At 66.2% G+C, this 113,747-nt stretch carries 95 protein-coding genes and 5 tRNA genes (1 of these 100 cut by a window edge); 52 read left to right on the top strand and 48 right to left on the bottom strand.

What is annotated here, in order from left to right; genetic code table 11:
* The 3 genes from FOC67_RS10010 to FOC67_RS10000 all read left to right on the top strand — a co-directional run.
* Positions 1 to 1,095: the final stretch of a xanthine dehydrogenase family protein molybdopterin-binding subunit gene (locus tag FOC67_RS10010; RefSeq protein ID WP_009314576.1), read on the top strand. 1,101 nt of this gene lie to the left of the window's left edge; 1,095 of the gene's 2,196 nt are visible here — the last part of the coding sequence; its start codon lies beyond the left edge, outside the window; it ends in the stop codon at positions 1,093 to 1,095.
* Positions 1,096 to 1,252: 157 nt separating this feature from the next.
* The gene (locus FOC67_RS10005; protein ID WP_003088112.1) at positions 1,253 to 1,807 is read left to right on the top strand and encodes a helix-turn-helix transcriptional regulator; all 555 of its coding nucleotides are present in this window, start codon (positions 1,253 to 1,255) and stop codon (positions 1,805 to 1,807) included.
* Positions 1,808 to 1,895: 88 nt separating this feature from the next.
* Positions 1,896 to 2,474, top strand: a complete 579-nt coding sequence (locus FOC67_RS10000; RefSeq protein WP_003110488.1) for an HD domain-containing protein — start codon at positions 1,896 to 1,898, stop codon at positions 2,472 to 2,474.
* Between the two features lie 109 nt (positions 2,475 to 2,583).
* Here FOC67_RS10000 and FOC67_RS09995 read toward each other — a convergent pair whose 3' ends face one another.
* Genes FOC67_RS09995 through FOC67_RS09980 form a run of 4 tightly spaced genes read right to left on the bottom strand, consistent with a single transcriptional unit; the run spans position 2,584 to position 15,343 of the window.
* Positions 2,584 to 3,771, bottom strand: a complete 1,188-nt coding sequence (locus FOC67_RS09995; protein WP_003139884.1) for an HlyD family efflux transporter periplasmic adaptor subunit — start codon at positions 3,769 to 3,771, stop codon at positions 2,584 to 2,586.
* On the bottom strand, positions 3,761 to 5,932 hold the full coding sequence (locus FOC67_RS09990; RefSeq protein ID WP_003088105.1) for a type I secretion system permease/ATPase: 2,172 nt from the start codon (positions 5,930 to 5,932) through the stop codon (positions 3,761 to 3,763). The genes FOC67_RS09995 and FOC67_RS09990 overlap by 11 nt, the downstream gene beginning before the upstream one ends.
* The gene (locus tag FOC67_RS09985) at positions 5,922 to 7,199 is read right to left on the bottom strand and encodes a TolC family protein (RefSeq protein WP_003102743.1); all 1,278 of its coding nucleotides are present in this window, start codon (positions 7,197 to 7,199) and stop codon (positions 5,922 to 5,924) included. The genes FOC67_RS09990 and FOC67_RS09985 overlap by 11 nt, the downstream gene beginning before the upstream one ends.
* Positions 7,199 to 15,343 carry an Ig-like domain-containing protein gene (locus FOC67_RS09980; protein ID WP_174707717.1) on the bottom strand — a complete coding sequence of 2,715 codons (8,145 nt, stop codon included), beginning with the start codon at positions 15,341 to 15,343 and terminating at the stop codon, positions 7,199 to 7,201. Before FOC67_RS09980 ends, FOC67_RS09985 begins: the two co-directional genes overlap by 1 nt.
* 500 nt (positions 15,344 to 15,843) lie before the next feature.
* Here FOC67_RS09980 and FOC67_RS09975 point away from each other — a divergent pair, with 500 nt between their 5' ends.
* On the top strand, positions 15,844 to 16,866 hold the full coding sequence (locus FOC67_RS09975) for a transporter (protein ID WP_003106674.1): 1,023 nt from the start codon (positions 15,844 to 15,846) through the stop codon (positions 16,864 to 16,866).
* A 60-nt stretch (positions 16,867 to 16,926) separates the two neighbouring features.
* The gene (locus FOC67_RS09970) at positions 16,927 to 17,718 is read left to right on the top strand and encodes an EcsC family protein (protein ID WP_003106675.1); all 792 of its coding nucleotides are present in this window, start codon (positions 16,927 to 16,929) and stop codon (positions 17,716 to 17,718) included.
* Between the two features lie 126 nt (positions 17,719 to 17,844).
* Here FOC67_RS09970 and lasA read toward each other — a convergent pair whose 3' ends face one another.
* The 8 genes from lasA to fan1 all read right to left on the bottom strand — a co-directional run bounded on the left by lasA (position 17,845) and on the right by fan1 (position 27,733).
* Complete coding sequence (lasA, locus tag FOC67_RS09965; protein WP_009314581.1) at positions 17,845 to 19,101, bottom strand: elastinolytic metalloprotease LasA; 1,257 nt, start codon at positions 19,099 to 19,101, stop codon at positions 17,845 to 17,847.
* 283 nt (positions 19,102 to 19,384) lie between these two features.
* Entirely contained in the window at positions 19,385 to 19,810 is a 426-nt protein-coding gene (locus tag FOC67_RS09960) for a hypothetical protein (RefSeq protein ID WP_009314582.1), read from the bottom strand.
* A gap of 282 nt (positions 19,811 to 20,092) precedes the next feature.
* Positions 20,093 to 20,332 (bottom strand): acyl carrier protein, encoded by a 240-nt coding sequence (gene acpP / locus FOC67_RS09955; protein WP_003132735.1) that lies wholly within the window; start codon positions 20,330 to 20,332, stop codon positions 20,093 to 20,095.
* 167 nt (positions 20,333 to 20,499) lie between these two features.
* A complete protein-coding gene (gene gspD / locus FOC67_RS09950) occupies positions 20,500 to 22,830 on the bottom strand; it encodes a type II secretion system secretin GspD (protein WP_009314583.1) in 2,331 nt (776 codons plus the stop codon).
* Positions 22,817 to 23,344 (bottom strand): type II secretion system protein N, encoded by a 528-nt coding sequence (locus FOC67_RS09945; RefSeq protein ID WP_003108706.1) that lies wholly within the window; start codon positions 23,342 to 23,344, stop codon positions 22,817 to 22,819. Before FOC67_RS09945 ends, gspD begins: the two co-directional genes overlap by 14 nt.
* A gap of 141 nt (positions 23,345 to 23,485) precedes the next feature.
* A complete protein-coding gene (locus FOC67_RS09940) occupies positions 23,486 to 23,695 on the bottom strand; it encodes a hypothetical protein (RefSeq protein WP_003088087.1) in 210 nt (69 codons plus the stop codon).
* Positions 23,696 to 23,784: 89 nt separating this feature from the next.
* Positions 23,785 to 26,061 carry an ATP-dependent DNA helicase gene (locus FOC67_RS09935; protein WP_003088085.1) on the bottom strand — a complete coding sequence of 759 codons (2,277 nt, stop codon included), beginning with the start codon at positions 26,059 to 26,061 and terminating at the stop codon, positions 23,785 to 23,787.
* Complete coding sequence (gene fan1 / locus FOC67_RS09930) at positions 26,054 to 27,733, bottom strand: nuclease Fan1 (protein WP_126573450.1); 1,680 nt, start codon at positions 27,731 to 27,733, stop codon at positions 26,054 to 26,056. Before fan1 ends, FOC67_RS09935 begins: the two co-directional genes overlap by 8 nt.
* A gap of 133 nt (positions 27,734 to 27,866) precedes the next feature.
* Between fan1 and FOC67_RS09925 the strand changes: the two genes are divergently transcribed.
* The 4 genes from FOC67_RS09925 (at position 27,867) to modC (ending at position 31,174) form a co-directional block, all read left to right on the top strand.
* A complete protein-coding gene (locus FOC67_RS09925; RefSeq protein ID WP_003088072.1) occupies positions 27,867 to 28,517 on the top strand; it encodes a TetR/AcrR family transcriptional regulator in 651 nt (216 codons plus the stop codon).
* Between the two features lie 115 nt (positions 28,518 to 28,632).
* Positions 28,633 to 29,388, top strand: coding sequence for a molybdate ABC transporter substrate-binding protein (gene modA / locus FOC67_RS09920; RefSeq protein WP_003088070.1), 756 nt, complete (start codon positions 28,633 to 28,635; stop codon positions 29,386 to 29,388).
* A gap of 12 nt (positions 29,389 to 29,400) precedes the next feature.
* Entirely contained in the window at positions 29,401 to 30,087 is a 687-nt protein-coding gene (gene modB / locus FOC67_RS09915; RefSeq protein ID WP_009314586.1) for a molybdate ABC transporter permease subunit, read from the top strand.
* 1 nt (position 30,088) lies between these two features.
* A complete protein-coding gene (modC, locus tag FOC67_RS09910; RefSeq protein WP_003098212.1) occupies positions 30,089 to 31,174 on the top strand; it encodes a molybdenum ABC transporter ATP-binding protein in 1,086 nt (361 codons plus the stop codon).
* Positions 31,175 to 31,195: 21 nt separating this feature from the next.
* Here the strand turns inward: modC and FOC67_RS09905 are convergent, their stop codons facing one another.
* Positions 31,196 to 32,023 (bottom strand): class I SAM-dependent methyltransferase, encoded by an 828-nt coding sequence (locus tag FOC67_RS09905; RefSeq protein ID WP_003088063.1) that lies wholly within the window; start codon positions 32,021 to 32,023, stop codon positions 31,196 to 31,198.
* Between the two features lie 85 nt (positions 32,024 to 32,108).
* On the opposite strand from FOC67_RS09905, the gene FOC67_RS09900 reads away from it, so the two are divergent.
* Both FOC67_RS09900 and FOC67_RS09895 read left to right on the top strand, forming a co-directional pair.
* The gene (locus tag FOC67_RS09900) at positions 32,109 to 32,996 is read left to right on the top strand and encodes a LysR family transcriptional regulator (protein ID WP_003088060.1); all 888 of its coding nucleotides are present in this window, start codon (positions 32,109 to 32,111) and stop codon (positions 32,994 to 32,996) included.
* An 8-nt stretch (positions 32,997 to 33,004) separates the two neighbouring features.
* Entirely contained in the window at positions 33,005 to 33,826 is an 822-nt protein-coding gene (locus FOC67_RS09895) for an aminoglycoside phosphotransferase family protein (protein WP_003088058.1), read from the top strand.
* Here FOC67_RS09895 and FOC67_RS09890 read toward each other — a convergent pair whose 3' ends face one another.
* Positions 33,827 to 35,281 (bottom strand): TrkH family potassium uptake protein, encoded by a 1,455-nt coding sequence (locus FOC67_RS09890; protein WP_003088056.1) that lies wholly within the window; start codon positions 35,279 to 35,281, stop codon positions 33,827 to 33,829.
* 177 nt (positions 35,282 to 35,458) lie between these two features.
* Between FOC67_RS09890 and FOC67_RS09885 the strand changes: the two genes are divergently transcribed.
* The 4 genes from FOC67_RS09885 to FOC67_RS09870 all read left to right on the top strand — a co-directional run bounded on the left by FOC67_RS09885 (position 35,459) and on the right by FOC67_RS09870 (position 39,642).
* Positions 35,459 to 36,382, top strand: coding sequence for a DUF808 domain-containing protein (locus tag FOC67_RS09885; RefSeq protein ID WP_003088054.1), 924 nt, complete (start codon positions 35,459 to 35,461; stop codon positions 36,380 to 36,382).
* A gap of 344 nt (positions 36,383 to 36,726) precedes the next feature.
* Positions 36,727 to 38,169, top strand: a complete 1,443-nt coding sequence (ccoN, locus tag FOC67_RS09880) for a cytochrome-c oxidase, cbb3-type subunit I (RefSeq protein ID WP_009314587.1) — start codon at positions 36,727 to 36,729, stop codon at positions 38,167 to 38,169.
* Between the two features lie 2 nt (positions 38,170 to 38,171).
* Positions 38,172 to 38,393, top strand: a complete 222-nt coding sequence (locus FOC67_RS09875) for a hypothetical protein (RefSeq protein ID WP_009314588.1) — start codon at positions 38,172 to 38,174, stop codon at positions 38,391 to 38,393.
* A gap of 91 nt (positions 38,394 to 38,484) precedes the next feature.
* Entirely contained in the window at positions 38,485 to 39,642 is a 1,158-nt protein-coding gene (locus FOC67_RS09870) for an HPP family protein (protein ID WP_003139903.1), read from the top strand.
* Here the strand turns inward: FOC67_RS09870 and FOC67_RS09865 are convergent.
* Entirely contained in the window at positions 39,630 to 40,493 is an 864-nt protein-coding gene (locus tag FOC67_RS09865; RefSeq protein WP_003108721.1) for a LysR family transcriptional regulator, read from the bottom strand. The genes FOC67_RS09870 and FOC67_RS09865 overlap by 13 nt on opposite strands.
* 284 nt (positions 40,494 to 40,777) lie before the next feature.
* On the opposite strand from FOC67_RS09865, the gene FOC67_RS09860 reads away from it, so the two are divergent.
* The gene (locus FOC67_RS09860) at positions 40,778 to 41,053 is read left to right on the top strand and encodes a hypothetical protein (RefSeq protein ID WP_003098204.1); all 276 of its coding nucleotides are present in this window, start codon (positions 40,778 to 40,780) and stop codon (positions 41,051 to 41,053) included.
* Positions 41,054 to 41,101: 48 nt separating this feature from the next.
* On the opposite strand, the gene FOC67_RS09855 is transcribed toward FOC67_RS09860, so the two are convergent.
* Complete coding sequence (locus FOC67_RS09855; protein WP_003088044.1) at positions 41,102 to 42,307, bottom strand: diguanylate cyclase; 1,206 nt, start codon at positions 42,305 to 42,307, stop codon at positions 41,102 to 41,104.
* A gap of 248 nt (positions 42,308 to 42,555) precedes the next feature.
* Here FOC67_RS09855 and FOC67_RS09850 point away from each other — a divergent pair, with 248 nt between their 5' ends.
* The 3 genes from FOC67_RS09850 to FOC67_RS09840 are packed head-to-tail and all read left to right on the top strand — an operon-like array spanning position 42,556 to position 44,999.
* Complete coding sequence (locus FOC67_RS09850; RefSeq protein ID WP_003088040.1) at positions 42,556 to 43,560, top strand: GlxA family transcriptional regulator; 1,005 nt, start codon at positions 42,556 to 42,558, stop codon at positions 43,558 to 43,560.
* 22 nt (positions 43,561 to 43,582) lie between these two features.
* A complete protein-coding gene (locus FOC67_RS09845; protein WP_003088038.1) occupies positions 43,583 to 43,825 on the top strand; it encodes a DUF1272 domain-containing protein in 243 nt (80 codons plus the stop codon).
* Positions 43,826 to 43,829: 4 nt separating this feature from the next.
* The gene (locus FOC67_RS09840) at positions 43,830 to 44,999 is read left to right on the top strand and encodes an MFS transporter (protein WP_009314591.1); all 1,170 of its coding nucleotides are present in this window, start codon (positions 43,830 to 43,832) and stop codon (positions 44,997 to 44,999) included.
* 58 nt (positions 45,000 to 45,057) lie between these two features.
* On the opposite strand, the gene nfuA is transcribed toward FOC67_RS09840, so the two are convergent.
* A complete protein-coding gene (gene nfuA, locus FOC67_RS09835) occupies positions 45,058 to 45,642 on the bottom strand; it encodes a Fe-S biogenesis protein NfuA (RefSeq protein ID WP_003088034.1) in 585 nt (194 codons plus the stop codon).
* A 122-nt stretch (positions 45,643 to 45,764) separates the two neighbouring features.
* Positions 45,765 to 48,053, bottom strand: a complete 2,289-nt coding sequence (locus FOC67_RS09830; protein WP_009314592.1) for a fatty acid cis/trans isomerase — start codon at positions 48,051 to 48,053, stop codon at positions 45,765 to 45,767.
* Between the two features lie 361 nt (positions 48,054 to 48,414).
* Between FOC67_RS09830 and tsi1 the strand changes: the two genes are divergently transcribed.
* The 4 genes from tsi1 to FOC67_RS09810 all read left to right on the top strand — a co-directional run bounded on the left by tsi1 (position 48,415) and on the right by FOC67_RS09810 (position 53,795).
* Positions 48,415 to 48,933: a type IV secretion system immunity protein Tsi1 gene (gene tsi1, locus FOC67_RS09825; RefSeq protein WP_009314593.1), complete on the top strand. Its 519-nt coding sequence runs from the start codon at positions 48,415 to 48,417 to the stop codon at positions 48,931 to 48,933.
* Positions 48,934 to 48,974: 41 nt separating this feature from the next.
* Entirely contained in the window at positions 48,975 to 49,439 is a 465-nt protein-coding gene (gene tse1 / locus FOC67_RS09820; RefSeq protein ID WP_009314594.1) for a type VI secretion system effector peptidoglycanhydrolase Tse1, read from the top strand.
* 274 nt (positions 49,440 to 49,713) lie between these two features.
* Positions 49,714 to 53,418: a methionine synthase gene (gene metH, locus FOC67_RS09815; RefSeq protein ID WP_009314595.1), complete on the top strand. Its 3,705-nt coding sequence runs from the start codon at positions 49,714 to 49,716 to the stop codon at positions 53,416 to 53,418.
* 14 nt (positions 53,419 to 53,432) lie between these two features.
* Positions 53,433 to 53,795, top strand: coding sequence for a YggL family protein (locus tag FOC67_RS09810; RefSeq protein WP_003108731.1), 363 nt, complete (start codon positions 53,433 to 53,435; stop codon positions 53,793 to 53,795).
* Positions 53,796 to 53,825: 30 nt separating this feature from the next.
* On the opposite strand, the gene FOC67_RS09805 is transcribed toward FOC67_RS09810, so the two are convergent.
* A complete protein-coding gene (locus FOC67_RS09805) occupies positions 53,826 to 54,323 on the bottom strand; it encodes a prolyl-tRNA synthetase associated domain-containing protein (protein ID WP_003122823.1) in 498 nt (165 codons plus the stop codon).
* Positions 54,324 to 54,336: 13 nt separating this feature from the next.
* Positions 54,337 to 54,699 carry a DUF1883 domain-containing protein gene (locus tag FOC67_RS09800; RefSeq protein ID WP_003122824.1) on the bottom strand — a complete coding sequence of 121 codons (363 nt, stop codon included), beginning with the start codon at positions 54,697 to 54,699 and terminating at the stop codon, positions 54,337 to 54,339.
* Positions 54,700 to 54,736: 37 nt separating this feature from the next.
* Here FOC67_RS09800 and FOC67_RS09795 point away from each other — a divergent pair, with 37 nt between their 5' ends.
* The 4 genes from FOC67_RS09795 (at position 54,737) to FOC67_RS09780 (ending at position 58,619) form a co-directional block, all read left to right on the top strand.
* The gene (locus FOC67_RS09795) at positions 54,737 to 55,777 is read left to right on the top strand and encodes an RNA methyltransferase (protein WP_003132762.1); all 1,041 of its coding nucleotides are present in this window, start codon (positions 54,737 to 54,739) and stop codon (positions 55,775 to 55,777) included.
* Between the two features lie 64 nt (positions 55,778 to 55,841).
* Positions 55,842 to 56,069, top strand: a complete 228-nt coding sequence (locus FOC67_RS09790; protein WP_003088007.1) for a DUF2970 domain-containing protein — start codon at positions 55,842 to 55,844, stop codon at positions 56,067 to 56,069.
* A 410-nt stretch (positions 56,070 to 56,479) separates the two neighbouring features.
* On the top strand, positions 56,480 to 58,138 hold the full coding sequence (locus FOC67_RS09785) for a nitrite/sulfite reductase (RefSeq protein WP_009314597.1): 1,659 nt from the start codon (positions 56,480 to 56,482) through the stop codon (positions 58,136 to 58,138).
* Positions 58,122 to 58,619 carry a DUF934 domain-containing protein gene (locus FOC67_RS09780; RefSeq protein WP_009314598.1) on the top strand — a complete coding sequence of 166 codons (498 nt, stop codon included), beginning with the start codon at positions 58,122 to 58,124 and terminating at the stop codon, positions 58,617 to 58,619. Before FOC67_RS09785 ends, FOC67_RS09780 begins: the two co-directional genes overlap by 17 nt.
* 64 nt (positions 58,620 to 58,683) lie before the next feature.
* Here FOC67_RS09780 and FOC67_RS09775 read toward each other — a convergent pair whose 3' ends face one another.
* The gene (locus FOC67_RS09775; protein WP_003098179.1) at positions 58,684 to 59,265 is read right to left on the bottom strand and encodes a TetR/AcrR family transcriptional regulator; all 582 of its coding nucleotides are present in this window, start codon (positions 59,263 to 59,265) and stop codon (positions 58,684 to 58,686) included.
* Between the two features lie 122 nt (positions 59,266 to 59,387).
* On the opposite strand from FOC67_RS09775, the gene FOC67_RS09770 reads away from it, so the two are divergent.
* Positions 59,388 to 59,825 carry a hotdog fold domain-containing protein gene (locus FOC67_RS09770; protein WP_003098177.1) on the top strand — a complete coding sequence of 146 codons (438 nt, stop codon included), beginning with the start codon at positions 59,388 to 59,390 and terminating at the stop codon, positions 59,823 to 59,825.
* A gap of 94 nt (positions 59,826 to 59,919) precedes the next feature.
* Complete coding sequence (locus tag FOC67_RS09765; RefSeq protein WP_003087999.1) at positions 59,920 to 60,795, top strand: alpha/beta fold hydrolase; 876 nt, start codon at positions 59,920 to 59,922, stop codon at positions 60,793 to 60,795.
* Here FOC67_RS09765 and FOC67_RS09760 read toward each other — a convergent pair.
* Positions 60,782 to 61,774 carry a YhdH/YhfP family quinone oxidoreductase gene (locus FOC67_RS09760; protein WP_003087998.1) on the bottom strand — a complete coding sequence of 331 codons (993 nt, stop codon included), beginning with the start codon at positions 61,772 to 61,774 and terminating at the stop codon, positions 60,782 to 60,784. The two genes, FOC67_RS09765 and FOC67_RS09760, sit on opposite strands and share 14 nt — an antisense overlap.
* Before the next feature lie 58 nt (positions 61,775 to 61,832).
* Positions 61,833 to 62,858 (bottom strand): protease SohB, encoded by a 1,026-nt coding sequence (sohB, locus tag FOC67_RS09755; RefSeq protein WP_003087997.1) that lies wholly within the window; start codon positions 62,856 to 62,858, stop codon positions 61,833 to 61,835.
* A 233-nt stretch (positions 62,859 to 63,091) separates the two neighbouring features.
* On the opposite strand from sohB, the gene FOC67_RS09750 reads away from it, so the two are divergent.
* The 4 genes from FOC67_RS09750 (at position 63,092) to FOC67_RS09735 (ending at position 66,297) form a co-directional block, all read left to right on the top strand.
* Positions 63,092 to 63,802: a histidine phosphatase family protein gene (locus FOC67_RS09750; RefSeq protein WP_004349259.1), complete on the top strand. Its 711-nt coding sequence runs from the start codon at positions 63,092 to 63,094 to the stop codon at positions 63,800 to 63,802.
* Between the two features lie 60 nt (positions 63,803 to 63,862).
* Positions 63,863 to 64,177 carry an SCP2 sterol-binding domain-containing protein gene (locus tag FOC67_RS09745; RefSeq protein ID WP_003087993.1) on the top strand — a complete coding sequence of 105 codons (315 nt, stop codon included), beginning with the start codon at positions 63,863 to 63,865 and terminating at the stop codon, positions 64,175 to 64,177.
* 257 nt (positions 64,178 to 64,434) lie between these two features.
* Complete coding sequence (locus FOC67_RS09740; protein ID WP_003087989.1) at positions 64,435 to 65,505, top strand: phosphotransferase family protein; 1,071 nt, start codon at positions 64,435 to 64,437, stop codon at positions 65,503 to 65,505.
* Between the two features lie 24 nt (positions 65,506 to 65,529).
* Positions 65,530 to 66,297 (top strand): SDR family oxidoreductase, encoded by a 768-nt coding sequence (locus FOC67_RS09735; protein ID WP_003087987.1) that lies wholly within the window; start codon positions 65,530 to 65,532, stop codon positions 66,295 to 66,297.
* 160 nt (positions 66,298 to 66,457) lie between these two features.
* On the opposite strand, the gene FOC67_RS09730 is transcribed toward FOC67_RS09735, so the two are convergent.
* Positions 66,458 to 67,219, bottom strand: coding sequence for an SDR family NAD(P)-dependent oxidoreductase (locus FOC67_RS09730; protein WP_003113599.1), 762 nt, complete (start codon positions 67,217 to 67,219; stop codon positions 66,458 to 66,460).
* A gap of 131 nt (positions 67,220 to 67,350) precedes the next feature.
* Here FOC67_RS09730 and FOC67_RS09725 point away from each other — a divergent pair, with 131 nt between their 5' ends.
* Positions 67,351 to 68,256, top strand: coding sequence for a LysR family transcriptional regulator (locus tag FOC67_RS09725; RefSeq protein ID WP_009314603.1), 906 nt, complete (start codon positions 67,351 to 67,353; stop codon positions 68,254 to 68,256).
* Here FOC67_RS09725 and FOC67_RS09720 read toward each other — a convergent pair.
* The gene (locus FOC67_RS09720; protein ID WP_003087981.1) at positions 68,253 to 68,897 is read right to left on the bottom strand and encodes a hypothetical protein; all 645 of its coding nucleotides are present in this window, start codon (positions 68,895 to 68,897) and stop codon (positions 68,253 to 68,255) included. The two genes, FOC67_RS09725 and FOC67_RS09720, sit on opposite strands and share 4 nt — an antisense overlap.
* A gap of 100 nt (positions 68,898 to 68,997) precedes the next feature.
* Between FOC67_RS09720 and FOC67_RS09715 the strand changes: the two genes are divergently transcribed.
* Positions 68,998 to 69,777 carry a TSUP family transporter gene (locus FOC67_RS09715; protein WP_003087979.1) on the top strand — a complete coding sequence of 260 codons (780 nt, stop codon included), beginning with the start codon at positions 68,998 to 69,000 and terminating at the stop codon, positions 69,775 to 69,777.
* On the opposite strand, the gene nudC is transcribed toward FOC67_RS09715, so the two are convergent.
* From nudC to FOC67_RS09700, 3 genes are read right to left on the bottom strand one after another with little or no spacing between them, the layout of a single operon-like run.
* On the bottom strand, positions 69,745 to 70,581 hold the full coding sequence (gene nudC, locus FOC67_RS09710) for an NAD(+) diphosphatase (protein WP_003139928.1): 837 nt from the start codon (positions 70,579 to 70,581) through the stop codon (positions 69,745 to 69,747). The genes FOC67_RS09715 and nudC overlap by 33 nt on opposite strands.
* A complete protein-coding gene (gene fimL, locus FOC67_RS09705; RefSeq protein ID WP_003087974.1) occupies positions 70,581 to 72,269 on the bottom strand; it encodes a type IV pilus/biofilm regulator FimL in 1,689 nt (562 codons plus the stop codon). The genes nudC and fimL overlap by 1 nt, the downstream gene beginning before the upstream one ends.
* Positions 72,270 to 72,308: 39 nt before the next feature.
* Complete coding sequence (locus tag FOC67_RS09700; protein WP_003087972.1) at positions 72,309 to 73,121, bottom strand: crotonase/enoyl-CoA hydratase family protein; 813 nt, start codon at positions 73,119 to 73,121, stop codon at positions 72,309 to 72,311.
* A gap of 223 nt (positions 73,122 to 73,344) precedes the next feature.
* Between FOC67_RS09700 and nhaB the strand changes: the two genes are divergently transcribed.
* Positions 73,345 to 74,847: a sodium/proton antiporter NhaB gene (nhaB, locus tag FOC67_RS09695; protein WP_003087967.1), complete on the top strand. Its 1,503-nt coding sequence runs from the start codon at positions 73,345 to 73,347 to the stop codon at positions 74,845 to 74,847.
* On the opposite strand, the gene FOC67_RS09690 is transcribed toward nhaB, so the two are convergent.
* Together FOC67_RS09690 and ldcA are read right to left on the bottom strand one after the other, a co-directional pair.
* Positions 74,831 to 76,186 (bottom strand): amino acid permease, encoded by a 1,356-nt coding sequence (locus tag FOC67_RS09690; protein ID WP_003087965.1) that lies wholly within the window; start codon positions 76,184 to 76,186, stop codon positions 74,831 to 74,833. The genes nhaB and FOC67_RS09690 overlap by 17 nt on opposite strands.
* A 23-nt stretch (positions 76,187 to 76,209) precedes the next feature.
* Positions 76,210 to 78,465 carry a lysine-specific pyridoxal 5'-phosphate-dependent carboxylase LdcA gene (gene ldcA, locus FOC67_RS09685; RefSeq protein WP_003087961.1) on the bottom strand — a complete coding sequence of 752 codons (2,256 nt, stop codon included), beginning with the start codon at positions 78,463 to 78,465 and terminating at the stop codon, positions 76,210 to 76,212.
* A gap of 193 nt (positions 78,466 to 78,658) precedes the next feature.
* On the opposite strand from ldcA, the gene FOC67_RS09680 reads away from it, so the two are divergent.
* Positions 78,659 to 79,048, top strand: a complete 390-nt coding sequence (locus FOC67_RS09680; RefSeq protein ID WP_003132809.1) for a nuclear transport factor 2 family protein — start codon at positions 78,659 to 78,661, stop codon at positions 79,046 to 79,048.
* A 27-nt stretch (positions 79,049 to 79,075) separates the two neighbouring features.
* Here the strand turns inward: FOC67_RS09680 and dnaQ are convergent, their stop codons facing one another.
* From dnaQ to FOC67_RS09665, 3 genes are all read right to left on the bottom strand, one after another.
* Positions 79,076 to 79,816 (bottom strand): DNA polymerase III subunit epsilon, encoded by a 741-nt coding sequence (dnaQ, locus tag FOC67_RS09675; protein ID WP_003087958.1) that lies wholly within the window; start codon positions 79,814 to 79,816, stop codon positions 79,076 to 79,078.
* A 64-nt stretch (positions 79,817 to 79,880) separates the two neighbouring features.
* Positions 79,881 to 80,327 (bottom strand): ribonuclease HI, encoded by a 447-nt coding sequence (gene rnhA / locus FOC67_RS09670; protein ID WP_003087954.1) that lies wholly within the window; start codon positions 80,325 to 80,327, stop codon positions 79,881 to 79,883.
* 2 nt (positions 80,328 to 80,329) lie between these two features.
* Positions 80,330 to 81,091, bottom strand: coding sequence for a methyltransferase domain-containing protein (locus FOC67_RS09665; RefSeq protein ID WP_003087952.1), 762 nt, complete (start codon positions 81,089 to 81,091; stop codon positions 80,330 to 80,332).
* A 101-nt stretch (positions 81,092 to 81,192) separates the two neighbouring features.
* Here FOC67_RS09665 and gloB point away from each other — a divergent pair, with 101 nt between their 5' ends.
* The 8 genes from gloB (at position 81,193) to fabI (ending at position 92,059) form a co-directional block, all read left to right on the top strand.
* Positions 81,193 to 81,969, top strand: a complete 777-nt coding sequence (gloB, locus tag FOC67_RS09660; protein ID WP_003087949.1) for a hydroxyacylglutathione hydrolase — start codon at positions 81,193 to 81,195, stop codon at positions 81,967 to 81,969.
* Between the two features lie 77 nt (positions 81,970 to 82,046).
* Entirely contained in the window at positions 82,047 to 83,651 is a 1,605-nt protein-coding gene (locus tag FOC67_RS09655; protein WP_003132812.1) for a lytic transglycosylase domain-containing protein, read from the top strand.
* A gap of 190 nt (positions 83,652 to 83,841) precedes the next feature.
* Positions 83,842 to 85,671, top strand: a complete 1,830-nt coding sequence (locus tag FOC67_RS09650) for an extracellular solute-binding protein (RefSeq protein ID WP_003113590.1) — start codon at positions 83,842 to 83,844, stop codon at positions 85,669 to 85,671.
* On the top strand, positions 85,668 to 87,515 hold the full coding sequence (locus FOC67_RS09645; RefSeq protein WP_003087944.1) for an extracellular solute-binding protein: 1,848 nt from the start codon (positions 85,668 to 85,670) through the stop codon (positions 87,513 to 87,515). Before FOC67_RS09650 ends, FOC67_RS09645 begins: the two co-directional genes overlap by 4 nt.
* A gap of 6 nt (positions 87,516 to 87,521) precedes the next feature.
* Positions 87,522 to 88,604: a microcin C ABC transporter permease YejB gene (locus FOC67_RS09640; RefSeq protein ID WP_003098134.1), complete on the top strand. Its 1,083-nt coding sequence runs from the start codon at positions 87,522 to 87,524 to the stop codon at positions 88,602 to 88,604.
* 4 nt (positions 88,605 to 88,608) lie between these two features.
* Positions 88,609 to 89,628, top strand: a complete 1,020-nt coding sequence (locus tag FOC67_RS09635; protein WP_003087942.1) for an ABC transporter permease — start codon at positions 88,609 to 88,611, stop codon at positions 89,626 to 89,628.
* Between the two features lies 1 nt (position 89,629).
* The gene (locus FOC67_RS09630) at positions 89,630 to 91,240 is read left to right on the top strand and encodes an ABC transporter ATP-binding protein (RefSeq protein ID WP_003087940.1); all 1,611 of its coding nucleotides are present in this window, start codon (positions 89,630 to 89,632) and stop codon (positions 91,238 to 91,240) included.
* Positions 91,241 to 91,261: 21 nt separating this feature from the next.
* Entirely contained in the window at positions 91,262 to 92,059 is a 798-nt protein-coding gene (fabI, locus tag FOC67_RS09625; RefSeq protein ID WP_003087936.1) for an enoyl-ACP reductase FabI, read from the top strand.
* 97 nt (positions 92,060 to 92,156) lie between these two features.
* On the opposite strand, the gene FOC67_RS09620 is transcribed toward fabI, so the two are convergent.
* The 7 genes from FOC67_RS09620 to tig form a co-directional block, all read right to left on the bottom strand.
* Complete coding sequence (locus tag FOC67_RS09620; RefSeq protein ID WP_009314621.1) at positions 92,157 to 94,022, bottom strand: SurA N-terminal domain-containing protein; 1,866 nt, start codon at positions 94,020 to 94,022, stop codon at positions 92,157 to 92,159.
* A 103-nt stretch (positions 94,023 to 94,125) separates the two neighbouring features.
* Positions 94,126 to 94,202 (bottom strand) — tRNA-Asp (locus tag FOC67_RS09615).
* A gap of 51 nt (positions 94,203 to 94,253) precedes the next feature.
* Entirely contained in the window at positions 94,254 to 94,526 is a 273-nt protein-coding gene (hupB, locus tag FOC67_RS09610; protein ID WP_003087931.1) for a nucleoid-associated protein HU-beta, read from the bottom strand.
* 135 nt (positions 94,527 to 94,661) lie between these two features.
* Complete coding sequence (gene lon, locus FOC67_RS09605; RefSeq protein ID WP_003124759.1) at positions 94,662 to 97,058, bottom strand: endopeptidase La; 2,397 nt, start codon at positions 97,056 to 97,058, stop codon at positions 94,662 to 94,664.
* Between the two features lie 131 nt (positions 97,059 to 97,189).
* Positions 97,190 to 98,470 carry an ATP-dependent Clp protease ATP-binding subunit ClpX gene (gene clpX, locus FOC67_RS09600; RefSeq protein WP_003087924.1) on the bottom strand — a complete coding sequence of 427 codons (1,281 nt, stop codon included), beginning with the start codon at positions 98,468 to 98,470 and terminating at the stop codon, positions 97,190 to 97,192.
* A 104-nt stretch (positions 98,471 to 98,574) separates the two neighbouring features.
* Complete coding sequence (clpP, locus tag FOC67_RS09595; RefSeq protein ID WP_003098129.1) at positions 98,575 to 99,216, bottom strand: ATP-dependent Clp endopeptidase proteolytic subunit ClpP; 642 nt, start codon at positions 99,214 to 99,216, stop codon at positions 98,575 to 98,577.
* A gap of 93 nt (positions 99,217 to 99,309) precedes the next feature.
* Positions 99,310 to 100,620, bottom strand: coding sequence for a trigger factor (gene tig, locus FOC67_RS09590; RefSeq protein ID WP_003087920.1), 1,311 nt, complete (start codon positions 100,618 to 100,620; stop codon positions 99,310 to 99,312).
* Positions 100,621 to 100,851: 231 nt separating this feature from the next.
* Between tig and parR the strand changes: the two genes are divergently transcribed.
* The 3 genes from parR (at position 100,852) to FOC67_RS09575 (ending at position 104,783) form a co-directional block, all read left to right on the top strand.
* Positions 100,852 to 101,559 carry a response regulator transcription factor ParR gene (gene parR / locus FOC67_RS09585; RefSeq protein ID WP_003087915.1) on the top strand — a complete coding sequence of 236 codons (708 nt, stop codon included), beginning with the start codon at positions 100,852 to 100,854 and terminating at the stop codon, positions 101,557 to 101,559.
* Positions 101,560 to 102,846 (top strand): sensor histidine kinase ParS, encoded by a 1,287-nt coding sequence (gene parS / locus FOC67_RS09580; protein ID WP_009314624.1) that lies wholly within the window; start codon positions 101,560 to 101,562, stop codon positions 102,844 to 102,846.
* A 104-nt stretch (positions 102,847 to 102,950) separates the two neighbouring features.
* A complete protein-coding gene (locus FOC67_RS09575) occupies positions 102,951 to 104,783 on the top strand; it encodes a serine hydrolase (RefSeq protein WP_009314625.1) in 1,833 nt (610 codons plus the stop codon).
* A 286-nt stretch (positions 104,784 to 105,069) separates the two neighbouring features.
* On the opposite strand, the gene FOC67_RS09570 is transcribed toward FOC67_RS09575, so the two are convergent.
* The 5 genes from FOC67_RS09570 to FOC67_RS09550 all read right to left on the bottom strand — a co-directional run bounded on the left by FOC67_RS09570 (position 105,070) and on the right by FOC67_RS09550 (position 105,964).
* Positions 105,070 to 105,291 (bottom strand): hypothetical protein, encoded by a 222-nt coding sequence (locus tag FOC67_RS09570; protein WP_003087901.1) that lies wholly within the window; start codon positions 105,289 to 105,291, stop codon positions 105,070 to 105,072.
* Positions 105,292 to 105,479: 188 nt separating this feature from the next.
* A tRNA-His gene (locus FOC67_RS09565) sits at positions 105,480 to 105,555 on the bottom strand.
* A 66-nt stretch (positions 105,556 to 105,621) separates the two neighbouring features.
* Positions 105,622 to 105,706: transfer RNA gene (locus FOC67_RS09560), tRNA-Leu, on the bottom strand.
* A gap of 54 nt (positions 105,707 to 105,760) precedes the next feature.
* A tRNA-His gene (locus FOC67_RS09555) sits at positions 105,761 to 105,836 on the bottom strand.
* 51 nt (positions 105,837 to 105,887) lie between these two features.
* Positions 105,888 to 105,964 (bottom strand) — tRNA-Arg (locus FOC67_RS09550).
* A gap of 278 nt (positions 105,965 to 106,242) precedes the next feature.
* Here FOC67_RS09550 and folD point away from each other — a divergent pair.
* Complete coding sequence (gene folD, locus FOC67_RS09545) at positions 106,243 to 107,097, top strand: bifunctional methylenetetrahydrofolate dehydrogenase/methenyltetrahydrofolate cyclohydrolase FolD (protein WP_003087898.1); 855 nt, start codon at positions 106,243 to 106,245, stop codon at positions 107,095 to 107,097.
* A gap of 57 nt (positions 107,098 to 107,154) precedes the next feature.
* On the opposite strand, the gene cysS is transcribed toward folD, so the two are convergent.
* Together cysS and FOC67_RS09535 are read right to left on the bottom strand one after the other, a co-directional pair.
* Positions 107,155 to 108,537 carry a cysteine--tRNA ligase gene (gene cysS / locus FOC67_RS09540; protein ID WP_009314627.1) on the bottom strand — a complete coding sequence of 461 codons (1,383 nt, stop codon included), beginning with the start codon at positions 108,535 to 108,537 and terminating at the stop codon, positions 107,155 to 107,157.
* A 9-nt stretch (positions 108,538 to 108,546) separates the two neighbouring features.
* Positions 108,547 to 110,217, bottom strand: a complete 1,671-nt coding sequence (locus FOC67_RS09535) for a glutamine--tRNA ligase/YqeY domain fusion protein (protein WP_003117695.1) — start codon at positions 110,215 to 110,217, stop codon at positions 108,547 to 108,549.
* Between the two features lie 122 nt (positions 110,218 to 110,339).
* Here FOC67_RS09535 and FOC67_RS09530 point away from each other — a divergent pair, with 122 nt between their 5' ends.
* The 3 genes from FOC67_RS09530 (at position 110,340) to FOC67_RS09520 (ending at position 113,029) form a co-directional block, all read left to right on the top strand.
* A complete protein-coding gene (locus FOC67_RS09530; RefSeq protein ID WP_003087890.1) occupies positions 110,340 to 110,837 on the top strand; it encodes a peptidylprolyl isomerase in 498 nt (165 codons plus the stop codon).
* 4 nt (positions 110,838 to 110,841) lie between these two features.
* Positions 110,842 to 111,564, top strand: coding sequence for a UDP-2,3-diacylglucosamine diphosphatase (gene lpxH, locus FOC67_RS09525; RefSeq protein ID WP_009314628.1), 723 nt, complete (start codon positions 110,842 to 110,844; stop codon positions 111,562 to 111,564).
* A 133-nt stretch (positions 111,565 to 111,697) separates the two neighbouring features.
* The gene (locus tag FOC67_RS09520) at positions 111,698 to 113,029 is read left to right on the top strand and encodes an SPFH domain-containing protein (protein WP_003087885.1); all 1,332 of its coding nucleotides are present in this window, start codon (positions 111,698 to 111,700) and stop codon (positions 113,027 to 113,029) included.
* A gap of 48 nt (positions 113,030 to 113,077) precedes the next feature.
* On the opposite strand, the gene FOC67_RS09515 is transcribed toward FOC67_RS09520, so the two are convergent.
* Complete coding sequence (locus tag FOC67_RS09515; RefSeq protein ID WP_004342965.1) at positions 113,078 to 113,701, bottom strand: tRNA isopentenyl-2-thiomethyl-A-37 hydroxylase MiaE; 624 nt, start codon at positions 113,699 to 113,701, stop codon at positions 113,078 to 113,080.
* Positions 113,702 to 113,747: the final 46 nt, after the last annotated feature.

Below are 113,747 nucleotides of genomic sequence, written 5' to 3'. Positions count from 1 at the left end.
GGCGACCAGTTCCAGACCGTCGACCAGGGCAACGCGGCGCGCACCGCCGGGCTGAAGCCGGAGCAGGTGAAGATCAATACGCTCTACGCCGGCGGCAGCTTCGGCCGGCGCGCCAACGCCTGGTCGGACTATATCGTCGAGGCGGTATCGATCGCCAAGGCGCTGGGCGCCAACGGCGTGCCGGTGAAGTTGCAATGGACCCGCGAGGACGACATCCACGGCGGCTTCTACCGGCCGATGTACTACCACCGGCTCGAAGCCGGGCTCGACGCCGACGGCAAACTGGTCGGCTGGCAACATCGCATCGTCGGCCAGTCGATCCTGGAAGGCACGCCGTTCGCCGCGGTGATGGTCAAGGACGGCGTCGACGCCACCTCGGTGGAAGGCGCCGCCAACCTGCCCTATGCGGTGCCCAATGTCTCGGTCGAGCTGAGCACCACCCAGGTCGGCGTGCCGGTCCTGTGGTGGCGGGTGGTCGGCAGCTCGCACACGGTCTACGCGGTGGAGGCGTTCATCGACGAGGCGGCGCAGGCCGCCGGCAAGGACCCCTATCTGTTCCGCCGCGACCTGCTGGCAGAGCAGCCGCGCCTGCGCGGCGTGCTCGAACTGGCCGCGGAAAAGGCCGGCTGGGACCCGTCCAGGCCGCTGCCCGCCGGGCGCGGGCGCGGGATCGCGGTGACCGAGGCATTCAAGACCTTCGTCGCCCAGGTGGTCGAGGTCTCGGTGGACAAGGACGGCAAGCTGAAGGTCGAGCGGGTGGTCTGTGCGGTGGACTGTGGCATCCCGATCAACCCGGACGTGATCGCCGCGCAGATGGAGGGCGGCATCGGCTTCGGCCTCGGCGCGATCCTGCACAGCGCGATCACCCTGAAGGACGGCAAGGTCGAGCAGAACAACTTCGACGGCTACCAGGTGCTGCGGATCGCCGAGATGCCCAAGGTCGAAGTGCACATCGTGCCCTCCGGCGAAGCGCCCACCGGGGTCGGCGAACCCGGCGTGGCGCCCATCGGCCCTGCGCTGGCCAATGCGATCTTCGCCGCCACCGGGCAACGCCTGTACAACCTGCCCTTCCCCACCTCCTTCGCCAAGGCCTGAGCGAGACGCACGCCGGCAGCTCCACGGCTGCCGGCGCGGCGCGGGCGGCCCTCCGAGGATCGCCGCCGACCATACGGGTCCCCCCGGTGTCGCGCCGATTTGCCTCCGCCCGGCGTCGGGCGCAGACTTCAGCGTCCATTCGCCCGCGTAGCCAAGCATGACCGAGCCTCTCCCTTCTTCGTCCCTGGGCCCCGCCCTGCGTCGCTGGCGCCTGCTGCATCGGGTCAAGCAAACGCATGCCGCCGAATTGCTCGGCGTGGCGCAATCGACCATCTCGCGCTGGGAGTCCGGTACCCAGGCGCTGCTGGTGGAGGAACGGGCACGCCTGGAGCGTCTGCTCGGCGCCCGCCTGGAAGCCGCCGCCGACCAGGCACTGGCCCGCCTGGTCGAGGCCAACCCGCAACCCGTGCACCTGATCTGCGACCTCACCCATCGCCTGTTGGCCTGTTCGCCGGCACGCGCCGCGCAATTCGGCGTGCCTCTCGGCGAACTGCTCGACCGTTCGCTGTGGCCCTATTGCAGCGAGGAAATCCTCCGCCAGGAAGCCACCCTCGAGGAACTCGGCTGGCGCGAACTGCTGGCACCGCCGGCGCTGGAGTTCGCCAGCGGAGCGAACGCCTCGGCCATCGTGCCGATCCGGCGCAGCCGTTGCCGCTGGACCCGCATGACCCTCTCGGACGGACGCGCGGTGCGCCTGGTGGAAACCCTCTGAACGTCGCCACGGATATTTTATCCATGGACCTTCAGCACCGCCGCGCCTAGGCTTGCAGGCTCGTTTCACCGGTAGCGGAGCCCGCGCCATGTCCCTCGAACTGCTGAGCAACCGCCTCGAATTCCTCCGCGAAGCCGAACGCCTGAAAGACGTCCTGCGCTCCGCGCACACCTCCTCCGGCCGCCCGGAAAGCACCGCCGAACATAGCTGGCGGCTTTGCCTGATGGCACTGGCCTTCGAGGACCAACTGGCCGGCCTGGACCTCGGCAAGGTTCTGCGCATGTGCGTGGTCCACGACCTCGGCGAAGCGATCCACGGCGACATCCCCGCCGTCGAGCAAGCGGCGCACCCGGACAAGGGCGAACAGGAACGCGCCGACCTGTTGCAGCTGACCCGTCATCTGGACACGCCACTGCGCGATCGCCTGCTCGCCCTGTGGGACGAATACGAGCGCGGCGAGACCGCCGAAGCCCTGGCAGTGAAAGCGCTGGACAAGCTGGAAACCCTGCTCCAGCACACCCAGGGCGATAATCCGGCGGACTTCGACTATGCCTTCAACCTCGACTACGGCCGTCGCTATACCGACCGCGCACCGCTGTTCAAGACCCTGCGCGAGCTACTCGACGCCAGGACCCGACAGCGCCTCGCAGCTCGGCGCGACGCCTAGCGTGCGCCCACCCGGGCAGCGTTACCAGCGCCACCGCCTACGTAGCTCGCCATGGCTACAGGGAAGCGGCTGGCACGTTTCCCACCGACCGGGGCCTGTCCTGCACGCCTCAGTAAAGGCGCGCCTTGATCAGCGGCCGCAGCAGGTAGTTGAGCACGCTGCGCTTGCCGCTGAGGATGTCCACCTCGGCGACCATCCCCGGAATGATCGGCAATACCTCCTCGCCGCGCTTCAACTGGCTGCCATCGGTCTTGATCAGCACCTGGTAGTAGGACTCCTTGCCATGCGGGGTGTCCTCCTCGATGGTGTCGGCGCTGATCTGCTCCAGGGTGCCCTTGAGGTCGCCGTAGATGGTGTAGTCGTAGGCGGTGATCTTCACCTTGGCCGGCATGCCGGGAACCAGGAAGGCCACGTCGCGCGGCTTGATCTTCGCCTCCACCAGCAGACGCTCCTCCACCGGGATCACTTCCATGATCGGCTCGCCGGGCTGGATCACCCCGCCGCGGGTGTTGATCAGCACGGTGTTCACCCGCCCGCGCACCGGCGACAGGATCTCGGTGCGGCGCAACTGGTCCTGGCGCTGCTGGACGATCGGTTCCAGGGCGCTGAGATCGGCCTTGCGCTGGGCGCGCTCGGTATAGGCATCCTGGAAATAGGTGCTTTTCAGCTCGGTCAGCTTGCCGCTGAGGGTGGCGATGTCCTGGCTCAGCTTGAGCGCCTCCATCTGGCTCACCGCACGCTTGGCCACCAGCGGGCGAACCAGGTCGAGCTGGCTCTGCGCCAGGTGGATCTGCCGCTGGATCGCCTGGGTGCCCTCCACCAGTTTGTCGCGGCGCGACTTGAACAGCTCGCGTTCGGAACGCGCCAGCGGCCCCTCGGGATCGACGTCCGGCGGGAACTCGATGCTCTTCTTGCCTAGCACCTCGGCGTCGAGCCGGGCAATGGCCGCGCGCAGCACGCTGGCCTGGTTCGCCGACTCCTGGAAGTTGGTGAGGAAGCGCGTCTCGTCGAGGCGCACCAGCGGCTGGCCGACTTCCACCAGGTCGCCCTCCTTCACCAGCAGGCGGTCGAGGATGCCGCCCTCCAGGCTCTGGATCTTCTGGATGCGACTGAACGGCACGACCCGGCCGTCGCCGCGGGTCACCTCGTCCAGTTGCGCCCAGGCCGCCCAGCCGATGAACAGCAGCACGCAACCGAGCAGGGTCCAGAGCAGCGGCCGGTAGACCGGGTGGGTAGCCGCCAGCAACGGGTCGGCCAGTTGCCGGCGCAGGGCGGCGGCGTCGCGTTCAGAGTCCATGGTTGCCTCCTTCGGCGGCCTGCGGTGCCTGTACCTGGTTGCCCTGCACCACCTGCTCCAGCGGGCCGTCCATGATCACCCTGCCCTGGCGCAGGACCACCGCACGCTCGACCAGGGCGAGCATGCTTTTCTTGTGGGTGGTGATGACCAGGGTGCGCTTGCCCAACCATTGCTGCAGGTAGTCGATGACCTGTTTCTCGCTGCCCTGGTCGAAGGCCGCGGTCGGCTCGTCGAGCAGCAGGATCGGAGGGTCCTGTAGCAGCACCCGGGCCAGCCCGACGGCCTGGCGCTGGCCGCCGGACAGGCTGGCATTGCCCTGGATCGGCATGTCCAGCCCCAGCGGGTGGCCGCGGACGAAGGCGCCCAGGCCGACCCCGTCGAGGGTCTCCAGCAGTTCCTCGTCGCCCAGCGCGGCGTTCTCCAGGTTGAGGTTGTCGCGCAGGCTGCCATGGAACAGCGCCACGTCCTGCGGCAGGTAGCCGATACCGCGCTGGCGGTCGGCCGGGTCGATCTGGGTCAGGCTGACGTCGTCCAGCAGCAGGCGTCCCGCCTGCGCGTCGAGCAGGCCGCTGAGCAGGCGCAGCAGGGTCGACTTGCCGGCGCCGTTGCCGCCGAGCAGCGCCACCCGCTCGCCGGCGCGGATGTTCAGGGCCTGCACGTCGACCACCGGCGGGCTGTCGCCGTGGGCCAGGCGCACGCCCTCCAGGCGGTAATGTCCCTGCAGGCGCTCCTTGTGCACGAAGCGCTTGCCCTGGGGGCGCTCCTGCTCGGCGCTCATCAGTTGGTCGAGGCCTTCCATCGCCACCTTGGTGTGCTGCCAGCGACCGAGGATGCCGGCCGCCTGCGACAGCGGTGCGATGGCCCGCGAGGCGAGGATCGAGCAGGCCACCAGGCCGCCGACGGTCATCGCGCCCTCGCTGATCCGATAGACGCCGAAGACCACCACGCCGACGTAGCAGAGCTGCTGGACGATGCTCGCCGAGTAGCTCAGGGTCGAGGCCAGGGTATGGGTCTTCATCGCCGTGCCGGCCAGTTCGCCGGTCAGGGTTTCCCATTGGTGCAGGCAGCGGCCTTCGGCGCGGGTCGCCTTGACCGTCTCCAGGTGCTCGAAGGCTTCCAGCAGCACGCCGTTCTTCATCGCCCCTTCGCGCAGGTTCTGCCGCGACAGGTGGCCGAGCAGGCGCTGGGTCAGCAGCCCCGGCAGGATCATCAGCACGCAGGCCACCAGCGGCACCCAGACCACATGGCCGCCGATCACGGCGATGATCAGCAGGAAGATCGCCACGAACGGCAGGTCGCTGATCAGCGCCGCGCTGGACGAGGTGAAGAACTCGCGCACCGACTCGAACTCCCGCACCTGGGTACTGAAGGCGCCCATCGACGCCGGCTTGGCGGCGACCCGGGTGCTCAGCACGCGGGAGAACAGCAGGGTCGAGAGTTGCAGGTCGAGGCGCTTGCCGAGCACGTTGAGCAGGTGGCCGCGCATGATCCGCAGGACCCCGTCGAGGACGATCGCCAGGGCCACGCCGCTGGCGAGGATCCACAGGGTGTCGAACGCCGCGTTGGGCACCACGCGGTCGTAGACCTGCATGGCGAACAGTGCCGAGGCGACCGCCAGGACGTTGGCCACCAGCGCCGCGGCGGTGACCTCGGCGTAGGAACGCCAGAGCCGCTTGAGCGGGCCGAAGAACCAGTGCTCGGGCAAGGCGCTGGCGTAGTCGCCGACCCGCCCGTCCGGCCGGTAGCGACACTTGGCGAAGATCGCCGTGCCACTGTACAGCGCTTCCAGCTCGGCCAGCGGCATCCTCTGGCTTCCGCCGTCGCTCTGCGGCACCAGCACCTCGGCGTGCTCGCCGTCGTTGCCCACCAGCACCAGGGCGCGGCCGTCGTCGAGCAGCAGCAGGGCCGGCAGCAGGTAGCGGTCGATCCGGCGCAACGGCTGGCGGGTGACCTGGGCGGTGATGTCGGCGCGGCGCAACGCGCGGGCCACCAGGTGCAACGGCAGGCGACCGTGCTCCAGCGGCATGCCGTCCACCAGTTCGGCGTCGCCGAGTGGCCGGCCGAGCTGCCGGCAGAGCAGCAGCAGGCCCTGGCGCAACGGGTCGACGATGGGGTCGTGGTTGAGGATCACGACGTTATCCGGGGTTTTCTCAGCTTCCATGATTCAGCCGGTTCTCCAATAGCGGACCCAACAGGCCGACTTGCGCGGCCGCCCGATACTCGATGCGCTTGCGTTCGATCCGCAGGTTGATCAGTTGCCGCTCTGCCTCGAACCGCTCGCGCTGCACGTTGAGCAGGTCGATCACGTCGCGCCGGCCAACCTCGAACTGTTCGCGATACAACTCGCCGACCTGCTCCGACTCGGTCACCTGCTGGGTCAGCGACTGTTCCCGCCAGCGCAGCGTGTCGCCGTTGTCGAAGAGGTTCTGCAGTTGCCGGCGGATGTCGCGCTGCATCGCGTCGGCGCTCCATTTCGCCGATTCCAGGCGCTGCTGCGCGGCGGTCGGCCGGCGGAAGTTGGAAAGCCCCTGGAAGGTGTCCATGCGGAAGCGCAGGGATACCACCGAGTCGCTTTCCGGATGCCCGCCGATCTCCCGGCGCAGCGCGCTGGCCTCCAGGTTCAGTTGCGGCAGCAGCGACGCCTTGGCCTCGCGGACCTCGGCCTCGGCGACATTGGCGTCCTCCAGGGCCTTGCGCTGCAAAGGCGATTCGCGGATCACCCGCGCCATATCGCTGGCCGCCAGGTAGCGTTGCAGCGACATCGGCTCGGGCTCCACCAGGTCGGCGGGCTCCTGGCCGACCAGGATCGCGTACTGGTTGCGCGCGTCCTGCAGGTTGCCCTTCTCCAGCGACAACTGCTCCTGGGCCCGCGACAGTTCCAGATTGGCGCGATCCAGCTCGCTGCGGTCGGCGTAGCCGTCGCCGCCGCGCGCCTGGGTCATCTCGCGGATACCGTCGAGGCGCTGGATGTGTTCGCGTACCGCCTCCACCCGGCGCTCCGAGGCGAGCACGTCGAGGTAGGTCTCGACGATATCCAGCGCCGCGTCGTCGCGCGCCACCAGCACCGCCTCGGACAGCTTGCGCTGGGTCGCGCTGGCGCTGTCGACCTTGCTCGTCACCCGACCCCAGTCGTACAGCATCTGCGACGCGGTGAGATCGTAGACGATCTCGCCGAAGTCGAACTCCTGCGGCCCCCCGGACATCGTCACGGAGGGGTAGTACCCCCCTTTGGCCATCTCCACCTCGGTGCCTGCGCGGTCCGCTTCGGCCATCGCGGATCGTACTTCCGGGTGGATCGCCAGCCCTGCCCTGACCGCCTGGTCGAGGGGCATGGCCGACGCGAACATCGGCAGGCCCAGGGAAAGGAGCCAGATGGCTCCCTTCCCATGCCGCCGTCCCTTGCGCGCGTACTGCCTGCGCCCGCGCATCAGACCACGACCTGTACCGTGTTGTCCTCGATCAGCAGGGTGGTACTGCCGAAGGTGTAGACGTCGTAGGTAATGCCGTTGATCAGTTGCGTGGTACCGGTATTCACCGCGCCCACCACGTTCAGGGTGTCGTTGTTCTCACCAGTGATCTGCAACGTGTTGTTGGCATCGGTGATGGCATCCACCTCCGCCGCGGTCAGGGTCAGCACGCTACCCGAGTCGCCCTTGCCGAGGTCGATGCGCTCGAGGTTGCTGAGCGTGCCGACGCCGACGGCGTTGTAGTCGAGGTCGATGCCGTTGGCCAGGACCAGGGTGTCGAACCCGGCGCCGCCATCGATGCTGACGAAATCGGTCGCGGTGATCTGGATGGTGTCGTTGCCGTTGCCGGCCACCACGTGATCGCCGGTGCCCACGTTGAAGATCAGGTCGCTGCCGTCGCCGCCGTTGATGTGCTCCGAACTGCCGTTGGCGCCGGACAGCACGTCGTCGCCGGAAGTACCGTTGACATCGATCTGGCCGATGTTGAGCGACAGTCCGTTGGGGGTCAGGGTGATCCCGTAGGCGGCGCTGTCGTTGCCGTTGCTGTCGGTGGACACCAGGTTGAACGAGATCTGCGAGCCGAGGTTGAGGATGTCGGTGATGTTCAGCCCCAACTGGGTGAGGATGGTCGGGCTCAGCAGGTTCAGCGAGAAGTTGCCGGACGAGTCCGCCTGGATCGGCAGCAATTCGACGTTCAACGCCGGGGTGATGACCCGGATCACCACGCTGGAGTTGGGCTCGGTGGTGCCGCTGAAACCAAAACGCGGGTTCAGCGGGTTGAGGCTGACGTCGAGGCCGAAGTTACCGATGGTCACCGGTTGCTCGATGCTGGTGCCGATGCCGATGCTCGCCGTGTTGCTCGGGTTGCCGGCCGGGTCGCGACCGACCACCGACACCTGGGCATTGAGCAACTGGTCCCAACTGAAGTCGATATCCAGGTCGGTGAGCAGGTTCAGCGACGCCAGCCCGCTGTTGTCGGCGGTCACCGTGGCGGTGGCGGTCACCCCGCCGACGTCGACGGTGACCGTCAGCTCGGTGCCCGGCTCCGCCGAGATGGTCAGGATGTTGCCGACCAGGGACAGCACCGGGGTCGCCGGCGGAATGGTGTCGATGGTGAACGGCACCGGGGTCGACGCGGTGCCGCCGTTGATGTCGGCGGTGACGGTCGAGGCGCCCTCCGGGAACGGGCCCATGCCGCCGGGAGGCGTCAGGGTCAGGGTCAGGTTGCCGGCGGCGATGTCGCCGGCGGTGAGGGTATGGCTGACCTCGGCCTCGTAGCCGTTCTGCCCGGCGAACTTGACCGTGACCACCTGGCCGACCTGCATGGTCGGACGGACCGTCACATCGACCTGGATGCCGTCGCCGATCTCCGCGGCGTTGATCCAAGTATCGGCGGCTTCCGGCACGCTGATGGTCGGCGGCGCCAGGTCCGGCGCGTTGATGGTGGCCGGCCCGCTGACGTTGCCGGCGGCGTCCACGGCAACCCCAGCGATCAGTTCGCCGGTGATCAGCGGCGGCGCGAACGGCAGGCTGAAGTTGCCGGCGCCGTCGACGGTGACCGTGATCGGGTTGGCGGTGTCGCCGTTGACCACGATGCGCACCTGGCTGTTCGGCTCGGCGGTGCCGGTCAGCAGCGCGCCGTCGGCGCTGATGCTCAGCAGCGGAGCGGACGGCGCCACCGAGTCCACCGTGGTGCTGGCCGGACCGCTGGCGTTGCCCGCGGCGTCCTCGGCGACGGCGTTGATCACCGTACCGTTGGCCAGCGGCGTGCCGGGGGTGAAGGTCCAGTTGCCGCTGCCGTCGGCGGTGGTCTCGCCGATCGGGTTGCCGTTGCCATCGGTGAGGATCACCTTGGCGCCGACCTCGGCGGTCCCGGTGATCACGCTGCCGTTGCTGGCATTGATCACCGGCGTGGCCGGTGCCACCGTGTCCACCGTGGTGCTGGCCGGGCCGCTGGTATTGCCGGCCGGGTCCTGGGCCACGGCGTTGACCACCGTGCCGTTGGCCAGCGGCGTGCCCGGCGTGAAGCTCCAGTTGCCGCTACCGTCGGCAAGGGTCTGGCCGATCGGGTTGCCATTGCCATCGGTGAGGATCACCCGGACGCCGGGTTCGGCGGTGCCGCTGAGTTCGACACCATTGCTCGGGTCGATCACCGGAGTGGCCGGAGCCACCGCGTCCACCGTGGTGCTGACCGGACCGCTGGTGTTGCCGGCGGCGTCCTGGGCCACCGCGTTGATCACCGTGCCGTTGGTCAGCGGTGTGCCCGGAGTGAAGCTCCAGTTGCCGCTGCCATCGGCGGTGGCCTGCCCTATCGGGTTGCCGCCGCCATCGGTGAGGATCACCGTGGCGCCGGCTTCGGCGGTACCGCTGATCACCGTACCGTTGCTCGGATCGAGCACCGGGGTGGCCGGGGCTACCGAGTCCACCGTGGTGCTGGCCGGGCCGCTGGTGTTGCCGGCGGCGTCCTGGGCCACCGCATTGACCACCGAGCCGTTGGCCAGCGGTGTGCCCGGGGTGAAGCTCCAGTTGCCGCTGCCATCGGCAGTGGCCTGGCCGATCGGGTTGCCGCCGCCGTCGGTGAGGATCACCGTGGCGCCGGCTTCCGCGGTACCGGCGATCACGCTGCCGTTGCTCGGGTTGACCACCGGGGTGGCCGGGGCCACCGCGTCCACCGTGGTGCTGGTCGGGCCGCTGGTATTGCCGGCCGGATCCTGGGCCACCGCATTGATCACCGTGCCGTTGGCCAGCGGCGTGCCCGGGGTGAAGCTCCAGTTGCCGCTGCCGTCGGCGGTGGCCTGGCCGATCGGGTTGCCGCCGCCGTCGGTGAGGATCACCGTCGCACCGGCTTCCGCGGTACCGGCGATCACGCTGCCGTTGCTCGGGTCGATCACCGGCGCGGCCGGCGCCACCGAGTCCACCGTGGTGCTGGCCGGGCCGCTGGTGTTGCCGGCAGCGTCCTGGGCCACCGCATTGACAACCGTGCCATTGGACAGCGGCGTGCCGGGCGTGAAGCTCCAGTTGCCGCTGCCATCGGCGGTGACCTGGCCGATCGGGTTGCCGTTGCCGTCGGTGAGGATCACCGTGGCACCAGCCTCGGCGGTACCGGCGATCACGCTACCGTTGCTCGGATCGATCACCGGGGCTGCTGGCGCCAGCGAGTCGACGGTGACGCTGGTGGGACTGCTGTTGTTGCCGGCGGCGTCCTGGGCTAGCGCATTGATCACCGTGCCATTGGCCAACGGCGTAGCGGGCGTGAAGGCCCAGTTGCCGCTGCCGTCGGCGGTGACCTGGCCGATCGGGTTGCCGTTGCCGTCGGTGAGGATCACCGTGGCCCCGGCTTCCGCCGTACCGCTGATGACGACTCCGTTGCTCGGATCGATCACCGGCGCCGCCGGGGCGATGGCATCGACGGTGACGCTGGCCGGACCGCTGGTGTTTCCGGCTGGGTCCTGGGCCACCGCATTGATCACGGTGCCGTTGGCCAGCGGGGTGCCCGGGGTGAACGTCCAGTTGCCGCTGCCGTCGGCGGTGGCCTGGCCGATCGGGTTGCCGCCGCCATCGGTGAGGATCACCGTCGCGCCGGCTTCCGCGGTACCGCTTATCTCGGTGCCGTTGCTCGGATCGATCACCGGCGCCGCCGGGGCCACGCCATCCACCGTGATCACCGCCGGCGCACTGTCGACATTGCTTGGGCTGCGCGCCACCACGTTGACCACCGTGCCATCCGGCAGCGGGATGCCTGGAGTGAAGGACCAGTTGCCGCTGCCGTCGGCGGTGACCTGGCCAATCGGGTTGCCGTTGCCATCGGTGATGATGATGGTGTTGCCGGCGTCCGCGGTGCCGCTGATCACCGAGCCGTTGCTCGGATCCACCTGCGGGATCGACGGCAGTGAGGAATCCACCGTCGTGGTAGCGGGAGGGCTGGTATTGCCGGCGGCGTCGCTCGCGGTCACGTTGACCACGGTGCCGTTGGGCAGTTGCGAGCCGGGCGTGAAGCTCCAGTTGCCGCTGCCATCGGCGGTGGTCTGGCCGATCGGGTTGCCGTTGCCGTCGGTCAAGGTCACGGTGCTGCCCGGCTCGGCGGTACCGTTGAGCAGGTTGCCGTTGCTCGGATTGACCACAGGCGTGTTCGGCGCCACCGCGTCCACGGTAGTGCTGCCCTGCGGGCCGGTATTGCCCGCAGGGTCCTGGGCCACGGCGTTGACCACCGTGCCGTTGGCCAGCGGCGTGGCGGGCGTGAAGGTCCAGTTGCCGCTGCCGTCGGCGGTGGTTTCGCCGATCGGGTTGCCGTTGCCGTCGGTGAGGATCACCTTGGCCCCGGCCTCCGCGGTGCCGCTGATGGTCGTGCCGTTGCTCGGATCGATCACCGGCGCCGGCGGCGCCACCGCGTCCACCGTGGTGGCGGCCTGCGGGCCGGTATTGCCGGTCGGGTCGGTGGCCGTGGCGACGATCACAGTGCCGTTGGCCAGCGGCGTGCCCGGCGTGAAGCTCCAGTTGCCGCTGCCGTCGGCGGTGACCTGCCCTATCGGGTTGCCGCCGGCATCGGTGAGGGTCACGGTGGCACCGGCCTCGGCGGTGCCGCTGATGACGACGCCGTTGCTCGGGTTGATCACCGGCGCCGGCGGCGCGCTGGAATCGACGGTCACCGTCGCCGGCGGGCTGCTGTTACCGGCGGCGTCCTGGGCCACCACGTTGACCACAGTACCGTTGGCGATCGGCGTGGACGGGGTGTAGGTCCAGTTGCCGCTGCCGTCGGCGGTGACCTCGGCGATCGGATTGCCGTTGCCGTCGGTGAGAATCACCGTGCTGCCCGGTTCCGCAGTGCCGCTGAGGTTGCTGCCATTGCTCAGGTTGACGGTCGGCGTGGCCGGCGCGATGGCGTCCACGGTAGTGCTGCCCTGGCCGCCAGTATTGCCGGCCGGGTCGGTAGCGGTGGCGTTGACCACGGCTCCATCCGCCAGCGGCGTGGACGGCGTGAAGCTCCAGTTGCCGCTGCCGTCGGCGGTGACCTGCCCGATCGGATTGCCGCTGCCATCGGTCAGGGTCACCGTGGCGCCCGGTTCGGCGGTGCCGCTGATCTCCGCGCCGTTGCTCGGATTGACCACCGGCGCGGCCGGCGCCACCGAGTCCACGGTGGTGCTGGCCGGAGCGCTGGTATTGCCGGTCGGGTCGCTGGCCGTGGCGTTGACCACGGTGCCGTTGGCCAGCGGCGTGCCCGGTGTGAAGCTCCAGTTGCCGCTGCCGTCGGCGGTGACCTGCCCTATCGGGTTGCCGTTGCCGTCGGTCAGGGTCACGGTAGCGCCTGGCTCGGCGGTGCCGCTGAGCGTGGTGCCGTTGCTCGGGTTGAGCACCGGCGCCGCCGGGGCCTGCGAGTCCACGGTGACGCTGGCGCCCGGGCTGCTATTGCCGGCGGCGTCCTGGGCCACCACGTTGACCACAGTGCCGTTGGCGATCGGCGTGGACGGGGTGTAGGTCCAGTTGCCGCTGCCGTCGGCGGTGACCTCGGCGATCGGATTGCCGTTGCCGTCGGTGAGGATCACCGTGCTGCCCGGTTCCGCAGTGCCGCTGAGGCTGCTGCCGTTGCTCAGGTTGACGGTCGGCGTGGCCGGCGCCACGCCATCGACGGTGGTGCTGCCCTGGCCGCTGGTGTTGCCCGCCGGGTCGGTGGCCGTGGCGTTGACCACGGTTCCATCCGCCAGCGGCGTGGACGGGGTGAAGCTCCAGTTGCCGCTGCCGTCGGCGGTGACCTGCCCGATCGGGTTGCCGCTGCCATCGGTCAGGGTCACGCTGCTGCCCGGCTCGGCGGTACCGCTGAGCGTGGTGCCGTTGCTGGGGTTGACCACTGGCGTGGCCGGGGCTACCGAGTCCACGGTGACACTGCTGCCCGCACTGGTGTTGCCGGAGGCGTCGGTGGCCGTGGCGTTGACCACGGTGCCGTTGGGCAACGGCGTGCCCGGTGTGAAGCTCCAGTTGCCGCTGCCGTCGGCGGTGACCTGGCCGATCGGGTTGCCGCTGCCATCGGTCAGGGTCACGGTGGCGCCCGGCTCAGCGGTGCCGCTGAGCGTGCTGCCGTTGCTCGGGTTGACCACTGGCGTGGCCGGTGCCACGGCGTCCACGGTGACGCTGGCCGGCGAGCTGGCGTTGCCGGACGGGTCGGTAGCCGTGGCGTTGACCACCGTACCGTTGGGCAACGGCGTGCTCGGGGTGAAGGTCCAGTTGCCGCTGCCGTCGGCGGTGACCTGCCCTATCGGGTTACCGTTGCCGTCGGTCAGGGTCACGCTACTGCCCGGCTCGGCGGTGCCGCTGAGGGTCGTACCGTTGCTCGGATCGACGGTGGGCGTGGCCGGCGCGACGGCATCCACGGTAACGCTGGCCGGCGGACTGCTGTTGCCGGCGGCATCCCTGGCCACCACGTTGACCACGGTACCGTCCGGCAACGGGGTGGACGGCGTGAAAGACCAGTTGCCGTTGGCATCGGCGGTGGTCTGGCCGATCGGATTGCCATTGCCGTCGGTCAGGGTCACGCTGCTGCCCGGTTCGGCAGTCCCGCTGAGTTCGCTGCCGTTGCTCGGCTCGACCACCGGCGCGCTCGGCGCCACGCCGTCGACGGTGATGGAGGTCGCCGGGCTGCTGTTGCCGGCGGCGTCCCTGGCCACCACATTGACCACGGTGCCATCCGGCAGTTGGCTACCGGGGGTGAAGCTCCAGTTGCCGTTGGCATCGGCGCTGGTCTGGCCGATCGGATTGCCGTTGCCGTCGGTGATCACGATGGTCACGCCCGCTTCCGCCGTACCGCTGAGGACGCTGCCGTTGCTGGCATTGACCTGGGGCGCGTCGGGGAAGTCGGGGGCTTCGGCGGTGACCGGGGTGCTGTTGTTGCCGGCCGGGTCGGTAACGATCACCGTCACCGTCTCGCCATTGGTCAGCGGCGGGTTCAGCGGAACCTCGAAGCTGCCGCCGGGACCGACCACCACGGTGGTGTCCGGCTGGCCGTCGCCATCGGTGTCGACACCGACGGTGGCGCCCGGCTCTGCGTTGCCGGTGACGCTGCTGCCGTCCGGCGCCACCTGCACGTCGGTGGCCGGCGCCGGGGCGGTGGTGTCCGGCGCCTCGACGGTCACCGGGGTGCTGTTGTTGCCGGCCGGGTCGGTAACGATCACCGTCACCGTCTCGCCATTGGTCAGCGGCGGGTTCAGCGGGACCTCGAAGTTGCCGTCGGGACCGACCACCACGGTGGTGTCCGGCTGGCCGTCGCCGTCGGTATCGACGCCCACCGTCGAGCCGGGTTCGGCCTTGCCGATGACGCTGCTGCCGCCTGGCGTCACCTGCACGTCGGTGGCCGGCGCCGGGGCGGTGGTGTCCGGAGCGGTGACCTGGGCCGGCGGGCTGGCGTTGCCAGCCGGGTCGGTGACCACCACGGTGACCGTCTGGCCATTGGTCAGCGGCGGGTTCAGCGGAGCGGTGAAATTGCCGTTGGCATCGGCGATCACGGTGAGGTCCGGCTTGCCGTCGCCATTGGTATCGATGCCGACGCTCGCGCCGGCCTCGGCCTGGCCGCTGATGCTGCTGCCGTCAGGCGCTATCTTCAGGCCGCTGGCCGCCTTCGGCGGAGTGGTGTCCGGGGGCACCGAAGAACCGCCGCCGCCACCGCCGCCGCTGCTGTTGGAAATCGCCACCCCGGCGCCGATGGCCGCCGCACCGACCAGCAGCGCAGTCCCTGCGCTCATGCCACCGAGCACACCGGCGCCGGTCAGCGACTCGAAACCGGCCAGGCTTTCCTGCGGGATGTAGCCGGCCATCAGCGGCCCGTCGGCGGCGACCGGCGGCAGATCTACCGCCACCAGCTTGTCCTTGTCGGCCAGGAACAGTTGGCTGGAAGGCTGGCCTTCCGCATAGAAGTTGGCGATCCGGACGCTTTCCCCGGTCTTCAGCTGGACGATCAGGTCCGAACCGCTCTTCGAGTATCCCGCCACCGACTCCGGTGCGACATCGAGCGCGATATTACTGCTCTGGGAGAGTTTGAGTATCCCGTTTTCCGGAACCTCGACGGCAGCCGCAGAAGAAATACTCTGATCGATAGGGGTAACTTTCGCCTGGATCGACATTTCCGACATTCCTCTTGTCAAGCAGCGACCGAACGGCCGCACCATGTAATCCAGAAATAGCAGCTTTTAAATAAAAGGCGAGTCTGACTTTATATATAACGACTAAGAAAACCCCCATGAAAAATTCAATTTAGATAACCCCTGGAAAACATGCAGCCATTTAGCCATCACACGCCTATCTAATTGATAAACAATATATAATCAAAAAGTTATAATACTTTATAAACAACCCCCATCACCTGGCACGGCAAATCGACTAAATAACCCAGCGGGCAAATATCAGAACTCTACGATGCGTATTTCATAAAAAACCGGGAGAAATGAAATAGCACTTCCCGGCACCTCGTAGTTCGTCGGCGCGAGGCGACGGCAAGACGACCCCGACAGTTCCAACGGGAAGCATCGCCGGGCATCCCGCGAAGCGGCCTTCATCGTCCTGCAATCAAAGCGTCATCGTCACGATGCCAAGTTATCCAACCGATCCTCTCCCGCGAGCGACCATGCATCACGGTATCTCCCCGCCCCAGGACGCCGACCTGTTCGGCCTGATCTACGGTTTCCGTTTCCGCCCCGGCGAAGCGGGGCGGGAAATCGACTCGGCTACCGCCCTCGCCTGCCTGCGGCAGGCTCGCGAGGAGGCGCCGGACGAGTTCCTCTGGCTGCACCTGAACCTCGCCCATGCCGCCTGCGAGCGCTGGATGAAGAAGCATCTGGAACTGCCGGATTATTTCTTCGAAAGCCTGCGCGAGGGGTCGCGCTCGACGCGCATCGAACACGTCGACTCGGCGCTGCTGGCAGTGGTCAACGACGTGGTCTTCAACTTCGGCCTGGTCTCTTCGGACGTCGCCACCCTGTGGGTCTGCGCCCGTGGCCGGCTGCTGGTCAGTGCACGAGCGCAACCGCTGCGCTCGGTGGACAAGCTGCGCTCTTCGGTGAAGCACGGCGAACCTTTCCGTTCGCCCCTGCAGTTGCTGATCCACCTGTTGCGCGACCAGGGCGACGTGCTGACCCAGATCGTCCGCGAAACCAGCGTCGCAGTGGACCGCATCGAGGACCAGCTACTGGCCCTGCGCCTCTCCGCCAACCGCGCCGACCTCGGCGCCATGCGGCGCGTGCTGGTACGCCTGCAACGCCTGCTGGCGCTGGAGCCCGGTTCGCTGCTGCGCCTGCTCAACCGACCGCCGGAATGGCTACAGGATGCCGACCTGCGTGAGCTGCGCGAAGCCACCGAGGAGTTCTCCCTGGTGATCAGCGACCTGACCGCCCTGGGCGAACGGATCAAGCTGCTGCAGGAAGAGATCGCGGCCAAGCTCAACGAACAGAACAACCGCATCCTCTTCACCCTGACCATGGTCACGGTGCTGGCCCTGCCGATCAACATCGTCGCCGGCTTCTTCGGCATGAACGTCGGCGGGATTCCCTTCGCCGACGATCCTGAAGGCTTCTGGATCATGCTCGTGCTGGTCGCCAGCTTCACCTTCCTCGCCGGCCGCTGGGCCTTCCGCAAGCGCGGCGACTATTGAGCGTGGACAACGCCGGCGGACAGTGGTTAGGTTGACCGACCACCGTCAGCCGGACCTTCCATGAGCCTTTCCCCCGCCGATCTCAAGCAACTCCAGGCCGCCAAGAACCTGCTGGAGAACCCTGGACTCACCGCGCAACTCACCAGCCTGCTGGGCACGCCGATCGAATACGGCCTGAAGAAGCTGCCGCGGAAGGTCAACGAGAAGCTCGGTTCGGTGATCGAGGGAGCGCTGCTGAAAGTCGCCCGCTCGGCCACCGCCACTCTCCAGGAAAACGCTAGCGGTCAACCGGCGAACCGCCTGCATACCCTCGGCGCCGCCGTTTCCGGTGGCGTCGGCGGCTTCTTCGGGCCGCTGGCGATGCTGGTCGAGGTGCCGGTCACCACCGGCATCATCTTCCGTTCCATCGCCGACATCGCGCGCAGCGAGGGCGAGTCGATCAGGGACATGGACACCCTGATGGCCTGTATCGAAGTCTTCGCCCTCGGCGGCAAATCCGCCTCGGACGACGCGTCGGAGTCCGGCTACTACGCGGTGCGTACGGCGCTGGCCCAGCAGGTCAAGGCGGCCGCCGACTTCCTCGGCAAGGACGCCGGCAGCAAGAAGGCCGCGCCCATGCTCCTGGCCCTGGTGCGCAAGGTCGCCGAGCGCCTGGGCGTGCAGTATTCGGAAAAGCTCGCGGCGCAGATCGTGCCCATCGTCGGCGCCCTCGGCGGCGCGGCGATCAACACGGTGTTCATGAACCATTTCCAGGCCATGGCGCGCGGTCACTTCGTCGTCCGCCGCCTGGAGCGCCACTACGGCAAGGATGTGGTTCGCGACGCCTACGCCCTGCTGCCACGGCGCGGCTGAGCATGCCGGCCCACGCGGTCAGCTTGGCGCCGGGCGCGGCGGCAGCGACGCGCCAGGTGTTCAGCGCCGTTTCGCTCGCGGCGGAGCCTCGCGCGGAGCCCGGCTGGAGCCGGGCCCCGCGCCGACTCAGAGCGCCAGGCCGGGGTTGTACAACGGGCGGAAAGCGCAATGGGTGGTGCCGGCGCTCTGGTTGTAGAAATAGTAGCGGCGACAGTCGTTGTCGTAGTTGCTGGTGCCGACGTTGATCCGGTACGGACCGAAGCTGGCTCCCTGCAGGGAAACGAAGGCGCCGTTGTAGAGCAGCGAGAAATGCAGGTGCGGTCCGGTGGAGCTGCCACCCTCGCAGAGCGCGGTGTTGATGTTGCTGGCATAGACGCCGAGCTTGGTGTCGGCGCTGACCTGCTGGCCGTTGCTCACCTGGATCTGGTCCATGTGGTAGTAGTTGGTCGCCCAGCCGCTGGGGTGGGTCACCCGTACCTGGCAGCGCGACAACACCCGTACCGTGCCGGCGTGGGCGGCGACCACGCTGTAGGTCGCACTGCCCCAGCGCGGCCAGTCGTAGGACGCATCGAAGGACGAGTACGGATAGCCCGAGCCGGTGTTCGAATGCGCTCCGTTGGGCTGCCAGGAATAGCCCTGGCGCCAGGGCAATTGCATCAGGTTGGATGGCGGCGCCAGCGCGGCCTTCGCCTGGAGTTGCCGAGCCACGCGGTTGCGCGGCTGCAGGAGTTCCGCGGCCGGGGTGCCGAACAGGCGCTGGAAGGTCTGCGCGTAGGCGCCGAGCGGATTGCCGCCTTGCACGGCGGAGGCCTTCGCCCCCTCTCGCAACAGACCGAGCAGCGCGGCCGATGCCGCGTTCAGGCCGTCCTCGCCGACGGCCTTGCGCGCAGCCGCCTGGCGCAACTGGTATTCCTCGAAACCGTAGTAGCGCCGCGACAACTGCTGCAACACGTCGCGTACCTGGGCATCGAAGCCGCGTTTCGCCGACAGCCGCCCCAGCGGCGCCGCCAAGGCGCGCTCGTCCGGCGCACCCAACGGCCCGGACTGCATGGCCATCAGGGTCAACAACACTTTCGGGTTGATGCTGTAGTAGCCGCTCCAGTGCTCCAGGTATTCGCTCTTGTCGCGCAGCGCCGGCGCGTTCAAGGCCAGGTAGGCCTCGAGGTCGAACGCCTCGGCGTCGCGACCGTAGAGGAACAGTTCGTCATTCAGCGGCAGGGCCACGCTGGGCAATTGCAACTGGCCGAGTAGCTCCGCCGAATAGCGGAAGGCCGGCAGGCCATCGTCATGGGCGTTGGCCGTGCCGCCCACGGCGAGCGCCAGCAGGGCGAAGAGGAACGGCGAGCGCGGGCTCGCCAGGGCGCGGGATCTTTTGTGCTGCATGGGTAGCTCCTGGTCATCGAAGGGAAACCTTGAAAGCCAGCAGCCCGGCGACATCGCCTCCGACGGGATAGCCTGGTCCGCTCCGCCGGTATTTCGCCCAGGCCGGGTTGCACGCCGCAGGACCGTGCAACGCCGTCACCCGGGAAGACAACTATCAGCTTTTGCAGTAAATCCGGTGCCCCGCTCCATCCGGCGGTAAAGCGTGCGGCAGCGCACCACAACCGAGCCGAATCGATCACAGAACGCCAGGCGCCGGAAATACTTCGATACAGTCTGCGGGCGCTCAGCGTTCCTCGGTGGAGGAGCCGTCGAGCGGATCGCGACGTGCCAGCTCGGCTTCGTCGAGGCCGTGGCCAGCGCCGATCTCGTTGCCATGCACGACCCTCAGGCGCTTGTCCGCGGGCGATTCGCCACCGCGCTCGGCCGGCGAGCGGGCACCGCTTTCATCGATCAGGGTCTCCGGCGCCAGATCGTCCATGCCGACGTTATCCTGGTAACCGTCGTCCTCGTCCGGCTGCCCGCCGGCGTGGCCCGCCTCGCGTACCCGCTGCGGGGAAAACTCGGCTTCCACCTCGGCCTCGGGCCGCTCGTCGCCGATCCGTGCCTTGCGCGCCTGGCGGCGCTCGTCGAAATCGAGTTCGCGTATCGAACCCATGCGGTCCTGAATGTCGTCGATTTCCTGGGGTGTGGTTTTCCGTCGTGTAGCCATGGCGACCTCCGTTACGAATGGCGAGCGCGCACCGCGAATGGCGCAACGCCCCTGTCCGGTCGACCGGCGAGGCGCCGGAAGATTCAGGAAATCCAACCGACGGCGGCTGCCTCGCTACCACGGTGGCGGGCAAAAAAAAGCCGGATCGGCCCGGGGCGGGCTGGACGATCCGGCGTAATCGAAGCGCGGGACGTCGCGCACCTTGCCGCCGGCACGGGCGGGAGGTGGCGCACAGCGTTTCGCAGGGAATGACCACGGCATCGGCCGGTGGTCCAGGGGGAGTCAGGTCGGCACGGCTTCCTCGAGATAGTCGATGGCCTGGCGCACGGTCTCGATCCGTTCCGCATCGTCATCGGCGATCTCGACGCCGAACTCCGCTTCCAGGGCCATGACCAGTTCGACCACCTCGAGCGACTCGGCACCGAAGTCGTTACGGAAATCGCTGTCCAGCCGGATGTCGCATTCCTCCACGCCGAGCCGGGCGGCTACCAGCTTCCTCACTCTGGTCTCGATGTCGTCCATGCATTGCGGTCCCACTGCCCGGCCCTGGAAAAAAGTGCGGCTACTAAAGCCTCCGTCCCCGCCAGCGACAACTGCCAGATCTGGCAGTGGCGCTGCGCCGGAGCGCGGCCGCCGCAGCGCGCCGGTCAATCCGGTGGACGGACCGCGACGCGAGGATTCGAAGTCCGTCACAGGGCGCTTCCCGGCGTATGCGCAATCACCCGCGCCTTCCCTCGCGGCAGGCTTTCGGGCAGTTCCGCCAGGGCCCGGCGTGCCTGCTCCGGGTCGAGGTAGTCGCCCCGCTCCACCGCGAACAGCTCCTGGCCATCGCGCAGTTCGCGGCGCAAACGCAACGACAGGCCCGGATGCCGCTCGATCAGCGCGCGCATGAAGGCTTCGCTGCTGCCCTCGACCAATCGCACGGCGTAGCGCTGGGGTGACGGCGGCTGCGGCGCGTGCGTGCCCTGGCGAACCTCCAGCACCTCGCCGCCGCGACCGTCGCCCAGGGACGCCGGGTCCGCCAGGCGCGGCTTCTCCATCAGCACCGGGGCTGGAGCCGGATAGCTGCGCGGCGAGCCAATAGGTGCCGGTGCGACCTGGGCGGCGGGACGCAGGTCGATGGCGCCGGCATCCTCGAACAGCGGGCGTACCGGTTCGCCGGCAGCACCGCGCAGCAACTGGATGGAACGGTAACGGCCATGGCTGATGCGCTCCAGGCCGGCGGCATCGCGGACGATGCTCGGTCGCAGGAAGACCATCAGGTTGCGCTTCACCCGGGTCTCGCGGGACGAGCGGAACAGCCGGCCGACGCCGGGGATGTCGCCCAGCAGCGGTACCCGCGAATCGCTGCGCAGCAGGTCGTCCTGGATCAGTCCGCCGAGGACGATGACCTGGCCGTCGTCGGCCAGTACGGTGCTCTTGATCGAGCGCTTGTTGGTCACCAAGTCCACCGCCTTCGCCGCCAGGGTGGCGGTTGGCGCGATGGAGGATATTTCCTGCTCGATCTCCAGGCGCAGCATGCGGTCCTCGCCGATGTGCGGCGTGACCTTGAGGGTCACCCCGATATCCTTGCGCTCGACAGTGGTGAACGGATTGCTCGAACCGCTGGCGCTGGTGGTGTAGCTGCCGGTCTGGAACGGCACGTTCTGGCCGACCAGGATTTCCGCCTTCTGGTTGTCCAGGGTCAGCAGGCTCGGCGTCGACAGCAGGTTGCTGCGGCTATTGCGGCTCAGCGCGGTGACCAGTGCGCCGAAATCGCGACTGCCGAGGCCGACTATCGCACCGTCGGGCAGCTCTGCCGGCGGCTTGCCGGCCTGCAACGCGCCTAGCAGGGTGCCGATGGACAACCCGCTGTCGGCGAAGCCAGCGCCGCCGGCGACATGCTCGCTACGCAGCGCCCATTGCACCCCGAGGGCGTCGCCGATCTCGCCGGACAGCTCGACGATCGCCGCCTCCACCAACAGTTGCGCACGCGGCACGTCGAGCTGGCGGACGATGTCCTCGAGCAGACCGACATCCTCCGGGTCGGCGAGGATCACCAGGGCATTCAGCGATTCGTCGGCGCGCACCAGCAGGCCGCGCTTGCCGCTTCCCCGTCCATCCTGGCCCCGCTCGCCGCGCAGCGATTCGCCGATCTCCCCGAGGGTGGCGGCGAGGGTCTTGGCGTCGCCATGGCGCAGGCGGATCACCCGGCTGTTCGCCGACCGCGACGAGGGGACGTCGAGCGACTGCGCCAGCCGCAGCAAGCGCGCTCGCGCCTGCGGCGGCCCGAGCAGGACCAGGCGGTTGCTGCGGCTGTCGGCGAGGACCTGGACGGTGGCGGCGCTCTTCCCGGCGGCCGGGGTGACGCTGCGATCGAGCACCTCGGCGATTTCCGCGACCCAGGCATGGCGCATGTCGTAGATGCTGTAGTCATGTTCGCCGGCCCGGTCGAGGCTGCGCACGATCGCCTCGATGCGCTCGATGTTGGCGCGGCGGTCGCTGACGATCAGCGCGTTGGCCGACGGCACGGCGGCCAGATGGCCATGGGCCGGGACCAGCGGCCGGATCATCGGGATCAGTTCCGCCACCGAGGTCTGCTGCGCCTGGACCACCCGCGTCTCCAGGCTGCCCGGCCCATCGCGGACGGTCTTCTGCGCGGCGTCCTGGCGTGCCTCCATGTTCGGCACGATACGCGCCTGGTCGCCCTGCGGCAGCACCGCGTAGCCATGGGTGGCGAGCACCGAAAGGAACAGTTGGTAGACCTCCGCCAGGCTGAGCCGCGCCTGGGATACCACCGTGACCCGTCCCTTCACCCGCGGATCGACGACGAAGGTCTGGCCGCTGATGCTCGATACCTGCTCGATGAAGTCGCCGATCTCGGCATCCTTCATGTTGATCGTCCACTGCTCTTCCTCTTGCGCGGCGGCAGTCGCGGCAGGTGCCGGATGGACCGGCGGCGCCAGGCCGAGGACGGCCAGCGACAGGACCAGGAACAGCGGAGACAGGCGCTGGGCGGAACGGGTACTACAACGTGGCATGGGTGGTTTCTGCCCCTTCGGCTTTGGGGAAATACAGACGTTCTTCATAACCCTGGTCGCGCAGCACCACATGGTCGCGATGAACCGCCAGCAGCACGGTGCCGGGGCGCACTTCGGCGCCCGGCAGGAAGCGCTGCGAGCGCCCGGCCACCGCGATCAGCGCCGCCGAGCGGTCCTCGCGACGCGCCAGGAAGCAGGCCAGCAGGCGTAATTGCAGACGCTCGCCCGCCGTCGCGCCGCGCGGCGACGGAGCGCCACCGAACAAGCCGGCTAACGCCGCGTGCGGGGCCGCTGAAGGGTTGGCTGGCGGCGCCGGGGCCGCTGCGGCGGGCAATTCCGCCAGCTCGCGGCGCAGCGAGCGCGTCTGGCTGGCCAGGCTGGCGCTGAGCAACGCCAGCAGCAGCACGCAAAGCACAGCGGGCGCATGCCCGGCCAGGCTGCGCAGGGAAACGAAAGACGATGGAAGGTGACGCGACATGCAGCAGGCGGATTCCGGCAAACGGGCGCGCTGCATCGACGCGGCTCGCCCAGGGGCGGCGAGCATAAGGGATGGGGCTGCGGCCTACGGCCGCGAAAGGGCAAAACTGTTAAGGCTGCCCGCTTTGATCCTTCGTGGCGGGAACTGGCCCACAAAACGCCAGGCGCGGGAAAGGCCTCAGCGCTTGCCCATCGAACGACGGGTACCGCGCGGCGCCATGCCGGGACGCTGGCCCTTGTCGTGGATCTTCCGCTGCGGATAGAGCTGGGCCTGGTTCTTCTTCGCCAGGGCTGCCTTCAGCAACGCGCTGGCGTCGCTCGGCGCGGCCTGGGCCGGAGCGTCGTCGGAGGAAAGGGCCTGGGGAAGAGCGTCGGGAGCGGAAGCCATGGCGTATCCGGATCGGGGGAAATCGTGGGGACGCGATTATACATGGCTGCCCGGCTGTCCGGCAGCACCTGCCGGCGTATCGCCACCGGTCAACGCAGTTGCCACCAGCCCGGTAGCAACCGGCGCACCCTGGCCTGAGCGAAACGGTCGTCGATCAGGTGCACCACGCCGCGATCGCTGCGGCTGCGGATCACCCTCCCGGCGGCCTGGACCACCTTCTGCAGTCCCGGATACAGGTAGGTGTAGTCGTAGCCGTCACCGAACAGGCGCTGCATGCGCAGGCGGATCTGCTCGTTCACCGGATTCACCTGGGGCAACCCGAGGGTGGCGATGAAGGCGCCGATCAGGCGCTCTCCAGGCAGGTCGATGCCTTCGCCGAAGGCACCGCCGAGCACGGCGAAGCCGATGCCCTCGCCGCCCGCGACGAAGCGTTCGAGGAAGGCCCGGCGCTCCGCCTCGTCCATCCGTCGCGTCTGGCTCCAGCACGGCACCCACGGGTATGCCTGGCGGAAGACGTCCAGCGTCTGCTGCAAGTAATCGAAGCTGCTGAAGAAGGCCAGGTAGTTGCCCGGCCGCTGGCGAAACTGCTCGCCGAGAATCGCCGCGATGGGCGCCAGGGAGGCCTGACGCTGCGCATAGCGCGTGGAAACCCGACGCTGTATGTGCACCTCCAGTTGCTCGGCGCTGAATGGCGAGTCCACTTCCAGCCAGGGCGTGCCCGCCGGCAGGCCAAGCAGGTCGGCGTAATAGTCGCGCGGCCCGAGGGTAGCGGAGAACAGCACGGTGGAGCGGCTGGCGGCGAAGCGCTCGGCGAGAAACGCCGCCGGCACCACGTTGCGCAGGCACAGCCGGGCCAGGCTGCGGCCGTTGCGGCCTGGGCGCTTCTCGATGTCGAACAGCGAATGCTCGCCGAACAGCTCGGCGAGACGGCCGAACTGCAGGATCGCGAAGTAGAACTCCTGCAACGCCGGCTCCAGCGCCTGCGGTTGCTCGGCGAGCAGGTCGTTGATCGCCGCCACCGCGTTCTGCAAGGCCAGGAGCAGCTTCTGCGGAGGCTCGTCGTAGGCCTGGTAGTCGTCCGCCTGGGTCTTGCCCAGTTCGTTCCAGGCACGCTGGATGCGCTCCAGCGGTTTCCTCAGGGCCTCCGGGGCGGTCTTGCGCACACCGAGGAAATCGCCCTGGTCGAGTTCGGCGGAATACATCCGCCGGCCGCGCTCCACCAGGTTGTGCGCCTCGTCCACCAGTACCGCCACCCGCCACTGGTTGACCTGGGCCAGGCCATGGAGCATGGCGCCGAGGTCGAAGTAGTAGTTGTAGTCGCCCACCGCCAGGTCGCACCAGCGCGCCAGTTCCTGGCCCAGGTAGTAGGGACAGACCCGGTGCGCCAGCGCCACCTCGCGCAACCGCGCCTGGTCCAGCCAGCGCGCCTCCACGGCGGCGGCGCGGGCCGCCGGCAGGCGTTCGTAGAAGCCCTGGGCCAGGGGACAGGACTCGCCGTGGCAGGCCTTGTCCGGATGCTCGCAGGCCTTGTCCCGCGCCACCAGTTCCAGCACCCGCACCGGCAGTCCGCCGGTTTCCCCTTCCAGGCTACGCAGGGCATGCAGCGCGAGGGCCCGGCCCGGGGTCTTGGCGGCCAGGAAGAACAGCCGGTCCAGGCGCTGCCCAGGCATCGCCTTGAGTTGCGGGAACAGCGTGCCGATAGTCTTGCCGATCCCGGTTGGCGCCTGGGCCATCAGGCAACAACCGGCGGAGGCGGCCTTGTACACCGCCTCCGCCAGTTGCCGCTGGCCGTGGCGGAATTCGGCGTGGGGAAAGCGTAACGCGGCCAGTTCGCGGTCGCGCCGCTGGCGGTGCGCCAGTTCCTGCTCGGCCCAGGCGAGAAACGCCTGGCACTGGCTCTCGAAGAACAGCCGCAGCTCGTCGGCCCGCACTCGCTCGACGAAGCGGGTCTCCTTCTGGCTGCCGACCTCCAGGTAGACCAGCGCCAGTTCGACTTCCTCCAGCTTCCGTTCGGCGCAGAGCAGCCAGCCGTAGACCCTGGCCTGGGCCCAGTGTAGGTGCCGGTGGTTGGCCGGTTGCAGGGCGAGGTCGCCGCGGTGGGTCTTGATTTCCTCCAGGCAGTTCGCCTGCGGGTCGTAGCCATCCGCCCGGCCGCGCACCTGCAAGTGACGGTAGCGTCCGTCCAGCGCCACCTCGCGCTGGTAGTGAGCGGGGCGCCGGGAGGTCACCAGGGTATGTCCGGCGATGCCTTCCAGGGCGCTGGGCGACGGGGTGAAGCGCAGGTCGAGGTCGCCGCGCTTGGCGCTGAACTCGCAAAGCGCGCGCACCGCCACCTGGTACAGCGCCTCGCCGCCCTGCTCAGTCATCGACATGCCAGCGCACGTAGCAGACCGCCACCGGCATCTCTCGCTCGCGGCAGAATTGCAGCCAGCGCAACTGGTTGTCCTGCAGGCGGTCGCCCGGTCCCTTGACCTCGACCATCCGGTAGCGACGCTGCGCCGGCCAGAACTGGATCAGGTCCGGCAGGCCGGCGCGGTTGCCCGGGATATCCTCCAGCAGGCGTTCGAACCAGGCGCGCAGGTGGGCCGCCGGCAGGCAATCGAGCGCCTGTTCGAGCAGTTCCTCGCCAAGCAGCTCCCAGTAGACGAAGGGCGACTGCAGGCCGAACTTGTCGCGGTAGCGACAGCGGATCGCGTCGCGGTAGCTGCCGTCCTCCAGCCGTCCCAGGCAGGCCTCGAACAGGGCGGCGCGGCGCTGGCGGAAGTCGGCGCTGTGCAGGTCCGCCGGCGCGCTGTGGAAGGGATGGAAGAACGCCCCGGGAATGGCGGCGAAGATCGCCTCCCAGCAGAGCAGCCCGAACAGCGAATTGATCAGGCCGTTCTCGACGTAGTGCACCGCGCAACCGGGCTCTTCCAGGTGCTCGCGGACCGCCCCCTCGACGCTACAGGGTTCGCTCGGGAGCGCCAGGCACAGGTCCAGGCGGTCGATTTCCGGAGCCGCCGCCCGCGCCTGTCGCGGCAGGCCGAGCTTGCCTTGCAGGCGCGGCAGCAATCGGGCCAGGCCCTGGCGTTCGGCGTCGCTTTCCGGCGCACAGCTGGCCTCCCGCGCCAATGCATGGGCTTCGGCGAAGCGCTCGCCGCGTTCCAGGCTGCGAATCGCCCGCAGGCGCGCGCCGGGGTGGCTGGATTGGCGATAGAGCCGCTGGGCCAGGTCGAAATCCCGCTGCTTTTCGCAGTGCTGGGCGAACTGGAACAGCAGCTTGACCCGCCGCCCTTCCAGCCAGGGATTGGCGTAGGGTTCGCCCGGCAGGCCGGCGAGCAGTTCTTCCAGCGGCTCGCCGAGGTCGAAGCGCTGGCGGCAGTCGAACAGGTGGAGATAGGCGTCGACGTCGGCGCGCAGGCGAAAGCCGCGGGAATCGGCGGAAAACTCGACGCTTTCGTAACGATAGATACCCAGGTCGGCAAGGACGAACTCCGACCAGTCCTGCCACAGGTTGCCGAAATACATCAACCGCAAGCGGTCGCAGAGCGCCATGCAGCGCAACTCGTAGACCGGTTCGGCGAAGTCGGCCTGCCACTCGGCGAGCCGCCGCGCCTCGGGGAACAACGGCTGGAGCCGTTCCAGCAGCGCATCCTTGCGCAGGTTCGCGCGCCCGAGATGGTCCCTGAACAGCTGCGACAACTCATCCTTCTTCAGCAAGCCGAACAGTTGCGCCAGTTCCAGGGCCGGCTGCGCGTCCACCCAGCCCAGTGCCAACAGCGGTTGCACGGCGGCGCGCGTGTCGCCGATCTCGGCATAGGCCAGCTTGCCTTCGCGGAACAGCGTGCCCTTGCGCATCACCATGCGCACCAGCAGGGCCTGGCTGGCCTCGGGCAATTCGGCGAACGCGGCGATGAAGGCACGTTCCTGATCGTCGAGCAGATCGGCATAGCGTTCGCCGATCCAGGCGAGTACCGCGCGGAAGTTGTGCAGGTAGTAGAAGGGTTCGGGAAGCGCTGGGAAATTCACGGGAAGCGGAGCCTGGTACTGTTCATGCATACAGATACCAGCGCCCCCACGGCTTGGCAATGCGCATCCGATCAAGCGTCGCCGGCCTGGCGACGACTATCCAGGCACAAGGCATTCGTTATATAAAAATATTAACAACGAAACCTGCCCCGTATCAGTCCCGATGAAGAAGATCCGCCAACGCAACCTGCAACTGATCCTCGACGCCGCCTGCGAAGTCTTCGCCGACTGCGGCTTCAGCGCCGCCCGGCTCAGCGACGTCGCCGAGCGCGCCGGCGTGGCGAAGGCCAACGTGCTCTATTACTACCGCTCCAAGGCGCAACTCTACGAGGCGGTGCTGGACAGCATCGTCGAGCCTCTGCTGGAAGCCTCCCGGCCATTCGCCGGTGACCAGCCGCCCGCCGAGGCGCTACGCGCCTACGTCGACAACAAGATGCGCATCGGCGCCGAGCGGCCGCACGCGGCCAGGGTCTTCTCCTGCGAGATCATGCGCGGCGCGCCGCGCATGCCGGCGGCGCTGCTGGAACGCCTCGACGCCCAGGCGGAACGCAACGCCGAGCGCATCCGCCAGTGGATCGACGAAGGCCTGCTGGCGCCGCTGGATCCGTACCACCTGCTGCTCAACCTGTGGGCGATGACCGAGTCCTATGCCCTTGGCGGCTGGCAACTGGCGCGCCTCACCGGCCAGGCCGGGCTGGACGCGAGCGACTACCGGCAGGCGGCGGAAAACATCGTCCGCCTGGTCTGCGCCGGCTGCCTGGCACTCCCCGGCGAGGCCGCGCCGCGTCGGCGTTTCCGCGCGCTGGCCGGCTGAGCAACTTGCGCCAGATCAATTTCCGCGTAGCGCTATATTCCAAAAGCCATAGCGAACCCCTAAGCTTGCGCCAGCCCCGTCCGCCAACTTCGTTCGCCCCCCACAGGAGCACTCCATGACCACCCGCCTGCCCCAGCTGTTGCTCGCCCTCCTCGCCAGCGCCGTATCCCTGGCCGCCAGCGCCGACGAGGTGCAGGTCGCCGTCGCGGCCAACTTCACCGCGCCGATCCAGGCCATCGCCAAGGAATTCGAGAAAGACACCGGGCACAGGCTGGTCGCCGCCTACGGCGCCACCGGCCAGTTCTATACGCAGATCAAGAACGGCGCGCCGTTCCAGGTGTTCCTCTCCGCCGACGACAGCACTCCGGCGAAACTGGAGCAGGAAGGCGAGGTCGTGCCCGGCTCGCGCTTCACCTATGCCATCGGCACCCTGGCACTCTGGTCGCCCAAGGCCGGCTACGTCGACGCCAAGGGCGAGGTGCTGAAGAGCGGTAGCTTCAGGCACCTGTCCATCGCCAACCCGAAGACCGCGCCCTACGGCCTCGCCGCCACCCAGGCGATGGACAAGCTCGGCCTCGCCGCCACGCTCGGGCCGAAGCTGGTGGAAGGCCAGAACATCAGCCAGGCCTACCAGTTCGTTTCCAGCGGCAACGCCGAACTGGGCTTCGTCGCCCTGTCGCAGATCTACAAGGATGGTAAAGTCGCAACCGGCTCGGCCTGGATCGTTCCCGCCGAGCTGCACGACCCGATCCGCCAGGACGCGGTCATCCTCAACAAAGGCAAGGACAACGCCGCCGCCAAGGCCCTGGTCGACTACCTGAAGGGCGCCAAGGCCGCCGCGCTGATCAAGTCCTACGGCTACGAACTCTAAGGCGGGACCTGCATGGCGTTGCCACTCGACAGTACGGACCTGGCGGCCATCTGGCTGACCATCGAGCTGGCTTCGCTCACCACCCTCCTCCTGCTGCTGATCGGCACGCCCTTCGCCTGGTGGCTGGCGCGCACCCGCTCCTGGCTGAAGGGGCCGATCGGCGCGGTGGTGGCCCTGCCGCTGGTGCTGCCGCCGACGGTGATCGGCTTCTACCTGCTGGTCAGCATGGGTCCCAACGGTTTCATCGGCCAGCTCACCCAGAGCCTCGGTCTCGGCACCCTGCCCTTCACCTTCGCCGGCCTGGTGGTCGGCTCGGTGTTCTACTCGCTGCCCTTCGTCGTGCAACCGTTGCAGAACGCCTTCGAGGCGATCGGCGAAAAACCGCTGGAGGCTGCCGCGACCCTGCGCGCGAGCCCCGTCGACCGTTTCTTCAGCGTGGTCCTGCCGCTGGCCCGGCCGGGTTTCGTCACCGCCGCGATCCTCGGCTTCGCCCATACCGTCGGCGAGTTCGGCGTGGTGCTGATGATCGGCGGCAACATCCCGGAGAAAACCCGCGTGGTCTCGGTGCAGATATTCGATCACGTCGAAGCCATGGAATACGCCCAGGCCCACTGGCTGGCCGGCGGCATGGTGGCGTTCTCCTTCGTCGTCCTCCTCGCCCTCTATTCGGGCCGGCGCCGCCGGCCGGGCTGGGCCTGAGATGGACGGCCTGCGCCTGCGCTTCCGCCGCGCCTACCCCGGCTTCGAACTGGACATCGACCTGGCTCTTCCCGGTCGTGGCGTGACCGCTCTGTTCGGCCATTCAGGCTCCGGCAAGAGCACTTGCCTGCGCTGTATCGCCGGCCTGGAAAAGGCCGCCGAGGGCGAGGTGACGATCAACGGCGAGACCTGGCAGGACAGCCGCCGCAACCTCTTCGTCGCGCCCCACCGACGTGCCCTCGGCTACGTGTTCCAGGATGCCAACCTGTTCCGCCACCTGACGGTGCGGCGCAACCTGGCCTTCGGTCTCAAGCGCATCGCCGCCGCCGAACGCCGCGTCGAGCTGGAACAGGCCTGCGCCCTGCTGGGCATCGAGCACTTGCTGGAACGCATGCCGGAACGCCTCTCCGGCGGCGAGCAGCAACGCGTCGGCATCGCCCGGGCCCTGCTCACCAGCCCGCGCCTGCTGCTGATGGACGAGCCGCTGGCATCCCTCGACCTGAAGCGCAAGGGCGAGATCCTGCCCTATCTCGAACGCCTGCATGAGGAACTGGACATCCCGGTGCTCTATGTCAGCCACTCGCCGGACGAAGTGGCGCGCCTGGCCGATCACCTGGTGCTGCTGGAGAACGGCAAGGTCCGCGCCAGCGGGCCGATCGGCGAAACCCTGGCGCGAGTCGACCTGCCGCTGGCGCTGGACGACGACGCCGGTGTGGTGATCGAGGGCACGGTCAGCGACCACGACCCGGCCTACGGCCTGCTGACCCTGGTCCTGCCCGGCAGCGCGCTGCAAATGCGCGTCGCCCACGCCCCGCTGGCCCCCGGCAAGCGCCTGCGCTTCAAGGTACAGGCGCGCGACGTCAGCCTGAACCTGCGCGACGACGCCCAGAGCAGCATCCTCAACCGCCTGCCGGTACGGGTCCTGGAATTGGTCGATACCGACACCGCGGCCCACGTACTGGTGCGCCTGGATGCCGGCGGCAATCCGCTGCTGGCGCGGATCACCCGTTACTCGCGGGACCAGTTGCAACTACGACCCGGCCAGCTGTTGTGGGCGCAGATCAAGTCGGTGGCGGTGCTCGCCTGACCCCGGCCTCGCCTGCGGCGCCTAGACCCTGGGCCAACGGTAGCGGATCAGCCGCCCCATCCGCCGCAGGAAGGCGAAGCCGTTGTAGATCGGCAGCATCAGCCGCGACGACTGCGGCAGCTTGGCAACGTCCTGCGGGTCATAGTCGGTGACCTCCTCGATGAAGCGCAGGGCCGGATGCCACCGCTCGAGTTCGCGCGGGTCGTCGATGCTCCAGTGCACCTGCGCCCCGGTCTCGCGCAGCGGCGGATACAGGCGCAGCAGCATGATGCCGAGGCGGCCGTAGCCGTCGAACAGCAGCTCGCCGCTACCCAGGTGGTCGACCAGGCGTTCCACCAGGCGTCGCACCTGGGACTCCCGCAGATAAGGCATCAGCCCCTCGGCCAGGACCAGGGCGGGCCGCTCGCGCGGCACCCCTTGCAGCCAGCCGTCGTCGTCCACCGAGTGGCGCAGCGCCCGATAGGCGCCGGCGCGCGGCGGGTAGAGTCGCTCGCGCAGGTCCATGACTTCCGGATAGTCAAGGTCGAACCAGGGCAGCTCGGCCGGCGGATCGACCCGGTAGATACGGCTGTCCAGGCCGCAACCGAGGTTGAGCACCTGCCCCTCGGGATGGCGGCCGAGGAAGTCGCGGCAGGCCTGGTCGAAGTAATGCGAGCGCATGGCCAGGGCCCGTTCGTTGCCCTTGCCGAGGGCGACCCTGGAGAAGTCGAAGTCGATCTGCCGCACCGCCTCCTCGGCGAAACGGTCATGGAGGATGGAATCGTCCAGGCGGCTATCCAGCGCCTTGGCGTAGAGGGTGATCAGGAGCGTCTGCTTTTCTCCGGTGAGGGTGATGCGGTGGCCGGGCATGAAAACCTCCTGCGGGCACGCGTGCCTCTTCAGTCCTTGCCGAAAACATCGCTATGCTTCGGCAATGATTGCCCTGGAGTCACGAATGAAAGCCAACTCCGATGAACTGCAAAGCTTCGTCAGTGTAGTCGACAGCGGTTCCATCAGCGCCGCCGCGGAACAGATGGGACTGACCGCCTCGGCCGTCAGCCGGACCCTCTCGCGCCTCGAGCACAAGCTCGGCACCACCCTGCTCAACCGCACCACCCGGCGCATGGAGCTGACCGAGGAAGGCCGCTACTTCCTCGACCAGGCACGGCAGATCCTGCAGCAGATGGAGGCGCTCGAGGAACGCCTGGCCCTGCGCCGGCAGAGCCCCGCCGGGCGCCTGCGGATCAACGCCGCCTCGCCCTTCATGCTGCACGCGGTGGTGCCGCACATCGGCGAGTTCCGCCGGCTGTACCCGAACATCCAGCTCGAACTCAACACCAACGACCTGATCATCGACCTGTTGGAGCAACGCACCGACGTGGCGATCCGCATCGGCGCACTCAGCGACTCCACCCTGCACGCGCGGCCGCTGGGCGCCAGCCGCCTGCACATCCTCGCCAGCCCGGAGTACCTGGCCCGCCACGGCATGCCGACGAGCATCGAGGGGCTGCGAGGGCACACCCTGCTCGGCTTCACCCAGCCCGAGCACCTCAACCGCTGGCCGGTGGTGCACGCCGACGGCGATCGCCTGGAGATCCAGCCGGATATCTCTGCCTCCAGCGGCGAGACCCTCCGCCAACTGGCCCTGAGCCACCAGGGGATCGCCTGCCTGGCCAGCTTCATGACCGACCGCGATATCCAGGACGGGCGCCTGGTGCCGCTGTTCGCCGAACAGATGAGCGAATACCGGCAACCGATCCACGCCGTCTACTACCGCAACTCGCAACTGGCGCTGCGCATCCAGTGCTTCCTCGACTTCATCCAGCAGCGCCTGGGCGCCTGAGACCGACCGTGAACGAATCCCTCGATTTCTCGCCCTACCTCGAGCGCTGGGCATTGCAACCCGACGGCGAGCCCTTCGCCACCCACAGCAGCCGCCTGCTGCCGGTGCGCCATCGCGGCGCAGCGGCGATGCTGAAGATATCCAGTGCCGAGGAAGAGCGTTTCGGCCACGTACTGCTCAACTGGTGGGACGGCCAGGGCGCGGCCAGGGTGCTGGCCTACGACCACCAGGCGCTGCTGATGGAGCGTGCCACCGGCGGGCGCTCGCTGCTGGAGATGGTCAAGCGCGGCGACGACGACGAGGCTACGCGTATCCTCTGCCAGGCCATCGAACGCATCCATGCCCCGCGCCCGGGTCCGTTGCCGGAACTGACCCCGCTGGAGCGCTGGTTCGACTCGCTGTATGCCGCCGAGCGCCGCTACGGCGGGCTCTACGTCGACTGCGCGAACGCCGCCCGCTACCTGCTGGAGACCGCTCGCGAACAGCGCCCGCTGCATGGCGACATCCACCACGGCAATGTGCTCGACTTCGGCGAGCGCGGCTGGCAAGTCATCGACCCCAAGCGGCTCTACGGCGAGCGCGGCTACGACTACGCCAACCTGTTCACCAATCCCGACGCGAAGACCGCCCAGGCGCCCGGCCGTTTCGAGCGCCAGCTGGAGATCGTCGTCGCCGCCAGCGGCCTGCAACGCCGCCGCCTGCTGCTGTGGATCCTGGCCTGGACCGGACTCTCGGCGGCCTGGTTCGACGAGGACGGCAGCCGCGAGGAGACCGACGCCGAGCTGGCCATCGCCCGCCTGGCCCTCGCCAGCCTGTCTCGCGAAGGCTGATCAGAAGCGCCAGAACGCGCGGGTGCACAGCACCAGTACGGTGAGAATCTCCAGCCGACCAAGCAGCATGCCGAGGGTCAGCAGCCACTTGGCCATGTCCGGCAGGCTGGAAAAGTTTCCCGCCGGTCCGATAATCGGCCCGAGCCCGGGCCCGACGTTGCACACGGCGGTCGCGGCACCGGTGAACGCGGAGACCCAGTCGAGGCCGAGCATGGTCAACCCCAGTGCGATCACGCCGATGGTGATGGTGAAGAAGAAGGAAAAGGTGATCAGCGAGCGGACGATTTCCTCGTCCAGCGGATGGCCGTTGTAGCTTTGCCGGATGGTCGCCCGCGGATGCACGAGGTTCTGCAGGTTGGCCCTGAGCAACACGAAGGCCACCTGGAAGCGGAAGATCTTCAACCCGCCGGCGGTGGAGCCCGAGCAACCGCCGACGAAGGTGAGGTAGAAGAACAGCATGACCGCGAAGGTTCCCCAGGTGGTGTAGTCGGTCAGGGCGAAACCGGTGGTGGTCACCACCGACGTCACGTTGACCGCCACCAGGCGCAGCGCATCCCACCAGCCGTAATCGGAATTCAGCCAGAGCCAGAAGGCGAAAACCAGCCAGGTCACCGCCAGGAAGCCGATGAAGCCATGCACCTGGTGGTCCTTGAGCAAGGCCAGGCGATGGCCGCGCAGGGTCGCGACATAGAGGGTGAACGGCAGGCTGCCGAGGATCATGAACAACACGGCGACCCAGTGCACCGCCGGTTGCGGCCAGTGCGCGAGGGAAGCGTCGGAGGTGGAGAAGCCGCCCGTGGAGATGGCGGCCATCGAATGGTTGAACGCCTCGAAGGGGGTCATGCCCGCCCACCAGAAGCACAGCACGCCCAGCAGCGTAAGCGCGACGTAGACGCCGAGGATGTACTTGGCCGCCATGTGCGAGCGTGGCATCACCTTCTCGCCCCAGTCGGAGGATTCGGTCTGGAACAGGCGCATGCCGCCGACACGCAGCAGCGGCAGGATCGCCACCGCCATGCCGATGAAACCGATGCCGCCGAGCCAGTGCAACAACGAGCGCCAGATGAGGATGCCCGGCGACATCTGGTCCAGCCCGCTGAACACGGTGGAGCCGGTGGTGGTGATGCCCGACATGGTCTCGAAGAACGCATCGGTGTAACTGATGTGCCGAGCCATCACCATCGGCAGCGCGGCGAAGGCGCAGACCACCACCCAACTGGCGGTGGTCAGGAAATACATGTGCCGGGCACGAAAATGCACGTGAGCCGGCCGTCCCGGCAAGACCAGCGCGAGGCCGGCAGCCGCGGTGAGCAGGCTCGACCAGAGGAAGGCGTCGAAATCGTCGTAGCGCTGGAAGAGCGCCAGCGTCAGCATCGGGATCAGCATGCTGGCCGCCAGGGTGACCAGGAAAAGCCCGAGGATGAATCCCACCAGGCGGAGCAGGGAAAAGCTCATTCCGTAACGACCTGTTTCAGCAGAGGCGGACAGCCGCGTATTCTAGCCGCCCACGGGGCGGCTTCGGAACCATCTCAGGGGATCGCCTATCCCAGGAATCGAAGGTTCTCTGTTCGCTGACACCGTTCCATTGTCAAATAGGCGTCTCGCGCCCCCTACCAGTAAGGAAACCCAAACATGGCCGGAGCCAGCCTCCTCACCCTCCTCGACGATATCGCCGCGGTGCTCGACGACGTCTCGCTGATGACCAAGGTCGCCGCGAAGAAGACCGCCGGCGTTCTCGGCGACGACCTGGCGCTGAACGCCCAGCAGGTCACCGGGGTCAACGCCGACCGCGAACTGCCGGTGGTCTGGGCGGTAGCCAAGGGCTCGCTGCGGAACAAGGCGATCCTCGTCCCCGCCGCCCTGCTGATCAGCGCCTTCGCGCCCTGGGCGGTGATCCCGCTGCTGATGCTCGGCGGCGCCTACCTGTGCTTCGAGGGCTTCGAGAAGATCGCCCACAAGTACCTGCCCCATGACGACGAGCACGCCGACGAGGCAGCGCTGGCGGCCAATGTCGACGTGGCCGCCCTGGAAAAGCAGAAGATCGGCGGCGCGATCCGTACCGACTTCATCCTCTCCGCGGAAATCATCGCCATCACCCTCGGTACCGTCGCCGAGTCCAGCTTCACCACCCAGGTGCTGGTGCTGGTCGGCATCGCCCTGGTGATGACCATCGGCGTCTACGGCCTGGTCGCCGGCATCGTCAAGCTGGACGACGCCGGCCTCTATCTGTCCAAGCGCGACAGCGGCTTCGCCCAAGGGCTCGGCGGCGCCATCCTGCGCACCGCGCCGTACCTGATGAAAGGCCTGTCGGTGGTCGGCATGGCGGCGATGTTCATGGTCGGCGGCGGCATCCTCACCCACGGTATCCCGGTGGTCCACCACGCCATCGAACAGGCCGCGCAGAGCGTCGCCGGCATCGCCACGCTGGGCCCGTTGCTGGCGGCGATCACCCCGACCCTGCTGAACTTCCTGTTCGGCATCGTCGCCGGCGCCGTGGTGCTGGCGGGGGTGCTGCTGGTCAAGCGCCTGCTGCCGAAGAAGAAAAAGACTGGCTGAGCCTGCCATCGCCGGCAGCACCATCGCGGAGGGCGGATAGCCGCCCTGGCGCACATCCCACGAAGCGGTTGTGCGCCCTGCCCCGGAAGTCCCCTCCGTTTCAATTCAATAATTTTGCACTGTAATAGCAACATTATTCGTTGGAGACGAATAAAGCTCCCCTCCTAGAATGTCCACCAGTGCCATGAGCCGTCTGTTCCGAGCCTTCCAGACGAAGATCCGACCTCCGCACTCCATCGACCCGGCAACGGGATACCCAGAAAAATACCGATAACCCAACGAGGACCCGAGGGTCGCGCCTGCTCGCCAGCCGGCCGGACCCGGGGCCCGGCGTGCCAGCGACCATGAACGATACGGATAGCAGAAAAGATCCGGACGGCTACAACTACGACGTCGTCCGCCAGTTCACCCTGATGACCCTGGTCTGGGGCATCCTCGGCATGGGCCTGGGGGTGTTCATCGCCGCCCAGCTGGTCTGGCCGGCGCTCAACCTCGACCTGCCCTGGACCAGCTTCGGCCGCATCCGCCCGATCCACACCAGCCTGGTGATCTTCGCCTTCGGCGGCAGCGCGTTGTTCGCCACCTCCTTCTACGTGGTGCAGCGCACCAGCGGCGTGCGGCTGATTTCCGACGCCCTGGCGCGCTTCGTGTTCTGGGGCTGGCAGGCGGCGATCGTGGGGATGATCGTCAGCTACCCGCTGGGCTACACCACCTCCAAGGAATACGCCGAGATGGAATGGCCACTGGCGCTGTGGATGGCCATCGTCTGGGTGGTCTATGCTTACCTGTTCTTCGGCACCATCGCTCGCCGCAAGGTGAAGCACATCTACGTCGGCAACTGGTTCTACGGCGCCTTCATCATCGTCACCGCGATGGTCCATATCGTGAACCACGCATTGCTGCCGGTGAGCCTGGGCAAGTCCTATTCTGCCTATTCCGGCGCCACCGACGCGATGATCCAGTGGTGGTACGGGCACAGCGTGGTCGGCTTCATCCTCTCGGTCGGCTTCCTCGGCATGATGTACTACTTCGTGCCCAAGCAGGCCGGGCGACCGATCTACTCCTATCGCCTGTCCATCGTGCATTTCTGGGCGATCATCTCGATCTACATCTGGGCCGGTCCGCACCACCTGCACTACACCGCGCTGCCGGACTGGGCGCAGTCGCTGGGCATGGTGATGTCGCTGATCCTCCTGGCACCGAGCTGGGGCGGCATGATCAACGGCATGATGACCCTCTCCGGGGCCTGGCATAAGTTGCGCGACGACCCGATCCTGCGCTTCCTGGTGGTGTCCCTGGCGTTCTACGGCATGTCCACCTTCGAAGGCCCGATGATGGCGATCAAGACGGTCAACTCGCTGTCCCACTACACCGACTGGACCATCGGCCATGTCCACGCCGGCGCCCTCGGCTGGGTGGCGATGATCTCCATCGGCACGCTCTACCACATGATCCCGAAACTCTGGGGCCGCGAGCGGATGCACAGCATAGGCCTGATCAACGCGCACTTCTGGCTGGCCACCATCGGCACCGTGCTGTACATCGCCTCGATGTGGGTCAACGGCATCACCCAGGGCCTGATGTGGCGGGCGATCAACGAGGACGGCACGCTCACCTACTCGTTCGTCGAGGCGCTGGTGGCCAGCCATCCGGGCTACGTGGTGCGCCTGCTCGGCGGCGCCACCTTCGCCAGCGGCATGCTGCTGATGGCCTACAACACCTGGCGGACCCTGCGCAGCGCGCAGGAGCAGCGGCAGCCGGTCCTGGCGGCCGGCCAGGGGGCCTGAACATGCTGTGGTCCCTGCTGTGCCTCCCCACCCTGGTGCTCGGCCTCGCGCTCAGCCTCGCCGGCAGTACCCGCGAGGAACGCGAGCAGGCCGCCCTGCTGCCGTTCGCCGACGATCCCGAGGCCGCCCGCCGGGTCGCCCGGGATACCGGCAAGATCTGCCGGCAGGTGGTCCGCCCCCTCGAGGAATCCCGCGAGGCCGCCGGCCCGCCGTTCCTCGCCTGAACCGACTCCATCATCCAGGGATGGATGCCTCCAGCACGAAAGTGCCTTGCGGGGCCGGCAACGGCCCCTTTCTTTCGCTTCGAAGAGTTCCATGAACGACTCCCCCAGCACCGCCGTACGCACCTGGCTGAAAGGCTTCCGCCCCCTGACCCTGAACGCTCGACCGCGCGACTGCCTGCGCGCCGGACTCGGTGCCTGCATCGGCGCGCTCGCCGCGGTATTCGCCTGCCAGGCGTTGTTCGGCAGCGAACTGGCGCTGCGCCTGGCAGCGCCGCTCGGCGCATCCGCCGTACTACTGTTCGCCCTCGCCTCCAGCCCCCTGGCGCAACCCTGGTCGATGCTCGGCGGCAACCTGGTCGCCGCCCTGGCCGGCGGCCTCAGCGCCTACTGGTTCGGGCACGAACTGGCCCCGGCCCTGGTCGGCATGGCCCTCGGCATGCTGCTGATGTTCGCCCTGCGCTGCCTGCATCCGCCGAGCTGCGCGCTGGCCCTGAGCGTGGCCCTCAACCCGTCCCTGAGCGAACTCGGCATCGACGTGGTCTGGCCGATCCTGCTCTCCACCCTGGTGCTGATCGGCTGCGCGCTGCTCTACAACAACCTGATGCGCTCTCCCTACCCGCGGCCCTACCAGCCGCCGCGGGCCAATCTCCATGGCACCCGCGACCTGGCGCCGAGCGCGCGGACGGACTTCTCCGCCCGGGACCTGGACCAGGCGCTGCAGGACTTCGGCGAATACGTCGACATCACCCGCGACGACCTCGAGCGACTGATCCACCACACCGAGCGCTACGCCTTACGCCGGCGCATGGGCGAGCTGACCGCGGCACGGATCATGTCCCGCGACGTGCAGACCGCCAGCACCGAGACCTTCATCGACGACGCCTGGAAGCAGTTGCAGGACCACCGTCTGAAGGCCCTGCCGGTGCTCGACGAGCATCGGCGGCTGGCCGGCATCGTCACCCAGAGCGACCTGCTCAAGCACTTCCGCCCCGACGGCAGCCCGTTCAAGCGCCTGCGCTTCCTGCGCGGGACCAAGCTGAAGACGATCATGACCACCCCAGTGGTCTGCGTACAGGCCGACACCCACGCCGTCGAGCTGGTCTCGCTGCTATCCGACGAAGGCCTGCACTGCCTGCCGGTGCTCAACGAAGCCGGCTACCTGGTCGGCATCGTCAGCCAGACCGACCTGATCGCCGCGCTCTACCGCAACTGGCTGCAGCACCTGGGCCAGGCCGATCAGATCACGTAGTCCCAGCGCTGCGACCAGTCGCTGTCCTCGCGGACCACTTCGCGCAACAACTGGAACGCATGGCGCAGGGTCGGCGACAGGCGCTCGCGGGAGTACACCAGGTAGGTCGGGTAGGCGAACTCCGGCGCCTGCTCGACCCGTTGCAGGGTGCCGCCATCCAGGTAGCTGCTCACCACCCGGGTACGGAAATAGCCGCTACCGCCGTTCTGCATGATGTACTGCAGGGCCAGCGGCCCGAGGTTGCAGGCCAGCGCGGCCTTGGCCCGGTCCGGCAGCGCGGCATCGTGCTGGCTGCGGAAATCCGGGCCCCAGTCGACATAGAGATAAGGCTCCGCGGATACCACGGAACGCACCATCACCAGCTTCTCCTCCAGCAACTGCTCGACCTGCAGCCCTGGCCAGTATTCCGGCTGGTAGACCAGCGCGGCGTCCAGCGCGCCCTGCTCCAGTTGCTTGAGCAGGTCGGCGCCCTGGCCGATCTCGACCCGCACGGCGTGGCCGGGAATCGCCTCGCGCAGGCGCCGCATCCAGTTCAGCAGCAACGGATTGCACAGGCTGACCTCGCCACCGAGGTTGAGCAGGTTGCGGAAGCCGTCCGGCAGCGGCAGGTCGCGTCGCGCCGCATCCCAGGTCTGCACCAGTTGGCTGGCGTAGCCGAGGAAGTGTTCGCCGTCGGCGGTCAGGCGCGCGCCCGCGCGGTTGCGCACGAACAGCCGGCAGCCGAGTTGCCCTTCGAGGTTCTGGATGCGCGCGGTGACGGCCGTCTGGGTCAGGTGCAGGCGTTCCGCGGCAGCGACGAAACTACCGCTGCGGGCGATCTCCAGGAAGGTACGGGCGAGGTCGATATCCATGCGAAGCGGTCCGCTGCCACAGGTGGGCCGCCATTCTAGGCTGTGCAGGCGCGGGCGGCGAGCGCAAGGCGGCCTGGCCGCGCTCCTGGAAATCTGCGACAAAACACCGCGCCTAACCGCTTCGGCACGCCTAAACCCTTCGAAAAAGCGACAACCTGTTGCACAAACGCGCCACGCCGTGACTTTTTCGCTTTCGAAAGCATCAGTTAGCGTGACCGAACACGGTGGAGCCGGGAAGCGCCACCCATGTTCCACACAGACATGAACGAGAGAGACCGACTCCCATGAACGCTACGCTCCGTTTCAACGAGGCTTTGCTGATCACCGGGCGCGCCTTCCAGCCATACCAGTGCGTTGCCTGGTCCGAGCTAGGCAGTGACGGCGGCCTGAGCCTGTCCGTAGTCGATCGCACCGGCACCCGCCTGCTGGGCCGTGCACGCATTCCGAGCTCCGCCTACTCCGATCCGGAGCAGCTTGCCGGCCTGCTGCAACAGGCACGCGAAGAACTCAGCCACAACGGCTACAACCTGCAGGACTGGAGTATGCCCAGCCAAGGCTGAGCCGCTCCATACGACGAAAGGCGCCCACGGGCGCCTTTTTCGTTTCCTCTATTCGAGGCGGTCGTGCTGACGGAACGCCACGCGCACCGCGTTGCGCCCTGCATCCTTGGCCTCGTAGAGCGCACGATCGGCCTCACGATAGAGCGCGTCCAGGCCCATGCCGGAGGTCGAATAGGCCACCCCCAGGCTGATGGTCAGGCAGGGGCCGGCGCTGGAGCCCAGGTGCTCGATGCCCAGCGCCTCCACCGCCTGCCGCAGGCGCTCGGCGATGGCCAGGGTGTTGCCCTCCTCGCTGTCGTAGAGCAACACGGCGAACTCCTCCCCGCCCAGGCGCGCGGCGATATCCAGCGGCCGCCGCGCGCCCTGCCGGAGCACGACGCCAAGCTGGCGCAGGGCGGCATCGCCGGCCGGATGCCCGTAGTGGTCGTTGTAGGCCTTGAAGTCGTCGACATCCACCAGGATCAGCGCCACCCCCTTTTCCTCGCGGGCGCCCTGCTCCAGGGCCCGCTGGGCGAGCAGCTCGTAGTAGCGTCGGTTGACCAGGCCGGTGAGGCTGTCCTGTTCGGCCATCATGCCCAGCAGCCGCCGGCCGAGGAACTGCTCGCGCTGGGCGTAGTCCTGCAGGTACAGGGCGAACGAACAGATCAGCACCACCAGGCCGTTGTAGAGCGTATTCAGCAGGTTGGTGCGCAGGTTCTCTTCGCCGCCGAAGAGCAGGAATACCGCCAGGTTCAGGGCCAGGCACAGCAACGCCAGGCGCACGCAGGCCCAGAACGCCAGGCCGAGTGGGAAGAACACCGCGAGGATGCCCAGGGTCGCGCCCAGTTGGGTGAAGCGCGGCACCCCATGCCACTCGAACAGCACGTCGCAGGCCAGCACCGCCAGGTTGATCAGCAGCAGGCAGTAGGGGGCGATGGCATCGCCGACCTTGCGCAGGCTGGGCAGGAAGGCCGCCGGCCAGACCACCAGCAGCAGGCCGATCATTCCCAGGCGCACGCCCAGCAGTTGCTCGAACAGGCTGGGGTGCAGGCGGATGTCCACCATCATCCAGTCGGCCACGATGAACAGCGCCCAGATCAGGAACGCCACCCCGATGGCAGCACGCCGCTGCATCAGCGAGTTCCAACTGAGAAACTCGCGAAACTCGTTTTCCAGCTCCTTTTCGAACCGCAACCAACGAAAACCGTTGCGCAACTGGCGCGCATACGGATTATCCGGCAGACCAGCCTGTACCAGGCCGTCGCGTGCAAGCATGCTGACTCCCCTACCTCGGACCGAACGCTGGAACAGGCCTGGACGACAATACCCTGGCGCCTCTACAGCGATGAGTCAAAAAGCCATCACCCGTTACCAGACAATAGGGCATGCGGCGTGCCGAGGCGATACCAGCCATCGGCGCAGCGGGACGCCCCGGCGAGCGAATGGCAAGATCCGTGGGCCAACTGGCATTGCGGCCAGGTCCGAAGGAGGCCAGACTGCCGCCATCGCCATGAGGTCATGCCATGCCCGAACCACGCCTGATTGCCTGCCTGATCTATCCCGACGTGATGAGCCTGGACGTGACCGGACCGCTGCAGGTATTCGCCTCGGCCAACGTCGAACGCCAGCGCCAGGGTCTGCCGCCTTTCTACCGGATACAGGTGCTCGGCGAGCGTAGCGAAGCGGTGCCCAGTTCCGCGGGCATCCGCATCTGCGCCGACCTCGCCTGGCGCGACTGTCCGCCGGAAAGCCTGGACACCCTGTTGGTGCCCGGCGGCCTCGGTGTCGAGGCGCAGACCCGCAACGCCGACCTGCTCGCCTGGCTGAAAGCCGCCGAACCGCGCATACGGCGGCTCGGCTCGGTGTGTTCGGGAGCGCTGATCCTGGCCGCCGCCGGGGTTCTCGACGGGCACCCGGCGACCACCCACTGGGCCGACGTGGCGACGCTGCGCCAGGGGTTTCCCGGCGTCCATGTGCAAGGCGACCGCCTGCACACCTACGACCCGCAGTGCCGCGACGGCGACGCCCACATCTTCACCTCGGCCGGCGTCACGGCGGGCATCGACCTGGCCCTGGCGCTGGTCGAGGCCGACCTCGGCCGCAGCCTGGCGCTCAGCGTCGCGCGACGCCTGGTGATGTTCCTCAAGCGTCCAGGCGGCCAGGCCCAGTTCAGCGCCTGGCTGACCCCGGAACCGAGCCGCACCCCGCGCCTGGCCGCGCTGCTGGAGTGGATTCCCGCCAACCTCGCCGGCGACCTGTCCCTGGAAGCCCTCGCCGACCGGGCCTGCATGAGCCCGCGTACGCTGTCCCGGGTATTTCTCCAGGAATTGGGCGTGGCGCCCGGTCGCTACGTCGAGCGGGTTCGCCTGGAGGCCGCGCGCGCCCTGCTGCAGGACGCCCAGGCATCGATCGCCACGGTGTCCCGGCTGTGCGGCTTCGGCCATCCGGAAAACCTCCGGCGGACGTTCCACAAGCATCTTTCGGTCAGCCCCCAGGAATACGCCGAACGCTTCGGCATGCTGGCCTGACGCTCCCACCGAGGACCTTCCCATGCTGGAACTGCGCCCCAACTGCGAGTGCTGCGACCGCGACCTGCCCGGCGACAGCGGCGACGCGCTGATCTGCACCTTCGAGTGCACCTTCTGCCGCGATTGCGCGACGACCCGCCTGGGCGGCCAATGCCCGAACTGCGGCGGCGAACTGCTGGCCCGGCCAAGGCGTCCGCGGGATGCGCTGGTCCGTCAGCCCGCCTCCAGCCGGCGCGTCGTCAGGCCCGGCGGTTGTCCGGAGTGACGCCATGCTGCTACGCAACCCGACCCTGCTCCTGCTGTTCTGCGGCCAGGCCCTGTACTGGTCCTGTTCGCTGATCGGCATAACCCTGACCTCGCTGGTCGGCGTCCAGCTGGCGCCGTTGAACAGCCTGGCCACCCTGCCCCTGGCCCTGCTGGTGCTGGGCAACCTGCTGGCGGTGCAGCCGTTGTCGCACTTCATGCAGCGCCACGGCCGACGTCCCGGGCTGATGCTCGGCGCCGGCGGCGGCGTGCTCGGCGGTCTGGTCTGCGCCGCCGGTGTCTGGACTGGCGATTTCCTCTGGTTCTGTCTCGGCGCGCTGGGCATCGGGGTCTACCAGGCCTCGGCCATGTACTACCGGTTCGCCGCGCTGGAGGCGGTGGATGCCGGGCGGAAAGGCCGCGCCAGCGCTTACGTGCTCGCCGGCGGGGTACTCGCCGCGCTGCTGGCGCCGAGCCTGGCGCTGTGGTCGCGCAACGCGCTGGCCCAGCCCTTCGTCGGCGCCTATCTGCTGATCGCCGCGCTGGCCCTCGCCGGCCTGCTGCTGATGGCCCTGCTCCGCGAAGGCCAGGCGCCGCGCCCGGCACGACTCGCCTGGCGCGACATAGGCGGCCTGTTGCGGCGGCCGGTGGTCCGCGCGGCCATCGCCTGCACCGCGGCCGGACACGGGTTGATGATCCTGATCATGAACGCCACGCCGCTGGCCATGAGCTTCTGCGGCCTGCCGCTGGAACAGTCGAGTCGGGTCATCCAGTGGCACGTGCTGGGAATGTTCCTTCCGGCGTTCTTCGCCGGAGCGCTGGTCGACCGCATCGGCAACCGTCGCGTCGCCCTGCTCGGCGCGTTCCTGCTCGCCGCAAGTGCCGGCATCGCCCTGGGTGGACAGTCGGTCATGCATTTTCTGCTCAGTTCGCTGGCCCTGGGCAGCGGCTGGAACCTGATGCTCATCGCCGGCACCACCCTGCTCGGCGAGGGCCACGCCGAAAGCGAGCGCGGCGCCGCGCAAGGATTGATGGAGCAAGGCAACAGCCTGGTGGCGGCGCTGATGTCGTTCGGCTCCGGCGCCCTGATCACCAGCCTTGGCTGGAACGCGGTGAACCTGCTGGTCTGGCCGGCGCTGCTGGTGGCGCTGGCACTGCTCTGGCCGGTACGGCGAACGCGGACGCTGTCGCGCTGAAACGCCGGCAACGAAAAAGGCGACCTTGCGGTCGCCTCTTCTGCTTTACGGAAACGCCTCAGTAGTAGGCGTTCTCCTTGTTGCTGTGGTCGGTCACGTCGCGCACGCCCTTCAGTTCGGGAATACGCTCGATCAGGGTCTTCTCGACGCCATCCTTGAGGGTCATGTCGACCATCCCGCAGCCCTGGCAACCACCGCCGAAACGCAACACGGCGATGTTGTCCTCGACCACGTCGACCAGGCTCACCTGTCCGCCGTGGCTGGCCAGGCCGGGATTGATCTCGGTCTGCAGGTAGTAGTTGATGCGTTCGGTGATCGGGCTGTCCTCGTTGACCATCGGCACCTTGGCGTTCGGCGCCTTGATGGTCAACTGGCCGCCCATGCGGTCGGTGGCGTAGTCCACCACCGCGTCTTCGAGGAAGGGCTCGCTGACCGCATCGATCCAGGCAGTGAAGTCCTTCAGGGCGATGGCGGTGTCCTCGACCTTTTCCTCGCCCGGCTTGCAGTAGGCGATGCAGGTTTCCGCGTACTGGGTACCCGGCTGGGTGATGAAGATACGAATGCCGATACCCGGGGTGCTCTGCTTCTCCAGCAACTCGGCCAGATACGCTTGGGCAGCTTCGGTAATGGTGATGGCGCTCATGGCAACTCCTCGCAAATATGCCGACAGTTTACGCCAATCGGTACTTGCGGATAAAGCCCTAGTAAATTAGTAGGAATAATTCGCGATAACCGACCCGCCCCTTGCGGAGCGGGTCGCGAGACTCAGAGGTTCTCGTAGCGATTCATGTCCAGCGCGCCCGCCTCGACCGGCTCGGTTTCGCGGATGTACGCCTCGAGATCGTGGAAGTAGCTCCAGAACCGCGGATTGCTGCGGCGCACGCCCCAGCGTTCGACCACCTTGTCGAAGTCCTCGCTACTCTTCGCCGCCTCCAGGGCGCCGACGAAGGCCTCGGCATCCGTCGCCGGCAGATCGAACATGAAGTTCGGGTAGCTGGACAGCACGCCCGGGTAGATCGTCAGGGTGTCCAGGCCCGGCTGGTAGCGCAGCGACTCGCCGAGCATGAAGGCGACATTGCTGTGCGCGCGGTTGCGCAGCACGGTATAGATCTCGCGCTTGCCGCTGGACGTACGTATCCGCAGCATGGTCGCCTCGGGGAAGCGCTCTATGACCTTGAGGCCGGCCGCCGGCCGGCTGACCAGGCGACTGAAGGCCTGCTCGGCGTCCTGCAGTTCGCGGTCGATGCCCGGTCGATAGCAGTTGCCGTCCAGGCAGCGGTTGATCGGGTCGGGGCGCGCATTGAGGTCGCCGTAGCGACGCAGCAGTTCTTCGGCGAAGGCCTTCTTCGGCTGCTTCTCCGGCAATCCCAGCGCGCTCGGCGTGTCATCGTCGAAGGCCTGGTAGTCCATCCACATCTTCAGCTTGCCGCTGTTCTGGTACCAGTCGTCAAGCAACGGCTGGCGCGCGTCGACCGGCATCAGGCGGAGGAAGTTCTGCTCGGCGCCGTTGCGGATCAGGTCGAAGTACAGACGCGTCTGCGCCTGGTGCGAGACGTTGCCGAAGACATCGAAGTTCACCACCAACCCGTAGTAGGTTCGCTCGAACAGCGGGTAGTCCATCAGCCACAGGGTCTGCGGTACCTCGCCAAGCAGGCCCTTGCGCACCGAGGCGCTGTCGAACTGGCGGAAGATGCTCAGCAGGGCGTTGTCGTTGCCGTGCCAGATCGTGTTCCAGGTCGGCGGCGGCGCGTCGGCGTAGACGTCCTGGCGCAGGTCTTCGTACTCGTTGCGCTTGTCCCGGTAGGCGCTCCACAGGCCGAGCAGGTTCTTCAGCTCGTCGATCTGCCCCGGCAAGGCCAGCAGCGGCTCGCTCTGCGCGCGGAAGTTGGCGTCGGTGACGAACAGGTCCTGCTCGGGGTCCTGGAATACCACCCAGAAGTTGTCGCGGATCACGTCGGTGGCGATCTGTCCACGGCACACCGGCCCGCGGATGAAGGTACGGGTGAAGTACTCGGCGTTGTCCAGCATGAACTGGTAGCGCGCCCGTGGCGGGATCGCGGCGAAGGTGACGAACGGGTTGGCGCGGCTCTGCACGCCGTAGCCGGGAACCTTGTCGGTGTTCCACTGGGTGCCGAAGAACAGCTCCTGGACGCGTTCCAGCTTCTTCGCCGTCAGCGGATAGGTGATGTGCGTCTTGTGGACGATCACGCCCTGGATCGGCCAGAGGCGGTAATAGAAGCTGTTGCCCGGATCGTCGTTGGGACGCCGGGTCGGGATCGGGTCGATCGGCTGGCCGCTGGGCGTGCGTGAACGCACCAGCTGGAAGAAGTGGCCGGGCGCGCCCTGTTCCGGGAAATACAGGTGCGCCAGGAACAGGTGCTCGTAGAGCCAGCGCGAGACCAGGCTCTGCTTGGCCCCAGGCTGGTTGAGGAAACGCTCCCAGCTGGCCACCTGGCGCGCCTCGGCGGCGGTCGGCCGCAACGGCTGCTGGTCGACCGGGGCGCCCGCGGCCAGCCACTTCTGCAAAGTGGCGTATTCGTCGTCGCTCAGCCCGGCCACCGCGAAAGGCATGCCGGAACCTGGGTTCTTGCGGATGAACGCATCGATGCTGGCCGGCGTCGGGCACTGGTTGGCGCGGTTGATCGAAATGTCCAGGCCTTCGGGGATCTTCGCATTCGGCTGCAACGGCTGGCTGTGGCCAAGCTCGAGCATCCGCGCCATCAGTGCGGCCTGGCCGTCCTGCGGTTCGAGCACCGACCAGAAGTCCTTGCGCCGCCAGGCGTCGGCACCGTGCGCATCGAGGTACAGGCGGGTGGTTTCCTGCGCCTTGGTCCGCGTGCCGTCGTAGACCGGCAGTTGGTTGGCGCCGCGCTGCGCGCCCTCGGCGCTGCTCAGGTTGAGCTGGCAGGGCGAGTCGTAGCAGGCGTGGCAGGCGACGCACTTGGCGGTAAAGATCGGCTGGACGTCACGGCTATAGGAAATTTCAGCAGCGGAAACAGACTGGATAAAAGACGACAAAACGAAGGCCAACCCAACCAACGGTCTTGGCAACATGAACCACTCCTCACTCGGCGACGGGCGATTCTAGCAAACCCGCCTCTCTGCGCCGCACTTTCACAACGGCGGGCGAACTCGCCCCGGGCCTGAGCCGCCATTTCGCCAGCATTCCACCGGCTTCGGCCGCCACGTATGCTAGCCGGGCTCCCAGGCCCGCCCTGGCGATCAAGGACGATGACTTCGAGGAAACAGGGATATGTTTCGACTCGCCGCGCCCCATCCGCGCCCGTTCGCGTGCGCCCCACGTCCCCTCTTCGCCGCTTTCCGCCTGCTGTCGCCAGGCGGCGCTTCCGTTCGCGCCCGGCGCGGCCTGGTCCATCCTTTCGCCGCCCTGGCGGCCCAACGGAGAACCCGCCCCATGAAACTGCTCGCCGGCAGCTTCGCCGCTCTCTTCCTGAGCCTTTCGGCCCAGGCGGCGGACTGTACTTTCACCCAGCTGGAAATCGTGCCCCGGTTCGGCTCGCCGAACATGTTCGGCGGCGAGGACGAGCACGTCCGCGTGATGTTCAGCAACGAGGATCCCAACGACGACAACCCCGATGCCTTTCCCGAACCGCCGGTCTACCTGGCCGACCGCGACAGCGGCAACGATTGCCGCATAGAGGACGGCGGCATCTGGTCGCGCGGCGGCGTGTTCCTGAGCCAGGACGGTCGGCGCGTGCTGATGCATGAATTCAGCGGCTCCAGCGCCGAGCTGGTGTCCTACGACAGCGCCACCTGCAAGGTGGTGCACCGCGAGGACATCTCCGGCCAGCGCTGGGCGGTGGACAAGGACGGGCTGCGCCTGGGAGAGAAATGCTCGGGCGAATCCGTCGACAGCTGCGCGAAGATCGTGAAGCGTTCGCTCGCGCCGTTCTGCCAGACCGCAAAGAAATGATCCGGGCCGGAGCGCCCCTTATCGACACGCATAGGTGATACATGGACAGTCTCGATCAATGCATCGTCAACGCCTGCAAGAACAGCTGGGACAAGAGCTACCTGGCCGGCACCCCGAACAAGGACAACTGTTCCGGCTTCGTCCAGTCGGTGGCCACCGAGCTGGGCGTACCGATGCCCCGCGGCAACGCCAACGCCATGGTCGACGGCCTGGAGCAGAGCTGGACCAAGCTCGCCTCCGGCGCCGAGGCCGCGCAGAAGGCGGCCCAGGGCTTCCTGGTGATCGCCGGCCTGAAGGGCCGCACCTACGGGCACGTCGCGGTGGTCATCAGCGGTCCGCTGTATCGGCAGAAGTACCCGATGTGCTGGTGCGGCAGCATCGCCGGCGCGGTCGGCCAGAGCCAGGGCCTGAAGTCGGTCGGCCAGGTATGGAATCGCACCGACCGCGACCGCCTCAACTACTACGTCTACTCCCTGGCCAGTTGCAGCCTGCCCAGGGCCAGTTGATTCAGGCCGTGCTGCGAATGAGCCAGACTCATTCGCAGCACGATTCCCCACGAGCATCCCGACTCCACTCGCCCGCCCCTTCGCCGCCCGCCTGCGCACTCCGACCTCCGCATTCCGCCCGTATGCTGCGACAAAACGGCGCCAGGGGCTTTTCCGGCCCGCGGATGAACATCTTTCAACTTGAATGAAATTCATGGTCCAGCCACCCCCGGTCGGAAAGCCCCTGCCTTTGTTATGCTTTTCACCTTTCCGCCCACTGACGCCAGGTCCATCCATGTCCAGCCCGCTCACCGATCGCAGCGCCCGCCTGCAAGCCCTCCAGCACGCCCTCAGGGAACGTATCCTGATCCTCGATGGCGGCATGGGCACCATGATCCAGAGCTACAAGCTGGAAGAGGCCGACTACCGCGGCGAGCGCTTCGCCGACTGGCCGAGCGACGTGAAAGGCAACAACGACCTCTTGCTGCTGAGCCGCCCGGACGTGATCCAGGCCATCGAGAAGGCCTACCTCGACGCCGGCGCCGACATCCTCGAGACCAATACCTTCAACGCCACCCAGGTGTCCCAGGCCGACTACGGCATGCAGTCGCTGGCCTACGAACTCAACGTCGAAGGGGCGCGCCTGGCTCGCCAGGTGGCGGACGCGAAGACCGCCGAGACCCCGGACAAGCCGCGCTTCGTCGCCGGCGTGCTCGGCCCGACCAGCCGCACCTGCTCGATTTCCCCGGACGTGAACAACCCCGGCTACCGCAACGTCACCTTCGACGAGCTGGTGGAGAACTACGTCGAGGCGACCCGCGGCCTGATCGAGGGCGGCGCCGACCTGATCCTGATCGAGACCATCTTCGACACCCTCAATGCCAAGGCGGCGATATTCGCCGTCCAGGGCGTGTTCGAGGAACTCGGCGTGGAGCTGCCGATCATGATCTCCGGGACCATCACCGACGCCTCCGGCCGCACCCTGTCGGGCCAGACCACCGAGGCCTTCTGGAACTCGGTGCGGCATGCCCGGCCGATCTCGGTAGGCCTGAACTGCGCCCTCGGCGCCAAGGAATTGCGGCCGTACATCGAGGAACTGTCGACCAAGGCCGACACCCATGTCTCGGCCCACCCCAACGCCGGCCTGCCGAACGCCTTCGGCGAATACGACGAATCGCCGGCGGAAATGGCCGTGGTGGTCGAGGAATTCGCCGCCGCCGGCTTCCTCAATATCGTCGGCGGCTGCTGCGGCACCACCCCGGCGCACATCGAGGCGATCGCCAAGGCGGTGGCCAAGTACCCGCCGCGGGCCATCCCGGAGATTCCCCGGGCCTGCCGCCTGTCCGGCCTGGAGCCGTTCACCATCGACCGCAGCTCGCTGTTCGTCAACGTCGGCGAGCGCACCAACATCACCGGCTCGGCCAAGTTCGCCCGGCTGATCCGCGAGGAAAACTACGCGGAAGCTCTCGAGGTCGCCCAGCAGCAGGTGGAAGCCGGCGCCCAGGTGATCGACATCAACATGGACGAAGGCATGCTGGACTCGAAGGCGGCCATGGTCACCTTCCTCAACCTGATCGCCTCCGAGCCCGACATCTCGCGCGTGCCGATCATGATCGACTCCTCCAAGTGGGAAGTGATCGAGGCCGGCCTGAAGTGCATCCAGGGCAAGGGCATCGTCAACTCGATCTCGATGAAGGAAGGCGTCGAGGCCTTCAAGCACCATGCCCGCCTGTGCAAGCGCTACGGCGCCGCGGTGGTGGTGATGGCCTTCGACGAGGACGGCCAGGCCGACACCCAGGCGCGCAAGGAAGAAATCTGCAAGCGCTCCTACGACATCCTGGTCGACGAAGTCGGCTTCCCACCGGAAGACATCATCTTCGATGCGAACATCTTCGCCATCGCCACCGGCATCGAGGAACACAACAACTACGCGGTCGATTTCATCAACGCCTGCGCCTACATCCGCGACAACCTCCCCTACGCCCTCAGCTCGGGCGGGGTGTCCAACGTGTCCTTCTCGTTCCGCGGCAACAACCCGGTACGCGAGGCGATCCACTCGGTGTTCCTCTACTACGCGATCCGCAACGGCCTGACCATGGGCATCGTCAACGCCGGCCAGCTGGAAATCTACGACGAGATTCCGAAAGCGCTGCGCGACCGGGTCGAGGACGTGGTGCTCAACCGCACGCCCGAGGCCACCGAGGCCCTGCTGGCGATCGCCGACGACTACAAGGGCGGCGGCGCGGTCAAGGAGGCCGAGGACGAGGAATGGCGCAGCTACAGCGTCGAGAAGCGCCTCGAGCATGCGCTGGTCAAGGGCATCACCACCTGGATCGTCGAGGACACCGAGGAATGCCGCCAGCAGTGCGCGCGCCCCATCGAGGTCATCGAAGGTCCGCTGATGTCCGGGATGAACGTGGTCGGCGACCTGTTCGGCGCCGGCAAGATGTTCCTCCCGCAGGTGGTCAAGTCCGCGCGAGTGATGAAGCAGGCGGTGGCCCACCTGATTCCCTTCATCGAGGCGGAGAAAGGCGACAAGCCGGAAGCCAAGGGCAAGATCCTGATGGCCACGGTGAAGGGCGACGTGCACGACATCGGCAAGAACATCGTCGGCGTGGTGCTCGGCTGCAACGGCTATGACGTGGTCGACCTCGGCGTGATGGTGCCGGCGGAGAAGATCCTGCAGACCGCCATCGCCGAGAAATGCGACATCATCGGCCTGTCCGGCCTGATCACGCCGTCGCTGGACGAGATGGTCCACGTCGCCAAGGAAATGCAGCGGCAGAATTTCCAGTTGCCGCTGATGATCGGCGGCGCCACCACCTCGAAGGCGCATACCGCGGTGAAGATCGATCCGCAGTACAGCAACGACGCGGTGGTCTACGTCACCGACGCCTCGCGCGCGGTAGGCGTGGCCACCAGCCTGCTGTCCAAGGAGCTGAAGGCCGACTACGTGGCCCGCACCCGCGCCGACTACGCGGTGGTCCGCGAACGCACGGCCAACCGCAGCGCCCGCACCGAGCGGCTGAGCTACGAACAGGCGATCGCCAACAAGCCAGCGTTCGACTGGGCCGGCTACCAGGCGCCGACGCCTTCCTTCACGGGCGTCAGGGTGCTCGACGAGATCGACCTCGCGGTGCTCGCCGAGTACATCGACTGGACGCCGTTCTTCATTTCCTGGGACCTGGCCGGCAAGTACCCGCGCATCCTCACCGACGAGGTGGTCGGCGAGGCCGCCACCTCGTTGTTCAACGACGCCCAGGCGATGCTGAAGAAGCTGATCGACGAGAAGCTGATCAAGGCCCGCGCGGTGTTCGGCTTCTGGCCGGCCAACCAGGTCGAGCACGACGACCTGGAGGTCTACGACGCCGACGGCGACACCCTCGCCACCCTGCACCACCTGCGGCAGCAGACGATCAAGCCGGACGGCAAGCCGAACCTGTCGCTGGCCGATTTCGTCGCGCCGAAGGAAAGCGGCGTGCGCGACTACATCGGCGGCTTCATCACCACCGCCGGGATCGGCGCCGAGGAAGTGGCCAAGGCGTACGAAGCCAAGGGCGACGACTACAACAGCATCATGGTCAAGGCGCTCGCCGACCGCCTCGCCGAAGCCTGCGCCGAGTGGCTGCACGAGCGGGTGCGCAAGGAGTACTGGGGCTACGCCCGCGACGAGCACCTCGACAACGAGGCCTTGATCAAGGAGCAATACGTCGGCATCCGCCCGGCACCGGGCTACCCGGCCTGCCCCGACCATACCGAGAAAGGCACCCTGTTCGAACTGCTCGATCCGCAGGGCCTGTCCGGCGTCAGCCTGACCGAGCACTACGCGATGTTCCCGGCCGCGGCGGTCAGCGGTTGGTATTTCGCCCACCCGCAGGCGCAGTACTTCGCGGTCGGCAAGATCGACAAGGACCAGGTGGAACGCTACAGCCAGCGCAAGGGCCAGGAAGCCAGCGTCAGCGAGCGCTGGCTGGCGCCGAACCTTGGCTACGATGACTGACCAGGAAGGCGACGATGAAATTCCTCACTCCCGAGCAGATGGAAAAGCCGCGCAAGCGCCGCCTGCGCAAGAAACTGCGCCTGGGCGAGTTCCAGGAGTTCGGCTTCAGCTTCGAACTGACCTACGACCGTAGCGCCCTCTCCCACGACGATGCGCTGGACCATCTGATCGACTTCGTCGAGGCCCAGGGCTGGGTGTTCGGTGGCGGAGGCTCGCCGGAACAGGCGGAGATCAGCGGCTACCTGTGCCTGGCGCGGGTCGGCAGCCTGGACGAGGCGGACCGGGAAAGCGCCCGCCTGTGGCTGGAAGCCCAACCCTGGTGCAAGACCTTCGAGGTCGGCCCGTTGAGCGACTGCTGGCACAACTTCTTCGAGTGAAACCGGCGCCAGCAGGCGCGAAGCTGCGACCTACACCCGGATCAGGCGCGGTTCATGCCCCGTGTGGGCGAGAAAGGCCAGCAGGTCTGCGTAGCGAATGCACTCGGTGGCGGTATTCACCAACGGGTGGAAACCGAGCAACTGGTCCTGGCGAATGGCATCGTCGAGCAACACCTCGACCCTGTGCTGCGGATCGTTGACCAGCGCGAAAGGCGTCACGCAGCCCAGTTCGACGCCGAGGTATTCGCGCAGGCGCTCGACCGAGGCGAACGACAGGCGGCTTTCGCCGATCTGTTCGGCGATGCCCGGCAGGTCGGCCTCCTTGCGCTCGTCGAGCAGCACCAGGTAGTGGCGAGTACCCTTGCGGTTGCGCAGGAACAGGTTCTTGATGCCCTGGTCGGGCAATTCGATGCCCTGCGCGTAATATTCCTCGATGGAGGCGATGGCCGGATGCTCGACCCGCTGGCTGTCGATGGCCAGCTCGCGGAGCAACGCCAGAAGCGCCTGCTCGTCCATTTTCGCACTCATGGGACGCGCGCCCTCAGGTGAACTGCGAACCGGAACGGCGCACGAACTTGATCGACCACTTGAAGTTCGGCTTGCGCGTCACGCTGATCGGGCGCCGGGTCACGGTATCGATGGTGATGTTCCAGAACCCGGTGCTGGGCACCTTGATCTTCGCCGGGAAGCGGTCGAAGGCGCCGCCATGGTAGCTATGCCGCCCGCCATTCTTGAAACTGCGGAAATTGGCGTCGTTCATCAGGCGGATATTGCATTGCTGCGAACACTCGATGACCACGATGTCGTCTTCGTTGAGGTGTTCGCGCTGGTGGACGAATTTCATGGAACGGTTCCGTTGCTGCGGTGGAGCGGAGCGCAACGATAGCACGTCGGCGCCGGCCATACCGCCTCAAGACGGGCAATGGTAGGATGCGCGCCCCATGCGTAGCCAAGACCTCCACCAGCGCCTCGCCGATCTCGGCGCCAAGCCCCTGCATCGCGGGAGGATCGTCCGCGCCTGGCTGCAGGGCCGCGCCCTCGATGCCTGCACCGCCCGCCAGCGGGCCGAGGACTTCCTGCCGCTGGGCGTACGCCATGGTCTGCCCCAGGTAGCCGCGGAACTGGAAGGCATCGCCCGCCTGCACAGCGAGCATCCGGCGAGCGACGGCTCGTCGCGCCTGCTGGTGGAACTGGCCGACCGGCAGATGGTGGAAAGCGTGCTGCTGCCGCGCGGTGGGCTGTGCGTCTCGACCCAGGTCGGCTGCGCGGTCGGCTGCGTGTTCTGCATGACCGGCCGCAGCGGCCTGCTGCGCCAGGTCGGCAGCCTGGAGATGGTCGCCCAGGTGGTCCTGGCGCGGCGTCGGCGAGCGGTGAAGAAAGTGGTGTTCATGGGCATGGGCGAGCCGGCGCACAACCTCGACAACGTCCTCGAAGCCATCGACCTGCTCGGCACCGATGGCGGCATCGGCCACAAGAACCTAGTGTTCTCCACCGTCGGCGATCCCCGCGTGTTCGAGCGCCTGCCCCGGCAACGGGTGAAGCCCGCCCTCGCCTTGTCCCTGCACAGCACCCGCGCCGAACTGCGCCGGCAACTGTTGCCCAAGGCGCCGCCGCTGAGCCCGGAAGAACTGGTGGAAGCCGGCGAGGCCTACGCCCGCCGGGTCGACTATCCGATCCAGTACCAATGGACCCTGCTCGAAGGGATCAACGACAGCCTGGAGGAAATGGACGGCATCCTGCGCCTGCTCAAAGGCCGCTTCGCGGTAATGAACCTGATCCCCTACAACAGCATGGACGGCGACGCCTACCGGCGCCCGAGCGGGGAGCGGATCGTCGAGCTGGTGCGCTACCTGCACAGCCGCGGCGTGCTGACCAAGGTGCGCAACTCGGCCGGCCAGGACATCGACGGCGGCTGCGGGCAACTGCGCGCCAGGGCCACGCAGGGCACGGCGGAACGGCGCATCCCCGCCCGCCAGGCCTGAAGCCACCCTCCTCCCGCCAAGGGTCTAGACTCTCAGGGCAGGTATGGAAAAGGGAGGACCACCGATGGGTATCGAGACGGAAGAACCGAACCAGAAGCCGCCGACCTTCTGGCAGATGCTGCACAGCGTGATGGCTGCCGCCTTCGGCGTACAGAGCGGGCGAAACCGCGCCCGCGACTTCAGCCACGGCAAGCCCGTGCACTTCATCATGCTGGGCCTGCTCTTCACCCTGGTGTTCGTGCTGTTGCTGGCCGGGATCGTGAAACTGGTGCTGAGCCTCAGCGGCCTGTGACCTCTGCGCCGCCGAGGCGGGCTTTCACTGGTGGCTGACCCAGAACACCGCGGTAGCCACCACCAGCAGGATCAGGACGAAGGCCGCGCGGGCGTCGACCACGCTGTCGCGGTTTTCCTGGGTTTTGCTCGGCTCGCTCATGACTCCCCCTGTTTCTTGTGGGTATCGGGACGAAGACATCGAAAGGCACCCTCCAGTTAAGACCAGCGCCGCCCATCGCTCAAGAAAGGCGCCGTTGCGAAGCGGTTATGCTTGCCTGGCGACTTAGTCTTTTCGGTTCTTACCATATACTCAAACATCACTTTTACGCATAAATATGAACTGGTATCGTGCGCCCACTCCGCGTGGAGCGCGTAGCCGTGCGCGCTGGTTAACGCAGTAAGCCGCATAGCCTGACAGCAGGAATATTCATGTACGTATACGACGAGTACGACCAACGGATCGTCGAGGACCGCGTCAAGCAGTTCCGCGACCAGACCCGCCGTTACCTGGCGGGTGAATTGACCGGTGAGGAGTTCCGCCCGCTGCGCCTGCAGAACGGTCTCTATATCCAGCGCTATGCCCCGATGCTGCGCATCGCCGTTCCCTATGGCCTGCTCTCCTCGCGCCAACTGCGCAAGCTGGCGCAGATCGCCCGCGACTACGACAAGGGCTACGCCCACATCAGCACCCGGCAGAACGTGCAGTTCAACTGGCCGGAGCTGGAAGACGTGCCGGAAATCCTCGCCGAACTGGCCACCGTGCAGATGCACGCGATCCAGACCAGCGGCAACTGCATCCGCAACACCACCACCGACCAGTTCGCCGGCGTCGCCCGCGACGAACTGGTGGACCCGCGCCCCTGGTGCGAGATCATCCGCCAATGGTCGACCTTCCACCCCGAGTTCGCCCACCTGCCGCGCAAGTTCAAGATCGCGGTGAACGGCGCGGTGAGCGACCGTGCCGCCATCGAGGTGCACGACATCGGCCTGGAGGCGGTGAAGAACGAGGCCGGCCAGCTCGGCTTCCGCGTCTCGGTCGGCGGCGGCCTGGGCCGGACCCCGATCGTCGGCAGCTTCATCAACGAATTCCTGCCCTGGCAGCACCTGCTCGGCTACCTGGATGCCATCCTGCGCGTCTACAACCGCTATGGCCGGCGCGACAACAAGTACAAGGCGCGGATCAAGATCCTGGTCAAGGCGCTGACCCCGGAAGTCTTCGCCGAGCGCGTCGAGGCCGAATGGGCCAACCTCAAGGACGGACCGAGCACCCTCACCGAGGCGGAAGTCCAGCGCGTCGCCGCGCATTTCGTCGATCCGGCCTACAAGGCCCTCGACGACCTCGATGAATCCCTCGCCCGGCTCGACGCGGAGTACCCCGGCTTCGCCCGCTGGCGCGCACGCAACACCTTCGCCCACAAGAAGCCCGGCTACGTCGCCGTGACGCTCTCGCTGAAGCCCACCGGCACCGCGCCGGGAGACGTCACCGACAAGCAACTGGACGCCATCGCCGATCTCGCCGACCGCTACAGCTTCGGCGAGGTACGCAACAGCCATAACCAGAACATCATCCTCGCCGACGTCGAGCAGGGCGAACTCTTCGCCCTCTGGGGCGAACTCCGTGAACTGGGCTTCGCCACCCCCAACGTCGGCCTGCTGACCGACATCATCTGCTGCCCGGGCGGTGACTTCTGCTCCCTGGCCAACGCCAAGTCGATCCCGATCGCCGAGGCCATCCAGCGCCGCTTCGACAACCTCGACTACCTGTTCGACATCGGCGACATCGACCTGAACATCTCCGGTTGCATGAACGCCTGCGGCCATCACCATGTCGGCCACATCGGCATCCTCGGGGTCGACAAGAAAGGCGCGGAGTTCTACCAGGTCTCCCTCGGCGGCAGCTCGGCGCGCGACGCCAGCCTCGGGCAGATCCTCGGCCCGTCCTTCGCCCAGGAGCAGATGGCCGACGTGATCGACAAGATCATCCAGGTCTACGTGGAACGCCGGACCGAGGAAGAACCCTTCATCGACACCTTCCGCCGTATCGGTATCGACCCGTTCAAGGAGCGCGTATATGCAGCGAATCATTAAGGACCGCCAGGTGGTCGACGACCGCTGGCACTTGCTGCCCAAGGACGCGACCCTGGAAAGCGTGCCCAACAGCGACGACGTGATCATCCCGCTGGCCCTGTGGCTCGAGCACGGCCCGGCCCTGCGCGGCCGCGACGGCGGCCTGGGGGTCTGGCTGGACGCGGACGAGGAGCCGGAAAGCATCGCCGGTGACCTCGACAGGTTCCAGGTGATCGCGCTGAACTTCCCCGCCTTTACCGATGGCCGCGGCTTCAGCAGCGCGCGCCTGCTGCGCGAGCGCTACGGCTACAAGGGCGAGATCCGCGCGATCGGCGACGTGCTGCGCGACCAGCTGTTCTTCATGCGCCGCTGCGGCTTCGACGCCTACGCCATCCGTGCCGACCGCAGCCCGGAAGACGCCCTGGCCAGCCTGGACGACTTCAGCGAGGTCTACCAGACCTCGGTGGAGCAGCCGCTGCCGCTGTTCCGCCGCCGCGGCTGAACCCGGCCCTGACGAAAAAGCCCCGCAGCCGCGGGGCTTTTTCGTTCCCGAGGCCACGGACGCCTCAGGCCGCGCGCACGCTGTCCCAGGCCACCTGCGCCAGCAGTTCGCGACAGTCGGCCAACGCCACCCGGGTTCGCCCGGCCAGCCACTGGCGGGCAAGGTCGTGGGCCGGGCCGATCACCACCGAAGCAAAGCAGTCGTCCGGCATCTCGCGGAACAGGCCCTCGGCCCGATATCCCGCCAGCGCCGCATGGATCCGCGCGAAGTGGGCCTGGTTGTCGGCCCGCAGGCGCTCGCCCAACTCCCCCGCCTCTACCCGCCCGCGGCTGTGCAGGATGAAGCGTGCCCAGTCAGGATTCGCCACGACCCAGTCGATATAGCTGGTGACCAGCAACCTGACCGTTTCCTCGGCGCTGCGCGCCCTGGCGAAGCCGGCTTCGAGCAACGCCGCGTACTGGCCGATCCCGGCCAGGTACAGTTCGCCATGGATGCGTTCCTTGTTGCCGAAATGGTGGTAGAGGCTACCGATGCTCGCTCCGGAACGGTCGCGGATCATCTCGATGGTGGTGGCGTCTACGCCATGCTCGCTGAAGCAGGCCAGGGCGGCCTGGAGAATCTCGTCTTTGCGGGAAGAACGGCCCATGTCGGTCCTTGTCGATAATCGTCGAAACGCTGACTAGAATATTTTTCTAGAATAAATTTCTAACCTTCGTATACTGCCCCGGTGCGCACACATCTTCAATCCTGAAACGCCCGGAGTTTTCCATGAGTCAGATGATGCAGATGTACCAGCAGGTCGGCCCGGCTCAGTTCAGCGCCATGATCGGCCAGTTCGCACCCTATTTCGCCAGCATCGCCCCGCAGTTCGTCGAACTGCGTCCCGGCTATGCCGAAGTCACCTTCCCCAAGCGCCGCGAGGTGCTGAACCATATCGGCACGGTGCATGCCATCGCCCTGTGCAATGCCGCCGAACTGGCCGCCGGGACCATGACCGACGCCTCGATTCCCGCCGGCCATCGCTGGATTCCGCGCGGCATGACCGTCGAGTACCTGGCCAAGGCCACTGGCGACGTGCGCGCGGTGGCCGACGGCAGCCAGATCGACTGGCAAGCCACCGGCAACCTGGTGGTGCCGGTGGTCGCCTATGTCGACGACAAGCCGGTATTCCGCGCCGAGATCACCATGTACGTCAGCCAGGCCTGACCGCCAGGGCGCCCCGGCCGTGCTTTCGGCCGGCTGGAGGCGCCCTGGCGGCCAGCCCTATTCTCGAAGCCGCGAACAGACCACGGAGACCGGCATGAACCCTCCGCAACCACGCCTCATCGATAACGGCAACGGCCATCCGCTGGCCAGCCATTGGTACCGGCCTGCCGGGGAGCCGCGCGGCTATCTCCTGATCGTCCCGGCGATGGGCGTGGAACAGCGCTTCTACGCGCCCTTCGCCGCCTGGCTGGCAGAGCGCGGCTACCTGGCCATCACCTTCGACTACCTGGGCATGGGGCAATCGCGCAACGGCTCGCTGCGCGGTCTCGAGGTCGATGTGCTGGGTTGGGCCCGTCATGACTGCAGCGCCATGCTCGCCGCCGCGCTCGCCGAGAGCGGGAGCAAGCCCCTGTACTGGATCGGCCATAGCCTGGGCGGCCAGATCCTGCCCTTCGTCGAAGGGCGCGAGCGTATCGAGAGGGTCTTCAGCATCGCCAGCGGCAGTGGCTACTGGAAGGAAAACAGCCCGCGGTTGCGCAACAAGGTCTGGTTGTTCTGGTACCTCGTCGCGCCCCTGCTGACGCCGCTACTCGGCTATTTTCCCGGGCGCCGCCTGGGCATGGTCGGCGACCTGCCGCGCGGGGTGATCGAACAATGGCGACGCTGGTGCCTGCATCCGCAGTACGCCCTCGCGGATGGCGAGGCTATCCGCCGCGCCTTCTCCGCCGTACGCACGCCCATCGTGTCGCTGTCGTTCACCGACGATGAAATGATGTCCCGACGCAGCATCGAGTCGCTGCTGGGCTTCTACCGCGAAGCGCCGAAAACCGCCTGGCGCATCGCTCCCGAGGAAATCGGCGCCCGCCACATCGGCCATTTCGGCTTCTTCCGGCCGCAGTTCGCCGAATCGCTATGGGCGGGCTACCTGTTGCCGGAGCTGGGCTCCGGCAACGCCCTCAGCCGAGGTTGACCAGCACCCGGCCGACCAGCTTGCCGGCGAGGATCTGGTTGATCGCCCCCGGCAGCTCTTCGAGGGCGATCTCGCGCGCCACCTCTTCGAGGTTGTCGAGCTTCCATTGCAGCGACAGCTTGTCCCACATGGATGCCTTGACCACCAGCGGCAGCTCCACCGAGTCCACCCCGAGCAGGTTGACCCCGCGCAGGATGAACGGCAGCACCGAGGCCTTGAAGCCGGCGCCGGCGGTCAGGCCGCAGCAGGCGACGCTGCCGCCGTACTGCAACGACTTGACCACGTTGAAGAGGATGTCGCCGCCGACGGTGTCCACCGCGCCGGCCCACTGTTCCTTGAGCAACGGCTTGTCGACGCCATCGGCCACGGTGGCGCGATCGAGGATCTGCTTGGCCCCCAGGCGGTTGAGGAACTCGGCCTGCTCCAGCTTGCCGGTGGCGGCCGCCACGGTGTAGCCGAGCTTGGCCAGCAGTTCCACGGCGATACTGCCGACCCCGCCGCTGGCGCCGGTGACCAGCACCGAGCCATGGTCGGGGCGCAGGCCGCTGCGCTCCAGCTTTTCGACGCAGAGCGCCGCGGTCAGGCCGGCGGTGCCGAGGATCATCGCCTCGCGCAGGCTCAGGCCTTGCGGGCGCTTGATCACCCAGGCCGCGGGCACGCGGATGTACTGGCCGAAACCGCCGGCGGTGTTCATGCCCAGGTCGTAGCCGGTGACGATCACCTCGTCACCGGCCGCGAACTCGGCCACCGAGGACTCGGCGACCACACCGGCGGCATCGATGCCGGGGGTATGCGGGTACTTGCGGGTCACCCCGCGGTTGCCGCTGGCGGACAGCGCATCCTTGTAGTTCAGCGAGGAATACTGCACGCGGATCAGTACGTCGCCCGCCGGCAGGTCGCCGGTATCGCGCTCGACCACCTGCGTTTCGTAAACGCCGTGGGGCGCTTCCGTCACCCACAACGCCTTGAATACAGCCATTTCGACCTCCTCTCGTGAAAACCCTGAAGACAGCGTGTTCGTCCCTGTCGGCGCCGGCCTATTGCCAGAACTTCTGCTGGTTGAGCCGCCCCCACCAGGTCACCAGCACGCGGTCGATAACCACGCTGGCGGCCAGGCCGACGCGTTCCTGCAGGCTCTTGCGCTCGACGAATTGCACCTGGTAGACATCGCGCTCCCTGGCCTGCTCGGCCAGGTACTCGTCGCTGGTCTTGAGTTCGTCCACCAGCAGCTTGCCCAGTGCGGCCTGGCCCAGCCAGACCTCGCCGGTGGCGATCTCGTCCATGTTCAGTTGCGGCCGGTAGTGGGCCACGAAGTTCTTGAACAGTTCGTGGGTCACCTCCAGGTCCTCCTGGAACTTTTCCCGGCCCTTCTCGGTGTTCTCGCCGAATACCGTCAGCGTACGCTTGTATTCGCCGGCGGTAAGCACCTCGAAGTCAATATCGTGCTTCTTCAACAGCCGGTGGACGTTGGGCAACTGCGCCACCACGCCGATCGAGCCGAGGATGGCGAAGGGCGCGGAAAGGATCCGATCGCCGATGCAGGCCATCATGTAGCCGCCGCTGGCCGCCACCTTGTCGACGCACACGGTCAGCGGCACGCCGGCCTGGCGGATGCGCGCCAGTTGCGAGGCCGCCAGGCCGTAGCCATGGACCATGCCACCGCCGCTTTCCAGGCGCAGCACCACCTCGTCGTCCTTGCCCGCCATGCTCAGCACCGCAGTCACTTCGTGGCGCAGTTGCTCGGTAGCCGAGGCCTTGATGTCGCCGTCGAAATCGAGCACGTAGACCCGCGACTTCTGTTCAGGATGTTTCTTCGCCTGCTTCGCCGCCTTGCTCTCCTCCTTGCGCAAGGCCTTGAGGCTGGCCTTGTCGAGGACGCTGTGACGGACCCGCTCGCGCAGGTCCTTGTAGAAATCGTTGAGTTTCTGCACGTCGAGGTGCCCGCCTGCGCCGCGCCGGCCGCGGCCGCGCAGGGCGACGATCACCACCAGCACCACGATGATCGCCGCCAGCACGGTCACGGTCCTGGCCAGAAAGCCCGCATATTCGGCAATGAACTCCACACAACCCCCTCTCTACTGTTGACGCACCCGTCTACGGGCGACACGATTGCGCAAGCATACCCAGGCCACCGACGGGCGGCCAGCGATGCCACTGCCTGGAGAGCCTTTGCAGGGCACGCCCGGAGCAGCCGATAAAGGCAGCGAATGACATTCAAACAAGCGTATGTTTTTTCGTTGACAGCCCTGGGTGATCCTCATACCCTCGCGGAACTTTCACCCGCCGAGGTCCGCCCGTGGGCAGCATCTACCTGATTCGACATGGCCAGGCGTCGTTCGGTGCCGACGACTACGACGTGCTGTCGCCGACCGGCATCCGCCAGGCGGAAATCCTCGGCGACCACCTGCTGAACCTCGGCGTCCGTTTCGACCGCGTCCTCAGCGGCGGCTTGCGCCGCCAGCAGCACACCGCCCGCGCCGCCCTCGAACGCCTGGAGTCCTCCGGGCTGGCCACGCCGGAGCTGGAAGTCGATCCGGCGTTCAACGAATTCGAAGCCGACGCGGTGATCCGCGCGCACCTGCCGGACCTGCTCGAGGAGCAGCCGGAAGCCTTGCACATCCTTCGCCATGCGGCCGAGCATCGGGCCGAGTTCCAGCGCCTGTTCTCCACCATCATCGCGCGCTGGGTTTCCGGCAACCATGAGAAAGATGGGCTGGAAAGCTGGCAGGAATTCCTCGATAAGGTCCATGACGGTCTTCGTCGTCTGCTGGCGCAGGCCAGCGGCAAGGACAGGGTCGCCGTGTTCACCTCCGGCGGTACCATTACCGCCCTGCTCCAACTGATCGTCGGCGTTCCGCCGCTCAAGGCCTTCGAGCTGAACTGGCAGATCGTCAATACCTCGCTGACTCGCCTGAGATTCCGCGGCGAGGAAGTGTCCCTGGCTTCCTTCAACAGTCACGTGCACCTGGAACTGTTGAAGGCGCCGGAACTCATCACCTATCGATGAGCCGGCCTACCGCGACCGTTCCGGTCGCCGAAAAAACCCTAGAAGAAAGGAATAGAACCCATGACCACCGTTGCTGACATCGTCTCCACCATGAAAAGCAAGTTCAACGCCAGCGCGGCCGCCGGCCTGGATCTGGTGTTCCAGTTCAACATCGAAGACGGCGACAACCACTACCTGGTCGTCAAGGACGGTACCTGCGAAGTGGTACAGGGCGACGCCGAGAACCCCAACGTCACCCTGATCATGGACAGCGAAACCCTGAAGGGCATCACCAGCGGCGAGACCGACGGCATGCAGGCCTTCATGGCCGGCAAGCTGCGCGCCGAAGGCGACATGATGCTGGCGATGAAGCTGGGCGAACTGTTCCCGGTCTGACCGTTTCCGGCGCCATGCCAGAAGGAAAACCGGAGTCCCTCGCGGCTCCGGTTTTTTTTCGTCCGGCATTCCTCCAGGCCGACGATCAGGGACCGTGATGGAGCGGCAACACGCTTGCCCATAACGCCCGGCGGCGGCTTGTGAGGGCCGGGACAGGGCATTAGATTAGCCAATTATCGCCGGCCACCATCATTGCGCAGCCTGATGCGCGCACCGGCTCCCGCGGCTCCGCCGTGGCACCACGAGAAGGGAACCCCATGTCGCTGACCGACCAATCCACTCGCATCCGCGCCGGCGAAGAACTTGACGCCGCCGTCATCGACCCGTACCTGAAAGCCCATATCCCCGGCCTCGAAGGCACCCCGAAGATCAGCCAGTTCCCCGGTGGCGCGTCCAACCTGACCTACCTGATCGAGTATCCGCGCCAGGAGTTCGTCCTGCGTCGCCCGCCATTCGGCCACAAGGCCAAGTCGGCCCACGACATGGGCCGCGAATACCGCATCCTGAACCAGTTGAACGCAGGCTTCCCCTACTGCCCGAAAGCCTACCTCTACTGCACCGACGAGTCGGTGATCGGCGCCGAGTTCTACGTCATGGAACGGGTCAAGGGCATCATCCTGCGCGCCGAACTGCCGCCTGAGCTGAATCTCGACGAACAACAGACCCGCAGCCTGTGCAAGAGCTTCATCGACAAGTTCGTCGAACTGCACAACGTCGACTACGCCGCCTGCGGACTGGCCGACCTGGGCCGCCCGGACGGCTACGTGCAGCGCCAGATCGCCGGCTGGACCGACCGCTACGAGAAGGCCCTGACCCCCGACGCGCCGCTCTGGGAACCGGTCAAGGCCTGGCTCAAGGACAAGCAGCCGGCCGATCACCACAAGCCGGGCATCGTGCACAACGACTACCGCTTCGACAACGTGATCCTCGACCCGGACAACCCGATGCAGATCATCGGCGTGCTGGACTGGGAACTGGCCACCCTCGGCGATCCGCTGATGGACCTCGGCAATACCCTCGCCTACTGGGTGGAAGCCGGCGACCCGGCTCCGGTGCAGCTGACCCGCCGCCAGCCCAGCCACCTGCCGGGCATGCTGACCCGCCGGGAGTTCGCCGACTACTACGCCGAGCGAGCCGGGATCCCACCGATCGACAACCTGGACTTCTACTACACCTATGGCCTGTTCCGTCTTGCCGGCATCGTCCAGCAGATCTACTACCGCTACTACCACGGGCAGACCCAGGATAAGCGTTTCGCCCAGTTCGTGCAGATGAACAAGCTGCTGGAGCAGATGAGCCTGCAGGCCATCGAGCGCTCCCGCCTGTAACCGACCACTACAAGGGGATAGCCCATGTCCAAGACCCACCTGTTCGACCTCGACGGCAAGATCGCCTTCGTTTCCGGCGCCAGCCGCGGCATCGGCGAGGCGATAGCCAAGCTGCTGGCCCAGCAAGGCGCCCACGTGATCGTCTCGAGCCGCAAGATCGATGGCTGCCAGGCGGTCGCCGACGCGATCACCGCGGAGGGCGGCAAGGCCACCGCGATCGCCTGCCACATCGGCGAGATGGAGCAGATCCAGAACGTCTTCGCACAGATCCGCGAGCAGTTCGGCCGCCTCGACATCCTGGTCAACAACGCCGCCACCAACCCGCAGTTCTGCAACGTACTGGAAACCGACCTCGGCGCCTTCCAGAAGACCGTCGACGTCAACATCCGCGGCTACTACTTCATGTCCATCGAGGGCGGCAAGCTGATGAAGGAACACGGCGGCGGCAGCATCATCAACGTGGCCTCGATCAACGGCGTATCGCCCGGCGAGTTCCAGGGCATCTACTCGGTGACCAAGGCCGCCGTGATCAGCATGACCAAGGTCTTCGCCAAGGAATGCGCGCAGTTCGGCATCCGCTGCAACGCCCTCCTGCCAGGGTTGACCGACACCAAGTTCGCTTCGGCGCTGGTGAAGAACGACGCGATCCGCAACCTCGCCCTGCAGCGCATCCCGCTCAAGCGCGTGGCCGAGCCGAGCGAAATGGCAGGCGCCGTGCTCTACCTGGCTAGCGAAGCGTCCAGCTACACCACCGGCGTGGCGCTGAACGTCGACGGCGGCTTCCTTTCCTGACGGAACGGCGAACGCGCGAAGAGGGAGCCAGGGCTCCCTCTTTTCATTTCAGGATTGCCAATGCCTCGCACCAGCGCGGGACAGGCGCCCCACGGCTATTCACCTGCGTTCTCGGGTAGCCGGACGAGTACCCCCATAGGTGTTACCCGCCGCCTCCACTTCAGTTGCCGACCCGCCAGCCACCGTTCACCGACACCACCGTTCCGGTGACGAACCCCGCCTCGGGCGAGGCCAGCCAGGCCACCGCCGCGGCGATGTCCTCGACCCGGCCGGTCCTGCCCAGCGGGGTCTCGCCGACGATGGCGGCGACCCGTTGCGGATCGAGGCCGCCGGGAAAGAACCGGGTGTCAGCGATGTAACCCGGCGCCACGCTGTTCACCGTGATCCCGCGCGAACCGAGTTCCCGCGCCAGGGCCACGCCGAAGCCATGCAGGCCGGCCTTGGCCGCCGCATAGCCCAGCGCACCGGGACTGCCGCTACCGGTCTGCGCGGCGATCGATCCGATATGGATGATCCGCCCGCCCTCTTCCGCGAAATGCGGCAACACCGCCAGCGACATGAGGAACGCGCTTTTCAGGTTGCCGTCCAGCAGCGCATCCCATTCCCGCTCGGCCTCAGCCAGCGGAGTGGTGGCGGCGATCTTTCGGGTGAACCCGGCGTTGTTCACCAGCACGTCGAGCCCCTGGAAGGTGTCGCCAACCCAGGCGGCCACCGCCTCGACAGCTTCGCGGCGGGAAAGATCGGCGGCCATCCAGGGCACACCGCCCAACTCGGCGGCAGCGCGTTGCAGGCGCTGGGAATCACGGGCCACCAGGGCGATCCGATAACCCTGTTGCCGAAGGCGCCGGGCGATGGCCAGGCCGATGCCCGACGAGCCGCCGGTGACCAGGGCGGTACGGGGGATTGGAGAATGAGTGTGCATGACGGGCTTCCTCTGTAATGGATGGAACGCCTCGTCTGGCCAGAGCGAGCGTACGGATGGATTCTCGACGGATTCGCCGCGATATATCCAATACTGTCTTTCTTAACTCACCATATCCGGGAGATATCGCAATGGCCGACTTGCGCCAGTTCCGCCAGTTCGTCGCGGTTGCCGAGGAGCTGAGCTTCCGCCGCGCCGCTGAGCGCCTGCACATGGCCCAGCCACCGCTGACCACCGCGATCCGGCGGCTGGAAGAAGAAGTCGGCGCCAGCCTGCTGGAGCGTGACAACCGTATCCACCGCCTGACGCCGGCGGGCCGCGCGTTCCTCGACGAAGCCCGGCGCACCCTGGCCCAGGCCGAACGCACCCTGGCGGCCGCGCGCAGCGCCGTCAGCGGACGCAGAACGTTGCGCCTGGCGTTCGTCGACAGCACCATCAATATTCTGCTACCGCGCATACTCCAGGCGTTCCGCCACCAGCATGGCGCGCTGGACTTCCAGCTCCAGGAAGACACCACCGCGGGGCAACTGGAGGCGTTGCGCGAAGACCGCATCGATGCCGGCCTGATCGTTCTGCCGGTCGACCGCCAGCCCGGCCTGTACACGCATCTACTGGTGGACGGCGACATGCGCGTGGCATTGCCCGAAGGGCATCGGCTGGCACGCCATGCGCGCCTGCGCCTGGAACAACTGGCCGGAGAACCCTGGCTGCTGTTCCCAAGGCACTATGGGCCGGGCATGCACGACCTGATCGTCGCCGCCTGCGCGGCAGCCGGCTTCGTCCCGGAGGTGGTGCAGGAGGCGCGGCAGATGCAGACCATCGCCGGGCTGGTGGCCGGCGGCATCGGCGTCGCGCTAGTGCCTTCGCTGCTACAACCGTTGCGCCCGCCGGGGGTTACCTTTCGTCCCCTGCAAGGGCGGCGGGCGCGAATTCCCTATCGGCTGGCGCTGGCCTACCGCACGCCGTCGGAACTCATCGAACGCTTTCGCGAAACCGCCCAGGCGATCGCCGCCGCCCCGGCTTTTCGCATGGCCTAGCGCCAGTCCCTGAGCGCCTCCTCGGCCGCCAGGTTCATCGGCTCGGCAAGCAGCCCGGCGACGCCGTAGTTCACCGCGAACACCGCCTTGTCCGCCATCGGCAGGAAAGTCACCCGCCCCGCCAGCGGCTCGAACAGGAACAGGTCGTGCTCGCCGGCCCGCAGCCAGCGCCAGAGATCGACCCCCAGCGGACTCTGCGACAAGCCCAGGCGGCGGCCCCGGGACTGCTGCTCGAGGGCCAGGAAGCGGCCGCTGAGCGCGTCGAGGCGATAGCCCGGCGCCAGACCGATCAACGCGGCCAGCCCCTTCCAGCGGAAAATCCGCGCGTCCAGTTGCCAGAGTTCGCCGTCCAGCACCACGCTGCGCTCGTTGGCGCCCTCCTGGATCAGCACCCGGTAGCGCTGCGGCCCTTCGGCCTGGAAGCTCAGGGTGGCCATCGGCTGCTCGGGCTTGAGCAGCGAATAGCTGCGCAGGTCCCAGGCGAGCACCAGCAACAGCGCCGCCACGGCGACGAAGGCCAAGCCGCAGGTGCCGCGCAGCCAGCCGAGGAACCAGGTGCGTTCGAAGAGGATGCGCACCGCGACCAGGGCGGCCAGCAAGGCCAGTAACGCGAATGCCCAGGCCAGACCGTCGTACTGCATGCAAGCGATTCCTTCTGCGTGAAATTGCGGGCATTATGCGCACCCCTCCTCCCGACGGCCAGCGAGGCCGTTTCCCGATTGGAAGCAGGTCCGGTTTTTCATGCCCTTCGAACTCGCGATAGACCCCAGCACCCTGATCATCCTGGCCGTGGTGGCCTTTCTCGCCGGCTTCATCGACGCCATCGCCGGCGGCGGCGGCCTGTTGACCATCCCTGCGCTGCTCACCGCCGGGGTCCCGCCGCACCTGGCGCTGGGTACCAACAAGCTGAGCTCGACCTTCGGTGCGGCGACCGCCAGCTACACCTTCTACCGGCGCAAGCTGTTCCATCCCGGGAAGTGGCGCAACGCTCTGCTCGCCACCGCGATCGGCGCCGCCATAGGCGCCTGGGCGGCTCACCTGCTGCCCGCCGAGTGGCTGAACCGGATGCTCCCGGTGGTGGTATTCACCTGCGGCCTCTACATGCTCTTCGGCGGCACGCCGAAGGCGCCGCTGGACGCCGATGCGCCGGTCGGACGCAAGCGCCAGTGGCCGCAGGGCCTCGCCCTGGGCTTCTACGACGGCGTGGCGGGACCGGGCACCGGAGCGTTCTGGACCGTCAGCTCGCTGCTCATGTACCCGCTGGACCTGGTCCGCGCCAGCGGTGTGGCGCGGAGCATGAACTTCGTCAGCAACATAGTGGCGCTGGCGGTGTTCGTCGCCTCCGGCCAGGTGATCTGGTTGCTCGGCCTGTGCATGGGTGCGTCGCTGATGGTCGGCGCCTATTTCGGCGCGCGCACCGCCATCGGCGGCGGGGCGAAGTTCATTCGCCCGGTGTTCATCCTGGTGGTCCTGGCGCTGACCGCGCGGCTAGCCTGGCAGCACTGGTTCAGCGGCGCCTGAGCGGCGCGCCAGGTACAGGTCGATCAGGTGCCGGGCGATCGAGCGCTGCGCCGGTAGCGGCGGCAAGGCATCGAGGGAGAACCACTGGGCGTCCTCGATCTCGTCCTCCTGCGGGACGATCTCGCCGGACACGTACTCGGCGTGGAAACCGAGCATCAGCGAATGCGGGAACGGCCAGTTCTGGCTGCCGATGTATTCGAGATTGGCGACCTCCACCCCGACCTCTTCGCGCACCTCGCGGACCACGCACTGCTCCACCGACTCGCCGGCCTCGACGAAGCCGGCCAGGGTACTGTAGACCCCCGGCACGAAGCGCGGCGAACGCGCCAGCAACACCTCGTCGCCCCGGGTCACCAGGACGATCATGCTCGGCGACAGGCGCGGGTACTGGTGCAGCCCGCACTGCGGACACTGCATCACCCGCTCGTGGTCCTGCGCCTGCATGCGTGTGCCGCAGTTGCCGCAGAACCGGTTGTGACGTGCCCAGATGCCGATCTGGCTGGCATAGCCGAGCATGCAGAACTGATCGAAATCGCCGTGCAGCATGAACTGCCGCAACGGCGCCCAGGCCATGCCCGGCAGCTCGATCGGCTCGTCCAGTTCCAGCACGTAGACCGGCTCGCCCTGCCAATGGCCGACCCCATGTTCGGCGAGCAGCGGGAGTTCCTGGCGCTTCAGCCATTCGCGGGGGAACAGCAGGCCGTTGTCGTCCTGGAGGAAGCGCTGCTGACAGTGCGCGAGCACCCAGCCGCCGACCTGGGCGGTAGTCGGCCGACCTGCCTGCCAGCGGGACTCGCCGGCCATCAGGCGGCCACCGGCAGCCCGAGCGCCTTGACGCTGGCGCTGGCCAGGTCGAGGACATCCGGCTGGCCCTGCGGACGCAGCACGGCACCGCCCTCGAGATAGTATTCGAGACTGGTCAGGGCGTCGGCGAGGGTTTCCAGCATCTGTTCCGAAGGCATCTGCGCGGTCTCGATCATGCGCTGCTGGATGTAGTCGGCGCAGCCGCCGACCAGCAGCGCGGCGCGCTCCTGACCGAGGAACCAGAGGCCGCCCCGGACCGCCTGCAGGCTGGCCGGGACGTTGGCCAGGTTGAGCTTGTCGCCATTGGATTCCAGGTACGCGGTGATCGCACGCTTGGCTAGGGCCAGGCCGGCCTTGGCCTCCTCGATCACCACGATGCGCGCCTCGGCCAACTGGTGCACGGCGAACGCATCGGCTTCCTGCCCGGGCTCCGCCGGAGTCGGCCGGGTGATGCGGCGCTCGCCGCGCTCGAGGTTGCCGACCATGCTTTCCACGTAGAGCACCGCATCGGCCAGGCGCAGCAACGCCGGCGGCGAATCGGCGACGCCGCTGGCAGCCCAGGCGGCCACGGTGGGTAGCTGGGTCTGCAGGGCGGTGCCGGCCGAGTTCAGGCCGACCATGCCGAGGGTCTTGCTCAGCTTGCCCAGTTGCGCATGCAGGTTGGTCAGGCTGTCCGGCTGGGCCACGCCGCGCTCGATCAGGTCGAGCATGTCCTTGACCCCGGCGAGTTCCTCGCGGATCGCCGTGGACAGCGAACGCATCACCGACTGGCCGGGGCCGGACAGGCGCTGCGATTCCTCTTCCAGCAGGTGGTCGGTGAACGGCAGCGGCGCCAGCCCATGCAGTTCGCGGACCTCGCGCGAACGCGGGCCCTGGCCGTCGGACAGCGCCACCAGGTAGAGCAGTTCCTTGAGCAGATGGCGCGGCGCCTCGTAGGCCGGGCCGATCAGCAATTGCTTGAGCTCGCGGTCGATGCGCGAGAACAGTTGCTTGCGCGACTTGCGCGGCAACAGTTGGCCATCGACGATCGACTCGATCGCCGCGGCGCCGATCCAGCACAGCCGCGAACGGGCCACCCCGCCGTGCAGGCTGTCGAGGCGCGCCAGCGCGCGGCCCATCAGCTTGAGGCTGGGATAGAGGTTCTGTTCGCGGATCAGGCCGAGCAGGCCGATCTGGTACATGTGGCGCATCCGCCGGCTTTCCTCGCCCAGTTCGGCTTCGGAAGGCAGGTGGTCGATGGCGGTGCTCGGCGGCCGCGGGATATCCAGGCGGGCGCTGAAGAAGAAGCTTTCCGGCAGCGCCGGCTGCCCTGCGGCACAGCGCACTTCGTTGATCGCCGGCAAGAGCAGCTCGGGGATCTCCTGGCGATTGGCCTCGACGTTCTCCAGGTAGCGGCGCAGCACGTACAGGGCGTTGCCCAGGGCTGCCAGCTGGCCGTCGCGCTCCTCGCTGACGCCGGTGGGAATGTCGGTCGCCAGCTGCAGGGCTTCCTGGGCCAGCAGCTCGGCGCCGGCCAGCTCGATCAGGTTGAGGGTGCCGCGGATCTGTTGCAGGCATTCGACGGCGTGCTGCAGCAGGCTGCCGTTCTGCCGCTCGGCAATGAACTGCTCAAGACCCTGTTCGGCCTGTTCCATGGTGGCGAACAACTCGTCGCGCACCAGACTGAGGGACGTGGCTCCTGTGACCATCGGTCTAGTGCGCCTCCCGCGCAAGAATATACAACGGCATCAATCAGCGAATTCCGGCTTCTGCTTGGCCATATGCGCGGCCATCGCCACCCGCAGGTCGGCGGACTGGAGCATGGCGGCGTTCCAGGTAGCGACGTACTCGAGGCCGTCGTCGACCCGGTGGTCGCGCATATAGCGGATCATTTCCTTGGTACCACGGATGGCGATCGGCGACTTCGCGGCGATCTGCCGCGCCAGTTCGAAGACCCCATCCATCAATGCGGCCTGGTCCGCGTAGGTACGATTGACCAGGCCGATGCTCCGTGCCTCTTCGCCGTCGACCATGCGCCCGGTGTAGGCCAGCTCGCGCATCATGCCATCGCCGATGATCCGCGGCAGGCGCTGCAGGGTGCCGACGTCGGCGGCCATGCCGATGTCGATCTCCTTGATCGAGAACTGCGCGTCGGCGGTCGAGTAGCGCATGTCGCAGGCCGAGACCAGGTCGATGGCGCCGCCCAGGCAGTAGCCCTGGATCGCCGCGAGCACCGGCTTGCGGCAGTTGTCGACCGCGTTGAACGAGGCCTGCAGCTCGAGGATCTTGCGACGCAGGGCGTCGGCGTTGCGGCCGACGTCCTTGCCCAGTTGGCTGCCGACCTGGGCCAGCAGCATCAGGTCGATCCCCGAGGAAAAATGCTTGCCCGCCCCGGACAGCACGACCACCCGCACTTCGTCGGTATCGTCGACCCAGCGGAAGATCTCGATGATCTCGCGCCAGAAGTCCTGGTTCATGGCATTGATCTTGTCCGGACGGTTGATCTGGACGTGGGCGATCTTGTCTGCCAGCTCCACACGGAATGCGTTGTACTCGGTCACGACGATAGTCCTCGGCAGAGCAACTGCGCTGTCAGAACGCAGAGATTTTTGTTGTGCGGAAAATCCCGCAACTATAACAAGGGCGAGCCAAATGTCGATGCTGCACTATGTGATGCACGGCACGCCCATTGATACCGCAATCTCTTCGATGATTGCGCTAAACGCTTGATCCAACGAAAGTCCTGCTGGCATTTTCAGTCTTTTCCTTGCCGTGGAGTCCATCGTGAGCAGTCCCTTGAGCCAGGCTTTCGCACAGAACTTCCTCGGGCATTCGCCGCGCTGGTACAAGCTGACGGTGCTCGCCTTCCTCTTGCTCAACCCCCTGCTGCTATGGCTGGCCGGGCCGGTGACAAGCGCCTGGGTGCTGGTCGGCGAGTTCATCTTCACCCTGGCCATGGCGCTGAAATGCTATCCGCTGCAGCCGGGCGGCCTGCTGGTGCTGGAGGCGCTGTTGCTCGGCCTGGCTACCCCCGAGGCGCTCTATGCGGAGTTGCAGCACAACTTCCCGGTGCTCCTGCTGCTGATGTTCATGGTCGCCGGCATCTACTTCATGAAGGACCTGCTGCTCCTGCTGTTTTCCCGCCTGCTGCTCGGCGTGCGCTCGAAGGCCCTGCTATCGCTCCTGTTCTGCCTGCTGGCCGCCCTCCTCTCGGCCTTCCTCGACGCCCTCACCGTGACCGCCGTGGTGATCAGCGTGGCGGTGGCATTCTTCGCCGTGTACCACCGGGTCGCTTCGGGGCAGCGCGCCAGCGAGGACTACGATCCCGCCACCGACCGCCAGGTCCCGGAGCTGCACCGGGCCCATCTCGAAGAATTCCGCGCCTTCCTCCGCAGCCTGCTCATGCACGCGGCGGTCGGCACCGCGCTGGGCGGCGTCTGCACCCTGGTGGGAGAACCGCAGAACCTGCTGATCGGCCACGAGGCCGGCTGGCATTTCGTCGAGTTCTTCCGCCAGGTCGCGCCGGTATCCATGCCGGTACTGGCGGCCGGCCTGCTGACCTGCGTGCTGCTGGAGAAGAGCCGCCGCTTCGGCTATGGCGCCCAGTTGCCGGCGGCGGTGCGCCAGGTGCTCGCCGAGTACGCCGCCAGCGAAAGCCGCAAACGCGGAGCGCAGCAGAAGGCCGCGCTGCTGGTGCAGGCCCTGGCGGCGCTGGTACTGATCGTCGGGCTGGCCCTGCATGTCGCCGAGGTCGGCCTGATCGGCCTGTTGGTGATCGTGCTGATCACTGCCTTCACCGGCGTCACCGACGAACACCAGATCGGCCGCGCCTTCCAGGAAGCCCTGCCGTTCACTGCGCTGCTGGTGGTGTTCTTCGCGGTGGTCGCGGTGATCCACCAGCAGCACCTGTTCACCCCGATCATCCAGGCGGTGCTGGCGCTGCCGGCGGAACGCCAGCCGGGCATGCTCTTCATCGCCAACGGCCTGCTCTCGGCGATCAGCGACAACGTATTCGTCGCCACCATCTACATCACCGAGGTGAAACAGGCGCTGGATGCCGGCCACATGAGCCGCGAGCATTTCGATACCCTGGCGGTGGCGATCAATACCGGCACCAACCTGCCCAGCGTAGCGACGCCCAACGGCCAGGCGGCGTTCCTCTTCCTGCTGACCTCCTCCATCGCCCCGCTGGTGCGCCTGTCGTACGGCCGCATGGTCTGGATGGCGCTACCCTACACCCTGGTGATGGGCGGCCTGGGCTGGTGGGCGGTCAGTCATTGGCTTTGAGCGTCGGCACTCCGTTGACCTGGTTGCGCCATTGCCGCCAGGTGTACATCGGGATACCGGCCATCAGCACCAGGAAGCCCCAGAAGATCGCCTGCTGGCCGGTGCCATACAGCGCCCATAGCGAGTAGGCGAAGCCCAGCGAGCCGATCACCAGCAATTGCCGGCGTGAACGCGGCGAGAACTCGTCCGGTCGCACCGCCAGCAGTTGCAACAGCGCGGCGGTGCAGAACGCGTAGGGGACCACCCCGGTCATGGTGCCGAGCAGGATGATCACGTTGAACACATCGACCAGGTCGCCATGCCCGTCGACCATCACCAGCGCCGTCACCAGCAGCCCCGAGGCCAGCAGGCCGTGGGCCGGCGCGCCGTTCTTGTTGAGCTGGCCGAGCGACTCCGGGAACAGCCCGTCGCGCGCCGGAGCCACCGGGATCTGGCCCTGCAACAGGACCCAGCCATTGAGCGCGCCCAGGCAGGCGATCACCGCCCCGGCAGCCACCAGGTAGTAGCCCCAGTCGCCCATCAGGATCCGTGCCGCGTCGGCGAACGGCGAGGTGGAGCGGGCCAGCACCTCCGGCGGCATCAGGCCCTGCACCGCAGTGATCGAGAGGATGTAGAGGGCCGCCGCGGCCAGCGTGCCGAACAGGGTCGCGCGGGGAATGGTGCGGCGCGGGTCCTCGACGTCGTCGGCCGGCACGGTGGCCGACTCCAGGCCGATGAACGACCAAAGGGTCAGCGCCGCGGTGGTGGCGATCGCCTGGGCATAGCCCATGTTCGGCAGCTCGCTGCGCGCCGGGATCGCCAGGTGCTCGGGATTGAAGTGGAACCAGCCGAGGATACCGACCAGCAACAACGGCAGCAGCTTGAGGATGGTCAGCAGGTTCTGCACCACGCTGAAGGTGCCGATGCCTCGCAGGTTGATCAGGGTGCACAGCCAGATCGCGGCGATGGCCACGCAGACCATCAGCAGCGGATCCGCCAGCGCCGGGATGAACACCCGCAGGTAGCCGACCAGGGTCACGGCGATCGCCGCGTTGCCGATCCAGGCGGCTTTCCAGTAGGTCCAGGCGCACAGGTAGCCGGCGAAGCTGCCGAAACCGTCGCGGGTATAGGCGTAGGGGCCGCCGGCGCCGGGGTTGACCCGCGCCAGGCGGGCGAAGGTCAGCGCCAGCAGCACCGCGCCGGTGCTCGACACCAGCCAGCCGAACAGGCTGAGCCCGCCGAACGCCGCCAGGCTGGAGGGAAGCAGGAAGACTCCCGAACCGACCATGTTGCCGATCACCAGCGCGCTGCAGGTCCAGAACCCCATGCCGCGCTTGCCGGCCTTCTCTCCCCCCGCCATCGACACCCCTTAGCCTGTCGGCCTCATTCTTTTATGCATTCAACGGTATAGCAGCGCCCGGACGGTCCGTCCTGATGCTGCAGGCCGTGCACATCGGAGTCGAAACCAGGGAAGGCGCGCTCGAAGGTCCGCGCGAACTCGAGATAGTCGAGGATCGAGCGGGTCGCCTCGGTGAAGCGCTCACCCGGCATGATCAGCGGGATACCCGGCGGATAGGGTACCAGCATGACGGCAGCGATGCGCCCTTCCAACCGAGCGATCGGTACCGCCTCGACCTCGCCGCGCACCAGCTTGTCGTAGGCCTCGGACGGCCGCATCGCGACCTCCGGCAGCACCGTGTACATGCGCTTCATGGCCTTCGCCGTGGCGTTGTCGCGGTAGCTGGCGTGCATGGCGTCGCTGAGGTCGCGCAGGCCCACGCCGTTGTAGCGCTTGCCGCCGGCCTGGGCCACGGAGGGCAAGACGTCGAGCAGCGGCAGGTTGGCGTCGTAACAGCGCTTGAATTCGAGCAGTTCGGTGACCAGGGTGCTCCACTTGCCCTTGGTGATGCCCATCGAGAACAGCACCAGGAAGGAGTAGAGACCGGTTTTCTCCACCACCAGCCCGCGCTCCCAGAGGAAGCGGCTGACGATGGCGGCCGGAATCCCCTGCTCGCTGAGCTTGCCGCCGGCGCTCAGGCCCGGGGTGGTCAGGGTGACCTTGATCGGATCGAGCAGCACGTAGTCTTCGGCGATATCGCCGAAGCCGTGCCAGTCGGCGCTCGGCTCCAGCACCCAGTCATGGGTGCCGACCTGATCGGTGCCCTCCACCTGCTCCGGCTGCCAGACGCCGAACCACCAGTCGTTCCGGTCCAGGTTCTGCCGTACGTTGGCCAGGGCCCGGCGGAAGCTGAGGGCCTCGTCGAAGGTTTCCTGGATCAGCGAACGCCCGGCGGGCCCTTCCATCATCGCCGAAGCCACGTCCAGCGAAGCGATGATGCCGTACTGCGGCGAGGTCGAGATGTGCATCATGAAGGCTTCGTTGAAGCGCGCCACGTCCAGCTTCCGGGTCCCGCCATCCTGCACGTGGATCATCGAGGCCTGGCTGAAGGCGGCGAGCATCTTGTGCGTGGAGTGGGTGGCGAACACCAGGGGTCCCTCCTCGCTGCGCGAGGTGCCCATGCCATAGCGTCCGTCGTAGAACTCGTGGAACGCGGCATAGGCGTACCAGGCCTCGTCGAAGTGCAACACTTCGACGCTGTCGCCGAGGGTCTGCTTGATCAGCTCGGCGTTGTAGCACAGGCCGTCGTAGGTGGAGTTGGTCACCACCGCCAGCTTCACCTTCGGCTCGCGACCGCGCGCCAGCGGACTGGCGGCGATCTTCGCGGCAATCGACTCCTTGCTGAATTCGCTCAGCGGGATCGGCCCGATGATTCCCAGTTCGTTGCGTTCCGGAGTGAGGTAGAGCGGTATCGCCCCGGTCATGATGATCGAGTGGAGGATCGACTTGTGGCAGTTGCGGTCCACCAGCACCAGGTCTTCGCGACCGACCATGGAATGCCAGACGATCTTGTTCGCGGTGGAAGTGCCATTGATCACGAAGAAGGTATGGTCGGCGCCGAAATTGCGCGCGGCACGGTCCTCGGCCTCGGCCAGGGGGCCGGTATGGTCGAGCAGCGAGCCCAGCTCGGGGACCGAGACCGACAGGTCGGAACGCAGCGTGTTCTCCCCGAAGAACTGGTGGAACGCCTGTCCCACCGGACTCTTGCGATAGGCGACACCGCCGCCGTGGCCCGGCGTATGCCAGGAATAGTTGGACTGCGCGGTGTGCTCGACCAGCGCACGGAAGAATGGCGGCAGCAGCCCGGCCAGGTAGTTGCGCGCCGCCCGGGCGACCTGGCGGGCGAGGAACGGCACGGTGTCTTCGAACAGGTAGAGGATGCCGCGCAACTGGTGCAGGTCGGCCATGGACTCGGCCGGCGCGTTCTCGATGGTCACCTGCTCGCCGAGGGCGAAGATCGGCAATTGCGGCGCCCGCACGCGGGCCACGCGGATCAGTTCGACCACATCCTGCAGCAGGCGCTGGTTTTCCCCGGCACCTTCGGCGGCGACCAGGATGCAGGCCAGGCCGTGGTGGGTGGAAGCGACGATGCGCCCCTCGGCGGAGCTGGCGGTGGAGAGAATGCTGAAGCCGTCCTGCTCCAGTTCGTGGGCGATGCCCCGCACGCGTTCGCCGGCAACGGTGTCGGCCTTGATGTCGCGATGGACGATGAGGACGGGAAATTTGAGGTCTTTATACATTGTTGATCCCGAGCAGCAGGCGGGCGAACCCCGCCGGTCGGCTCAGGGTAGAGACTTGCCGGCACGCGCGTAACCCCCGGCGGCTTGCCCTTGTAAGAAAAGGTCGCGGCAACACAAGTCGGCGCGCCGCGCTTGCCTCCGCTCCCGCCAGCGAGGAGCATGGACCTCTCTGCCCTGCTACGGAGCGACAACGATGCGCAGCGCTTATCGGATCGTCAGCGATCACTATGCGGCCTCTAGCCGTGGGGACCTCGCCGGAATGCTGGCGGACATGGACGAACGCACCGAATGGACGGAAATGGCCGGTTTCCCGCTGGCCGGCACCTATGTCGGCGCGGCCGCCATCGGCGCCGGTGTGTTCCAGGCCTTGCAGCGGGACTGGGAGGGCTTCAGGGTCGAGATCGAGCGCCTGATCGACGGCGGCGACAGCGTGGTCGCCGTCGGTCGATATGCAGCGACCCACCGTCGCAGCGGCAAGTCGTTCGAAGCGCGCGTGGCACACGTATGGACGGTGGAGGACGGCAGGATCCGCCGTTTCGAGCAGTTCTGCGACACCTTGCTGGTGGAGCGGGCGACGCGCTGAACGCGGCGCCCGTGGTGCATGGGCAGGCTATTCGCCGACCGGCGCTTCCAGTTGCGCCCAGAGCGACGGACCACCTGCCGACTTCTCGATCACCGCCAGCCGCGCCGCATGCGCAGCCAGCTCTTCGGCGTTGGCGCGCAGCACCGGGGTGGCGACCCGCGCCGGATCGAGCCGACGGATCGGGCTGACCATCGGCCGGCCGCTGCCGTCGCCTTCCGCGCCGCTGCCGGCCAGCGACAGGCTGGTCTGGCCGCCGGTCATCGCCAGGTAGACGTCGGCGAGGATCTCGGCGTCGAGCAACGCGCCGTGCAGGTCGCGGCCGGAGTTGTCCACGCCGTAGCGCTTGCACAACGCATCGAGGTTGTTGCGCTGGCCCGGATGGCGCTCGCGGGCCATCAGCAGGGTATCCAGCACCGAGCAGTACTCGGTCACGTCCGAGCGGTCCTGCTGGCCCAGCAGGGCGAACTCGTTGTTGATGAAGCCGATATCGAACGCCGCGTTGTGGATGATCAGCTGGGCGCCGCGGATGAATTCGAAGAAATCGTTGGCGACCTCGCGGAAGCGCGGCTTGTCCTTCAGGTATTCGTTGGTGATGCCGTGGACGGCGATCGCCCCTTCGTCGACCTCGCGATCGGGTTGCAGGTAGACGTGGAAGTGGCGACCGGTCAGGCGGCGCCCCTCCAGCTCGACACAGCCGATCTCGATGATCCGGTGACCATCGGTCACCGGCATGCCGGTGGTTTCGGTATCCAGTACGACGCTACGCATCTATAGAGCCTTTCTCTGTTTCGCTGCAGCCGTGGCTGCTGAACGCTTGTTTCGGTGTGGCCGCTCAGCGCGGCAATTCGGCGACACCACGGTTGGCCAACTGGTCGGCCCGCTCGTTGCCGGGGTCGCCGGTATGCCCGCGGACCCACTGCCACTCCACCTGGTGCCGGGCGACCTGTTCATCCAGGGCCTGCCAGAGGTCGGCATTCTTGACAGGCTGCTTGCTGGCGGTCTTCCAGCCGCGCTTCTTCCAGTTCGGCAACCATTCGGTGATGCCGCGCATCACGTATTCCGAGTCGGTGATCAGACGGATCGGACAGGAACGCTTGAGTGCCGCCAGCGCCTGGATCGCCGCCATCAGCTCCATGCGGTTGTTGGTGGTGTCCGGCTCGCCGCCCCAAAGCTCTCGCTCGGCGCCCTTGTAGAGGAGCAACGCCCCCCAGCCGCCGCGCCCAGGGTTGCCCTTGCAGGCGCCGTCGGTATAGATCACTACCTGTTCTTTATCTGTCATGCCTAAATTTCGGAATCTCGCCGGCTGACTTTCGCCACCGGCATGGGCACCAGCTGACCGCGCGGTTCGCGCTTGCTCTGGCGCAACGGGCGCAACCCCACGACCAGCTTGCGTGCCACCAATAGATAGAAGCCGGCGCCCGAAGACTGCCAGGCGTCGCCCCAGCGCTCCAGGCGAGCCAGGCGCGATTGCCAGGCTGCCGACGCAAGCGGCGGACGATAGCACCCGAAGCGCCGTTTCTCCAGCGCGAAGCCCAGCAGGTTGAGCCAATCGCAGGCCCGCGACGGAGGAATGCAGCGGGCCTGGCGCAAGGCATCCCCGGCGAAATAATGACGGATGCCCCACAGGCTCCATGGGTTGATGCCGATCAGCAGCAGGTGGCCGCCCGGACGAACGGTACGCGCGGCTTCGCGCAGGAGACGGTGAGGCGACAGGCAGAAATCCAGGCCGTGTTGCAGCAGGACCACGTCCGCGGCATGTTCGCTGAGCGGCCAGGCGCCCTCTTCGCAGGCGATGTCCACGCCCGGCAGCGGCGGCCCCAGGCGCACGCCGCGCTGAATCTGCCCGGTGCTCGGCGGCAGTTCGGCATGCGGCCCGTAGTGCACCAGGTAGCCACCGAAGTAACGGGTCAGCTCGTCGCACAACAGGCGTCGCTCCTCGGCCAGCATCAGGCTGCCCAGCGGGCCCTGGAACCAGTCGCGCGCCCGGTTGATCGATGCCAGCCACTCGGCATCGGTCTGGGCGAAGGCTTGCGGTTCGTTCATGCGTACCTCCAGCGTCTTCCCCTTCGCGGCGACGGACGCCGGCACCACGGGAAAATAAGCAATACTATGCGCCAATGACTTCTGCTTAGCGACATCGACCCATGATACAGATCGACGCCCTGCCCGCCTTCAACGACAACTACATCTGGCTGTTGCAAGATGCGACAAGCCGTCGCTGCGCGGTGGTCGACCCCGGCGATGCCAAGCCGGTGGAAGCCTGGCTGGCCGCCCATCCCGACTGGCGGTTGAGCGATATCCTGGTGACCCACCACCATCACGACCACGTCGGCGGCGTCGCGGCCCTGAAGGAACTGACCGGCGCGCGGGTTCTCGGCCCGGCCAACGAGAAGATCCCGGCCCGCGACCTGGCGCTGGAAGACGGCGAACGGGTCGAGGTGCTCGGCCTGGTCTTCGAGATCTTCCACGTGCCCGGCCATACCCTCGGCCATATCGCCTACTACCACCCGGCGGAGACGCCGCTGCTGTTCTGCGGCGACACCCTGTTCGCCGCCGGCTGCGGCCGTCTCTTCGAAGGCACCCCGGCGCAGATGCACCATTCCCTGGCGCGACTGGCCGCGCTGCCGGCCAACACCCGGGTCTACTGCACCCACGAGTACACGCTGAGCAACCTGCGCTTCGCGCTGGCGGTGGAGCCCGACAACGCGGCGCTGCGGGAACGCTTCGAGGAAGCGACCCGGTTGCGCGAACGGGATCGCATCACCCTGCCGTCGGAAATCTCGCTGGAATTGTCGACCAATCCATTTCTTCGCGTTTCGGAAAATTCTGTTAAGAAAAAAGCCGACCAGCGGAGCGGCCAGCAAAACCGCACCCCGGAGGAGGTTTTCGCCGTCCTGAGGGCCTGGAAGGACCAGTTCTGAAGGTTGGCGAAATCTTGACCACTCTTGAGGTCATTTCTAGAATCGGCTGAATTTTTGCCCGGAACAGCACTCAGCCGATGCCGCCACAGACACGTAAAACCCCCGATCTAGACGCCCTGGCTCGCGCCGTTCGGGTGTCCATCCTGCTCATCGCCGGTGCGCTCGCCGGCTGCCAGGGCAGCGGCCAGATCAAGGGGGAGGCCCAGGCCAAAGCAGCACGTCCCGGCGCCCGAGCCGTCGACGTCCAGTTCAACCCCTCCTGGCTGCATGCCCAGCCCGGCCAGAACGCCGCCTACAACGACATCTGGGACCGCATGCGCGACGGTTTCCAGCTCCAGGATGCGATCAGCACCAACCCGCGCATCGAACGCCAGCGCCTCTGGTTCCTCAGCAACCAGTCGTTCCTCGAACAATCGAGCGCGCGCGGCAGCCTCTACATGCACTACGTGGTCGAGCGCCTGGAAGAACGCAACATGCCGCTCGAACTGGCGCTGCTGCCGGTCATCGAAAGCGCCTATAACCCCTTCGCCCTGTCGCGCAGCAACGCCGCCGGCCTCTGGCAGTTCATTCCCGCCACCGGCCAGCATTTCAACCTGCGCCAGACCAATTTCTACGACGGTCGCCGCGACATCACCGCCTCGACCAATGCCGCCCTGACCTATCTCGAGCGCCTGCACGACATGTTCAACGGCGACTGGATGCTCGCCCTGGCGGCCTACAACGCCGGCGAAGGCACTGTCAGCCGCGCCATCGAACGCAACGAGAAACTGGGCCTGCCGACCGACTACTGGAACCTGCCGCTGCCGCAGGAAACCCAGGACTACGTACCCAAGCTGCTCGCCCTCTCACAGATCGTCATGGCGCCGGATTCCTACGGCATCAGCCTGAACCCGATCAACAACGAGCCCTACTTCCAGGCCGTCCGGGTCAAGCGCGGGATCGACCTGTCCAGCGTCGCCGCGCTGGCGAACCTGGACGAGGACGAGCTGTACCAGCTGAACCCGGCCTACAAGCGCCGCGTGACCATGGACGGCCCCCAGCAACTGTTGGTGCCGATGGAGAAAGCGGCGTTCCTGACCGCCTCGCTGGACACCCTCAAGCCGAAGGAAGTCACCGCCTGGCAGCAATACCGGGTGCGTAGCGGCGACAGCCTGCACAGCATCGCCAACCGCTATCGGATCACCGTAGCGGAGCTCAAGAGCGCCAACCGCCTGTCCAGCAACCACCTGCGCAAGGGCCAGCAACTGAGCATCCCCGGGCAGATCGCCGGCGGCGCCGTCAAGCCGGTCTACCAGCAACTCGCCCGACAGGCTTCCACCCCGGCCAGGACCCGCTCCTACAAGGTCAAGAACGGCGACAGCCTGTGGCAGATCGCCCGCAACAACGGCGTCGACGTCAACGACCTGAAGCGCTGGAACGGCCTGGACAAGCACGCCCTGAAGGTCGGCCAGACCCTCAAGCTGCAAGGCGGCACCCAGGCCCTGGCGGCCCGCAAGGGAAACGCCGCCGGCAAGCGCGACAGCGCCACCTACTACAAGGTCAAGCAAGGCGACTCGATGTACCTGATCGCCAAGCGCTTCAATGTCGAGATGAAGCACCTGCAGCGCTGGAACCCGCGCAGCAAGCAGGCGCTCAAGCCCGGCCAGACCCTGACCCTGTACCTGGACACCGCGAGCCGCTGACAGCCCATTGCAGGGCGTCCCGAAACGCCACGCCCGCTCCTGCCGGCGTGGCGTTTTCGCAAGCGCGGCCAGAACCCCGGACCCTAGGCCGGCCAGGCCCGCGCTCCCTCTTTTTTCCTGTGCGGGCAAGGTGTTACTGTTGCCTGACGATTCGTTGTCAAAAATAGCCAAGGACCCGGACACACGCCTGATGCGTCGCCTCTCCTTCCTGATCCTCGGCCTGGCCGTGAGCCTGCCCAGCTTCGCCGCGATTACCCAGAGCCATGGTTATGCCCAATTCGGCACGCTCAAGTATCCGGCCAATTTCCAGCACTTCGACTGGACCAATCCCGACGCCCCCAAAGGCGGCACCTTGCGCCTGATGGCCTCGGGCAGCTTCGACACGCTCAACCCCTACACCCTGAAAGGCACCAGCCCGATCGGCACCGGCGATTTCCTCCAGTACGGCGTCAACGAGCTGAACGAACCATTGATGGTGGGCACCGGCCTGTACGACCCGTCCGGCGACGAACCAGCCTCCAGCTATGGCCTGATCGCGAAGAGCGTGGAATACGCGGAAAACCGCAGCTGGGTGGTATTCAACCTGCGGCCGGAAGCGCGCTTCCACGACGGCAGGCCGATCACCGCCAGCGACGTGGCCTTTTCCTATCGCACCCTGGTCAAGCAGGGGCACCCGATGTACCGCACCTACCTGCAGGAGGTGAAGCGGGTCGATATCCTCACCCCCCACCGGGTGCGTTTCGTCCTGCGGCGCTCCGGCAACCCGCTGCTGATCCTGCGCCTGGGCGAGCTTCCGGTGCTGCCGCAGCATTACTGGAAGGATCGCGACTTCCGCGCCACCACCTTCACCGCGCCGCTGGGCAGCGGTCCCTATCGCATCGTCGAGGTCGATCCCGGGCGCCGCCTGGTGTTCGAACGCGTGAAGGGCTGGTGGGGCGAAAAACTGCCGGTGAACCGCGGCAAATACAATTTCGACCGGGTCGTGGTGGACTTCTACCGGGACAACGGCGTCGCCTTCGAAGCCTTCAAGGCCGGCGAGTTCGACTTCTACATCGAGCACCAGGCGAAGAACTGGCTGAACAACTATCGCTTCCCCGCGGTTCTGCGCGGCGATGTGATCCGCACGGAAATCCCGCACCAGATCCCCAGCCAGACCCAGGCGTTGTTCATGAACACCCGTCGCGCCGTGTTCAAGGAGCGCGCGCTACGCCAGGCGCTGGGCGAGATGTTCGACTTCGAATGGACCAATCGCGCCCTCTTCAGCAATTCCTACCTGCGCTCGCGCAGCTACTACCCGAACAGCGAATTCGCCGCCAGCGGCGTCCCGGAGGGCCAGGAATGGCTGTACCTGTCGCCGTACCGCAAGCAATTGCCGGCGCAGTTGTTCAAACAGCCGTTCAGCCTGCCGACCACCGAGGGGCGCGGCATTCCCCGTGAAACCCTCAGGCATGCACTCGGTCTACTGGCCGATGCCGGCTGGAAGCTGTCCGGCGACCGACTGCTGAATAAAAAGGGCGAACCGCTGCGCTTCGAAATCCTGCTGGTCAATCCGAGCCTGGAGCGTATTCTCCAGCCCTATCGCGAAAACCTCGCCAGCATCGGCATCGACGCGCGCCTGCGCACCGTCGACCGCGCCCAATACAAGCAGCGCCTGGACCAGTTCGACTACGACATGATCCTCATGACCCTGCCGCAGACCCTCAGTCCCGGCCTGGAACAGTGGCAGTACTTCCACTCCAGCCAGGTGAAGGTCAAGGGCAGCAAGAATTACGCGGGCATCGCCAACCCGGTGGTCGACGCCATGCTCAACCGCCTGCTCGGCGCCCACAGCCGCGACGAACAGGTCGCCGCCGCGCGCGCCCTGGACCGGACCTTGCTCTGGCAGTACTACAGCATTCCCAACTGGTACCTCAATTCGCACCGTCTGGCGTACCGCAACCGCTTCGCCTTCGTCGCCACCCCGCCCTACACCCTGGGCCTGCGCGCGTGGTGGCAGAAAAACCTGGAGACGTCCCGATGATCCGTCCCCGCTTCACCCCTCTGCTGGCAGCCCTGCTGCTCGGCTGCTGCGGCCCGCTCCTCGCCGCCCCGAAACATGCACTGACGCTCTACGATGAGCCTCCGAAGTATCCCGCCGATTTCAAGCATTTCGACTACGTGAATCCGGATGCGCCGAAAGGCGGCATCCTCCGCCAAGCCGACTTCGGCGGCTTCGACAGCCTCAACCCGTTCATCGGCAAGGGCGTCTCGGCCCCTTCGCTGGGCCTGATCTACGACACCCTGGCCTTCCAGTCGCAGGACGAGCCGTTCACCGAATACGGCCTGCTCGCGGAGAAGATCGAGAAGGCACCGGACAACAGCTACGTGCGCTTCTACCTGCGTCCCCAGGCCCGTTTCAGCGATGGCACGCCGGTCACCGCCGAAGACGTGGTGTTCACCTTCGAGACGCTGGTGAGCAAGGGCGACCCGATGTACCGCAACTACTATGCGGACGTCGACAAGGTGGTCGCCGAGGACAAGCTTCGCGTGCGCTTCGACTTCAAGCACGCCGGCAACCGCGAACTGCCGCTGATCCTCGGCCAGATCGCGATCCTGCCGAAACACTGGTGGGCCGACCGCGACTTTTCCAAGACCGGCATGGAAATCCCGGTAGGCAGTGGCCCCTACCGCATCGCCAAGGTCGATCCGGGACGCTCCATCAGCTACGAGCGAGTCAAGGACTGGTGGGCCAAGGACCTTCCGGTCTCCCGCGGACTCTATAACTTCGACACCATCACCATCGACTCCTATCGCGACATGTCGGTCGCCCTGGAAGCCTTCAAGGCCGGCCAGTACGACGTCAACCTCGAATATTCGGCGAAGGACTGGGCCACCGGCTACGAGTCGCCGGCATTGCGCGACGGGCGCTTCATCAAGGCCAGCATCCACAACCACAACCCGGTGGGGATGCAGGGCTTCGCCTTCAATATCCGCCGCCCGGTGTTCCAGGACCGCCGGGTACGCCAGGCGATCAGCCTGCTGTTCGACTTCGAATGGTCGAACAAGCAGCTGTTCTTCAGCTCCTACAAGCGCACCAACAGCTATTTCGAGAACTCGGAGATGGCCGCCCACCAGTTGCCCAGCGAAGCCGAGCTGAAGATCCTCGAACCGCTGCGCGGCAAGATTCCCGACGAGGCCTTCGACCAGGTCTTCCAGAATCCGGTCAATGACGGCAGCGGGGTGATCCGCGAGCAGCGGCGCAAGGCCTACCAGTTGCTCACCGAGGCCGGCTACAGGATCGAGAACAACCGCATGGTAGGTCCCGACGGCCAGCCACTGAGCTTCGAGTTCATGCTGTTCCAGGCCAACATGGAACGGGTCATCCTGCCGTTCAAGCGCAACCTGGCCGAACTTGGCATCGACATGCAGATCCGTCGCGTCGACGTCTCGCAGTTCGTCAACCGCCTGCGCTCGCGGGATTTCGACATGACCTCGGCGACCTGGCCGCAATCCAACTCGCCAGGCAACGAACAGCGAGAGTTCTGGCATTCCAGCAGCGCCGACAAGGCCGGCAGCCGCAACTTCATCGGCCTCAAGGACCCGGCCATCGACAGCCTGGTGGAAAGCCTGATCCAGTCCGACTCGCGGCAAAGCCTGATCGACCATACCCGCGCCCTCGACCGAGTACTGTCGTGGGGCTACTACGTGGTTCCCAACTACTACGTCGATACCTGGCGGGTCGCCTACTGGAACCGTTTCGGCCGGCCGAAGGTGACGCCGCTCTACGACTGGGGCCTGATGACCTGGTGGCAGACCAGCGACAAGGCGCTGCCGAGCAAGGCGCAAGCCGAAGCCGCGCAAGACGCCGAGCCGGAACGGGAGTAACGCCGCATGCTCTCCTATATCCTGCGGCGCCTGCTGCTGATCGTCCCTACCCTGTTCGGCATCCTGCTGATCAACTTCATCATCATCCAGGCCGCTCCCGGCGGTCCGGTGGAGCAGATGATCGCCAAGCTGGAAGGCTTCGACGCCGCTTCCGGCGGCGCCACCGGTCGCATCTCCGGCGGCGGCGGCGAAGTCGCCGTGGCCGGCTCGCAATACCGCGGCGCGCAAGGCCTGGACCCGGAGCTGGTGAAAGAGATCGAGCGCATGTACGGCTTCGACAAGTCGGCCCCCGAGCGCTTCATGATCATGCTGAAGAACTACCTGCACCTGGACTTCGGGCAGAGTTTCTTCCGCGACGCCAAGGTCACCGACCTGATCATCGAGAAATTGCCGGTGTCGATCTCGCTCGGACTCTGGAGCACGCTGATCATGTACCTGGTGTCGATCCCGCTGGGGATCGCCAAGGCGGTCCGCCACGGCAGCGTCTTCGACATCTGGACCAGCTCGGCGATCATCGTCGGCTACGCCATTCCCGCCTTCCTCTTCGCCATCCTGCTGGTGGTGCTGTTCGCCGGCGGCAGCTACTGGGACTGGTTCCCCCTGCGCGGCCTGACCTCGAACAACTTCGACCAGCTCAGCCTCGGCGGCAAGGTACTCGACTATTTCTGGCACCTGGCCTTGCCGGTAACCGCCCTGGTGATCGGCAACTTCGCCACCATCACGCTGCTGACCAAGAACAGCTTCCTCGACGAGATCGGCAAGCAATACGTGGTCACCGCCCGCGCCAAGGGCCTGACCGAACGCCGCGTGCTCTACGGGCACGTATTCCGCAACGCCATGCTGCTGGTGATTGCCGGCCTGCCGGCTGCGCTGCTGGGGATCTTCTTCACCGGTTCGCTGTTGATCGAGGTGATCTTCTCCCTCGACGGCCTCGGCCTGCTCAGCTTCGAAGCGGCGATGAACCGCGACTACCCGGTGGTCTTCGGCACGCTGTTCATCTTCACCCTGTTCGGGCTGGTCATGAAGCTGATCAGCGATATCGTCTACACCCTGGTCGATCCGCGCATCGACTTCGAGAACCGGGAGTAATCCGATGCGCCTGTCTCCCATCAACCAGCGCCGCTGGGCCCGCTTCAAGAGCAACAAGCGTGGCTGGTGGTCGCTCTGGCTGTTCCTCATCCTGTTCGTCGGCAGCCTCGGCGCCGAACTGATCGCCAACGACAAACCGCTGGTCGTGCATTACGACGGCGGCTGGTATTTCCCGGTCTTCAAACGCTACCCGGAAACCACCTTCGGCGGCGAATTCCCCCTGGAAGCCAACTACAAGAGCCCCTACATCAGCCAACTGATCGCCGAGAAGGACGGCTGGGTGCTTTGGCCGCCGATCCCCTACAGCTACGACACCATCAACTACGAGCTGAAGGTTCCCGCCCCCGCCCCGCCGTCGGCGGAAAACTGGCTGGGCACCGACGACCAGGCCCGCGACGTGCTCGCCCGGGTGATCTACGGCTTCCGCGTGTCGATCCTCTTCGCCCTGACCCTGACCGTGCTCAGTTCTCTGATCGGCGTCACCGTCGGCGCCCTGCAAGGCTACTACGGCGGCTGGGTCGACCTGCTCGGCCAGCGTTTCCTGGAAGTCTGGTCGGGGCTGCCGGTGCTCTACCTGCTGATCATCCTGGCCAGCTTCGTCCAGCCGAACTTCTGGTGGCTGCTGGGCATCATGCTGCTGTTTTCCTGGATGAGCCTGGTGGACGTGGTCCGCGCCGAGTTCCTCCGCGGGCGCAACCTGGAATACGTCCGCGCCGCCCGGGCCCTCGGCATGCGCAACAGCGCCATCATGTTCCGTCACATCCTGCCGAACGCGATGATCTCGACCCTGACCTTCATGCCGTTCATCCTCACCGGCGCCATCGGCACCCTCACCTCCCTGGACTTCCTCGGCTTCGGCCTGCCGCCCGGCGCGCCGTCGCTGGGCGAGTTGGTCGCCCAGGGCAAGTCCAACCTCCAGGCACCCTGGCTGGGCATTTCCGCCTTCGTGGTGCTGGCGGTCATGCTGAGCCTGCTGGTGTTCATCGGCGAAGCCGCCCGCGACGCTTTCGACCCGAGGAAATGAGATGAGCGAGAACATTCTGGAAATCCGCGACCTCGCCGTCGAATTCCTCTCCGGCGAGCAACGCCAGCGGGTGGTCGAAGGCGTCAGCTTCGACATCCGCCAGGGCGAGACCCTGGCCCTGGTCGGCGAAAGCGGCTCGGGCAAGTCGGTGACCGCCCACTCGATCCTGCGCCTGCTGCCCTACTCCGTCGCCAGCCACCCAGCAGGCAGCATCCACTACCAGGGCGAGGATCTGCTCAAGCTCCCGGAACGGCGCCTGCGCGGGATCCGCGGCAACCGCATCGCCATGGTCTTCCAGGAACCCATGACCTCGCTCAATCCGCTGCATACCATCGAGAAGCAGCTCGCCGAGGTCCTCGCCCTGCACAAGGGCCTGGGTGGCGCCAAGGCCAGCGCGAGAATTCTCGAACTGCTCGAGCTGGTCGGCATCCCCGAGCCAGCCAAGCGCCTGAAAGCCTATCCACACGAACTCTCCGGCGGCCAGCGGCAGCGGGTGATGATCGCCATGGCCCTGGCCTGCGAGCCGCAACTGCTGATCGCCGACGAACCGACCACCGCGCTCGACGTCACCGTCCAGTTGAAGATCCTCGATCTGCTCAAGGACCTGCAGGCACGCCTGGGCATGTCCCTGCTGCTGATCACCCACGACCTCAACCTGGTCCGGCGCATCGCCCACCGCGTCTGCGTCATGCAACAAGGGCGGATCGTCGAGCAGGCTTCCTGCCAGGAACTCTTCGCAGCCCCGCGACACCCCTATACCCGCGAGCTGCTCAACGCCGAGCCCAGCGGTGCGCCGGCAAGCAACCCGCCCGGTGAAACCCTGTTGGCGGTGGACGACCTGCGGGTCTGGTTCCCGATCCGCAAAGGCGTGTTCCGCCGCACCGTGGACCACGTCAAGGCGGTCGACGGGGTCAATTTCGAACTACCCCGCGGGCAGACGCTGGGCATCGTTGGCGAAAGCGGCTCGGGCAAGTCGACCCTTGGCCTGGCAATCCTGCGGCTGCTGGAAAGCCAGGGCGGCATCCGCTTCGAAGGCACCCGGCTGGACGGTCTCGCGCAACATGACGTGCGCCCGCTGCGCCGCGAGATGCAGGTGGTGTTCCAGGACCCGTATGGCAGCCTCAGCCCACGTATGTGTGTCGGCGAGATCGTCGGCGAAGGCCTGCGCATCCATAGGATCGGCAGCGAGGCCGAACAGGAGCAGGCGATCATCGACGCGCTGGTGGAGGTCGGGCTCGATCCGCAGACCCGCTACCGTTACCCCCACGAATTCTCCGGCGGCCAGCGCCAGCGCATCGCCATCGCCCGGGCACTGGTGCTGAAACCGGCACTGATCCTGCTCGACGAACCGACCTCGGCGCTCGACCGCACCGTGCAGCGCCAGGTCGTGGAATTGCTGCGGCAACTGCAGGGCAAGTACAACCTCACCTACCTGTTCATCAGCCACGACCTGGCGGTAGTCAAGGCGCTCAGCCACCAGCTGATGGTGGTTCGACATGGCAAGGTAGTGGAACAGGGCAGCGCCGAAGCGGTTTTCGCCTCGCCGCAACATCCCTATACGCAGCAATTGCTGGAGGCCGCCTTCATGGCCCCGGCAAGCGCGGAAAACTGAGTAGCAGACAAGGAACGGACCATGGGATTTCTCACAGGAAAACGCGCCCTGATCGTCGGAGTCGCCAGCAAGCTCTCCATCGCTTCCGGCATCGCCGCCGCCATGCACCGGGAAGGCGCCGAACTGGCCTTCACCTACCAGAACGACAAGCTCAGGGGCCGGGTGGAGGAGTTCGCCAGTGGCTGGGGCTCGCGGCCGGAGCTGTGCTTCCCCTGTGACGTGGCCGACGACAGCCAGATCGAAGCGGTGTTCGCCGCCCTGGGCAAGCACTGGGACGGCCTGGACATCATCGTCCACTCCGTCGGATTCGCTCCAGGCGATCAGCTCGACGGCGACTTCACCGCGGTGACCACCCGCGAGGGCTTCCGCATCGCCCACGACATCAGCGCCTACAGCTTCATCGCCCTGGCCAAGGCCGGACGGGAAATGATGAAGGGCCGCAACGGCAGCCTGCTGACCCTCTCCTACCTGGGCGCCGAACGGACCATGCCGAACTACAACGTAATGGGCATGGCCAAGGCCAGCCTGGAGGCCGGGGTCCGCTACCTGGCCGGCAGCCTGGGCGCGGAAGGCACCCGGGTCAATGCGGTTTCCGCCGGGCCGATCCGAACGCTCGCCGCCTCCGGAATCAAGAGCTTCCGCAAGATGCTGGCCGCCAACGAGCGGCAGACGCCGCTGCGGCGCAACGTCACCATCGAGGAAGTCGGCAATGCCGGCGCCTTCCTCTGTTCGGACCTGGCCAGCGGTATCAGCGGCGAGATCCTCTACGTCGATGGCGGCTTCAACACTACCGCCATGGGCCCGCTGGACGACGACTGATCACCCCGCCCATGAAAAATGGCCGCTTCGAGCGGCCTTTTTCATGGGCGGAATAAAGAAAAGGCCGCGTAAGCGGCCTTTTCTCTGCATCTCGGTCTCAGTATTTCTCGACTTCCGCCTTGTCCTGCAACTGACGGCGGAAGGCGGCGAAGTCTGCCTGTCCGCTGCGCGAAGCCAGGAAGCGGCGGTACATGGCCTTCTCGTCGTCGGAGATAGCCTCCTCCGGCTCGCTGACGCCATTCAGGCGGATCACCACGTAATCGCCATTGGCCAGGGTCACGCCAGAGAGCGAAGGCTTGTCCTTGGCCTCCGGACGCTGCATGCGGAACACCGCCTGGAGCAGTTTCGGATCGACGCCTTCCTGGCCGCGGGAGGCCGCCTCGACCACTTTCCACGACTCACCCGCTGCGGAAGAGGTACGGCCTTCACGCAGCTCTGCAATCAGGGCCTCGCCACGCTTCTGCGCCTCCTCGGCGGCCTTTTCGGCGGCCAGGCGCTCGCGGATGTTCGCCGCGACCTGCTCCAGCGGTTGCTCCTTCGGCTTGTTGTGTTCCTTGACCCGCAGCACCACCACGGTGTCCGGATCCAGCTCGATGGCGCCACTGTTGGCCGCTTCTTCCAGCACCTCGGGGCTGAACGCGGTCTGCACGATCTGGCGGTTGGCAGCGATGCCGTCGCCCCCCGAACGTCCGAACGGCTGGCTGGTCTGGACCTTCAGGCCCATTTCCTGCGCCGGCTGGCTCAGGTCGGCGGCTTCGTAGGCGGAGCTTTCCAAGTCCTTGGTAGCCTCGACGAAGCGCTGCTCGACCATCTGTTTCTTCAGTTCGTCCTCGAGCTTCGGCTTGAGGCTTTCCAGGCTCGGTACTTCCGGTGCCTGCACGCCCAGCAGCTTGATCAGGTGGTAGCCGTACGGAGTCTTCACCGGGGCGGATACCTCACCTTGCTTCAGCGCATACAGCGCCTCCTCGAACGCGGGGTCGTACACGCCGCGGCCGGCGTAGCCCAGGTCGCCGCCGGTGGCGGCCGAGCCGATATCCTGGGAGAACTCCTTGGCCAGCGCGGCGAAATCCTCGCCCTTGGCCAGGCGAGCCTTGATCTCGTCGATCTTCGCCTTGGCCTGCTCGTCGCCGACCTTGTCGTTCACCTCGATCAGGATGTGGGCGGCATCGCGCTGCTCGGAGAGGTTGGCGATTTCCTTCTGGTACAACGCCTCGAGGTCTTCCTGCTTCACCTTGACCTGGTCGAAGAAGGAGGACTTCTTCAGTTCCACGTATTCGACGACCACCTGCTCGGGAGTCATGAACTCGCTCTTGTGGCCTTCGTAGAAGGCCTTCACCTCGTCCTCGCTCACGCTGCTCTTGGACGCGTCGGCCTTGATCGCCAGGGTGGCGAAGTCGCGGGTCTGCTTCTCGAGGCGAGCGAAGGACTGCAATTCGTTGTCGGTGACGAAACCGGTGCCCGCCAGGCCGGCGCGAAGCTGGCCGATGAGCATTTCCTGGCCGAGCATCTGGCGGAACTGCATGCGGTTGTAGTTCATCTGGCGGATGACCTGGTCGAAGCGATCCGCGTTGAACTTGCCGTCGACCTGGAACTCGGGAGTTTGCAGGATCAACTGGTCCAGCGCCTGGTCGGAGAAGGCGAACTTGTCGTCCTTGGCGGCCTGGAGCAGCAGGGTACGCTCGATCAGCCCCTTCAGGGCCGCTTCCTTGAGCAGCTTGTCATCCAGCATGGATGGATCGAAATCCTTGCCCAGGCGTTGCAGCAGCTGGCGACGCTGCATGTCCACGGCCTGTTGGACTTCATTGAGACTGATATCGTCGCCGTTGACCTTGGCGGCCACGTTGGAGTGGTCGGTGGCCCGGATGATCGCGTCGAAGCCGGTCAGCGACAGGAGAACGATGATCACGCCAATGATGGTCTTGGCGATCCAGCCCTGGGAATTATCCCTGATGTTCTGCAGCATGCAGCCCCCAAAAACTGCCACGACCAGCCGTCTTGGGCGGCGCGGCGTGGGTAAGAGATGCGGATATAAGAAAGGCGCATCCGAGGATGCGCCTTCTCGTAACTGGCGGAGCGGACGGGACTCGAACCCGCGACCCCCGGCGTGACAGGCCGGTATTCTAACCGACTGAACTACCGCTCCGCAGCCAGGCCAGCCTTGGCCGACCTGGGTAGAACGAGTCCCAAAAGACGCTTAGTTGACAGCATCCTTCAGGGCTTTACCGGCTTTGAAACCCGGGATCTTGGCAGCGGCGATCTTGATCGGCTTGCCAGTTTGCGGGTTGCGACCGGTGCGAGCAGCGCGCTCTTTGACAGCGAAGGTGCCGAAACCAACCAGCACGACGGAGTCACCAGCCTTCAGGGCGCCAGTGACGGACTCGATCACTGCGTCCAGTGCGCGACCGGCAACAGCTTTCGGGATATCAGCAGATGCGGCAATTGCATCGATCAGTTCCGACTTGTTCACTCTAAGTCCCCTTATTTCTGTTGAGTATGTTTCTATGTGTTAGGTGTAAGGAAATTCTGCGCTGGTAGGCCAACTGACTCAGCAAGTGCCGCTTTATAACAAGGGCCCAAAAACAGTGTCAAGAATACCTACCGACTAATGCGTGCTAATTCGCTCCTTGGAATCAGGCTCGCGTTTTTCATCCTTTGCAACCATCTCCGGAGCCGCATCGGGCAAGGGCTCCGGGGCGTATTGCAGCGCAATTTGCAGGACTTCGTCAATCCATTTAACCGGTTTAATAACCAGATCACTCTTAATATTGTCCGGAATTTCCTTCAGGTCGCGAACATTTTCCTCGGGAATGATCACCGTCTTGATCCCGCCGCGGTGCGCCGCCAAAAGTTTTTCTTTCAGCCCGCCGATCGCCAGCACCTGCCCACGCAGGGTGATCTCCCCGGTCATTGCCACGTCGGCGCGCACCGGGATCTGCGTGATCGCCGAAACCAGCGCCGTGCACATGCCGATGCCTGCGCTCGGGCCATCCTTCGGCGTAGCGCCTTCCGGAACGTGGATATGGATGTCGCGCTTCTCGTGGAAGTCCGCCGCGATTCCTAGGCTCTGGGCGCGGCTGCGCACCACGGTCAACGCCGCGGTGATCGATTCCGCCATCACGTCGCCCAGCGATCCGGTCTTGGTCAACTGGCCCTTGCCGGGTACCACGGCCGCCTCGATGGTGAGCAGCTCGCCGCCGACCTGGGTCCAGGCCAGCCCGGTCACCTGGCCGATCTGGTCCTGCTGTTCGGCGAGGCCATAACGGAACTTGCGCACGCCGAGGTAGTTCTCCAGCGTCTCGCTGGACACCACCGCCTGGATACGCTTGAGCTTGGCATGCTCCTTCACCGCCTTGCGGCAGACCTTGGCGATCTGCCGCTCGAGGCTGCGCACCCCGGCTTCGCGGGTGTAGTAGCGAATGATGTCGCGCAGGGCGCCTTCCTCGAAGGTCAGCTCGCCCTTCTTCAGGCCGTTGGCCTGGACCTGCTTCGGAATCAGGTACTTGGAGGCGATGTTGACCTTCTCGTCCTCGGTGTAGCCCGGCAGGCGGATGACTTCCATCCGATCCAGCAGGGGCGCCGGGATGTTCATCGAGTTCGCGGTGCAGAGGAACATCACGTCGGACAGGTCGTAGTCGACCTCCAGGTAGTGATCGTTGAAGTTGTGGTTCTGCTCCGGGTCGAGCACCTCGAGCAGCGCCGAGGCGGGATCCCCGCGCATGTCGCTGCCCATCTTGTCGATTTCGTCGAGGAGGAACAGCGGGTTGCGCACGCCGACCTTGGTCATCTTCTGGATCAGGCGGCCCGGCATAGAGCCGATATAGGTACGACGGTGACCGCGGATCTCGGCCTCGTCACGCACGCCGCCGAGCGCCATGCGCACGAACTTGCGATTGGTGGCGCGAGCGATGGATTCGGCCAGGGAGGTCTTGCCCACGCCGGGCGGCCCCACCAGGCAAAGGACCGGGCCCTTGAGCTTCTTCACCCGCTTTTGCACGGCGAGATACTCGAGAATGCGCTCCTTGACCTCTTCCAGGCCGTAATGGTCGGCATCGAGGATGTCTTCCGCCTTGGCGAGATCATGGCGCACCTTGCTCTCGGCCTTCCACGGCACGTTCAGCAGCCAGTCTATGTAGGAACGCACCACGGTGGCTTCCGCCGACATCGGCGACATCTGCTTGAGCTTGTTCAGCTCGGCAGTGGCCTTGGTGTGCGCCTCCTTGGTCAGGCCGGCGGCGTCGATGCGCTTCTTCAGCTCCTCGACTTCGTTGTGCCCTTCGTCGATATCACCGAGTTCCTTCTGAATGGCCTTCATCTGCTCATTCAGGTAGTACTCGCGCTGGCTGCGCTCCATCTGCTTCTTGACCCGGCCGCGGATACGCTTTTCCACCTGCAGCAGGTCGATCTCGGCATCCAGCAGCGCCAGGACATGCTCGACCCGCGACGACAGGTCGGTGATCTCCAGGATGTCCTGCTTCTGCTCGATCTTCAGCGCCATGTGCGCGGCCATGGTATCGACCAGCCTGCTCGGCTCGTCGATGCTGTTCAGCGAAGAAAGCACCTCGGCGGGGACTTTCTTGCCCAACTGGACGTATTGCTCGAACTGGCTCAGCAGGCTGCGAGTGAAGACCTCGGCCTCGCGCTCGCCGACATTGGCGTCATCGATGGCCTGGACCGCGGCACGAATGTGCCCTTCTTCCTCGATGAAGCGCTCGACCTGGCCGCGCTGCTCGCCTTCGACCAGCACCTTGACGGTGCCATCCGGCAGCTTGAGCAACTGCAGCACGGTGGCGACCGTACCCATGCGGTACAGGCCATCTTCGCCCGGATCGTCGTCCGCGGGGTTTTTCTGCGCCAGCAGGAGGATTTGCTTGTCGCCGGTCATCGCTGCCTCCAGGGCCTCGATGGACTTTTCCCGACCGACGAACAACGGGATGACCATGTGCGGGTACACCACCACGTCACGTAGCGGCAGCAAGGGCAATTCGACGAGTGTTTTCATAATGTCGGCTCTACAGCGGCACTTGGCCACGAAACAGATAGGAAGACCTTTCAGCCTAAGATGGGGTTAGGCCCGGGAAAAAACAAGCGTGCCAGTCGGAAAAGAAAAGGGGCCCGAAGGCCCCTGCTCTTTCATGCCTCAGGCGCAGCCTTGGCTGGCTTTTCGCTGTTCTCGTAGATCATCAGGGGTTGCGACGAGCCATCGATGACACTCTCATCGATGACCACCTTGCTGACATCCTGCTGGGAGGGAATCTCGTACATGGTATCGAGAAGGATACCTTCGAGAATTGAACGCAAGCCACGTGCACCGGTCTTGCGTTCGAGCGCCTTGCGGGCAACCGCCTTGAGTGCGTCCGGACGGAATTCGAGGTCGACGCCTTCCATCTCGAACAGCTTGGCGTACTGCTTGGTGAGAGCGTTCTTCGGCTCGGTCAGGATCTGCATGAGCGCAGCCTCATCGAGTTCATCAAGAGTCGCGATCACCGGCAAACGCCCTACAAACTCGGGAATAAGACCGAACTTGACGAGATCTTCCGGCTCGACTTCCTTGAACGCCTCGCCGACCTTCTTGCCCATCTCCTGACTGCGCACTTCGGCATTGAAACCGATGCCGCCGCGCGCGGAACGGTTCTGGATGACCCGCTCCAGACCGGCGAAAGCGCCGCCGCAGATGAACAGGATGTTGCGCGTATCGACCTGCAGGAACTCCTGCTGCGGATGCTTGCGACCGCCCTGCGGCGGTACCGAGGCAACGGTACCCTCGATGAGCTTCAGCAGGGCCTGCTGCACACCCTCGCCGGAGACGTCGCGAGTGATGGAGGGGTTGTCAGATTTCCGGGAAATCTTGTCGATCTCGTCGATGTAGACGATGCCCATCTGGGCCTTCTCCACATCGTAATCGCACTTCTGCAAGAGTTTCTGGATGATGTTCTCGACATCCTCGCCCACGTAGCCCGCTTCCGTCAGCGTGGTCGCATCGGCGATGGTGAACGGCACGTTCAGCAGACGTGCGAGGGTCTCGGCCAGCAGGGTCTTGCCCGAGCCGGTTGGGCCGATCATCAGAATGTTGCTCTTGCCGAGCTCGATATCGTCCTTCTTGTCACGCTGGTTGAGGCGCTTGTAGTGGTTGTATACCGCTACCGCCAGAACCTTCTTGGCCCGCTCCTGCCCGATCACGTACTGATCGAGGATGGTGCGGATCTCTTTCGGCGCCGGAAGTTTGTGCCCACTACTTTCCGCCTGCGCTTCCTGCACCTCCTCGCGGATGATGTCATTGCACAGGTCGACACACTCGTCGCAGATAAAGACCGAGGGGCCGGCAATCAACTTGCGCACTTCGTGCTGGCTCTTGCCGCAGAAGGAGCAATACAGCAGCTTGCCGTTGTCCTCGCCGTTGCGGGTATCAGTCATTCGATCGATCCAATGGGTAGCTTCAAACACAAGATGAAGGCAATTGTGGGCATTTTCAAGCCCACGAGGCGGCCGAATGTCTCGACCGCCAGTATTGCGGAGCCTTAGACGGCCAGGTCGCGCTGGGTCATGACCTTGTCGATCAGGCCATACTTGACGGCTTCGTCACCGCTCATGAAGCGGTCACGATCGGTATCGCGGGCAATGACGTCCAGGGGCTGGCCGGTGTGGTGCGCCAGGATCTGGTTCAGACGCTCCTTGATGAAGAGGATTTCCTTGGCATGGATCTCGATATCCGAGGCCTGGCCCTGGAAACCGCCCAGCGGCTGGTGGATCATCATCCGCGAATGCGGCAGGCAGTAGCGCTTGCCGGCGGCACCGCCCGCAAGCAGCAGGGCACCCATGCTGCACGCCTGACCGATACAGGTGGTCGAGACGTTGGGCTTGATGAACTGCATGGTGTCGTAGATGGACATCCCGGCAGTCACCGAGCCACCCGGCGAGTTGATGTAGAGATGAATGTCCTTCTCGGGATTTTCAGCCTCCAGGAACAGCAACTGGGCAACCACCAGGTTGGCCATGTAGTCCTCGACCTGGCCGACCAGGAAGATGATCCGCTCCTTCAGCAGGCGCGAATAGATGTCGTAGGCGCGCTCGCCGCGGGCGGACTGCTCCACCACCATGGGCACCAGGCCACCGGCGGCCTGGATATCGGGAACGTGCGGAATAAAAGAGTTGCGAGACATGTCTTGCGATCACTCCCTAACAGATAGTGAAGCCTCAAAGACGCACAAGCCAGCACTAAGGCTGGCTTGTGGGATTCGAACGAGAGGAACGAATCAGGCCGCTTGCGGAGCTTCGGCCGGCTTGACCGCTTCTTCGTAGGATACCTGCTTATCGGTCACAGTGGCCTTTTGCAGGACAGTATCTACGACTTGTTCTTCCAGTACAACAGAACGGACTTCGTTCAGCTGGGGCTCGTTCTTGAAGTACCAGGCGACGACCTGCTCGGGCTCCTGGTAGGCCGAGGCCATTTCCTCGATCATTTCGCGAACGCGACCTTCGTCGGCCTTCAGCTCGTGCTGCTTGACCACTTCGGCGACGATCAGGCCCAGCACCACACGGCGCTTGGCCTGCTCTTCGAACAGCTCGGCCGGCAGTTGGTCAGGCTTGATGTTGCCACCGAACTGCTGGACGGCCTGCACGCGCAGACGGTTCACTTCGTTGCCGATCAGGGCCTTGGGCACTTCGATCGGGTTGGCCTGCAGCAGACCTTCCATGACCTGGTTCTTGACCTTGGACTTGATCGCCTGGCGCAACTCGCGCTCCATGTTCTTCTGCACTTCGGCGCGGAAGCCATCGAGACCGGTTTCCTTCACGCCGAACAGAGCGAAGAACTCTTCGTTCAGTTCCGGCAGCTTGGGCTCGGCAACGCTATTTACGGTAACGGTGAACTCGGCAGCCTTGTTGGCCAGGTCCAGGTTCTGGTAGTCCTCGGGGAAGGTCAGGTTGAGCACGCGCTCTTCACCGGCCTTCGCCCCCACCAGCCCTTCTTCGAAGCCGGCGATCATGCGACCGGAGCCCAGCACCAGCAGGGTGCCCTTGGCGGAACCGCCGGCGAAGGCTTCGCCGTCGATCTTGCCGACGAAGTCGATGTTCAACTGGTCATCGTTCTGGGCGGCACGCTCGACCACTTCGAAACGGGTGTTCTGCTTGCGCAGGACATCGAGCATGTTGTCGACATCAGCATCGGAAACTTCGGCCTGCAGGCGCTCGACCTTGATGTCTTCCAGGCCGGAAACGGTAAATTCCGGGAAGACTTCGAAGGTTGCGATGTATTCCAGGTCCTTGCCTTTCTCGAAGGATTTGGGCTCTACCGACGGCGAACCGGCCGGATTCAGCTTCTGCTCGACCACGGCTTCGTAGAAGGTTTCCTGGATCAGATCGCCCATGGCTTCCTGGCGCGCGGAAGCTTCGTAGCGCTGACGAATGACACTCATCGGCACCTTGCCGGGGCGGAAACCTGGAATCTTGGCACGACGGGCGGTCTGCTGCAGACGCTTGTTGACTTCGGTCTCGATACGCTCGGCAGGCACACCAACGGTCATGCGGCGCTCAAGAGCGGAAGTGCTTTCAACAGAAACTTGCATGGATATTCCTCGTTGCACAGACGTAAGCCGGTCCTTCCGGCTCCCAGAATCAAGGGCATGCATTCTAGTAGAGGGAAAAGCAGAAGTCACCCCGCCAGGGTGCAGGCGGATCCCCGGGGTGTTTCCGGCCGCTTCCGCCGATCGCAGCCCGGTCTCGAACGAGTCGCTGGAGCTTCGCCGGAAGCGGGTGCATATAATGCCAGCCTATTCCGCTCCGACCGATGAAACCCTATGGACTGCCCTACCCTCAGCAAGGTATTGCTCGTCGAAGACGACCAGAAGCTCGCCCGCCTGATTGCCAGCTTCCTTTCCCAGCATGGTTTCGAAGTGCGCCAGGTGCATCGCGGTGATGCCGCGTTCGCCGCTTTCCTCGACTTCAAGCCGCAAGTGGTGGTTCTCGACCTCATGCTCCCCGGACAGAATGGTCTGCAGGTGTGCCGGGAGATCCGCCGGGTCGCGAACCTGCCGATCCTCATACTCACCGCCCAGGAGGACGATCTTGATCACATCCTCGGCCTGGAGTCCGGCGCCGACGACTACGTGATCAAGCCGATCGAGCCACCGGTGCTGCTCGCCCGCCTGCGCGCCCTGATGCGCCGGCACGCGCCCCTTCCCGCCTCCCCGGAAAGCCTGACATTCGGCAAGCTGAACATCGACCGACGGCGGCGCGAAGCGGAACTCGAAGGCCGCGGCATAGAACTGACCACGATGGAGTTCGAGCTGCTCTGGCTGCTGGCCAACCAGGCAGGGGAAATACTTTCCCGCGACGAGATCCTCAACCAGATCCGCGGCATCGGCTTCGACGGCCTGAACCGCAGCGTCGACGTCTGCATCAGCAAGCTGCGCAATAAACTGAAGGACAATCCGCGCGAGCCGGTCCGGATCAAGACCGTCTGGGGCAAGGGCTACCTGTTCAACCCGCTGGGCTGGGAACTCTGAATGCTGCGCCTGTTCCTGCGCCTCTACCTGCTGCTGGCCCTGGGGTTCGCTGCCGCGATCTTCGTGGTCGACCATGTCATCGACGCGTTCTACGACAGCATCGTCGAGAACTATCACCGCGACGCCGTTCGCGGCCAGGCCTATTCGCTGGTGGAAAAGCTGGCCCCGCTGGACCAGGCCGGACGCCAGCGACAGCTCGAAGACTGGCGTCCCCACTACGGGCTCGAGCTGAGCCTGACGGATGCCAGGCAGGCGAAGCTGACGCAGGAAGAGCAGGCCCTCCTCGACAAGAACCTGCTGGTGGTACGCGAGGACTTTACGGAATTCATCAGCCGCATCGACGCGGGTCCGCAGCTGCTCGACATCAAGCTGCCGCCGGAACCCTCGCTGACCCCACTGTTCACCGTGCTGGCCTACATCCTGCTCGGCGTGCTGGTCGGCATCGCCCTGCTGGTATGGGTCCGCCCGCACTGGCGCGACCTCGAGACCCTGCGCCTGGCCGCGCAACGCTTCGGCGATGGCGACCTGTCATCGCGCACGCGCATTTTCCGACGCTCCGATATCCGCACCCTGGCCCAGCACTTCAACCAGATGGCCGACCGCATCGAAAGCCTGATCAGCAACCAGCGCGAACTGACCAACGCGGTATCCCACGAATTGCGCACGCCGATCTCCCGCCTGTCCTTCGAACTCGAGCAATTGAACAAGCAGGTCGACGCCGAAGTACGCCACGACCTGATAGAGGACATGCGCGCCGACCTCGGCGAACTGGAGGAAATGGTCTCCGAACTGCTGACCTACGCCCGCCTGGAGCACGGCAACGTCGGGAGCCACCGGGAAATCGTCGACGCCGCGAGCTGGCTGGATAGCGTCGTCGCCGACGTCGCCCTGGAAGCCGAAGCCGCCGGAGTCACCTGCGAGATCAGCGCCTGCCAGGTCGAACAGATCCGCATCGAGCCTCGCTTCATGGCGCGCGCCGTGATCAACCTGCTGCGCAACGCCATCCGCCACGCACACTCGCGCGTCGAAATCGCCCTCCTCGATCAAGGCGACATCTGTCAGATACGGGTCAACGACGACGGCCCCGGGATACCGGCGGACGCCCGGCAGAAGATCTTCGAACCCTTTTCGCGCCTGGACGACAGCCGCGATCGCAGCACCGGCGGCTTCGGCCTGGGCCTGGCGATCGTCCGCCGGGTCGCGCAATGGCATGGCGGCTATGCGGAAGCGCTGGAAACGCCGCAGGGAGGCGCCTCCTTCCGCCTGACCTGGGAGCGACCCCGTTGACAGCGGAGGCTTAACAATCTTTCACAGATTGCTGACAAAGCCGTAAGGATTGCCAGCCAGGCCCGCCCTAGCATGGGACACCTCGCCTTTCCGCCAGGTATTCCATGTTTCGCGCCATGCACCTTCCCCTTCTCGGCTGCCTGCTCGGCACCAGCGGCTGCCACGGCCTGCCACCCGCCCCGCCAGCGCCGAGCGCCGCCGTGGGCAACTACGGCGAGGTCATCGACTATCTGCAACGCCACATCCGCCGGGAAATGGAAAGGCAGGACGTGCCCGGCCTGGCCCTGGCATTGGTCGACGACCAGCAACTGGTCTGGGCCCGCGGTTTCGGCTATGCCGACCGACAGCACAGGATCAACGCCAGCGAGCACACCGCATTCCACGCCGGCGACCTGTCCAAGCTACTGATCGCCAGCGCGACCCTGCAACTGGCCGAACGCGGCCAACTCTCTCTCGACGCTCCGCTCCAGGACACCTTGCGCGAGTTCTACGTACGCTCACGCTTCCATGCCGACCAGAGCGAGGCGGATCGCGCGATCACTTTCCGCCGGCTGCTCAGCCATCAGTCCGGCCTTCCTGGCGAACACCTGCCGCCCCTGTTCGGCGAACGCCCGAACTCACTCGGCCAACTGCCGGCGAAAGTATCCGGTGTCTGGCTGAGCAATCCGCCGGGAACCCAGGTCGCCTATTCCAACCTTGGCTACGAACTGGTCGGCGCGGCCATCGAGCGCAACACCGGAAAGCACTTCGAGCAGCACATGCGCGAGCACCTGCTGGAGCCTTTGCAGATGACCCGCTCCAGCTTCGCCAGGAACGCCCTGCCCCAGGCGCAACGCGCCCACGGCTACAGCGGCGGCGGTCGCCCCGGCTCCGCCAGCGACCTCCCGGTCAACGATCTGTGGAGCAGCCCGGTCGACCTCAGCCGCTTCGTCCGCATGCTGTTCGCCAACGGGCGCCACAAGGAGCGCCAGCTTCTCAGGAAACACTCCGTCGAGGAGATGTTCCGCCAGCAGAACGCCGGCAATGCCCTGGACTTCGACTGCCAGGTGGGCCTGGCCTGGTTCCTCAGCCCGTGCGGCTCCGCGCCGCTGGAAGGGGGCATCCGTCACTATGAGTACGCCAGCGCCACCCCAGGATTCAGCGCCCACCTGGTTCTGCTGCCGGAACAGCGCCTCGCCGCCATTGTCATGAGCAACGCCGATGACAGCGGTTCGCTCACCGCCTCCCTGGCCCGGCAAGCGGCATCGCTCATGCTGCAGGTCAGGCAGGGCGCTCGTCGCCCCGCCGTACAGCCCACCCCCGCGCGCGCGCCCGCACTGAAGGTGCCGAGCCGGGAGGACCGGCGACAGCTATACGGTCGCTACGCAACCCGCCAAGGCCAGGTTCGCCTGTACGAGCGCAGGGGTCGCCTGTACGCAGATTTCGGCGAACAACGCGTGGAACTGTTGCGCGACACCTCGGGCTGGCTGCAGATGAGAAAAAGACTGCTGGGATTCTGGCCCGTCGGCGTGGACAGCGCCGGACAGTTGCAACTGGACGTGGTCAGCTACGGCCAACGCCGAATCCTGGTGTCCCGCCGCCACGGCCAGGCCGCCTACCTCGGCGAGCGCATCGAGCCGACACCCCTGCCCCAGGCCTGGACCGAAGCCGTCGGCACCTACCGCGTCGCCAGCACGGGCCGGCACAGCTACCTGAACGGCCTGAGCATCAGGATCGAAGACGGCTTCCTGCTGGTGCGCGGGCAAGCCGGAGGAACCCGCTCCGGCGAGTTCATCCTGCAACCCATCGACAGCGCACACGCCGTCCTGGCCGGCAGCGGCCAGGGCCTGGGAGACACCTTCAGTCGCGACTTCGACGGTCTGAACACGCTCGGCTACCGCTTCGCCCAGCAAGACACCAAGGCACGTCCCTGGCCGCAACGGAAGGAGTCCCCATGAGAAACCCCTCCCTGTGCCTCGCCGGCACGCTCGCCAGCCTCTGCTCCGCCGCTGTCGCCGAAGAGTGGCATGACAGCATCGGCCTGGGCGCCCAGGTGAAACACCGTTTCTGAAACGCACCGAGAGAGAATACGAACATGTTCACCGCCTTCGCCTTCCGCGGCCGCCAACCTTATACCGTTCGCCGGAACACAGCCCAGGGCGCGACCTTGCGCCCGAAACTGGCGAACCGGCCGGATGCGCCGACTTCCGCCGGGAAGTCCTGAACTGCGGAGCGTCTACGGCCTCATTGGCAACGGATCACGCCGCTGGCGATTTCGTCGTCGATGGAGCGCAGCGCATCGGCATCCTGGTGCATCTGCTCGATCACCTCGAGCAGGCGCTGCGCCAGCTTCGGATCGTTCGCCCGCTCGACGGCGCGCATGACCTCGACCGCAGCCGATTCATGATTGTTCGCCATCTGCTTGAGAGCCTTGCGCAAGCGCTGCTCGGTCCATTTCATCGACATGTCGCTTCACCCAGACTGCATATACGGACCCGCCAGGAACGACGGGCTCGCTTAAGAGCGCCGGAGCTGGAACAAGTTCAACCTGCCGTCGCCCCATGAGGGCGGGCTGGGTGCCGGAAAGACAAGCGGAGAAGAGATCGTGAAGCGCAAACGAAAACGCCAGGCACAAGGCCTGGCGCTTCGAAATATGGGGTGGACGATGGGAATCGAACCCACGACACCAGGAGCCACAATCCTGTGCTCTACCAACTGAGCTACGCCCACCATATCGTGAATCGTGCCGGACGTTCCGGCTTCAACCGCAGCGGCCGGACAAGCCGAGCCTGAAGGTGGTGCGGACGGAGAGACTCGAACTCTCACGCCTTGCGGCGCTGGAACCTAAATCCAGTGTGTCTACCAATTCCACCACGTCCGCGGGACACTGCTTGGAAATGAAAACGCCAGGCCTCGGGCCTGGCGCTTCGGAATATGGGGTGGACGATGGGAATCGAACCCACGACACCAGGAGCCACAATCCTGTGCTCTACCAACTGAGCTACGCCCACCATATTACGACTTGCGGTAAAACATCGCCTGCTTCTTGCCGATTCGCCGAATGGCGCACCCGGCAGGACTCGAACCTGCGACCATCCGCTTAGAAGGCGGATGCTCTATCCAGCTGAGCTACGGGCGCTTTATTCATCTGCATTCAATGCTGAGCGCAAACTTTAAGCTCTGGCAATCACAAAGTCAGCAACCGACTTGCATTACCTCTTACCCTGCGTCCGGCTGTGCTCGGCAAGCGGGGCGCATGTTATACAGGGGGCGAAAGGCCGTCAACGGGTTTTTTAAAAAAATTCAGCTATATAAAGGAGTTACGGCAAATCCGCGGGTCGCCTCCTTTGCCCCGGGCGGCGTCCATGCGAAAATGCGCGTCCTTTTTCCACCCGATTCGATGGTTACCCTTCCGACATGACCGCACAACTGATCGACGGCAAAGCGATCGCCGCCAACCTTCGCCAGCAGATAGCCCAACGCGTGACCGAGCGCCGCCAGCAAGGCCTGCGCGTTCCCGGCCTGGCGGTGATCCTGGTCGGCACCGATCCGGCCTCTCAGGTCTATGTGGCGCACAAGCGCAAGGACTGCGAGGAAGTCGGCTTTCTCTCCCAGGCCTACGATCTTCCCGCCGAAACCAGCCAGGACGACCTGCTGGCCCTGATCGACCGCCTGAACGACGATCCCGCCATCGACGGCATCCTGGTCCAGCTACCCCTGCCCGCCCACCTGGACGCCTCCCTGCTGCTGGAGCGTATCCACCCGGACAAGGACGTGGACGGTTTCCATCCCTACAACATCGGCCGTCTGGCCCAGCGCATGCCCCTGCTGCGCCCCTGCACCCCGAAAGGCATCATGACCCTGCTCGCCAGCACCGGCGCCGACCTGTACGGCATGGACGCGGTCGTGGTCGGCGCCTCGAACATCGTCGGCCGGCCCATGGCTCTGGAGTTGCTGCTGGGTGGCTGCACCGTCACCGTGACCCACCGCTTCACCCGCGACCTGGCCGACCATGTGTCGCGCGCCGACCTGGTGGTGGTCGCTGCCGGCAAGCCGGGACTGGTCAAGGGCGAGTGGATCAAGGAAGGCGCCATCGTCATCGACGTCGGCATCAACCGCCAGGCCGACGGCCGCCTGGTCGGCGACGTGGAATACGAGGTGGCGGCGCAACGCGCCAGCTGGATCACCCCGGTGCCGGGCGGCGTCGGGCCGATGACCCGCGCCTGCCTGCTGGAAAATACCCTGCACGCCGCCGAACACCTGCACGACTGAGGTCGCCGGTAATGAAAAGCCCCGCGAACGCGGGGCTTTTCATTTATCGCTGCGGGTTCAGTCGGCCAGGCGCCAGGTAGTGCCGCCCTTGCCATCCTCCAGCACCACGCCCATGGCGGTGAGCTGGTCGCGAATCCGGTCGGACTCCGCCCAGTTCTTCGCCGCCCGCGCCTCCAGGCGCGCCTGGATCAACGCCTCGACCTCGGCCGCATCGACCTTGCCCTCGGCGCCCGCCTGCAGGAAGACTTCCGGCTCCAGCTGCAGCACCCCCAGCAGGCCAGCCAACTGCTTCAGGCGCGCGGCCAGCGCGGCCGCCGCCGACAGGTCGCTTTCGCGCAGACGATTGACCTCCCGCGCCAGCTCGAACAGCACCGAGCAGGCACCCGCGGTATTGAAGTCGTCGTCCATCGCCGCGGCGAAGCGCTCGACATACTCCGCCGCTTCCGCCGGCGCCGCCTCGGGCAGCCCCTTGAGCGCGTTGTAGAAACGGTCCAGGGCCGCCTTGGCCTCGCGCAGGTTCTCCTCCGAGTAGTTGATCGGACTGCGGTAATGGCTGGCGATCAGCAGGTAACGCACCACTTCGGGGTGATATTTCTCCAGCACTTCGCGGATGGTGAAGAAATTGCCCAGCGACTTGGACATCTTCTCGCCGTTGATGGTAATCATCCCGCAGTGCAGCCAGGACTTGGCGTAGGGCTTGCCGGTCGCGGCCTCGCTCTGGGCGATCTCGTTCTCGTGGTGAGGGAACTCCAGGTCGTTGCCACCGCCATGGATGTCGAAGGAATCGCCCAGGCAGCAGGTGGACATCACCGAGCATTCGATGTGCCAGCCCGGGCGCCCCTCGCCCCAGGGCGACGACCAGCTCGGCTCGCCCGGCTTGGCGCCCTTCCAGAGCACGAAATCGAGCGGATCCTCCTTCGCTTCGCCCGGCTCGATCCGCGCACCGATGCGCAGGTCCTCGACCCGCCGCCGCGACAACTTGCCGTAGCCAGCGAACTTGCCGACCCGGTAGTACACGTCACCGTTGCCCGGCGCGTAGGCATAGCCCTTGTCGATCAGGGTCTGGATCATCGCGTGCATGCCGGCGATGTGATCGGTGGCGCGCGGCTCCTGGTCCGGCTTGAGGATGTTCAGCCGGGCCTCGTCCTCGTGCATCGCCGCGATCATGCGCTCGGTCAGCACATCGAACGGCTCGCCGTTCTCGTTGGCGCGATTGATGATCTTGTCATCGATATCGGTGATGTTGCGCACGTACGTCAGGTCGTAGCCACGGTGGCGCAACCAGCGGGTGATCACGTCGAACGCCACCATGCTGCGGCCGTGGCCCAGATGGCAGTAGTCGTACACGGTCATGCCGCACACGTACATGCGCACCTGGTTGCCGACCAGCGGCGTGAAGACTTCTTTGGTCTTGCTCAGCGTGTTGTAGATCTGCAGCACGGTCTTTCCTCAGCCCTGTCCCCAGGAGTCACGCAGGGTGACGGTACGGTTGAACACCGGCTTGCCCGGCCTGGAGTCCTTCAGGTCGGCGACGAAATAGCCTTCGCGCTCGAACTGGAAGCGATCCTCCGGGTTCGCCTGGCCCAGCGACGGCTCGGCGCGACAGCCGGTCAGTACCTGCAGGGAGTCGGCGTTGATGTTGTCGAGGAAGCTGCCGCCCTCTTCCGCCTTCTCCGGATTGGCCGAGCGGAACAGCCGATCGTACAGGCGCACTTCGCACTCGACGCTGCCCTCGGCCGGCACCCAGTGGATCACACCCTTGACCTTACGGCCTTCCGGGTTCTTGCCCAGGGTGTCCGGATCGTAGCTGCAGCGCAGTTCGACGATATTGCCGTCAGCATCCTTGATCGCTTCGTCGGCACGGATCACGTAGCTGCCGCGCAGACGCACCTCGCCACCGGGGATCAGGCGCTTGTAGCCGGCCGGCGGGACTTCCTCGAAGTCACCGGCATCGATGAACAGCTCGCGACCGAACGGCAGTACGCGCACTCCCATGTCTTCCTTCGGATGACGCGGCAACTCGAGGTTCTCCACCTGCCCTTCGGGGTAGTTGGTGATCACCACCTTGAGCGGTTTCAGCACGCACATGGCACGCGGCGCGGTGGCGTCCAGGTGGTCGCGGATGCTGAACTCGAGCATGCCGATGTCGACCACGCCGCTGGCGCGGTTCACCCCGATCATCTCGCAGAAGTTGCGGATCGACTCCGGGGTATAGCCGCGGCGGCGATAGCCGGACAGGGTCGACATCCGCGGATCGTCCCAGCCGCTGACATGGCCTTCGTCGACCAGTTGCTTGAGCTTGCGCTTGCTGGTCACGGTGTAGTTCAGGTTGAGCCGGGAGAATTCGTACTGGCGCGGTTGCGCAGGCACCGGCAGGTTGGCCAGGAACCACTCGTAGAGCGGACGATGGTCTTCGAATTCCAAGGTGCAGATCGAATGGGTGATGCCCTCGATGGCGTCCGACTGACCGTGGGTGAAGTCGTAGCTCGGGTAGATGCACCACTTGTCGCCGGTCTGGTGGTGATGCGCATGGCGGATGCGGTACAGGATCGGGTCGCGCAGGTTCATGTTCGGCGAACCCATGTCGATCTTCGCCCGCAGCGAACGGGCGCCGTCGGGGAACTCACCGGCCTTCATGCGGGCGAACAGGTCGAGGTTCTCCTCCACCGAACGGTCACGGTAAGGGCTGTTGCGGCCCGGCTCGGTGAGGGTGCCGCGGTATTCGCGCATTTCCTCGGGACCGAGGTCGCAGACGAACGCCTTGCCGGCCTTGATCAGCTCGACGGCCCAGGCATGCAGCTGGTCGAAATAGTTGGAGGCATAGCAGACCTCGCCGGACCACTGGAAGCCCAGCCACTTGATGTCGGCCTCGATGGCATCGATGTACTCCTGGTCTTCCTTGGCCGGGTTGGTGTCATCGAAGCGCAGATGGCAATCGCCAGCGAATTCCTGGGCCAGGCCGAAGTTCAGGCAGATCGACTTGGCGTGGCCGATGTGCAGGTAACCGTTGGGCTCCGGGGGGAAACGGGTGACGATCTTCGCGTGCTTGCCGGCATCCAGGTCGGCTTGAACGATCTGGCGCAGGAAGTTCGGGGCGGCGGTGGTCTCTGGCTTGCTCATGGGATCCTTGGTCATGCTCTCGCCCGACCAGGGTAGGCCGGGCAAATCAAAGCGCTTATCATAGCCGAAGCTGTCAACCCCCTGACAGGCCTTCGATTTTCACGACAAAGCGGATTACCCACATGATCAAGCTGCATACCAACCATGGCGTCATCACCCTGAAGCTCGATGAAGAGAAAGCCCCGGAAACCGCGGCGAACTTCAAGGAGTACGTGAAAAGCGGCCACTACGACAACACCGTTTTCCACCGCGTGATCAACAACTTCATGATCCAGGGCGGCGGTTTCGAGCCGGGCATGAAGCAGAAGCCCACTCGCGCACCGATCAAGAACGAAGCCAACAACGGCCTGACCAACAAGGTCGGCAGCATCGCCATGGCTCGTACCATGGACCCGCATTCGGCCAGCGCGCAGTTCTTCATCAACGTCGCCGACAACGATTTCCTCAACCACACCGCCCCCACCACCCAGGGCTGGGGCTATGCCGTATTCGGCGAAGTGGTCGAGGGCATGGACGTGGTCAACAAGATCAAGGGCGTGGCCACCACCATGCGCAGCGGCCACCAGGACGTGCCGGCCGAGGACGTGATCATCGAGAAGGCCGAAATCGTCGAAGAATGAAGCGATGAGCGTCCTGTTCATCTCGGACCTGCATCTCGAAGCGGAACGCCCGGACATCACCCGGGCGTTTCTGTCTTTCCTCGATGAGCGCGCCCGCCGGGCCGAGGCCCTGTACATCCTCGGCGACTTCTTCGAAGCCTGGATCGGCGACGACGGCATGGACGCCTTCCAGCGTTCCATCGCCCAGTCCCTGCGCCAGGTGGCCGACGGCGGTACGCGCATCTACCTGATGCACGGCAATCGCGACTTCCTCATCGGCAAGGCGTTCTGCCGCGAGGCCGGATGCACGCTGCTGCCCGACCCGAGCGTGATCGACCTGTACGGCGAGCCGGTATTGCTGATGCACGGGGACAGCCTGTGCACCCGCGACGAGGCCTACATGCGCCTGCGCCGCTGGCTGCGCAACCCGCTCACGCTCTGGGTACTGCGCCACCTGCCGCTGGCCACCCGGCACAAGCTGGCACGCAAGCTGCGCAAGGAAAGCCGCGCGCAGACCCGCATGAAAGCCGTCGACATCATCGATGTCACACCCGAAGAGGTGCCCCGGGTCATGCGCAGGCATGGCGTGCGTACCCTGATCCACGGCCACACTCATCGGCCGGCCGAACACCCGCTGGACATCGACGGCCAGCCCGCCCGGCGCATCGTGCTCGGCGACTGGGACCGCCAGGGCTGGGCCCTGGAGGTCGACGCCAACGGCCATCGCCAGGCGCCCTTCCCGCTCTGACCCACCCCAGGCCCGCCATGCGGGCCTTTCAGCGAAACATTATGCGATTCGCATTTTTTCCGCCGTCCATCTTGACGTTGCGGGCCACCTTTCAGCAGGATCGCGCTCCCCCACCCCGCATCAAGGAATGATCGTGATCATCTCGAAGGGAAACCTGATCAAGTTCGTCGCCGCCCCCCTCGGCGTGCTCGCCCTCGGCTTCGGCCTGTTCAACGGCGTGTTCTTCTATAACGAAGCCGGCTTCATGACCCACGTAAGGACCATCTTCGGCGACGAGAAGATCGTCGATGACGTCGGCTACGCGACCAAGTGGTTCGGTCGCGCCACCACCTGGAAGAAGGCCATCAGTGTGCAGTCCGTGCTGGTCATGGACGATAACGACACCAATCCGGACAACGACGGCCTCGGCGCCACCATCGAGGCTTTCCCGATCGTGTTCCTCGGCAACGTCGATGCCAAGGTCGAATCTTCCGCGCGCTTTCGCCTGCCCGGCGGCGAGCCGTTCCTGAAGATGGCCCAGGAATACCGCAACCCGGACAACTTCATCCGCACCGCACTGGTGCCGGCGATCAAGGAAACCCTCCAGGCCACCGCTTCGCTGATGAGCGCAGACGACTACTACGCCGGAGCCCGCAGCGAATTCGCCGCCGAGTTCGAGAACCAGCTCAACGACGGCCTGTACCTGATCAAGCGCAAGGAAGTCCGCGGGCCGCGCGGCGCCATTCCGCACCAGACCGCGATCCTCCAGGCCGGCACCGAGCAGGGAGCGTTCGGCGACAACAACGCCAGCCAGTTCGTCACCGAGAAGGTCACCGATGCCAAGGGCATCCCGGTACGCAAGCAACAGCAGTTCCGCAAGTTCGGCGTCGAGGTGGTGGAAGCGCGGATCACCAACGTCGATCCCAACCCGCAGTACAAGCAGCGCATGGTCAAGGTCCAGCAGGCCCTCGCCGAGCTGGCGGTGGCGCGGCAGAACCGTCTGAAGGAAGAAGAGGAAAAGCTGCTGGTCACCGCCCGCGGCGAGAAGGAAGTCGAGGCCAAGCGCCAGGAAACCCTGCGCGACCAGATCGAACGCACCACCCAGGCGGAAACCGACAAGCAATTGGCGGTGATCAACGCCGAGCGCGAGAAGCAGCGCGCCGAGATCGAGAAGCAGACCGCCGAACTGCTGCGCGACAAGGCCACGGTGACCGCCCAGGCCACCAAGATCACCGCCGACGCCGAGGCCTACGCCCGCGAAGCGGTGATCAAGGCGGACGGCGCGTTGCAGCCGAAGCTCGACGCGCTGATCGCGATCAACAAGGTCTGGGCCGAAGCCGCCGCCCAGGCCCCCGTCCCCAGCGTAATGATGGGCGCCGGCGCCAACGGCGCGGCGAGCCGCCAGGACGAGATCGGCCAGCTGATGGGCGTTTTGGCGACCAAGGCCGCCCGCGACCTGGCTCTCGACCTCAAGGTCAAGGACTGATCCAGGCAGCAAAAAAAGCGCCCCGCGGGGCGCTTTCTGGTTTCCGGCTCAGGCCACCAGGTCCACCGGGAGGCCGCTGTGGAAGCGGAATTCGTTGTCCGGACTGCTGATCAGCTCGGCCTCCTTGGCCCGCACCACCTCGATCGTCCGCTCCACGTCGGCCTCGTCGCCGTACTGGTAGGCCAGCTTCAGGTAGTCCTGGAAATGCCGCGACTCGGACTTCAGCAAACCGCCGTAGAATTTCGCCAGCTCCGCGTCCAGGTGCGGCACCAGGGCGGCGAAGCGCTCGCAGGAACGCGCCTCGATGAAGGCGCCGACCACCAGCGTATCGGTCAGCCGCTGCGGCTCCTGCTTGCGCACCAGGTCGCGCAGCGCCGAGGCGTAGCGGGAGGCGCTGACATTGACCACCGGGATGCCGCGTTTCTTCAGGATCGCCAGCACCTGCTCGAAGTGGCGCAGCTCCTCGCGCGCCAGGCGGCTCATCTTGTTCACCAGGTCCAGGCGGCCGGAGTACTTGCCGATCAGTTGCATCGCCGTCGCCGCGGCCTTCATCTCGCAGGCCTTGTGGTCCAGCAGCATGACGTCCTGGCGCTCCAGGGCCGCCTCGACCCAGGCGGCGGGAGTGGAACAGGCGAGGAATTGGTCGATCTCGGGCAACATGGTGCAGGTCACTCATTCTGGAAAGGGTCTGCCACGACGCTGGTCGGGGCAGGAAAGG

The sequence above is a fragment of the Pseudomonas sp. FDAARGOS_761 genome, from assembly GCF_013343155.1.
In the GTDB taxonomy this organism is placed as follows: domain Bacteria; phylum Pseudomonadota; class Gammaproteobacteria; order Pseudomonadales; family Pseudomonadaceae; genus Pseudomonas; species Pseudomonas aeruginosa.
The sequence above is the reverse complement of the archived record's forward strand: the minus strand, read 5'-3'. Positions and strand labels throughout refer to the sequence as shown.

What these genes read in the sequence shown, in the direction of transcription:
- FOC67_RS10005 (WP_003088112.1), top strand. Translation starts at nt 1,253, where the DNA reads ATGACCGAGCCTCTCCCTTCTTCGTCCCTGGGCCCCGCCCTGCGTCGC.
- FOC67_RS10000 (WP_003110488.1), top strand. Translation starts at nt 1,896, where the DNA reads ATGTCCCTCGAACTGCTGAGCAACCGCCTCGAATTCCTCCGCGAAGCC.
- FOC67_RS09995 (WP_003139884.1), bottom strand. Translation starts at nt 3,771, where the DNA reads ATGGACTCTGAACGCGACGCCGCCGCCCTGCGCCGGCAACTGGCCGAC.
- FOC67_RS09990 (WP_003088105.1), bottom strand. Translation starts at nt 5,932, where the DNA reads ATGGAAGCTGAGAAAACCCCGGATAACGTCGTGATCCTCAACCACGAC.
- FOC67_RS09985 (WP_003102743.1), bottom strand. Translation starts at nt 7,199, where the DNA reads ATGCGCGGGCGCAGGCAGTACGCGCGCAAGGGACGGCGGCATGGGAAG.
- FOC67_RS09980 (WP_174707717.1), bottom strand. Translation starts at nt 15,343, where the DNA reads ATGTCGATCCAGGCGAAAGTTACCCCTATCGATCAGAGTATTTCTTCT.
- FOC67_RS09975 (WP_003106674.1), top strand. Translation starts at nt 15,844, where the DNA reads ATGCATCACGGTATCTCCCCGCCCCAGGACGCCGACCTGTTCGGCCTG.
- FOC67_RS09970 (WP_003106675.1), top strand. Translation starts at nt 16,927, where the DNA reads ATGAGCCTTTCCCCCGCCGATCTCAAGCAACTCCAGGCCGCCAAGAAC.
- lasA (WP_009314581.1), bottom strand. Translation starts at nt 19,101, where the DNA reads ATGCAGCACAAAAGATCCCGCGCCCTGGCGAGCCCGCGCTCGCCGTTC.
- FOC67_RS09960 (WP_009314582.1), bottom strand. Translation starts at nt 19,810, where the DNA reads ATGGCTACACGACGGAAAACCACACCCCAGGAAATCGACGACATTCAG.
- acpP (WP_003132735.1), bottom strand. Translation starts at nt 20,332, where the DNA reads ATGGACGACATCGAGACCAGAGTGAGGAAGCTGGTAGCCGCCCGGCTC.
- gspD (WP_009314583.1), bottom strand. Translation starts at nt 22,830, where the DNA reads ATGCCACGTTGTAGTACCCGTTCCGCCCAGCGCCTGTCTCCGCTGTTC.
- FOC67_RS09945 (WP_003108706.1), bottom strand. Translation starts at nt 23,344, where the DNA reads ATGCAGCGCGCCCGTTTGCCGGAATCCGCCTGCTGCATGTCGCGTCAC.
- FOC67_RS09940 (WP_003088087.1), bottom strand. Translation starts at nt 23,695, where the DNA reads ATGGCTTCCGCTCCCGACGCTCTTCCCCAGGCCCTTTCCTCCGACGAC.
- FOC67_RS09935 (WP_003088085.1), bottom strand. Translation starts at nt 26,061, where the DNA reads ATGACTGAGCAGGGCGGCGAGGCGCTGTACCAGGTGGCGGTGCGCGCG.
- fan1 (WP_126573450.1), bottom strand. Translation starts at nt 27,733, where the DNA reads ATGCATGAACAGTACCAGGCTCCGCTTCCCGTGAATTTCCCAGCGCTT.
- FOC67_RS09925 (WP_003088072.1), top strand. Translation starts at nt 27,867, where the DNA reads ATGAAGAAGATCCGCCAACGCAACCTGCAACTGATCCTCGACGCCGCC.
- modA (WP_003088070.1), top strand. Translation starts at nt 28,633, where the DNA reads ATGACCACCCGCCTGCCCCAGCTGTTGCTCGCCCTCCTCGCCAGCGCC.
- modB (WP_009314586.1), top strand. Translation starts at nt 29,401, where the DNA reads ATGGCGTTGCCACTCGACAGTACGGACCTGGCGGCCATCTGGCTGACC.
- modC (WP_003098212.1), top strand. Translation starts at nt 30,089, where the DNA reads ATGGACGGCCTGCGCCTGCGCTTCCGCCGCGCCTACCCCGGCTTCGAA.
- FOC67_RS09905 (WP_003088063.1), bottom strand. Translation starts at nt 32,023, where the DNA reads ATGCCCGGCCACCGCATCACCCTCACCGGAGAAAAGCAGACGCTCCTG.
- FOC67_RS09900 (WP_003088060.1), top strand. Translation starts at nt 32,109, where the DNA reads ATGAAAGCCAACTCCGATGAACTGCAAAGCTTCGTCAGTGTAGTCGAC.
- FOC67_RS09890 (WP_003088056.1), bottom strand. Translation starts at nt 35,281, where the DNA reads ATGAGCTTTTCCCTGCTCCGCCTGGTGGGATTCATCCTCGGGCTTTTC.
- FOC67_RS09885 (WP_003088054.1), top strand. Translation starts at nt 35,459, where the DNA reads ATGGCCGGAGCCAGCCTCCTCACCCTCCTCGACGATATCGCCGCGGTG.
- ccoN (WP_009314587.1), top strand. Translation starts at nt 36,727, where the DNA reads ATGAACGATACGGATAGCAGAAAAGATCCGGACGGCTACAACTACGAC.
- FOC67_RS09875 (WP_009314588.1), top strand. Translation starts at nt 38,172, where the DNA reads ATGCTGTGGTCCCTGCTGTGCCTCCCCACCCTGGTGCTCGGCCTCGCG.
- FOC67_RS09870 (WP_003139903.1), top strand. Translation starts at nt 38,485, where the DNA reads ATGAACGACTCCCCCAGCACCGCCGTACGCACCTGGCTGAAAGGCTTC.
- FOC67_RS09865 (WP_003108721.1), bottom strand. Translation starts at nt 40,493, where the DNA reads ATGGATATCGACCTCGCCCGTACCTTCCTGGAGATCGCCCGCAGCGGT.
- FOC67_RS09860 (WP_003098204.1), top strand. Translation starts at nt 40,778, where the DNA reads ATGAACGCTACGCTCCGTTTCAACGAGGCTTTGCTGATCACCGGGCGC.
- FOC67_RS09855 (WP_003088044.1), bottom strand. Translation starts at nt 42,307, where the DNA reads ATGCTTGCACGCGACGGCCTGGTACAGGCTGGTCTGCCGGATAATCCG.
- FOC67_RS09850 (WP_003088040.1), top strand. Translation starts at nt 42,556, where the DNA reads ATGCCCGAACCACGCCTGATTGCCTGCCTGATCTATCCCGACGTGATG.
- FOC67_RS09845 (WP_003088038.1), top strand. Translation starts at nt 43,583, where the DNA reads ATGCTGGAACTGCGCCCCAACTGCGAGTGCTGCGACCGCGACCTGCCC.
- FOC67_RS09840 (WP_009314591.1), top strand. Translation starts at nt 43,830, where the DNA reads ATGCTGCTACGCAACCCGACCCTGCTCCTGCTGTTCTGCGGCCAGGCC.
- nfuA (WP_003088034.1), bottom strand. Translation starts at nt 45,642, where the DNA reads ATGAGCGCCATCACCATTACCGAAGCTGCCCAAGCGTATCTGGCCGAG.
- FOC67_RS09830 (WP_009314592.1), bottom strand. Translation starts at nt 48,053, where the DNA reads ATGTTGCCAAGACCGTTGGTTGGGTTGGCCTTCGTTTTGTCGTCTTTT.
- tsi1 (WP_009314593.1), top strand. Translation starts at nt 48,415, where the DNA reads ATGAAACTGCTCGCCGGCAGCTTCGCCGCTCTCTTCCTGAGCCTTTCG.
- tse1 (WP_009314594.1), top strand. Translation starts at nt 48,975, where the DNA reads ATGGACAGTCTCGATCAATGCATCGTCAACGCCTGCAAGAACAGCTGG.
- metH (WP_009314595.1), top strand. Translation starts at nt 49,714, where the DNA reads ATGTCCAGCCCGCTCACCGATCGCAGCGCCCGCCTGCAAGCCCTCCAG.
- FOC67_RS09810 (WP_003108731.1), top strand. Translation starts at nt 53,433, where the DNA reads ATGAAATTCCTCACTCCCGAGCAGATGGAAAAGCCGCGCAAGCGCCGC.
- FOC67_RS09805 (WP_003122823.1), bottom strand. Translation starts at nt 54,323, where the DNA reads ATGAGTGCGAAAATGGACGAGCAGGCGCTTCTGGCGTTGCTCCGCGAG.
- FOC67_RS09800 (WP_003122824.1), bottom strand. Translation starts at nt 54,699, where the DNA reads ATGGCCGGCGCCGACGTGCTATCGTTGCGCTCCGCTCCACCGCAGCAA.
- FOC67_RS09795 (WP_003132762.1), top strand. Translation starts at nt 54,737, where the DNA reads ATGCGTAGCCAAGACCTCCACCAGCGCCTCGCCGATCTCGGCGCCAAG.
- FOC67_RS09790 (WP_003088007.1), top strand. Translation starts at nt 55,842, where the DNA reads ATGGGTATCGAGACGGAAGAACCGAACCAGAAGCCGCCGACCTTCTGG.
- FOC67_RS09785 (WP_009314597.1), top strand. Translation starts at nt 56,480, where the DNA reads ATGTACGTATACGACGAGTACGACCAACGGATCGTCGAGGACCGCGTC.
- FOC67_RS09780 (WP_009314598.1), top strand. Translation starts at nt 58,122, where the DNA reads ATGCAGCGAATCATTAAGGACCGCCAGGTGGTCGACGACCGCTGGCAC.
- FOC67_RS09775 (WP_003098179.1), bottom strand. Translation starts at nt 59,265, where the DNA reads ATGGGCCGTTCTTCCCGCAAAGACGAGATTCTCCAGGCCGCCCTGGCC.
- FOC67_RS09770 (WP_003098177.1), top strand. Translation starts at nt 59,388, where the DNA reads ATGAGTCAGATGATGCAGATGTACCAGCAGGTCGGCCCGGCTCAGTTC.
- FOC67_RS09765 (WP_003087999.1), top strand. Translation starts at nt 59,920, where the DNA reads ATGAACCCTCCGCAACCACGCCTCATCGATAACGGCAACGGCCATCCG.
- FOC67_RS09760 (WP_003087998.1), bottom strand. Translation starts at nt 61,774, where the DNA reads ATGGCTGTATTCAAGGCGTTGTGGGTGACGGAAGCGCCCCACGGCGTT.
- FOC67_RS09745 (WP_003087993.1), top strand. Translation starts at nt 63,863, where the DNA reads ATGACCACCGTTGCTGACATCGTCTCCACCATGAAAAGCAAGTTCAAC.
- FOC67_RS09740 (WP_003087989.1), top strand. Translation starts at nt 64,435, where the DNA reads ATGTCGCTGACCGACCAATCCACTCGCATCCGCGCCGGCGAAGAACTT.
- FOC67_RS09735 (WP_003087987.1), top strand. Translation starts at nt 65,530, where the DNA reads ATGTCCAAGACCCACCTGTTCGACCTCGACGGCAAGATCGCCTTCGTT.
- FOC67_RS09730 (WP_003113599.1), bottom strand. Translation starts at nt 67,219, where the DNA reads ATGCACACTCATTCTCCAATCCCCCGTACCGCCCTGGTCACCGGCGGC.
- FOC67_RS09725 (WP_009314603.1), top strand. Translation starts at nt 67,351, where the DNA reads ATGGCCGACTTGCGCCAGTTCCGCCAGTTCGTCGCGGTTGCCGAGGAG.
- FOC67_RS09720 (WP_003087981.1), bottom strand. Translation starts at nt 68,897, where the DNA reads ATGCAGTACGACGGTCTGGCCTGGGCATTCGCGTTACTGGCCTTGCTG.
- FOC67_RS09715 (WP_003087979.1), top strand. Translation starts at nt 68,998, where the DNA reads ATGCCCTTCGAACTCGCGATAGACCCCAGCACCCTGATCATCCTGGCC.
- nudC (WP_003139928.1), bottom strand. Translation starts at nt 70,581, where the DNA reads ATGGCCGGCGAGTCCCGCTGGCAGGCAGGTCGGCCGACTACCGCCCAG.
- fimL (WP_003087974.1), bottom strand. Translation starts at nt 72,269, where the DNA reads ATGGTCACAGGAGCCACGTCCCTCAGTCTGGTGCGCGACGAGTTGTTC.
- FOC67_RS09690 (WP_003087965.1), bottom strand. Translation starts at nt 76,186, where the DNA reads ATGGCGGGGGGAGAGAAGGCCGGCAAGCGCGGCATGGGGTTCTGGACC.
- ldcA (WP_003087961.1), bottom strand. Translation starts at nt 78,465, where the DNA reads ATGTATAAAGACCTCAAATTTCCCGTCCTCATCGTCCATCGCGACATC.
- FOC67_RS09680 (WP_003132809.1), top strand. Translation starts at nt 78,659, where the DNA reads ATGCGCAGCGCTTATCGGATCGTCAGCGATCACTATGCGGCCTCTAGC.
- dnaQ (WP_003087958.1), bottom strand. Translation starts at nt 79,816, where the DNA reads ATGCGTAGCGTCGTACTGGATACCGAAACCACCGGCATGCCGGTGACC.
- rnhA (WP_003087954.1), bottom strand. Translation starts at nt 80,327, where the DNA reads ATGACAGATAAAGAACAGGTAGTGATCTATACCGACGGCGCCTGCAAG.
- FOC67_RS09665 (WP_003087952.1), bottom strand. Translation starts at nt 81,091, where the DNA reads ATGAACGAACCGCAAGCCTTCGCCCAGACCGATGCCGAGTGGCTGGCA.
- gloB (WP_003087949.1), top strand. Translation starts at nt 81,193, where the DNA reads ATGATACAGATCGACGCCCTGCCCGCCTTCAACGACAACTACATCTGG.
- FOC67_RS09655 (WP_003132812.1), top strand. Translation starts at nt 82,047, where the DNA reads ATGCCGCCACAGACACGTAAAACCCCCGATCTAGACGCCCTGGCTCGC.
- FOC67_RS09650 (WP_003113590.1), top strand. Translation starts at nt 83,842, where the DNA reads ATGCGTCGCCTCTCCTTCCTGATCCTCGGCCTGGCCGTGAGCCTGCCC.
- FOC67_RS09645 (WP_003087944.1), top strand. Translation starts at nt 85,668, where the DNA reads ATGATCCGTCCCCGCTTCACCCCTCTGCTGGCAGCCCTGCTGCTCGGC.
- FOC67_RS09640 (WP_003098134.1), top strand. Translation starts at nt 87,522, where the DNA reads ATGCTCTCCTATATCCTGCGGCGCCTGCTGCTGATCGTCCCTACCCTG.
- FOC67_RS09635 (WP_003087942.1), top strand. Translation starts at nt 88,609, where the DNA reads ATGCGCCTGTCTCCCATCAACCAGCGCCGCTGGGCCCGCTTCAAGAGC.
- FOC67_RS09630 (WP_003087940.1), top strand. Translation starts at nt 89,630, where the DNA reads ATGAGCGAGAACATTCTGGAAATCCGCGACCTCGCCGTCGAATTCCTC.
- fabI (WP_003087936.1), top strand. Translation starts at nt 91,262, where the DNA reads ATGGGATTTCTCACAGGAAAACGCGCCCTGATCGTCGGAGTCGCCAGC.
- FOC67_RS09620 (WP_009314621.1), bottom strand. Translation starts at nt 94,022, where the DNA reads ATGCTGCAGAACATCAGGGATAATTCCCAGGGCTGGATCGCCAAGACC.
- lon (WP_003124759.1), bottom strand. Translation starts at nt 97,058, where the DNA reads ATGAAAACACTCGTCGAATTGCCCTTGCTGCCGCTACGTGACGTGGTG.
- clpX (WP_003087924.1), bottom strand. Translation starts at nt 98,470, where the DNA reads ATGACTGATACCCGCAACGGCGAGGACAACGGCAAGCTGCTGTATTGC.
- clpP (WP_003098129.1), bottom strand. Translation starts at nt 99,216, where the DNA reads ATGTCTCGCAACTCTTTTATTCCGCACGTTCCCGATATCCAGGCCGCC.
- tig (WP_003087920.1), bottom strand. Translation starts at nt 100,620, where the DNA reads ATGCAAGTTTCTGTTGAAAGCACTTCCGCTCTTGAGCGCCGCATGACC.
- parR (WP_003087915.1), top strand. Translation starts at nt 100,852, where the DNA reads ATGGACTGCCCTACCCTCAGCAAGGTATTGCTCGTCGAAGACGACCAG.
- parS (WP_009314624.1), top strand. Translation starts at nt 101,560, where the DNA reads ATGCTGCGCCTGTTCCTGCGCCTCTACCTGCTGCTGGCCCTGGGGTTC.
- FOC67_RS09575 (WP_009314625.1), top strand. Translation starts at nt 102,951, where the DNA reads ATGTTTCGCGCCATGCACCTTCCCCTTCTCGGCTGCCTGCTCGGCACC.
- FOC67_RS09570 (WP_003087901.1), bottom strand. Translation starts at nt 105,291, where the DNA reads ATGTCGATGAAATGGACCGAGCAGCGCTTGCGCAAGGCTCTCAAGCAG.
- folD (WP_003087898.1), top strand. Translation starts at nt 106,243, where the DNA reads ATGACCGCACAACTGATCGACGGCAAAGCGATCGCCGCCAACCTTCGC.
- FOC67_RS09535 (WP_003117695.1), bottom strand. Translation starts at nt 110,217, where the DNA reads ATGAGCAAGCCAGAGACCACCGCCGCCCCGAACTTCCTGCGCCAGATC.
- FOC67_RS09530 (WP_003087890.1), top strand. Translation starts at nt 110,340, where the DNA reads ATGATCAAGCTGCATACCAACCATGGCGTCATCACCCTGAAGCTCGAT.
- lpxH (WP_009314628.1), top strand. Translation starts at nt 110,842, where the DNA reads ATGAGCGTCCTGTTCATCTCGGACCTGCATCTCGAAGCGGAACGCCCG.